The 115,343-nt window shown below is 65.9% G+C and carries 102 protein-coding genes, 4 pseudogenes and 1 riboswitch (1 of these 107 running past the window's edge); of the genes and pseudogenes, 76 read left to right on the top strand and 30 right to left on the bottom strand.

Translation table 11 applies throughout. The annotated features are described in order from the left end of the window. Positions 1–378, top strand: partial view of an NAD(P)H-dependent oxidoreductase gene (locus QME70_10020; GenBank protein MDI6894922.1) — the 3' portion only. 183 nt of this gene lie to the left of the window's left edge; 378 of the gene's 561 nt are visible here — the last part of the coding sequence; its start codon lies beyond the left edge, outside the window; it ends in the stop codon at positions 376–378. A gap of 200 nt (positions 379–578) precedes the next feature. Here QME70_10020 and QME70_10015 read toward each other — a convergent pair whose 3' ends face one another. Continuing rightward, positions 579–854, bottom strand: coding sequence for a hypothetical protein (locus tag QME70_10015; GenBank protein ID MDI6894921.1), 276 nt, complete (start codon positions 852–854; stop codon positions 579–581). 472 nt (positions 855–1,326) lie between these two features. Between QME70_10015 and QME70_10010 the strand changes: the two genes are divergently transcribed. The 4 genes and pseudogenes from QME70_10010 to QME70_09995 all read left to right on the top strand — a co-directional run bounded on the left by QME70_10010 (position 1,327) and on the right by QME70_09995 (position 4,888). Beyond that, entirely contained in the window at positions 1,327–1,530 is a 204-nt protein-coding gene (locus QME70_10010) for a hypothetical protein (protein MDI6894920.1), read from the top strand. A gap of 312 nt (positions 1,531–1,842) precedes the next feature. Then, positions 1,843–2,373 (top strand): annotated as a pseudogene (locus tag QME70_10005) (ABC transporter ATP-binding protein). Positions 2,374–3,585: 1,212 nt separating this feature from the next. Beyond that, the gene (locus tag QME70_10000; GenBank protein MDI6894919.1) at positions 3,586–4,107 is read left to right on the top strand and encodes a TetR/AcrR family transcriptional regulator; all 522 of its coding nucleotides are present in this window, start codon (positions 3,586–3,588) and stop codon (positions 4,105–4,107) included. Then, positions 4,061–4,888: an HAD hydrolase family protein gene (locus tag QME70_09995; GenBank protein MDI6894918.1), complete on the top strand. Its 828-nt coding sequence runs from the start codon at positions 4,061–4,063 to the stop codon at positions 4,886–4,888. Before QME70_10000 ends, QME70_09995 begins: the two co-directional genes overlap by 47 nt. 68 nt (positions 4,889–4,956) lie before the next feature. On the opposite strand, the gene QME70_09990 is transcribed toward QME70_09995, so the two are convergent. After that, positions 4,957–5,769 carry a CPBP family intramembrane metalloprotease gene (locus QME70_09990; GenBank protein MDI6894917.1) on the bottom strand — a complete coding sequence of 271 codons (813 nt, stop codon included), beginning with the start codon at positions 5,767–5,769 and terminating at the stop codon, positions 4,957–4,959. A 337-nt stretch (positions 5,770–6,106) separates the two neighbouring features. On the opposite strand from QME70_09990, the gene selB reads away from it, so the two are divergent. The 5 genes and pseudogenes from selB to QME70_09965 all read left to right on the top strand — a co-directional run bounded on the left by selB (position 6,107) and on the right by QME70_09965 (position 12,770). Continuing rightward, on the top strand, positions 6,107–8,179 hold the full coding sequence (selB, locus tag QME70_09985) for a selenocysteine-specific translation elongation factor (protein MDI6894916.1): 2,073 nt from the start codon (positions 6,107–6,109) through the stop codon (positions 8,177–8,179). A 64-nt stretch (positions 8,180–8,243) separates the two neighbouring features. Then, entirely contained in the window at positions 8,244–8,912 is a 669-nt protein-coding gene (locus tag QME70_09980) for an HD domain-containing protein (GenBank protein MDI6894915.1), read from the top strand. 120 nt (positions 8,913–9,032) lie between these two features. Further along, positions 9,033–10,364, top strand: coding sequence for a protein translocase subunit SecD (gene secD, locus QME70_09975; GenBank protein ID MDI6894914.1), 1,332 nt, complete (start codon positions 9,033–9,035; stop codon positions 10,362–10,364). Positions 10,365–10,369: 5 nt separating this feature from the next. Continuing rightward, positions 10,370–11,251: pseudogene (gene secF, locus QME70_09970) on the top strand (protein translocase subunit SecF). 340 nt (positions 11,252–11,591) lie between these two features. Continuing rightward, positions 11,592–12,770: an alanine--glyoxylate aminotransferase family protein gene (locus QME70_09965; GenBank protein ID MDI6894913.1), complete on the top strand. Its 1,179-nt coding sequence runs from the start codon at positions 11,592–11,594 to the stop codon at positions 12,768–12,770. Here QME70_09965 and QME70_09960 read toward each other — a convergent pair. From QME70_09960 to QME70_09950, 3 genes are all read right to left on the bottom strand, one after another. Then, positions 12,767–13,147: a DUF1634 domain-containing protein gene (locus tag QME70_09960; protein ID MDI6894912.1), complete on the bottom strand. Its 381-nt coding sequence runs from the start codon at positions 13,145–13,147 to the stop codon at positions 12,767–12,769. The two genes, QME70_09965 and QME70_09960, sit on opposite strands and share 4 nt — an antisense overlap. A gap of 32 nt (positions 13,148–13,179) precedes the next feature. Then, positions 13,180–14,028 (bottom strand): sulfite exporter TauE/SafE family protein, encoded by an 849-nt coding sequence (locus tag QME70_09955; GenBank protein ID MDI6894911.1) that lies wholly within the window; start codon positions 14,026–14,028, stop codon positions 13,180–13,182. A gap of 234 nt (positions 14,029–14,262) precedes the next feature. Beyond that, positions 14,263–14,592, bottom strand: coding sequence for a DUF1540 domain-containing protein (locus QME70_09950; protein MDI6894910.1), 330 nt, complete (start codon positions 14,590–14,592; stop codon positions 14,263–14,265). Between the two features lie 303 nt (positions 14,593–14,895). On the opposite strand from QME70_09950, the gene QME70_09945 reads away from it, so the two are divergent. From QME70_09945 to QME70_09820, 26 genes are all read left to right on the top strand, one after another. Continuing rightward, a complete protein-coding gene (locus tag QME70_09945; protein MDI6894909.1) occupies positions 14,896–16,464 on the top strand; it encodes an amidohydrolase in 1,569 nt (522 codons plus the stop codon). 135 nt (positions 16,465–16,599) lie between these two features. After that, positions 16,600–16,917 carry a DUF5665 domain-containing protein gene (locus QME70_09940; GenBank protein ID MDI6894908.1) on the top strand — a complete coding sequence of 106 codons (318 nt, stop codon included), beginning with the start codon at positions 16,600–16,602 and terminating at the stop codon, positions 16,915–16,917. Between the two features lie 29 nt (positions 16,918–16,946). Beyond that, on the top strand, positions 16,947–17,573 hold the full coding sequence (locus tag QME70_09935; protein ID MDI6894907.1) for a TraR/DksA C4-type zinc finger protein: 627 nt from the start codon (positions 16,947–16,949) through the stop codon (positions 17,571–17,573). Positions 17,574–17,718: 145 nt separating this feature from the next. Further along, complete coding sequence (lspA, locus tag QME70_09930) at positions 17,719–18,219, top strand: signal peptidase II (GenBank protein ID MDI6894906.1); 501 nt, start codon at positions 17,719–17,721, stop codon at positions 18,217–18,219. A 1-nt stretch (position 18,220) separates the two neighbouring features. Next, positions 18,221–19,159, top strand: a complete 939-nt coding sequence (locus QME70_09925; protein ID MDI6894905.1) for an RluA family pseudouridine synthase — start codon at positions 18,221–18,223, stop codon at positions 19,157–19,159. A gap of 111 nt (positions 19,160–19,270) precedes the next feature. Then, complete coding sequence (locus QME70_09920; GenBank protein MDI6894904.1) at positions 19,271–20,974, top strand: LytS/YhcK type 5TM receptor domain-containing protein; 1,704 nt, start codon at positions 19,271–19,273, stop codon at positions 20,972–20,974. Continuing rightward, positions 20,940–21,665 carry a LytTR family DNA-binding domain-containing protein gene (locus QME70_09915; protein ID MDI6894903.1) on the top strand — a complete coding sequence of 242 codons (726 nt, stop codon included), beginning with the start codon at positions 20,940–20,942 and terminating at the stop codon, positions 21,663–21,665. The genes QME70_09920 and QME70_09915 overlap by 35 nt, the downstream gene beginning before the upstream one ends. A gap of 178 nt (positions 21,666–21,843) precedes the next feature. Next, a complete protein-coding gene (locus QME70_09910; GenBank protein MDI6894902.1) occupies positions 21,844–23,550 on the top strand; it encodes a carbon starvation CstA family protein in 1,707 nt (568 codons plus the stop codon). Between the two features lie 256 nt (positions 23,551–23,806). Further along, entirely contained in the window at positions 23,807–24,016 is a 210-nt protein-coding gene (locus tag QME70_09905) for a hypothetical protein (GenBank protein MDI6894901.1), read from the top strand. A gap of 60 nt (positions 24,017–24,076) precedes the next feature. Next, the gene (locus QME70_09900; GenBank protein MDI6894900.1) at positions 24,077–25,069 is read left to right on the top strand and encodes a TRC40/GET3/ArsA family transport-energizing ATPase; all 993 of its coding nucleotides are present in this window, start codon (positions 24,077–24,079) and stop codon (positions 25,067–25,069) included. After that, the gene (locus QME70_09895) at positions 25,066–26,082 is read left to right on the top strand and encodes an ArsA family ATPase (GenBank protein MDI6894899.1); all 1,017 of its coding nucleotides are present in this window, start codon (positions 25,066–25,068) and stop codon (positions 26,080–26,082) included. Before QME70_09900 ends, QME70_09895 begins: the two co-directional genes overlap by 4 nt. A 146-nt stretch (positions 26,083–26,228) precedes the next feature. Then, positions 26,229–28,058: an amidase domain-containing protein gene (locus QME70_09890; GenBank protein ID MDI6894898.1), complete on the top strand. Its 1,830-nt coding sequence runs from the start codon at positions 26,229–26,231 to the stop codon at positions 28,056–28,058. Positions 28,059–28,225: 167 nt separating this feature from the next. After that, entirely contained in the window at positions 28,226–28,912 is a 687-nt protein-coding gene (locus QME70_09885) for a GntR family transcriptional regulator (protein MDI6894897.1), read from the top strand. Positions 28,913–28,958: 46 nt separating this feature from the next. Then, positions 28,959–30,215: a 3-isopropylmalate dehydratase large subunit gene (locus tag QME70_09880; protein ID MDI6894896.1), complete on the top strand. Its 1,257-nt coding sequence runs from the start codon at positions 28,959–28,961 to the stop codon at positions 30,213–30,215. After that, positions 30,212–30,715, top strand: a complete 504-nt coding sequence (locus tag QME70_09875) for a 3-isopropylmalate dehydratase small subunit (GenBank protein ID MDI6894895.1) — start codon at positions 30,212–30,214, stop codon at positions 30,713–30,715. The genes QME70_09880 and QME70_09875 overlap by 4 nt, the downstream gene beginning before the upstream one ends. A gap of 3 nt (positions 30,716–30,718) precedes the next feature. Beyond that, positions 30,719–31,960 (top strand): NADP-dependent isocitrate dehydrogenase, encoded by a 1,242-nt coding sequence (icd, locus tag QME70_09870; GenBank protein ID MDI6894894.1) that lies wholly within the window; start codon positions 30,719–30,721, stop codon positions 31,958–31,960. Between the two features lie 150 nt (positions 31,961–32,110). Beyond that, on the top strand, positions 32,111–32,653 hold the full coding sequence (pyrR, locus tag QME70_09865; protein MDI6894893.1) for a bifunctional pyr operon transcriptional regulator/uracil phosphoribosyltransferase PyrR: 543 nt from the start codon (positions 32,111–32,113) through the stop codon (positions 32,651–32,653). A 96-nt stretch (positions 32,654–32,749) separates the two neighbouring features. Further along, on the top strand, positions 32,750–33,679 hold the full coding sequence (locus QME70_09860; GenBank protein ID MDI6894892.1) for an aspartate carbamoyltransferase catalytic subunit: 930 nt from the start codon (positions 32,750–32,752) through the stop codon (positions 33,677–33,679). Continuing rightward, positions 33,676–34,992 (top strand): dihydroorotase, encoded by a 1,317-nt coding sequence (locus QME70_09855; GenBank protein MDI6894891.1) that lies wholly within the window; start codon positions 33,676–33,678, stop codon positions 34,990–34,992. Before QME70_09860 ends, QME70_09855 begins: the two co-directional genes overlap by 4 nt. Positions 34,993–35,190: 198 nt before the next feature. Then, positions 35,191–36,483, top strand: a complete 1,293-nt coding sequence (locus tag QME70_09850) for a carbamoyl phosphate synthase small subunit (protein MDI6894890.1) — start codon at positions 35,191–35,193, stop codon at positions 36,481–36,483. Between the two features lie 78 nt (positions 36,484–36,561). Next, complete coding sequence (gene carB, locus QME70_09845) at positions 36,562–39,789, top strand: carbamoyl-phosphate synthase large subunit (GenBank protein ID MDI6894889.1); 3,228 nt, start codon at positions 36,562–36,564, stop codon at positions 39,787–39,789. A 112-nt stretch (positions 39,790–39,901) separates the two neighbouring features. Then, entirely contained in the window at positions 39,902–40,741 is an 840-nt protein-coding gene (locus tag QME70_09840) for a dihydroorotate dehydrogenase electron transfer subunit (protein MDI6894888.1), read from the top strand. After that, a complete protein-coding gene (locus QME70_09835) occupies positions 40,734–41,729 on the top strand; it encodes a dihydroorotate dehydrogenase (protein MDI6894887.1) in 996 nt (331 codons plus the stop codon). The genes QME70_09840 and QME70_09835 overlap by 8 nt, the downstream gene beginning before the upstream one ends. After that, a complete protein-coding gene (locus tag QME70_09830; GenBank protein MDI6894886.1) occupies positions 41,726–42,583 on the top strand; it encodes an orotidine 5'-phosphate decarboxylase in 858 nt (285 codons plus the stop codon). Before QME70_09835 ends, QME70_09830 begins: the two co-directional genes overlap by 4 nt. Further along, positions 42,580–43,152, top strand: coding sequence for an orotate phosphoribosyltransferase (gene pyrE, locus QME70_09825; GenBank protein ID MDI6894885.1), 573 nt, complete (start codon positions 42,580–42,582; stop codon positions 43,150–43,152). The genes QME70_09830 and pyrE overlap by 4 nt, the downstream gene beginning before the upstream one ends. Positions 43,153–43,170: 18 nt before the next feature. Then, positions 43,171–44,019: a lysophospholipase gene (locus QME70_09820; protein ID MDI6894884.1), complete on the top strand. Its 849-nt coding sequence runs from the start codon at positions 43,171–43,173 to the stop codon at positions 44,017–44,019. Between the two features lie 50 nt (positions 44,020–44,069). Here QME70_09820 and QME70_09815 read toward each other — a convergent pair whose 3' ends face one another. Further along, positions 44,070–45,821 carry an NFACT family protein gene (locus QME70_09815; GenBank protein ID MDI6894883.1) on the bottom strand — a complete coding sequence of 584 codons (1,752 nt, stop codon included), beginning with the start codon at positions 45,819–45,821 and terminating at the stop codon, positions 44,070–44,072. A 270-nt stretch (positions 45,822–46,091) separates the two neighbouring features. Here QME70_09815 and QME70_09810 point away from each other — a divergent pair, with 270 nt between their 5' ends. From QME70_09810 to QME70_09780, 7 genes are all read left to right on the top strand, one after another. Beyond that, entirely contained in the window at positions 46,092–48,083 is a 1,992-nt protein-coding gene (locus QME70_09810) for a sigma 54-interacting transcriptional regulator (GenBank protein MDI6894882.1), read from the top strand. 66 nt (positions 48,084–48,149) lie between these two features. After that, complete coding sequence (gene dapF, locus QME70_09805) at positions 48,150–49,064, top strand: diaminopimelate epimerase (GenBank protein ID MDI6894881.1); 915 nt, start codon at positions 48,150–48,152, stop codon at positions 49,062–49,064. Beyond that, complete coding sequence (locus tag QME70_09800; protein MDI6894880.1) at positions 49,049–50,236, top strand: ABC transporter substrate-binding protein; 1,188 nt, start codon at positions 49,049–49,051, stop codon at positions 50,234–50,236. The genes dapF and QME70_09800 overlap by 16 nt, the downstream gene beginning before the upstream one ends. Positions 50,237–50,299: 63 nt before the next feature. Next, positions 50,300–51,172, top strand: coding sequence for a branched-chain amino acid ABC transporter permease (locus QME70_09795; protein MDI6894879.1), 873 nt, complete (start codon positions 50,300–50,302; stop codon positions 51,170–51,172). Between the two features lie 7 nt (positions 51,173–51,179). Then, positions 51,180–52,907, top strand: coding sequence for a branched-chain amino acid ABC transporter ATP-binding protein/permease (locus QME70_09790; GenBank protein ID MDI6894878.1), 1,728 nt, complete (start codon positions 51,180–51,182; stop codon positions 52,905–52,907). Further along, complete coding sequence (locus tag QME70_09785) at positions 52,894–53,607, top strand: ABC transporter ATP-binding protein (protein MDI6894877.1); 714 nt, start codon at positions 52,894–52,896, stop codon at positions 53,605–53,607. The genes QME70_09790 and QME70_09785 overlap by 14 nt, the downstream gene beginning before the upstream one ends. A 174-nt stretch (positions 53,608–53,781) precedes the next feature. Beyond that, positions 53,782–54,174, top strand: a complete 393-nt coding sequence (locus QME70_09780) for a cupin domain-containing protein (protein MDI6894876.1) — start codon at positions 53,782–53,784, stop codon at positions 54,172–54,174. Positions 54,175–54,306: 132 nt separating this feature from the next. Here the strand turns inward: QME70_09780 and QME70_09775 are convergent, their stop codons facing one another. Beyond that, positions 54,307–54,717, bottom strand: coding sequence for a nucleotidyltransferase domain-containing protein (locus QME70_09775; GenBank protein MDI6894875.1), 411 nt, complete (start codon positions 54,715–54,717; stop codon positions 54,307–54,309). Between the two features lie 139 nt (positions 54,718–54,856). Further along, positions 54,857–55,018, top strand: a riboswitch (FMN riboswitch). Between the two features lie 220 nt (positions 55,019–55,238). Between QME70_09775 and ribD the strand changes: the two genes are divergently transcribed. From ribD to ribE, 4 genes are all read left to right on the top strand, one after another. Further along, positions 55,239–56,354: a bifunctional diaminohydroxyphosphoribosylaminopyrimidine deaminase/5-amino-6-(5-phosphoribosylamino)uracil reductase RibD gene (gene ribD, locus QME70_09770; protein ID MDI6894874.1), complete on the top strand. Its 1,116-nt coding sequence runs from the start codon at positions 55,239–55,241 to the stop codon at positions 56,352–56,354. After that, on the top strand, positions 56,336–56,992 hold the full coding sequence (locus tag QME70_09765) for a riboflavin synthase (protein MDI6894873.1): 657 nt from the start codon (positions 56,336–56,338) through the stop codon (positions 56,990–56,992). The genes ribD and QME70_09765 overlap by 19 nt, the downstream gene beginning before the upstream one ends. Before the next feature lie 206 nt (positions 56,993–57,198). Then, on the top strand, positions 57,199–58,353 hold the full coding sequence (locus QME70_09760) for a bifunctional 3,4-dihydroxy-2-butanone-4-phosphate synthase/GTP cyclohydrolase II (protein MDI6894872.1): 1,155 nt from the start codon (positions 57,199–57,201) through the stop codon (positions 58,351–58,353). 59 nt (positions 58,354–58,412) lie between these two features. Continuing rightward, a complete protein-coding gene (gene ribE, locus QME70_09755) occupies positions 58,413–58,877 on the top strand; it encodes a 6,7-dimethyl-8-ribityllumazine synthase (protein ID MDI6894871.1) in 465 nt (154 codons plus the stop codon). A 23-nt stretch (positions 58,878–58,900) separates the two neighbouring features. Here the strand turns inward: ribE and QME70_09750 are convergent, their stop codons facing one another. Next, positions 58,901–59,482: a hypothetical protein gene (locus QME70_09750; GenBank protein ID MDI6894870.1), complete on the bottom strand. Its 582-nt coding sequence runs from the start codon at positions 59,480–59,482 to the stop codon at positions 58,901–58,903. Positions 59,483–59,996: 514 nt separating this feature from the next. On the opposite strand from QME70_09750, the gene QME70_09745 reads away from it, so the two are divergent. The 11 genes and pseudogenes from QME70_09745 to QME70_09695 all read left to right on the top strand — a co-directional run bounded on the left by QME70_09745 (position 59,997) and on the right by QME70_09695 (position 71,104). Beyond that, on the top strand, positions 59,997–60,389 hold the full coding sequence (locus tag QME70_09745; protein MDI6894869.1) for a 3-methyl-2-oxobutanoate hydroxymethyltransferase: 393 nt from the start codon (positions 59,997–59,999) through the stop codon (positions 60,387–60,389). A gap of 39 nt (positions 60,390–60,428) precedes the next feature. Beyond that, entirely contained in the window at positions 60,429–60,965 is a 537-nt protein-coding gene (locus QME70_09740; GenBank protein MDI6894868.1) for an ECF transporter S component, read from the top strand. A 176-nt stretch (positions 60,966–61,141) separates the two neighbouring features. Then, positions 61,142–61,960, top strand: coding sequence for an energy-coupling factor transporter ATPase (locus tag QME70_09735; GenBank protein ID MDI6894867.1), 819 nt, complete (start codon positions 61,142–61,144; stop codon positions 61,958–61,960). After that, positions 61,954–62,862: an energy-coupling factor transporter ATPase gene (locus QME70_09730; GenBank protein ID MDI6894866.1), complete on the top strand. Its 909-nt coding sequence runs from the start codon at positions 61,954–61,956 to the stop codon at positions 62,860–62,862. Before QME70_09735 ends, QME70_09730 begins: the two co-directional genes overlap by 7 nt. Next, entirely contained in the window at positions 62,849–63,685 is an 837-nt protein-coding gene (locus QME70_09725) for an energy-coupling factor transporter transmembrane component T (protein ID MDI6894865.1), read from the top strand. The genes QME70_09730 and QME70_09725 overlap by 14 nt, the downstream gene beginning before the upstream one ends. 544 nt (positions 63,686–64,229) lie before the next feature. Beyond that, the gene (locus QME70_09720) at positions 64,230–65,054 is read left to right on the top strand and encodes an IclR family transcriptional regulator (GenBank protein MDI6894864.1); all 825 of its coding nucleotides are present in this window, start codon (positions 64,230–64,232) and stop codon (positions 65,052–65,054) included. Between the two features lie 3 nt (positions 65,055–65,057). Beyond that, positions 65,058–66,401 carry an aspartate aminotransferase family protein gene (locus QME70_09715; protein ID MDI6894863.1) on the top strand — a complete coding sequence of 448 codons (1,344 nt, stop codon included), beginning with the start codon at positions 65,058–65,060 and terminating at the stop codon, positions 66,399–66,401. Positions 66,402–66,403: 2 nt separating this feature from the next. Then, on the top strand, positions 66,404–66,688 hold the full coding sequence (locus tag QME70_09710; protein MDI6894862.1) for an aldehyde dehydrogenase family protein: 285 nt from the start codon (positions 66,404–66,406) through the stop codon (positions 66,686–66,688). Continuing rightward, positions 66,676–66,957 (top strand): annotated as a pseudogene (locus QME70_09705) (aldehyde dehydrogenase family protein). The gene QME70_09710 and the pseudogene QME70_09705 overlap by 13 nt, the downstream one beginning before the upstream one ends. A gap of 32 nt (positions 66,958–66,989) precedes the next feature. Beyond that, complete coding sequence (locus tag QME70_09700) at positions 66,990–68,033, top strand: threonine/serine dehydratase (protein MDI6894861.1); 1,044 nt, start codon at positions 66,990–66,992, stop codon at positions 68,031–68,033. 218 nt (positions 68,034–68,251) lie between these two features. Next, positions 68,252–71,104 (top strand): cation-translocating P-type ATPase, encoded by a 2,853-nt coding sequence (locus tag QME70_09695; GenBank protein MDI6894860.1) that lies wholly within the window; start codon positions 68,252–68,254, stop codon positions 71,102–71,104. Between the two features lie 206 nt (positions 71,105–71,310). Here QME70_09695 and nrfD read toward each other — a convergent pair whose 3' ends face one another. The 13 genes from nrfD to QME70_09630 all read right to left on the bottom strand — a co-directional run bounded on the left by nrfD (position 71,311) and on the right by QME70_09630 (position 83,028). After that, positions 71,311–72,465 (bottom strand): polysulfide reductase NrfD, encoded by a 1,155-nt coding sequence (gene nrfD, locus QME70_09690; GenBank protein ID MDI6894859.1) that lies wholly within the window; start codon positions 72,463–72,465, stop codon positions 71,311–71,313. Between the two features lie 156 nt (positions 72,466–72,621). After that, the gene (locus QME70_09685; GenBank protein MDI6894858.1) at positions 72,622–73,398 is read right to left on the bottom strand and encodes a 4Fe-4S dicluster domain-containing protein; all 777 of its coding nucleotides are present in this window, start codon (positions 73,396–73,398) and stop codon (positions 72,622–72,624) included. Then, positions 73,398–73,796, bottom strand: coding sequence for a sulfate reduction electron transfer complex DsrMKJOP subunit DsrJ (gene dsrJ / locus QME70_09680; GenBank protein ID MDI6894857.1), 399 nt, complete (start codon positions 73,794–73,796; stop codon positions 73,398–73,400). Before dsrJ ends, QME70_09685 begins: the two co-directional genes overlap by 1 nt. Before the next feature lie 2 nt (positions 73,797–73,798). After that, positions 73,799–75,496 (bottom strand): (Fe-S)-binding protein, encoded by a 1,698-nt coding sequence (locus QME70_09675; protein ID MDI6894856.1) that lies wholly within the window; start codon positions 75,494–75,496, stop codon positions 73,799–73,801. Then, positions 75,496–76,524 carry a sulfate reduction electron transfer complex DsrMKJOP subunit DsrM gene (gene dsrM / locus QME70_09670; GenBank protein ID MDI6894855.1) on the bottom strand — a complete coding sequence of 343 codons (1,029 nt, stop codon included), beginning with the start codon at positions 76,522–76,524 and terminating at the stop codon, positions 75,496–75,498. The genes QME70_09675 and dsrM overlap by 1 nt, the downstream gene beginning before the upstream one ends. 9 nt (positions 76,525–76,533) lie before the next feature. Next, a complete protein-coding gene (locus QME70_09665; protein ID MDI6894854.1) occupies positions 76,534–77,079 on the bottom strand; it encodes an RsbRD N-terminal domain-containing protein in 546 nt (181 codons plus the stop codon). Positions 77,080–77,358: 279 nt separating this feature from the next. Continuing rightward, entirely contained in the window at positions 77,359–79,527 is a 2,169-nt protein-coding gene (locus tag QME70_09660; GenBank protein MDI6894853.1) for a recombinase family protein, read from the bottom strand. Between the two features lie 14 nt (positions 79,528–79,541). Next, positions 79,542–79,928 carry a hypothetical protein gene (locus QME70_09655; protein ID MDI6894852.1) on the bottom strand — a complete coding sequence of 129 codons (387 nt, stop codon included), beginning with the start codon at positions 79,926–79,928 and terminating at the stop codon, positions 79,542–79,544. 47 nt (positions 79,929–79,975) lie between these two features. Further along, positions 79,976–80,332, bottom strand: coding sequence for a hypothetical protein (locus QME70_09650; GenBank protein ID MDI6894851.1), 357 nt, complete (start codon positions 80,330–80,332; stop codon positions 79,976–79,978). Positions 80,333–80,435: 103 nt separating this feature from the next. Then, positions 80,436–80,981 carry a hypothetical protein gene (locus QME70_09645; GenBank protein ID MDI6894850.1) on the bottom strand — a complete coding sequence of 182 codons (546 nt, stop codon included), beginning with the start codon at positions 80,979–80,981 and terminating at the stop codon, positions 80,436–80,438. 263 nt (positions 80,982–81,244) lie between these two features. Continuing rightward, a complete protein-coding gene (locus QME70_09640; protein ID MDI6894849.1) occupies positions 81,245–81,637 on the bottom strand; it encodes a hypothetical protein in 393 nt (130 codons plus the stop codon). Between the two features lie 34 nt (positions 81,638–81,671). Beyond that, a complete protein-coding gene (locus tag QME70_09635; protein MDI6894848.1) occupies positions 81,672–82,169 on the bottom strand; it encodes a hypothetical protein in 498 nt (165 codons plus the stop codon). A gap of 1 nt (position 82,170) precedes the next feature. Next, entirely contained in the window at positions 82,171–83,028 is an 858-nt protein-coding gene (locus QME70_09630) for a phage integrase N-terminal SAM-like domain-containing protein (protein ID MDI6894847.1), read from the bottom strand. A 142-nt stretch (positions 83,029–83,170) separates the two neighbouring features. On the opposite strand from QME70_09630, the gene QME70_09625 reads away from it, so the two are divergent. Then, on the top strand, positions 83,171–84,514 hold the full coding sequence (locus QME70_09625) for a ParB N-terminal domain-containing protein (protein ID MDI6894846.1): 1,344 nt from the start codon (positions 83,171–83,173) through the stop codon (positions 84,512–84,514). A gap of 22 nt (positions 84,515–84,536) precedes the next feature. Here QME70_09625 and QME70_09620 read toward each other — a convergent pair whose 3' ends face one another. Beyond that, entirely contained in the window at positions 84,537–85,658 is a 1,122-nt protein-coding gene (locus QME70_09620) for a hypothetical protein (GenBank protein ID MDI6894845.1), read from the bottom strand. 174 nt (positions 85,659–85,832) lie between these two features. On the opposite strand from QME70_09620, the gene QME70_09615 reads away from it, so the two are divergent. The 4 genes from QME70_09615 to QME70_09600 all read left to right on the top strand — a co-directional run bounded on the left by QME70_09615 (position 85,833) and on the right by QME70_09600 (position 90,720). Beyond that, positions 85,833–86,045 (top strand): hypothetical protein, encoded by a 213-nt coding sequence (locus QME70_09615; protein MDI6894844.1) that lies wholly within the window; start codon positions 85,833–85,835, stop codon positions 86,043–86,045. 235 nt (positions 86,046–86,280) lie between these two features. Continuing rightward, complete coding sequence (locus QME70_09610; GenBank protein ID MDI6894843.1) at positions 86,281–89,625, top strand: primase C-terminal domain-containing protein; 3,345 nt, start codon at positions 86,281–86,283, stop codon at positions 89,623–89,625. Then, entirely contained in the window at positions 89,622–90,083 is a 462-nt protein-coding gene (locus QME70_09605; protein MDI6894842.1) for a hypothetical protein, read from the top strand. The genes QME70_09610 and QME70_09605 overlap by 4 nt, the downstream gene beginning before the upstream one ends. 334 nt (positions 90,084–90,417) lie before the next feature. After that, positions 90,418–90,720, top strand: coding sequence for a hypothetical protein (locus tag QME70_09600; GenBank protein MDI6894841.1), 303 nt, complete (start codon positions 90,418–90,420; stop codon positions 90,718–90,720). A 247-nt stretch (positions 90,721–90,967) separates the two neighbouring features. Here the strand turns inward: QME70_09600 and QME70_09595 are convergent, their stop codons facing one another. The 4 genes from QME70_09595 to QME70_09580 form a co-directional block, all read right to left on the bottom strand. Continuing rightward, the gene (locus QME70_09595) at positions 90,968–91,834 is read right to left on the bottom strand and encodes a hypothetical protein (GenBank protein ID MDI6894840.1); all 867 of its coding nucleotides are present in this window, start codon (positions 91,832–91,834) and stop codon (positions 90,968–90,970) included. A gap of 770 nt (positions 91,835–92,604) precedes the next feature. Next, positions 92,605–93,696 carry a putative Ig domain-containing protein gene (locus QME70_09590; protein ID MDI6894839.1) on the bottom strand — a complete coding sequence of 364 codons (1,092 nt, stop codon included), beginning with the start codon at positions 93,694–93,696 and terminating at the stop codon, positions 92,605–92,607. A 48-nt stretch (positions 93,697–93,744) separates the two neighbouring features. Further along, complete coding sequence (locus tag QME70_09585) at positions 93,745–94,086, bottom strand: hypothetical protein (protein ID MDI6894838.1); 342 nt, start codon at positions 94,084–94,086, stop codon at positions 93,745–93,747. Between the two features lie 136 nt (positions 94,087–94,222). Next, positions 94,223–94,405, bottom strand: a complete 183-nt coding sequence (locus QME70_09580; protein MDI6894837.1) for a helix-turn-helix domain-containing protein — start codon at positions 94,403–94,405, stop codon at positions 94,223–94,225. Positions 94,406–95,927: 1,522 nt separating this feature from the next. Here QME70_09580 and QME70_09575 point away from each other — a divergent pair. The 6 genes from QME70_09575 (at position 95,928) to QME70_09550 (ending at position 103,825) form a co-directional block, all read left to right on the top strand. Beyond that, a complete protein-coding gene (locus QME70_09575; GenBank protein ID MDI6894836.1) occupies positions 95,928–97,091 on the top strand; it encodes a DNA cytosine methyltransferase in 1,164 nt (387 codons plus the stop codon). Between the two features lie 503 nt (positions 97,092–97,594). Beyond that, positions 97,595–98,896, top strand: coding sequence for a MoxR family ATPase (locus QME70_09570; GenBank protein ID MDI6894835.1), 1,302 nt, complete (start codon positions 97,595–97,597; stop codon positions 98,894–98,896). After that, complete coding sequence (locus tag QME70_09565; protein ID MDI6894834.1) at positions 98,893–100,188, top strand: hypothetical protein; 1,296 nt, start codon at positions 98,893–98,895, stop codon at positions 100,186–100,188. Before QME70_09570 ends, QME70_09565 begins: the two co-directional genes overlap by 4 nt. Before the next feature lie 1,303 nt (positions 100,189–101,491). Then, positions 101,492–101,836 carry a helix-turn-helix domain-containing protein gene (locus tag QME70_09560; protein MDI6894833.1) on the top strand — a complete coding sequence of 115 codons (345 nt, stop codon included), beginning with the start codon at positions 101,492–101,494 and terminating at the stop codon, positions 101,834–101,836. Next, positions 101,830–102,189 carry an IS66 family insertion sequence element accessory protein TnpB gene (gene tnpB / locus QME70_09555; GenBank protein ID MDI6894832.1) on the top strand — a complete coding sequence of 120 codons (360 nt, stop codon included), beginning with the start codon at positions 101,830–101,832 and terminating at the stop codon, positions 102,187–102,189. The genes QME70_09560 and tnpB overlap by 7 nt, the downstream gene beginning before the upstream one ends. 76 nt (positions 102,190–102,265) lie before the next feature. Further along, complete coding sequence (locus tag QME70_09550; GenBank protein MDI6894831.1) at positions 102,266–103,825, top strand: IS66 family transposase; 1,560 nt, start codon at positions 102,266–102,268, stop codon at positions 103,823–103,825. 25 nt (positions 103,826–103,850) lie between these two features. Here the strand turns inward: QME70_09550 and QME70_09545 are convergent, their stop codons facing one another. After that, positions 103,851–104,051 (bottom strand): hypothetical protein, encoded by a 201-nt coding sequence (locus QME70_09545; GenBank protein ID MDI6894830.1) that lies wholly within the window; start codon positions 104,049–104,051, stop codon positions 103,851–103,853. A gap of 98 nt (positions 104,052–104,149) precedes the next feature. Here QME70_09545 and QME70_09540 point away from each other — a divergent pair. The 7 genes and pseudogenes from QME70_09540 (at position 104,150) to QME70_09510 (ending at position 111,974) form a co-directional block, all read left to right on the top strand. Then, positions 104,150–104,290 (top strand): annotated as a pseudogene (locus QME70_09540) (flagellin). An 886-nt stretch (positions 104,291–105,176) separates the two neighbouring features. Next, positions 105,177–105,629 (top strand): hypothetical protein, encoded by a 453-nt coding sequence (locus QME70_09535; GenBank protein MDI6894829.1) that lies wholly within the window; start codon positions 105,177–105,179, stop codon positions 105,627–105,629. A 168-nt stretch (positions 105,630–105,797) separates the two neighbouring features. Beyond that, positions 105,798–106,025: a hypothetical protein gene (locus QME70_09530; protein ID MDI6894828.1), complete on the top strand. Its 228-nt coding sequence runs from the start codon at positions 105,798–105,800 to the stop codon at positions 106,023–106,025. A 178-nt stretch (positions 106,026–106,203) separates the two neighbouring features. Beyond that, the gene (locus tag QME70_09525) at positions 106,204–106,971 is read left to right on the top strand and encodes an ATP-binding protein (protein MDI6894827.1); all 768 of its coding nucleotides are present in this window, start codon (positions 106,204–106,206) and stop codon (positions 106,969–106,971) included. A gap of 56 nt (positions 106,972–107,027) precedes the next feature. Next, entirely contained in the window at positions 107,028–107,729 is a 702-nt protein-coding gene (locus QME70_09520) for a hypothetical protein (protein ID MDI6894826.1), read from the top strand. A 360-nt stretch (positions 107,730–108,089) separates the two neighbouring features. Continuing rightward, the gene (locus tag QME70_09515) at positions 108,090–109,880 is read left to right on the top strand and encodes an ATP-dependent helicase (protein ID MDI6894825.1); all 1,791 of its coding nucleotides are present in this window, start codon (positions 108,090–108,092) and stop codon (positions 109,878–109,880) included. Positions 109,881–111,047: 1,167 nt separating this feature from the next. Continuing rightward, positions 111,048–111,974, top strand: coding sequence for a serine protease (locus QME70_09510; GenBank protein MDI6894824.1), 927 nt, complete (start codon positions 111,048–111,050; stop codon positions 111,972–111,974). An 82-nt stretch (positions 111,975–112,056) separates the two neighbouring features. Here the strand turns inward: QME70_09510 and QME70_09505 are convergent, their stop codons facing one another. The 3 genes from QME70_09505 to QME70_09495 form a co-directional block, all read right to left on the bottom strand. Beyond that, positions 112,057–112,548: a helix-turn-helix domain-containing protein gene (locus QME70_09505; protein MDI6894823.1), complete on the bottom strand. Its 492-nt coding sequence runs from the start codon at positions 112,546–112,548 to the stop codon at positions 112,057–112,059. An 851-nt stretch (positions 112,549–113,399) separates the two neighbouring features. Continuing rightward, positions 113,400–113,927, bottom strand: coding sequence for a hypothetical protein (locus tag QME70_09500; GenBank protein MDI6894822.1), 528 nt, complete (start codon positions 113,925–113,927; stop codon positions 113,400–113,402). Between the two features lie 436 nt (positions 113,928–114,363). After that, positions 114,364–114,789 carry a hypothetical protein gene (locus tag QME70_09495; GenBank protein MDI6894821.1) on the bottom strand — a complete coding sequence of 142 codons (426 nt, stop codon included), beginning with the start codon at positions 114,787–114,789 and terminating at the stop codon, positions 114,364–114,366. Between the last annotated feature and the right edge of the window lie 554 nt (positions 114,790–115,343).

Raw genomic sequence — 115,343 nt, 5'->3', positions numbered from 1 at the left:
TGTGTCCAGAAGGACGACATGCAGGAGCTTTATCCCAGGCTGCAGGCGGCCGCCGGCCTGGTCATTGCAACGCCGGTCTACTGGTGGGGTCCTTCTGCGCAGACAAAGGTGTTCCTTGACAGGTGGTATGCCCTCATTCCGGTGAGGGAGGCCATGGAGGGCAAGCGTGTGGCTGTGCTGTGCGCCCACGCAGACGACGACCCCGGGACGGCGCGCCATCTTCTGGGCATGTTCGAAGAGTCGTTCCGCTTCCTGAAGATGCGGCTGGTGGGGACCCTGGCGGTGGCTGCCGACAAGCGCGGCGGGGTGGCCGCGAACCGCGGCGCCCTGGCGCGCGCGGAAGAGCTCGGCCGGCTGGCGGCTTGCGCCTGTGCATAAGGCTTTTGATGTATGGGGGGGGCCCGTTTGCCTTGAGCCGAAAGCTTCAACGACCGGAAGAGCCCCTACCGCGTACACCATCCTGCTTCTGCGACACTTCCAGCAATAGCCAGGCACTCCCTGGGGCGGAGTCGTCTGTCTCGTTAACTATGCCTATGACTATTCGCGGCACGAATTTCAGCCCCAAACCAACATGACGCTCAAGCTGACGGTGCCTGCTGGTGCGGATGTTTCGGATTACGGCTAAGCTCGCGAAGCAAGCTCGTCGACCTTGACGCCGCGGCCGACCAGGTAGTTCTTAATGGCGTCCGGGTCGGGGAAGTGTTTCTTCGCCATTCCAGGTGCTCCTTCACGAGGGTGGGGCTGGTGCCGGTGATGCGGTGCATGGCCTTTTCGGGGACGCGGTAGTACACCAGCATCAGCACCCGGTCGAACAGGCGCAGGTAGGCGTCCACTGGGGAGGTGTCAGAGGTCAAGAAATTCACCCGGGGGTGCATCAAATAATTCACCCACCCCGGGACATGTGGCCTACCCTATTTGTACGACGGTGGCCACCCCCCCGGTGCAGTTGGTCCTCCATCTCCATCTGCTGATCGCAGGGAAGTGGGTTCGGGTGGCGAGGGGGTGTGGGTGGTGATGGCGAAGATAGCCAGTATGGCTCCGAACCCAGCTCCTCCACCTTGACCCGCGCTGGCCGAGGTAGGAGGCCATGGCCTCGCGCGTGGGCAGTGCTTCTCGATTAGTTCGAGGTGCTCCTTGAGCAGGCCCGGGCTGTGGTGATGCGTGGCATGGCGGACAAGCTCCTTCGCATAACCACTGCGTGGAATACGCAATAGGCGAAGAAAATCGGTCTTCCGCGGCCGGTTTTCGGGCAGGAAGCGGCCTGCTATCGGGCGAAAACCACTTCGCATAACATGAGCACCCCTTGCAAGGCGGGCGTACATACCCGTGACCGAGGAACTCTTTCGCCGCGCCCTGGCTTCCGTCCCGGCCATCCGCCGGGGCCTCGAGGCCCTGGAGAGTGCCACCCGGTTGGATGACCCGGGCGCCCTGGCGAAGGCGGCCAGCCTGCTCCAGGAGGCGGCCGGGGCTGCGGAGGACGGGCTGATGCCCTCGAGTTGCCGGTGGAGTACGCTAGGGCCAGAGAGGTAGAGTGGCAGGGATAACCACTCCAAGCCCGAGTCAAGCTCCCACCCTGACCCCGCGCTGGCCGAGGTTAGGAGGTGATTGCCTCTCGCGTGGGCAGGTGCTTGCTTGACGATGAGTTCCGGGTTCCTTGAGCAGGCCGAGGCTGTGGCCGGTGATCCCGGGCATGGGCTGAGGCGGCACCACGGAGTGGCGGAACACGGCTGTTGCCCTAGGTCAACACAGGGAAATAGCTACATTGCTCAGAACTTTCGGCTAGCTCACCTGGGGCGAATCGTCACTTGTTTCTCTAACACCAGGGCCAAGATTGCGGATTGTATCCCCGGCTGCAACGGCGCCGGCAAGACCACGACCATCCGCCTCCTCCTGAACTTCATTTTCCCCACCAGGGGAAGGGCCCGGATCTTCGGAATGGACTGCGTGGAGAAGAGCAGGGAAATCAAGCGACAGGTCGGGTACCTGCCCGGCGAGGTCGGCTATTACGGCGACATGCGTGTGAAGGATCTCCTCGCGTACTCGGAGAGGTTCTACGGGAAGGACTGTTCCGGGAGAGGCCGGGAACTGGCGGAAGCGCTGGATTTGGACCTGGAGGCCCGCATCGAGAACCTTTCCCTCGGTAACAAGAAGAAGGTGGGCATCGCGCAGGCACTCCTCCATTCGCCCCGGCTTCTCATCCTGGACGAACCCACGGGCGGCCTGGACCCGCTCATCCAGAAGCGCTTCTTCGACCTGCTCGGGGCGGAGAACAGGCGCGGCGTGACCATCTTCTTCTCATCTCACGTCCTCAGTGAGGTGCAGAAGTTCTGCCACCGGGTCGGGATCATCAAAGAAGGGCGCATCCTGCGGGTGGGCGACATCGAAAGGTTGCGAGGGCAGCAGTTGAGCTCCTCACCTTCGGCAACCTGGGATTCCTCGGTTCGGTGTTCGTGACCAGGAACCGGACGGTTTACTCGGGAGCGCACGGGTTCGTGCTGGTCATGTACGCGTTGCAGATAGGGGCGGACATCAGCGACAGGCTCAGGTTCCTCAAGTATGTGACCCCGATGAAGTGGGCGAGCGCCGCGTGGGATCGGCGGGGCGTACCTGGCCATCATGCTGGCAGTCAACGCTGCCGCGCTGGCCGCGACCTGCGCTGCGTACGGGCGGAAGGACATCCTGCTGTAGGTGCCGGACCCCGCCCGGCCCGGTCCCCGGGCGGCCACGCCCCCAGGCGATAAGGGGTGATCCTTTGGACGAACCGGGCAGGCTTCCAGCGGACAGGCGAGAGAAACTTGGAGGCATCTGTCAGGGAGTTCGCGGAAAAGGGGGTTGTCAGCAGCAGGCGAGATACCCAGCAAGCTATGCCGTTTCCCAGCAATACTTGCAGCCGACGGATGGAAGAGTGAGTCAAAGTACCGGTCACCGACCATTTCGAGCGGCAGGGAGCCATCCCTGGGGTGCTGGGCCTCAGCCCGTTGGGCAGGCAGGAGTTTGATGAACGGAGAGACCCGGCGGTGTGCGGTGAATCGCGGAGCGGGAATCCGTGTCATCGCAGAGAAATTGAAAGTTGCCAGGATAGGCATGCATGTTGTGATTAGCTGAGGGGCCTGCAAAATAATCTGTCAGGCCTCTCGTTTTGGAAGGAAGCCTGTGTGCGCCTATCTAATCATTACACACAGGATATGGTGGAGGTGGCCGCTAGTGGAGGAACTGAGCCGGGTGCGGCAGGTGATTGACCGGCGCTCCGGGTACGGGCTATCGGCCCATGCAGCGGCGGGGCGCGGTGGCGATAGCGCGGCGGGGCTTGCGGTTTGGGGAGCGGCTCCGGTCCAGGTCCGCCCTCGTGCTACCTGTAAGGAATCGCACGAGGCACGTCTGGTCAGACTGGAGGCGTTTATCCCAGGGGCTGCGTGCCCGAGGGGCACGTGGTCGGCGTCTCTCCGAGGGAGGCCGGGGCAGGGGGCTACCCCTATCCCGGGTGGCACGGGCGGCCATGCCGCACGGCCCGCCTGGTGATGGTCTATCCCCGGTCCCGGGGTGGGAATCCCCGGCGCAAATCGTCGGGAAAGCTGTTCGCCCGGCGTGCCTAACGATATTGCCAGGAAACTGCAGGTATCATTGAGTTTTCAGGAACGGTATGCCAGGGCTTCGACCAACACCATCGTGAGGGAGGCCGGCATCTCGAAGGGACTGCTTTTCCGCCATTTCGGGAGCAAGAAAGACCTGCACCTGGCCGCCCTGGACCATTGTCTCGAGGTCCAGGTGGGCTACTTCAAAGAACCAAGGCTGCCCTACCCGCCTTACATCATCGAGCGGGTCATCGAGGGGGGCCCCTCGGGCAGGGCGCCGCGCGCAACTTCATTCACGCGGGGCTGTTCGTGTGGGGCTTCTGCGCGCGCGGTCTGTCAGGGCGCGCGGTCTGTCATGTTGACAAGGAGCCACTGGTGGAGCATGATGGGTGCTGTGCACCGGCCTTTCCTGCTTTCCCGGGCGGGTACGGTGCGCTGCCACGGGGCGCGAGAGGGCCTTGGAGGCTGGTGCGGGGGGGGCAACGTGAGTGAGGGGGGCTACGTTGATACGGCTACTTGCTTTGGACCTGGATGACACCCTCCTGGGAGCGGATGGGTCGATCAGCGCTGAGAACCTGGCCGCCCTTGAGGAGGCGCGGAAGCGGGGGATCGGGATCACCATCGTCACGGGCCGGAGATGGCTCTCGGCGCGGGATTACGTGGCCCACGTCAAGCCCACCTACCCGGTGATCTGTTACTGCGGAGCGAAGGTGGTCGATCCCGCTGACGAACGGGTGCAGGAGATGCACGTGTTGCCCCCGGATCTGGTGAACGACCTGCTGGAGTTCCTGGCGGATGGCCCGGCTCTCTATGGACTGTATGTGGACGACGAGATATACACGCGGGTGTGGCTCAGACTCCCCGGTCGCACCCCCGACGGTCCCCCGCCGGGGGTGCGTGTGGTCCCCTCCGTTCCCGCTGCGTACCGGAAGCTGCGGCGGGACGGGCCGGTGCCGGTCCCCCAGTTTGACATCTTCGGCGAGGAGGCCGTGGCTGCCGTCCTGGAGGCATTCCCGGGGCGCGATGCTCGCTTCGTACCCCTGCGTTCGGGGGATCTCTGTTATCTCAAGGTGCTCCCGCGACCGGCGGAAAAGGGAGAGGCCCTGGCCCGCCTGTGCGCGCGGGCCGGCATCTCCCCGGAGGAAGTGGTGGCCATGGGGGATAGTCCCCTGGACGAAGGGATGCTCCGGTGGGCGGGTACGGGGGTGGCCATGCCCTGGGCGAGCGAGCAGGTCAAGGCGGCCGCCGACCTGGTCATGGACCCGGGCCAGCCTCACCCGGTGGCCGCCGCCATCAGAGCCCTGCTTTCCAGCTGACTCGGCCAGCTAGCCGTGGCAGCCCCCGACGGCACCCCGGGCGGTGCCCGCGGCCGGACGTCAGCCTTTCAACTCCACCAGAAGATGAAGGTGTCTATGATGGCGTGGACGGCGACGGCCAGGGCCAGGCCCCTGGTGCTGTGCGCGCTCCTGCCCAGGAACCATCCCAGCCCGGCCATGACCAGTGCTCCGGCCGGTCCGCTCGGCCGCGAGCTTGGTCCCAGGTGGATGAGGCCGTAAAGGAGGGCCTGGGACAGCAGGCCCCAGGTCGGCCCCAGGAAATCGACCAGTTGCACCAGGGCGAGACGCCGGAAGAGATACTCTTCCGCCAGGCCGTTGGATATCCCGAAGAAAACGCAGATGCCGGCAGCATACGGCCAGTACGTGGGAAGGTTGGTCACCAGGGGAGCGGGGGGGCGGTAGAGATAGCGGTAGAAGATGAGGACTGCCGCCGCCACGGCCATCCCCCGGACCCACCAGCCCGCAGTGACACGGCCCCAGGGTGCGCCCAGGTCGCGCATCCTCCAGCCGGCGATGAGGGCCACGAGCACGGCCGTCATGATCCAGACGACCTTGAATGCGGCGTTCGCCACTTCCGGGCGGGCGTTGGCGACGGAGGCGGGGAGCGCGGCGGGCGTGACCAGACCGGCCAGATAGAGGCCGAGGCACACCCCCAGCAGTGCGGTGGCGACCCCGCGGAATGCTCGGACCTGGGGAAGAAGGGTGGCGAGGCTGGCAAGGAGGAGGGCGCCGGAAAGGTACAGCAGGGTGGAGCCCCGGGCCAGGCCCATGGCGTAGCCCACCAGGCCCACGGTGGCCACGGTGAATGCGTAGTCTGCGGGACCGGCACTCCGGTCTCTCTTCCGTGTGCGTGCAGGCAAGGTGCCGTCGCTCCCTTCCGCCGGAGTAAGGAAACTCCCACCCGGGTTAGATTCGCCGGTTCCCGGCGCCGGTCCTGCGCGGACGCGGCGCCGCTCTGTTCCCGCCGGGCACCTGCCATGCGGTGATGCGGCACCTGCGGGCATGGTACGCCCCGCCCCGGGCAGGGGTGCGGTATGGGTGCAGCGAAGCTTTCGGGGCGGAGTTCCGCGCGAGATTACAGCGGCGACCGGGGAGGGATCGCAGCATGGTGTGGTGGTAGCTCTTCATGGCATTAGCGCGGGTGGGTATTCTGGGATAAGGAGGTCCCGCCTCCATATAGGCGGGGGGTGGGTGCGGGTGCCAGCAAGCGGACGGGCCATAATAGGGACAGCAGGACACGTGGACCACGGCAAGACGGCCCTCATCCGGGCCCTTACGGGAGTGGACACCGACCGTCTGCCGGAGGAAAGGGCGCGGGGGATATCCATCGAGCTGGGATTTGCCCCCCTGCGCCTGCCGTCGGGAAGACGGGCCGGGGTGGTGGACGTGCCCGGGCACGAGCGCTTCGTGCATCACATGGTAGCCGGCGCCGCGGGTATGGACCTGGTGATCCTGGTGGTGGCGGCGGACGAGGGCGTCATGCCCCAGACCCGGGAGCACGTGGAGATTCTCTCCCTGCTGGGAGTGCGGCACGGGCTGGTGGCCCTCACCAAGGTGGACCTGGTGGACCCCGAATGGCTCCAGATGGCGGAAGAGGACGTCCGCAATTACCTGGCGGGAACGTTCCTGGCGGATTCCCCCGTGGTCCCCGTCTCCAGTGTGACGGGGCAGGGGCTGGATACGCTGCTCGGAGAGCTCGATCGGTTGCTGGGCCGGGTGCCCGGTCGTGACTCCCGCGGCCCGGTGCGCCTGCCGGTTGATCGCGTTTTCACTGTCCCCGGATTCGGCACCGTGGTGACGGGGACCCTGGTGAGCGGTACGGTACGGATCGGGGATGCAGTGGAGGTGCTGCCGGGAGGCAGGGAGGCGCGGGTGCGCCAGGTCCAGGTCCATGGGGAACGGGTCGAGGAAGGGACGGCCGGGCAGCGGGTGGCGCTCAACCTGGCCGGCCTTGAGCACCGGCAGGTGGAGCGGGGGCACGTGGTGTGCGCCCCCGGCGTCTTTTCTTCCACGGCCCGACTGGCGGCGCGGCTGGAACTGCTGAATGGTGCGTCTTCACTGCGGTCGGGGACCCGGGTGCACTTCCACCTGGGCACGGCAGAAGCACCGGCCCGGGTGGTACTGCTCGACCGGGAGGAACTGGCGCCGGGGACCAGCTGCCTGGCCCGGTTCCGCCTGGAGGAAGAGATGGCGGCGGCGCGTGGAGACCGTTTCGTCATCCGTTTCTGGTCTCCGCCCCGCACCGTGGGCGGGGGGACCGTCCTGGCCCCCCATTCCCGGCACCGGCGCTATGTGGCATCCCACCTGGAATCCCTGCGCGAACTCGAGGGAGGGGGGATTTCGGGAGAGCTGGTGGCTCTCCTCGAAGAAGGTGATCCCCTGCACGCTGCGGAGGACCTGGTGAGCAGGCTGGGTCTGGCCCCGGCCGACGCTTCCGCCACGCTGAAGGAAATGCTGGTCGGGGGCCGGGTCGAGAGGATATCGGGGCCGGAGGAGGGGGGCGCCGGGGAGTGGTGGGCTTCCGCGGCGCGCATGTCAGCCCTGCGGCGGCGGGCGGCCGAGTTGCTGGCCGGCTACCATGCCCGGTATCCCGCCCGCGCAGGCATGCCGCGGGGGGAGTTGCGCCAGAGATTGGGAGTCGGAGACGCCCGCGCCTTTTCCGCGCTTCTCCTCCGGTGGGAGAGGGAAGGGATGGTACGCGCGGCGGGAGACCGGGTCTGCGCTTTCGATTTCCGCCCTGCCACCACGGGTGTCCTGGCGCACGCCCGGCGCCTGGTGCTGGAGAAGCTGGCCGGAGGGCGGTTCTCGCCGCCCACTGCCGGTGAACTGGTGGAGGAGGTCGCCAGGACGGGTGTGGAAAGGGAGCACGCCGCCGACCTGCTGGAGACGCTGGCCCAGGAAGGGGAGGTCGTGCGCATCGGCGGGGAGCTTTACCTGGCGTCTTCCGCCTACCGGGAGCTGCAGGACGCGGTCACCGGGTTCCTGCGCGAGCACGGCGCCATGACGGCAGCCCAGTTTCGCGATTTGCTGGGGACCACCCGCAAGTATGCCATCCCCCTGCTGGAGCACCTGGATTCGGTCCGGATCACCCGACGGTCCGGCGACCTCCGGGTGCTGCACGGCGGTGCGGGTTCCGCAGCCCGGACGCAGGGTCCGGCACGGCATCTACCCGCGGACCTGCCAGGGGAGCCGGCAGGCGATCTGCCGGGGGATGCGGCAGGAGAGGAAGCCGGCGAGACCGGCAGCGGACAGCAGAGGAAAGGGGGCTGAGGGCCCTTTGTCGGCTGAGGAGCCCCTGGCGGGTGACAGGCGCCTGCCCGGAGAACAGAAGCGGATGTCGCAGCCGGTCACCCTGGACGCGGTCAGGGCCGACCGCCGGGTGCAGGCATACCTGCGGGCGGTGGATGAGTATCTCGAGGCGGTGGGATACACCGAGCACGGGCTGCGCCATGCCGGTCTGGTGTCCAGCATCGCCCGCAATATCCTGACCCACCTGGGGCATGCCGAGCGACCGGCGGAGCTGGCAGCAATAGCGGGATACCTGCACGACGTGGGGAACCTGGCCGGCCGCCCCCGTCACTGGCAGACGGGGGCCGTGCTTTCCGCTCAGATACTGAGCGACATGGGGATGCCACCGGGGGAGGTGGCGGCCGTCGTGGCCGCCATCGGCAACCATGATGAGCTGGACGGAGAACCCACCAACGCGGTGGGGGCAGCCCTCATTCTGGCCGACAAGTCCGATGTGCATCGCACGCGGGTGCGCAATCGCGACCCGGCCACCTTCGACATCCACGACCGGGTCAACTACGCCGTGACCCGATCCTTCCTGCGCGTGGGCCCGGTGCATCGCTCCCTGCGCCTGGAGCTCACCATCGATACCCAGGTGTGCGGGGTGATGGACTACTTCGAGATATTCCTCGACCGCACGCTCCTCTGCCGGCGGGCGGCTCGCTTCCTGGGTTGCCGCTTCGAGCTGGAGTTCAACGGCATCTCCATCGCCTGATGTGCGCACCCACCCGCCGCGCTCGCCCGCTGCGGTCGCGTGTCCGCTGCGGTCGCGTTGACACCCCGGGGGACAGGCCATATAATCCCCCTGGTGAGACGAAAAGGGGGGTTCCTGTGCGTGTTTTCCTGGATTAAGGCCCTGGCCGCCGAGCCGCTCTACCTGGCGGCTGCGCTGCTGGGGGCGGCCCTGGTGGTGCTGGGGTGGATCCTGGGGTACCGGCGCACGCGGGGGGCGGCCCGGTCCCGCATGGCCCTGATCACTCTGGTCGTCCTGGTGCTCGCGGGCGCTTTTTATTTTACCCGGGTGCAGCCCTTGCTGGGCATGGTGAACCTGGGGCTCGACCTGCAGGGTGGCATCCACGTGGTCATGGAGGGCGTCGACACCCCGGAGCGGCCGGTAACCGAAGACGGCATGCGCAAGGTGGTGGACGTGATCAGCCGCCGGGTCAACGGAATGGGCGTGGTGGAGCCCGTCATCCAGAGGCAGGGGGCGCGGCGGATCATCGTGGAGCTTCCCGGCATCAAAGACCCCGACCAGGCCATCGCCCTCATCGGCCGCACAGCCGTGCTCACGTTCAAGGATCCCGAGGGCAAGACCGTGGTTACCGGTGACGACCTCCTGTCGGCGGATGCCCAGATCGGTCCGGGCGGGGAGTACGTGGTAGCGCTCAAGTTCAAGGGCGACGGTGCCCGGCGGTTCGCCGAGGCCACCACCAAGTACGTGGGGCAGCAGATCTCTATCTATCTCGACGAGGAGCTGGTACAGTCGCCCGTCGTCCAGGAACCCATCCCCACGGGAGAGGCCATCATCAGGGGTTACGAGACGTACGACGAGGCCAAGCGGGTGGCGGCGGTGCTCACCTCCGGCGCGCTGCCCGTGAAGCTCCAGATCGTGGAAAACCGCACCGTGTCCGCCACCCTGGGCTCCGATTCCATCGCCCGCTCGAAGGTGGCGGTGGCCATAGCGATCGGGCTCATCCTCATCTTCCTGATCGCGCACTACCGGGTCCCGGGGCTGGTGGCGGCCTTCGCCCTGGGGATATACGGCCTCCTCTTCATGGGGGCGATGGTCACCCTCAACGCCACCCTGACTCTGCCCGGCATCGCCGGTGTGCTGCTGGGCATGGGGATGGCGGTGGACGCCAACATCATCATCTTCGAACGGGTGCGGGAGGAGCTGCGCACCGGGCGCACGGCCCGGTCCGCCATAGACTCCGGTTTCTCCCACTCTTTGCGCACCATCATTGACTCCAACGCCACCACCATCATCGCCGCCATCGTGCTCTACTACTTCGGGACTGGGCCCATCCGGGGATTCGCGGTTACCCTGCTGATAGGTGTGGTGACCACAATCATCACCGGCGTGTTCATAACCAGGTACCTGCTGCGGCTGGTGATGGATTCCGCCCTGTTCGGCAAGGTCAGGGCCGTGTGGGGCGTCAGGGGGTGAGGGGCTTGTACCACGTCGACTTCATCGGCCGGGCGAAGCTCTGGGTAAGCATCTCCCTCGCCCTCATCGTGATCGGCATCGCCTCCATGGTTATGGGTATGGCCACCGGGCGTGGGGCCCTGAACTTCGGCATCGACTTCACCGGGGGCACCATCCTGGATGTGCGGTTCGACCAGCCCGTCGAGCTGGGCCGGGTGCGGAACGTGGTGTTGGGGCAGGGCCTGGGAGAGGCCATCATCCAGCAGGACCAGGCCGATCCCCGGCTGGTGCTCATCCGCACCCGCTCTTTGAGTGTGGAGGCGCGGAACGCGCTGCTGGGGGCCCTTGAGAAGGAGTTTGGCAAGGCCACCGTCCTGCGCGCCGAGGATGTCCACGGGGTGATCGCCCGCAACCTGATCATGCAGGCGGTGCTGGCGGTGCTCATCGCTCTGGTGGGTATCCTGATCTACCTCGCCTTCCGGTTCGAGTACCGCTTCGGGGTGGCGGCGGTACTGGCCCTGTTCCACGACGCCGTGATCGTGCTGGGAGCCTTTGCCCTCTTCCGGGTGGAGGTGGGGGCCCCCTTTGTGGCGGCCGTGCTCACCATCGTGGGTTATTCCGTCATGGACACGGTGGTGGTGTTCGACCGTATCCGGGAGAACCTGAAGCTGAGGCAGCGCGGACAGAGCTACGCCGAGGTGGCCAACCTGAGCATCAATCAGGTGGTGGGCCGCTCCATCAAGACCTCGCTTACGGTCTTCTTCGCCGTGATGGCGGTGCTGCTGTTTGGCGGCAAGACCACCAGGGATTTCGCCCTGGCCCTGGCCATCGGTGTCATCAGCGGCACCTACTCGTCCATCTTCATCGCCAGTCCTATCTGGGTCTGGTGGCGGGAGTGGGAAGAGCGGTCCCGGCGCCGCGCGGCGGAGGCGACCCGCCTGCGGCCCGGCGAGCGGGACCGCCTGCGTCCGGCTCCGGCCCCCCGCGCCGCCCCCGCCCGGACCCTGTCCCGGCCGGCACCGGCCGAGGGTGCCGCCGGGCCGCGCCAGAGAGGGCGGACCGCCGGAGCGCGCGTTGCAGGGGAAGGGCGCGAGGTGCCGGCCGCGGAGGACGCGCGCGAGGCGGTGATGCCGGAGGACGCGCGCACTGCCCGACCGGGGACTGGGGCGCGCGCCGCGCGTCCGGCGGGCGGCAAGAAGCGGTCGCGCAGAAAAAAGAAGAAGCGCTGATCGGGGGAGGGGTCGTGTGGTGAAAAGCGATACGCTGGTTTTGATCCCCGGACCCACGCCGGTGGTGGACGAGGTCCTGGAGGGCCTGGCCCGGCCGGTACTGGCTCACACCGATCCCCGCTTCGTGGAGGTCTTCCGGTGTGTCATCTCCCGCGTGCGCCAGATCATGGGGGCGCGGGAGGCGTACGTGGTGGCGGGGACGGGTACCCTTTCCATGGAGATGGCCCTGGTGAACACCCTGGCGCCGGGGGAACGGGTGCTGGTGGTTTCCCACGGATACTTCGGGGACCGCTTCGTCCCCCTGGCCCGGGCCTTCGGCATCGAGGTGGACGTTCTCCGGGCCGGGTGGGGCAAGCGGGTGCCGGTGGAGGAGATCGGCGCCCAGCTGGGGCAGCAGTCTTACCGGGCCGTCACCATCACGCATGTGGATACCTCCACCGGGGTGGTGGCGGACATAGCCGCTGTGGGCCCGGTCATCCGGGAGGCCGGCGCACTATTCATCCTGGATGGCGTGTGTGCCACCGGTGGTATCGATGAAGACATGGAGAAGTACGGCATCGACGTGGTGCTCACCGGTTCGCAGAAGGCCCTGGGGGTACCTCCCGGGCTGGCGCTGGTGGGCTTCGGGCCGCGGGCCCTTGAGGCGCGGGCCCGCATGAGCCGCGTTCCCGCCTACTACTCCGACATTGCCAACTGGCGCCCGGTGATGGAGGAGCCCAGCCGCTACTTCGCCACCCCGGCCGTAAACATGGTGTTTGCCATGGACGTGGCCCTGGACATCATTTTCCGGGAGGGTCTCACCCGGCGGTACGGGCGGCACCTGGCCTACGGGCGGGGGATGCGGGCGGCGCTGCGGGCCCTGGGCCTGACGCCCCTGCCGGTGGAGGAAGCAGCCGCGTCCACCACCACCACGGTGGTCTACCCTGAGGGGCTCGACGACGCCACCTTCCGGCGCCTCATGGCCGCCCGGGGCATAACCGTGGCCGGGGCCCTGGGACCCCTGGCCGGGAAGGCTTTCCGGGTGGGGCACATGGGTAACGTAACCGTCGCCGAACTGGAGCGGGCCGTGCAGGCCATGGCCGAGTGCCTGGCCGAGATGGACCGTCCCGCCGACGGGAAAGGCGCCCTCCGGGCCCTGGGGGAGGCGGCGGCGGCGTATGCAGGTTTCAGGCCCAGCACCGAGTTCCGCGGGGGCTAACCGCCCGCCCGGCCCAGGAGGAAGCTGACGATCAGTATCGTCAACACATACAGGGTTATAAACACGTAGAGGGTATCACCCTCGAACAGGAAGGCGACCACCGAGGCAGCCACCCGTATCACGGGCGTGGCGATGAGCACCAGCAGGCCCAGCGCGATGATGGCAAAGGGGCGCAGGGCCAGCACCCCCGTGACCACCTCTGCCATGCCGGTGGGGAAGAGGTGGCGGGATCCCCAATGGGTGAGGGTGGCCGTGTCCAGGGGCCCCGGCGTGTACCCGGTCCGGCCGGTGGCGAACAGCAGGACCAGCCCCACGGCGATGATGCCGGCGCTCAGCAGCACGCCCGTGCGCAGCACCCGGCTGATGAATACCTCCATGTTGACGACCCTCGGGGCACTATGGCCGTCGCTCACGGGATATACACCCCCAGTCCACGCCCCAGCATCTGCAGGGCGGTATAGAGGAGTACGGGAACGAATATGAACCGGAGGGTGCGTGAACGGATGCGCGTCATGACCCTCGCCCCCAGAGTGGCACCGGTCAGCACGCCCAGGGCCACGGGGGCGGCGATGAGAGGGTTGATCTGGCCGCGAGCGAAGTAGACGCCTGCACTGGCGGCGGCGGTTACCCCGATCATGAAGTTGGAAGTGGCGGTGGACACCTTAAGGGGCAGGCGCATGCCCGATTCCATGGCCACCACCTTGAGCACGCCGCCGCCGATGCCCAGCAGCCCCGACACCAGACCGGCAATGAAGCTGATGCCGAATCCGAAAGGGATGGCACCGGCCCGATACTGTATTTGCCGCTCGAGAGCAGCGTCGTAGTACGAGCCCGCGAGACTCAGGCGCCGGGAGAAGCGGTCGGGGGAGGCCGGTTCGGGAATCTCTACCCGCCGGCGCCCCACCATGTTCACTGCTGACCAGCCCAGCATGAGGGCGAACAGCAGGTAGAGGAAGCGGGGCGCCACGATTCCCACCAGGAAGGCGCCCACCAGGGCGCCGCTGGTGGTCGCCACCTCCAGGAACATCCCCACCCGCATGTTGGTAATGCGGTCGCGCACATAGGCCGCTGCCGCCCCGCTGGAGGTGGCGATGACGGAGACGATACTGGCGCCGGTGGCGAACTTGAGGTCTATGCCCAGGAGCAGGGTGAGGGTGGGCACCACGATGATGCCTCCTCCCAGGCCGAGCAGGGAACCCAACAGGCCGGCTGCCACCGAGGCAGCGAAGATGGTCAGGACGAAGGGAAGGGGAGCCAAGGGGCGTCATGCCTCCCTTCCCCGGCCAGGAACCCAAAAAGAGGAGAGGCCGTCAACGTCATTCCCCCAACGCGGTAAGGTTTGGTCCGTCGCCGGACTAACCCGCAATTTATCACACCCGGCCTGCGACGGCAACCCTGACCGTGGGAGACACGCAGCGGCCATTTCCTTCCCGGCCTGCAGCACCATCCGCACGGGCGGGTGGTGCTGCAGGTGCGGTCGAACCGTCCCTGGTCAGCTGTGGGGGCGGAAGGTCCGGCAGCAGGTATGCTCGGACTTGCGGGCTGTGGGCCTTCCCGCCGGTTCCACGCCCCGGGCTGCCCCGCCTATGTCCAGATCACCCATCTCGTAGGCGCCCTCGCGCTCCACTGCTCCCCGCCGGTATACACCTACCTCACCGATCTCCATGCCGGCTGCCCGGGCGCCGGCACCGCGGCCGGCTCCTGCCTCGCCGCCGAGGCCGGTGTGGTTGATGTCCACCTCGATCTTGGGGGCATCGCAGTGGTTGGGAGCTGTCCAGAACTGGCAGCTATCCACCGTGCACCTCACTCCGGAAAGGGCCAATTGCCTCACCTCCCGCCCTTATTTTTCCGGCCCGGCCTCCCTTTCATGTATCAACCTGGCTGTCCCTTCCGCCCGTCTGCCGCAATGCCACCGCAGGGCGAGACCGCGCCGGGCGGGTGCCGTCCGTACGGGCCGGGACTCCGGACGGTAGGAAAAGGGACACCGGGGACAGAAGTCCCAGGGTCGGAGGGGGGAGTGAGAGTGCAGGCGGATCTCGTGCTTTTGGGAGGCCGGGTCAGCACTTTCGACCCGACCCGGCCGGCTTGCTCAGCGGTTGCCTGCAGGGAGGGGCGCATCTTGGCCGTGGGGTCCGACCGCGAGGTGGCCGCGCTGGCGGGATCGCGGTCGCGGGTGTTAGACCTGGCGGGCAGCAGGGTGACCCCCGGGTTCGTCGACAGTCACATGCATCTTTCCTGGCTGGGTCTGGGCCTGGGGTACATAGATCTGGTGGGAGCTCGCTCGGTGGATGTCCTGAAGGATCTGGTCCGGTCCCGGGCCGCCCGCCAGCAGGCGGGGACGTGGGTGCTGGGACGAGGCTGGGACCAGGAGCTGCTGGGCGTATTGCCGTCCCGCCATCACCTGGATGCGGCGGCTCCGGAGCATCCGGTGCTCCTGACCAGGGTGTGCGGGCACGTGGCGGTGGCCAGCAGCAGGGCCCTGCAGGCCGCGGGGGTTTCCCGGGAGACGCCCGACCCGGCGGGGGGGGTCATAGACCGCGACGACGGGGGCGAGCCCACCGGGGTGCTGCGGGAAGACGCCGTGGACCTGGTGCGTGCGCGGGTTCCTGCCCCCGGGGTGGAGGAGCTGGCCCAGGCTCTGCTGGCCGGTGCCCGCCATGCCGTGGCCACGGGGATAACCTCGGTCCATTCCAACGATGGCGACTTCGGCCACGGGCTTGATTTCGTCCCGGCTGCATACCGGCGGGCTTTCGAGCTGGGGATGCGGCTGCGGGTGTGGTGGGATTTCCCGGCCGATCTGCTGGGCCAGGTGCGCGAGCGGGGGTGGAAGTCCGGGCAGGGCGACGAGTGGTTCCGGGTGGGCGCGGCCAAGTTCTTCGCCGACGGTTCCCTGGGAGGGGGAACGGCCGCCCTTTCCGAGCCGTATGCGGACAACCCCCGCTCCCGGGGCATCCTCACCGTAGATCCGGCCGATCTGGCGCGCGCCGTTGCCCAGGCGAGGGATGGCGCTATCCAGGTGGCCATTCACGCCATCGGCGACCGGGCCATCGAGGTGGCTCTGGACGCCCTCGAGGGGACCGGTCACCGCCAGGCCCATGGCGGTCACGGCCGTGATGGGATGGGCCAACATGATGCCGGGATGGGCCCGCGCAGGGCCGGTGCCGGTGCCTCGGCCCGCCCGCGGCTGGTGCACTGTCAGGTCATGCGTGCGGACCTGTTCCCGCGCATGAAGGCCTGCGGGGCGGTGGCGGACCTGCAGCCCCGCTTCGTCTCCAGCGACCAGCGCTTCGCCGGAAAGCGCCTGGGGCCGGCCAGGGCACCCCTGTCCTATGCCTGGCGTTCTTTCCTGGATCACGGCATCCCGGCGGCGTTCGGCAGCGACTGTCCGGTGGAGCCCATCGCGCCCATGCTCGGCGTGTACGCGGCGGTCACCCGGTGCGACACCGAGGGCGAGCCGCCCGGAGGCTGGTACCCGGTGCAGAGGCTGACGGTGGAGGAGGCCATCCGGGGATTCACGGTGGGGGCGGCCTGGGCCGTGGGCGAAGAGGGCGAGAAGGGGACGATCGCTCCCGGGAAGCTCGCTGACCTGGTAGTGTGGGACGCCGATCCCTTCACCATCGATCCCATGGAGCTCAAGGACGTGCGGCCCCTCCTGGTGGTCGTCGGCGGGGAGGTAGCATGCGAACGACAGTAACCGCTGCACTGGCACCGCCAGCGGCACTGACCGGCGCCCCGGCACCGCGAACGGCGGGAAACGGTCGCCCGATTGCCCTGCGCCGTCTGGTAGGCTCCCCGGAGACAGGGAGACAATAGGGAGGGCGGTGAAAGGATGCCCGGCGGAGGTGGCGGCCCCGATCGGTCGGACCTGGCGGCCCTCGAGCACCGCCTGCGAGAGTTGCTGCTGGCCCTCCAGAAGGCCCGCCTGGCCGAGTACCTGGAGCTCCTGCAGCGTCCGGGCCGGCTGGTTTACCTGAACCTGCTGGCGGGCCTGGCGCGGGGGTTCGGGATGGCCATCGGGTTCACCATCCTGGGGGCGGTGGTGATCTGGTTCCTGCGCTCCAGCTTCCTGGTGAACATGCCCGTGATCGGGTCCTGGATAGCCCAGCTGGTGCGCATCGTGGAGATGGAGTTGCGGGCACCCCACTGACCCTGTTTCCCTGCCCGGAGGTGAATCTCATGTCTCCCCTCAATGATCGGGACCTGGACCGATTCCGCGCCCGCCTGGACGAGGAGCGGAAGCGTGCCCGGGAAGGCCTTAACAACCTGCACCAGGGCCTGCGGGACCCCCTGGGCGCGTCCATCGGTGAGATGGCCGTCTACGACAACCACCCGGCCGACGTGGCTTCGGAGACCTTCGAACGGGAGAAGGACCTGGGCCTGACCGACAATGCCCGTTTCCTGCTGCACGAGATCGAAGAGGCTCAGCGCCGCATGGAGGTGGGCACCTACGGCGAATGTGCCGGGTGCGGCCGGGATATCTCCCGGGAAAGGCTGGAGGCCGTCCCCTGGGCCACCCTGTGCGTAGAATGCCAGCGGGATCAGGAGGAAAGGGGGCGTGCGGCCCGCGAGTTCCGCCAGCATCCCGGGCGGCCGCCCGAGGAGGAAGTGATATCGGCTCACTACGGGCACCTGCGCGGGCTCCGGCGCCAGGGGTCCATGTACGACGCCGAGGATGCGTGGGAGGACGTGGCCCAGTACGGGACTTCCCAGGGGCCGCAGGATGACCCCAGCATGGCGGATTACGACGCCACCCGCCGGCGCGCTCCGGGCCGGCCCCGCTACCGGGGCCAGCGTCCCCGCTGAGCCCTGCCGACGCAACGCTTCCGCGGCTACCACACGCGGCCGGGAGTGCGGCGCTGGCATGGCGGCTGCTGTCCACGTCGGGGCCGTTGTGCTATGCTTTGGCCTGATGAGGACTTCCGGTCGCGGACGGGGGGAGAGACAGGGGGTGCGGAGGAGAGCCCTGGCCGGCATGGCCGTCTGGGGGGCAGTGGCGCTCACGCTCGACCGGGTGAGCAAGCTGGTGGTGGCCCGCGCCATGGCGCCGGGGGAGTCGCTGCCGGTGTGGCCGGGCGTGTTCCACCTCACTTACGTGCGCAACCCGGGAGCAGCCTTCGGGCTGCTTCCCGGATGGGACGGGTTGCTGGTGGTGTTGCCGGCGGTCGTCACCCTGGTGGCCCTTTGGGCGGTGCCGGCCCTGGCCGGGCAGCACCGGCTGGCGCCGGTGGCAGGCGGGCTGGTGGTGGGAGGGGCGCTGGGGAATCTCCTTGACCGGATGAGCACCGGGCTGGTGACCGATTTCCTGGACTTTCGCGTGTGGCCCGTGTTCAACCTGGCCGACACCTTCATTGTAGCCGGGGCGGGCCTCCTCATCCTGTCTCTGGTGCGGGGCGCGCAGGCCGAGGCACGGGACCGGGGGCAGTTTGAGTGGCGCAGCAGGGGGCGTTGAGTTGCGCAGGTTCGCCATCGTGGTGCCGGCGGACGCCAGGGGGAGGCTGGACCGCTTCCTGGCCGGGTTGGATGAACTGGGCCTCAGCCGATCCCGCCTGCACCGCCTGATTGCCGAAGGACTGGTCACTGTGGACGGCACCCCCTGCAAGCCTGCCTTCGGGGTGGAGCCGGGTCAGATGGTGGAGGTGGTGGTGCCCGACCCCGAGCCTTCGCGCCTGGAGCCGGAGGAGATCCCCCTGGACATCGTGTATGAGGACACCGACCTGCTCGTGGTGAACAAGCCTCGGGGACTGGTGGTGCACCCGGGAGCGGGAAACCCCCGGGGCACGCTGGTAAACGCGGTGTTGAAACGCTGCCCCGATCTGGGAGCGGTGGGGGACGTCATTCGGCCCGGCATCGTGCACCGCCTCGACAAGGATACCACCGGTCTGCTGGTGGTGGCCAAAAACCAGGAGACGCTCACTGCCCTCCAGGCCCAACTCAAGGACCGGCGGCTGGCCCGCCGCTACCTGGCGGTGGTCGCGGGAGACATCCCCGGCGACGAGGGGGAAGTCGACGCGCCGGTGGGCCGCCATCCCGTGCACCGCCAGCGCATGGCGGTGGTGAGGACGGGACGTCCCGCCCTCACCAGGTGGCGCGTGCAAGAGCGTTTCGGCGGGGCCACCATGCTGGAGGCCCTTCTGGTGACCGGGCGGACCCATCAGGTGCGCGTGCACATGGCCCACCTCGGTCATCCCGTGCTGGGGGACCGCCTGTACGGGGGTCAGCGGGCCTGCCCGGCCCACCTTCCCCTCCCCGCCGGTCAGGCCCTGCACGCCTGGCGCCTCCAGTTCCGCCACCCCAGGACGGGCGACCCCGTCGACCTCACCGCCGATCCCCCCGCGGACTTTCGGCGCCTGCTGGAAGCCCTGCGCGAGAGAGGCAGCTGCCCCTCGTAAAGGCTGCGGGAAGACCGCCCCGCAAGAGTATGGCGGGAAGTGGGTGCGTAGTCCGGGGCCGGGTGGCAGGAGACCGGGCGGTGCCTGCCGTAATGTTGCAGGGGTGGGCGCTTGCCGGTTTCCGGGTTGATGGGGCAGATGGCGATCCGCATGTGCGTGATCGCCACGGTGGCGTTTGTTTTTAGCAGGTGGCGGCCCTTCCGGCGGCTGGTGGTGTCGTGCGCCGACCGGCGGGAGAAGGTGGCCCTCGCCTTCATTTTCGGCATGTTGGGGATCATGGGCACTTACTCGGGAGTCCCGGTGCTGGGTGCCATTGCCAACCACCGGGTGGTGGCGGCCGCGGTGGCCGGACTCCTGGGCGGGCCCTGGGTGGGGCTGGGGGCGGGCGCCATCGCCGGGCTGCACCGGTATGCCCTGGGGGGTTTCACCTGCCTGGCCTGCGGAGGCGCCACCACCGTGGAAGGTCTCCTGGCCGGGCTGGTGAGGGCGGCCATCGACCGCCGCCGGGATTCCTGGCGACTGCGGCCCTGGATGGGCTGGCTGGTCGGCCTGGCGGGCGAGAGCCTGCATATGGGTATGGTGGTGCTGTTCTCCCGCCCCCTGCCCGAAGCCGTGGCGCTGGTGCGGGTGATCGCCGCTCCCATGATCCTGGTGAACTCCCTGGGAGTGGCCATTTTCCTGGCCATGCTGGAGGGAGTGCGGGCAGAAGAGGAGAAGGCCCAGGCCAGCCAGACCCATCGGGTGCTTGAGGTCGCCGGCCTCACTCTGCCTTACTTGAGGAGAGGATTGGACCAGAGCAGTGCCGGGGCGGTGGCGGCCCTCATCGTCGCGCACACCGGCGCGAGCGCTGTGGAGATCGGTCGCGACGGCGTCGCCCTGGGGAGCGCGGGCGAGGTCAGGCCGGGGGTGCGACGGGTCGACGCCGATCTCCACTGCGGCCGGGAGCCAGCGGGGTGGATACGCCTGTACGGATCTTCCCCCGGGGAGCCCGCTCGGACGGAAGTGGCCCTGGCCCGCGGGCTGGCGGCCCTGTTTTCCGTCCAGCTCGAACTGGGATACATGGAGCGACGGGCGGCCCTGGCCACCCGGGACTGCCTGCGAGCCCTGCGCGCTCAGGTCAACCCCCACTTTCTTTTCAACGCCCTCAACACGGTGGTGCATTACTGCCGGTCCGAACCCGAGGCCGCCCGGCGGTTGTTGCTCGACATAGCGGCATTCTTGCGCCGCACCCTGAGCGAGGAAGCCGACCTGGTACCCCTGGCCCGGGAGTTGGAATACCTGGACGCTTTCCTGGCTATAGAGAGGGCGCGCTTCGGGAACAACCTGCGGGTGGTGAAGCAGGTGTCGCCGGAGGTGCTGGGCGTGCCCGTCCCTTCCTTCAGCCTGCAGCCCCTGGTGGACAACGCCTTGCAGCATGGTCTCTGGCCCCGGGGCGGGCGGGGTACCGTCTGGATCAAGGGTGAGCGGGCCGGTGGCCGGCTGCGCCTCAGCGTGCGGGACGACGGGGTCGGCTTCCTGGCGGCGTCACCGGTGGCTCCCCGCAGGGGGGGACCGGATGCCGGGGCGGCAGCGGATGCCGGGGTGGCACCGGATGGTGCGGGCGACCGGGGGCCAGGAGAGCACTGCGGCGTCGGGCTCAGGAACCTGCGGGAGCGGCTGGCTGCGTGCTACGGTTCGGAGTTCGGGTTTGAGGTGAAGAGTCGGCCGGGGAAGGGTACGGCGGTAACGCTGGTCATCCCCCTTTCGTCCGTAGACGCCCGTGGGGCGGGGAAGTGGGAGGATGGCTCACTCCAGGCTGCGGGTGGTGGTAGCTGACGACGAGCCCCCGGCCCGGGGGGAGTTGCGCCACCTGCTGGAGGAGACGGGGCTGGCGGAAGTGGTGGCGGAGGCGGCCTCCGCTCAGGAGGCCCTGGCCGCCATCGTGCGCTGCCGTCCCGACGTGGTGTACCTGGATGTGCGCATGCCCGGTCTGAGCGGCATGGACCTGGCCAGCACCCTGGGGCAGCTGGGCCGGCCTCCGGCGGTGGTGTTCGCCACCGCCTACGAGAGCTACGCCGTGCAGGCCTTCGGGGTGGGTGCCGCGGACTACATATTGAAGCCCTTTGAGCCCCAACAGGTGCTGCGCTCCCTGCTGCGCACGCGGGAACGGTTGCTGATACGCCTCCGGGCGCGTAACCCCGTTCCCATCCCCGTCCTCGGAGATGGGTGCATTCGCTTCCTGCGTCCCGAGTCCCTCGTGTACGTGCGCGCCCGGGGCAAGCACTGCCTGGTCCGCGCCTGTGGCCAGGAATACGTGTCCCGCCTCAGCCTGCAGGAGCTGGAGGGACGGCTGCCTCCCCAGTTCATGCGGGTGCACCGGAGTTACATTGTGAACCTTCACCGGGTGGTAGAAGTGTCTCCCTGGGTCAGCGGGTCGGTCATACTCACCCTCGAGGACGGCGCCAGGGTCCGGGTGCCGGTGGGACGGACGTACATCGTTCCCGTCCGCACCGCCCTGGGGATCTGAGCAGGCAGCGTTCAGGTTCGTTCCCGTGTCATTCGTGCCCGCCCTGTGTTGCTCATTCCCTTGCCCTTGAGAGGAGTATGACTGTACTGTAAACTCTGGACGGGGGGTGGTAATGAACAGCAGGAGTGAAGAAAGCAGGTTGGGCAGCCGGAAATCAGTAGAAAGGAGCGGGTAAACGGTGAACAGTGCGCTTGCGCTCATTCTGTCCCTGGCGGCAGGTCTGTTCACGTACTACGTCTACGCTCGCTACGTCGACCAGCGCATCATCCAGGCTGACCCCCGCAAGGCTACCCCGGCCCGGCTTTACATGGACGGGGTCGACTTCATGCCCACCAGCAGGCACGTCCTCTTCGGTTACCAGTTCAAATCCATCGCCGCCCTGGGCCCGGTCACCGGTCCCATCATAGCCATGCAATGGGGATGGTTACCTGCCTTCCTCTGGGTGATCTTCGGGACCATGCTCATCGGTTGGGTCCAGGACTACACCAGCGTCATGATCGGGGTGCGCAACGAGGGGCAGACTTTCGGCGCCCTGAGCTACCGCCTCATTTCTCCCCGGGGCCGCATCACCCTCCTGGCCTTCATTTTCTTCTACCTGATCCTCATCGTGGCAGCCTTCGGGAAGATCGTGGGCGACATGATGGCGGCCGTGCCCTCCGTGCCGGTGGCCATCGTGGCCCTGGTGATCGTCGGGTTGGGGGCCGGCTACCTGATCTACCGCAAGCATGCCGACATCCTGTACACCACGCTGGGCATGGTGGTGCTGGCCCTGCTGGCCATCTGGCTGGGCACCAGCCTTCCCGTCAAGGCATCGCCCGTGGCCTGGGTTCTGTTCGCGCTGGCATTCTCGTACGCCGGTGCGGTGCTGCCCATCTGGCTGTATGGCCAGCCCATCAACTACATCTCGTTCTACCTGGTGTTCCTGGGGATGATCGGGGCCGGCATCGGCGTCCTGGTGGGGCATCCCAGCTTCACGATCCCGGCGTTCACCCAGTGGACCATCCCTCTGGGGTCCATCTGGCCGCTTCTGTTCGTCACCGTGGCCTGTGGTGCCATCTCGGGATGGCACAGCCTGGTGTCCAGCTCGGGCAGCGCCCGCCAGCTGGAGAAGGAAATCGATGCCCGCTACGTGGGGGCCGGGTCCATGATCTCGGAGATGGTGCTGGCCGTCCTGTCCATCATTATCGCCGCCGCCACCTTCGCCAGCTTCGCCGGCTACAAGGAGGCCCTGGGCAAGGGTCCCGCCTTCATCTTCGCCACCGGCATGTCGGGCCTGCTCAGCTTCCTGGGCATCTCCCCGGAGTTCGGCAAGGCATTTGCCGGCGCCATGTACGTGATCCTGGCCATCACCGTCATGCAGCTGGTCCTGCGGGTGGCGCGCCTCTCCACCACGGAGCTGCTGGGCGACTATGTCCCCGTGATGCGCAACATGTACGTGACCGCGGCCCTGGTTGCCATCATCTGCTGGGCCCTGATCGCCACCGGGACGTGGCAGTATATCTGGACCCTGTTCGGCGGCTCCAACCAGCTCATGGCCGCCCTGGCCCTCATGCTGGTCTCCATCTGGCTGAAGCAGTCGGGGCGCAACTGGCACTTCACTTTCTGGCCTATGCTCTTCATGTTCATAACCACGGTCGTCGCCCTGCTCATGACGGGGATCAAGCTGTTCAAGGCCCCGGCTTTGCTCCTGGCGGGGAAGATCAAGCCTCCGGCGGGGCAGACCGTGGCTGTGGCGGTGGGCGGTAACTACATCTCGGGCGTGATCGCCTTCCTGCTGGTGCTGGCGGCCCTGGTGCTGGTGGTGGATGGCCTGCGCGTGTTCTTCACCAGCCGTCCTGCCGCAGCCGGGGCGCAGGCGGGGCAGACCGCCAGCACCGCCGACTAGTCTTCGTGGGCGGGAGCCGGGGGTGCCCCCGCGGTCGATCGGTGTGGGGCCGCCGGAGGGCAACCCCCGGTCCCGCCTCCGGGAAAGGGGATAATCCATGCGCTTCTGGAAACGAGGTGCGGGCCCGGGGGCGGCCGGCCCGGGCCAGGCTGGATCGGAGGGGAGCCAACCTGATGCTGCGGCCGGGAAGGCCGGCGGCGGGGAGCAGGCCCCCCGCGAGACGGTGGGGTCCGCGGTCAAGGAGTTCATCTACGGCATGGCCGCCCACGACATGGCCCGCTTCGCCCTCAAGACGCGCTCCAGCATGGAGCACCTTTTCATCCTCATCACCATGGGGGATCTCCTGGGGGTTCCCATCCTGCCCCCCTATTACTCCCTCCGCCTGCTGCCCTACGTGGTGCCCCAGGTTGCCACCTGGAAGCGGCGCATGTTGAGGGAGAAGGACCTCACCGACGCCATCTACTGATGCGGCCGGGACGGGATCCCACCGCTGCTGAATCGGGATCGAAAGGGAGGTTGCTAGGCGTTGTCGCTGGCCCAGTTTTTCCGGGACAACCCCGACATCCGCTACATCATGTTCGGGGGCAAGGGCGGCCTGGGCAAGACCACCTTTTCGGCTGCCGCCGCTCACTGGCTGGCGGAGCGCGGCTATCGGGTGCTGGTGTTCTCGGTGGACCCCCAGGCTTCCCTCTCGGACATTTTCGAACGGGACATCTTCGGCAGGGGCGAGGTGGAGATCGGACCCAACCTCTACGCCTGCGAGATCGACGCCGACCGGCGCATCGCCGAGTACCAGGAAGAGGTGCGCCAGAAGATCCGGGATATGTATGGCATGGACCAGATCCCGGACGAGATCGAAAACTACATCCGGGCCGCGTCGGCAGAGCCGGCCATGGAGGAGAGCGCCATCTTCGACCAGGTGGTGGACATCGTGGTCAAGGGGGGCTACGACTACTACATCTACGACCTGGTGCCCCTGGGCCACGCCCTCTACTACCTGAGCATGGCTTCGGTGTATGACGCCTGGATCACCAGGATCACCGGGCTGCGGGAGGAGATGCGCAAGTACGATGCCGTGGTGGCCACCATCCGCCGGGAGAAGGAGACCGAAGAGGACCGCATCCTGAACGAGCTCATCTACATCCGCGACCGCATCAACAAGTCGTCCTCCATCCTGACCGATCCCCAGCGTACGGCGTTTTTCTTCGTAGTGACGCCGGAGGAGATGGTCATCGAGGACACCATCAAGGCGGCCGGACTGTTCAGCAAGTATGAGGTGCCCATCCGAGGTTATGTGGTCAACCGGGTGGTGCCGCCCGCCCTGCTGGAGCAGGACATCCCCGAGTACCTGCGCAACCGCATCCTGATGCAGAGGGGCAACATGGATCGCATCCACCGGGAGTTCGCCGGGCGCATCCTGGCCCAGGTGCCGGAGATGGAGAGGGACATCCGGGGCATGATCATGATCGACAAGATGGCCGGCGTCCTGTTCGGCAACTCGGGGGGGTGTCTGGAGTGAACACAGCAGCAGCACAGGTTTCGTTCATTCCAGCAGAGGAACTCGTCAGGGAGAGCCTGGTGGCATTTACCCGGGGGCACCCCGACCTGAAGTATGTGTTCTTCGGTGGTAAGGGTGGGGTGGGCAAGACGGTCATGGCGGGAGCTGCCGCCCTCTGGTATGCCCGCCAGGGCCGTAAGACCCTGCTCGCCTCCACCAACCCCGTGCACAGCCTTTCCGCCCTGCTGGGCCAGAACGTGTTCGGGGCCGAGCGCCAGGTGGCGGGGGTGCCGGGGTTTTACGCGTACGAGATCGATACCGCCGACACCATCAAGCGTTCCAAGGACGAGATCCGGGAGAAGATCCGCTGGTTCCTCAAGTACGCGGACATTCCCACCGAGTCGGATGCCTTCGTGGAGACCGCCACCATGAACCCCTCCTTCGAGGAGTCGGCCATGTTCGAGAACATGATCAACATCATGTTCGAGGACAAGTACGAGGTCTACGTCTTCGACACCGCCCCCACCGCCAACGCCCGCCGGTTGCTGGGCATGTCCAAAGTTTACTCCCTCTGGGTGGAGAAGATGATGGAGAGCCGCAAGGAGGCCCAGGCCATGCGGCTGGCCCTCTCCTTCCGCAAGCGGCAGGAAAAGGACCCCCTCATGGACTACCTGGTCTCCTTCCGGGGTCGCATCGGCCAGGCCAACCGCCTGCTCACCGACGCTTCCCGTACGGCCTTCTACTTCGTCACCCTGCCGGAGGCCCTGCCCATCGCGGTGATCAGGCGCTTCATCGGCTGGTTCCACGACTTCGGCATCCCGGTGGGGGGCGTGGTGGTCAACGGCGTCATCGATCCCGGAGTCCTCTCCGCCAGCACGTCGGAGTTCGTGCTCAACCGGGTGATGATGCAGCAGGAGTACCTGGGGCAGATCAGGGAGCTGTTCCCCGACGTGCGGGCCGTCATACCTCTCTTCGAAACCGAAGTGCAGGGCCTCGGGATGCTGGAGCGGGTGGCCGAAGTCCTCTTCCGCTGACCGGGGAGCGGTGGCGTTGGTGCCCTCGCCCTTGGTGCGGTCGCGAGGCGGCGATCCTCGGCGCCGGTCGCTGGGCGTACGTGGAGATGGGTGCCTGCGCTGCTCATAATCTAGGGATGGGCCGGGCGGACGGGTGAAGGGCGGCGTTGGCCTGGTGGCAGGTGGTGGATGCGCGGGGCTTTGCCCTGGTGGGGAGCCTGGTCCCCGCGGGGGCGTTCCCGCTCATGCTCTTTCTGACGGCTTTGGGTTCCGCCCCGGCCGTAATCGCTCAGGTGTGTCTGACGACGGCCTGGCTCCTCGACCGGGGATACCGCACCTGCGCGGGAGGGCTGGCCGGCACGGTGGGGCTGGGGTGGCTGTTCGAGACGGTCCTGAAGGTGCTCGTGCACCGTCCCCGGCCCGAACTGCCCCACCTGGTCTCGGCGGGCGGGTACAGCTTTCCCAGCGGCCATTCCTTCGTGAGCTTCGTCCTGTACGGGTACCTGGTTTTGCTGGTGGGCCGGCTCGCGCCCCGATGGCGGTGGCTCCGGGTCCCCTTGCTGCTGGTTGCGGTGGGGATTGGGCTCAGCCGGGTGTACCTGGGAGTCCACTATCCCAGCGATGTGCTGGGGGGCTGGGCGCTGGGGGCGGCCTGGCTCGCCCTCACCTGGGGCTGGATCCTGCGCGCCCCCGGTCGCGGGCGCGCCGCAGTGCTGGAGCGCATGCGCGCGGACCGGGGCGATCACGGGGGTGCGGCGTCCGGCCCGGCGCCGGGGTCGATTTCGTCGTCCGCACGTCCAGCCCGTCGTTGGCCCGGCCCGGTCAGTCTGGGCTTGGGGTTGCTGGGGGTGGCCATGGCGGCCAGCCTGGGCATTCAGGCGGGGGGGCCGGCAGAGGCGGCCAGCTGCGAGGTGGTGGTGGTCCCCGGCCTGGCCGCACCGGCCGACCTGGTTCACACGGTTTGGGCCCTCTACCATGCCCGTGCCGCCGGGCTGTTGGTAGGAGATCCCACCCCCGTGGAAGCCTTCTACGATGAGGACCGCGAGGTGGGTCGCTGGTCGCGCGAGCACGACGGCACCCGCATCGCTCACCTCTCCGCCTGGGCAGCCGCCCGGCAGGTGGGCATCGAGAGAGTGCAGGTGCACGTGCGGGTGGCCCGGGCCGAGGTAGAGCAGGCCCGGGCCTGGCTGGAGATGGGTGTCACCGAGCGCATCACCTGCCGTCACAGTCGCAGCCCCGGCGCCAGCAGTTCCTTCGGAGTGGGAGCCTGGCACGTCATGCAGTTCGCCCGGCGTGACGGCAAGTGGCTGGTGGTCAGGGACTGGTTCTCCGATCCCCTGCACGAGTCCCCCGTGGTGGCCGAGGGAGGGGCACCCCGCGCCCCGCCCCCGGCCACCCCCCAGCCACAGGCTGGCGGGCAGCCGCAGCCTGGCGGGCAGATGCACGGTGGCGGCCGGCCTACGGACCAGGCGTCCGCGGGGGGAAAGTACCGCCGGGAGGCAGCCGTCCGTTATGCGGACCGGTACTGCGGCCCGGCCGCCGGGCCGGACTCGCATTACAACCGCAACTACCGGGACTACAGCTACCTGGGGGGCGATTGCGCCAGCTTCGTCTCCCAGATCCTGAGTGACCCCGATGCCGGTGGCCTTTCCACCGACCACACCTGGCGATACTCGGGCGGCAAGGGAACCCGCGCCTGGGTGCGGGCGGAAGACCTGGTGTATTACCTGCTCGACAGCGGCCGCGCCGCGCTGGTGGGCCGGGGCCGCTACCCGGAGGTGGGGATGGCGCCGGCGGGTGCCGTCTACCGCCTGCAGCCAGGGGATGTGATCGCCTACGAGCAGGGCGGGGAAATCCGCCATGTCTCGCTGGTGGTGGGCCACGACCCCGCTGGCTACCCCCTGGTAAACAGCCACACCGGGGACCGTTACCACGTCCCCTGGGACCTGGGCTGGGACGCCCGCACGGTGTTCTGGCTCCTCCACATCACCGAATGAGGCCCTCGGCGGTGGCCCCGGAGGGACCTTTGGTGAATATCGGGCCCGGAAGAAGGAATTCTCACCGGGGCAGCGAATGCTGCATACCGGATGCAGCACGTTTCATGCAGCATCTGCCGGACACCGTGACCATGACCAGGGTTATGACTCGTTGCGAGGTGGTCAGGATGGACGTGCCTGTTCTGCCCCGGGTGGAACTGAGCAGCCGGCGGGACGAGGTCTACCGCCTGCTGCGCAGGGCCATCGTGCGGGGCGAGATCTCGGTAGGGACCAGGCTGGTGGCCAGCCAGCTGGCCGACCAGCTGGGGGTGAGCCGTACCCCTCTGCGTGAGGCCCTGCAACTCCTGGAGCGGGAGGGGTTTGTGCGGCGGCTGGCCACCGGGGTGGTGGAGGTCGTGGGCCTGAGCCGGGACGAGATAGAGGAGGTGTTTGCCATCCGGGCGGCGCTGGAGGGGCTGGCGGCCAGGTACGCCGCCCTGCGGGCCGGCCCGGAGGAGGTGGACCGCATGGCGCGGACTCTGGCGGCCACCGAGCGGTCAGCACGCAAGAGCCGCTTTGAGGAGGTGGACGTGGAAGGCCTGGAATTCCACACCGCCATCCAGAGGGCCAGCGGGTTGAAGTTCGCCACCGGCCACCTGGAGACCATGCGCGACCACATCAACCGTTACCGCGCCCGCACCATTGCCACGCCCGGACGGGCGGTGGAGTTGGTGGGCGAGCACGCCGAGATCTTGAAGTGCATACGCCTCCGCGATCCCGATCAGGCGGAGGCAGCCATGCGCCGGCACATCTGGAACGCGTGGCTGGTGATGAAGCAGGCCGTCAGCAACCAGGGATCGGAAGCCCAGGAGTAGTCGTACTCACTCACCGTGTGCCCGTGGCTGGGGGGAGGTTGGCAGGTTGGGTCAGACGCTGGCGGAGAAGATCCTGTCGGAGAAGGTAGGGCGATCCCTGCGGGCGGGGGAATTCGGCGTGGTGCCCGTGGACGTGGTCCTCATGCACGATGGCACCGGCCCTCTGGCCGTGCGGCAGCTGGGGGCGATGGGTCTGGCCGGCCCGCGGCAACCCGACCGGACCCTGGTGTTCCTGGACCACGGGCTGCCCAGCCCGCGCAAGGAGCTGTCCAACGACCACGTCTTTTTGCGGGATTTTGCGCGGCGGGCGGGATGCGGGCTGTACGATTGCGGCTCCGGCATCTGCCACCAGGTGGTGGTGGAGGAGTGCGCAGGCCCCGGGCAGGTGGTGGTGGGGGCGGATTCCCATACCTGCACGGCCGGGGCCCTGGCCGTCTTTGCCACCGGCATGGGCTCCACCGACGTGGCCGTGGCCATGGGCCTGGGGGAAAGCTGGTTCCGTGTCCCCGAGAGCGTGCGGGTGGAGGTGAGAGGTGCATTTTCCCCCGGGGTTTATGCCAAAGACCTCATCCTCTGGCTCATCAGCCACCTGGGGGCCGATGGCGCCACCTATCAGGCCCTGGAGTTCGGGGGTCCCGCCATCGCGGCCCTGGATATGTCCGGACGGCTCACGCTGTGCAACATGGCGGTGGAGGCCGGTGCCAAGACGGGCCTGGTGGCCTCCGATGGCGTCACCCGGGAGTATCTGGCCGCCATGGGGCGGCAGGCGGCCTGGCGAGAACTGGAGCCGGATCCCGATGCGGTGTATGCCCGGCGCGTGGAGGTGGACGCCGCCCGGCTCGCGCCCGTGGTGGCGAAGCCCCACCGGGTAGACAATGTGGCCCCGGTGAGTGAGGTGGCCCGCACCCCCGTGCACCAGGTGTTCATCGGCTCGTGCACCAACGGGCGCCTGGAGGATCTGCGCGCGGCGGCTGCCATCCTGCGGGGGAGGAAGGTGGCCGCGGGGGTGCGCCTGCTGGTGATGCCCGCCTCCCGGCGGGTGTACACGGAGGCCATGCGCTTCGGGGTGCTGTCCGACCTGGTGGAGGCCGGGGCCGCCATATCTCCACCCGGCTGCGGGCCCTGCGCCGGCGTGCACCTGGGCATCCTGGGTGACGACGAGGTGTGCCTGTCCACCACCAATCGCAACTTCCAGGGCCGCATGGGCAACCCCAGGTCGTCCGTGTATCTCGGTTCTCCGGCTACCTGTGCCGCCACTGCCCTGCGCGGGGTTATCACCGACCCGAGGGAGGTGCTGGGATGATCGTGGAGGGCCGCGCCCATATGTTCGGTGACGACATCTCGACGGATCACATTGCACCGGGCAGGTACTATCACCTGCGTTCCCAGCTGGGCGAACTGGCCAAACACGTGCTGGAGGACGCCGATCCCGAGTTCGCCGCGCGGCTCCGGCCGGGCGACTTCGTGGTGGCGGGCCGCAACTTCGGGTTGGGATCCAGCCGCGAGCACGCCCCCACCATCATGAAGCTGGCCGGGGTGGGCGCGGTGCTGGCCCGCTCGATGGCCCGCATCTTCTTCCGGAACGCCATCAACGTGGGGCTCCCGGTGGTGATCTGCGACACCTCCCGCATCGCCCCGGGGGACCTGCTCCGTTTGGACCTCGAGCGCGGTGTGGTGACCGATGTGACGCAGGGGTTCGACCTGCGGGTGACCCCGCTTCCACCGGTGATGCTGGCCATTCTGCGCGACGGCGGGCTGGTGGAACACGTCAGGCGCCACGGCCGCCTCGTCCTGGAGGCATGAAGTATGCCACGCGGGGAGTTCTGCCGCTGGGAGAATGGCAGGCTGGTGGTGCCCGATCGCCCCGTGGTGGGCTTCATCGCCGGCGACGGCATCGGCCCGGAGATATGGGAGGCAACGCGTCCCGTGCTGGATGCAGCGGTCGCGCGTGCCTACGGGGGGACCAGGGGCATCCAGTGGTGGCCGCTTCAGGCCGGGGAATCCGCCTGGCGGGAGACGGGAGAGTACCTGCCGTCTGCCACGCTGGAGGCCTTCCGCCGGTGCCGGGTGGCCATCAAGGGCCCGCTCACCACGCCGGTGGGCGGTGGCTTCCGTAGCGTGAACGTGGCGTTACGGCAGGTCCTGGACCTCTACGCCTGCGTTCGCCCCGTGCGCTGGTTCCGGGGGCTGCCTTCGCCCCTGCGGCGGCCCGAACAGGTGGACCTGGTCATATTCCGGGAGAACACCGAGGACGTCTACGCGGGCATCGAGTGGCCGGCCGGCAGTCCCGAGGCGCGCCGCCTGCTGGAGTTCCTGGCCGACGGCCTGGGGGTGAAGATCGGGGAAGATTCTGGCGTGGGCATTAAACCCATCAGCCGCGAAGCCTCGCGGCGGCTGGTCAGGAAGGCGATCATGTACACCCTGGAGCGGGGACGCAGAAGCGTCACCCTGGTGCACAAGGGGAACATCATGAAGTACACCGAGGGGGCGTTCTGCCGGTGGGGGTACGAGCTGGCGGAAGAGGAGTTTTGCGGAGTGGTGGTGCGCGAGGACACGCCCGGTGAGACGGCGAGTGCGCGGCTGGTGATCAGGGATCGCATCGCCGACAACATGCTCCAGCAACTGATCACCCGGCCGGGGGAGTACGATGTGATTGCGGCCCCCAACCTGAACGGCGACTACCTTTCGGATGCGGCCGCAGCCCTGGTGGGCGGCCTGGGGGTGGCGCCGGGCGCCAACATGTCGGACGAGGTGGCTGTGTTCGAACCCACCCACGGCTCCGTACCCAGGTACGCAGGGCAGGGCAGGGCCAATCCCACTTCCCTCATCCTGTCCGGGGCCATGATGCTCGAGCACCTGGGCTGGGGTGAAGCGGCACGGCTGGTTTACGCGGGAGTGGAGGAGGTGATCGCTGGCGGTACCCTGACTCCTGACCTGGCGCGCACGGCGGAGAGCCCTCGAGCGGTGAGCACGGCGGAATTCGGAGCGGCGGTGGCAGAGTGGATCGGCATGCCGGAGGAGGCCCGAGGGCGCCATCGACGTGCTTGACAGGGGTGGGGGGCGGTGGTAGAGTACAGGGGACAACCTGCCTTTAAGCTGGTCCCGTGAGACTGGCAAGGAGCATCCTGGCATGAACAACTTCTTGCTGGTCGGCAAGAAGTTTTTTGTGCCCCGGGGTGCGGAAGGAGGGGGAGGGAGTTGGTCACCGAGAAGGCGCGCATCATGGACGAAGAGGCCATGCGCCGGGCCATCACCCGCATCGCCCACGAGATCCTGGAGAAGAACAAGGGGATCGAGGGGCTGGTGCTGGTGGGCATCCGGCGGCGCGGGGTGCCCCTGGCGGAGCGGCTGGCGGCGCAGATCGAGGCCATCGAGGGAGGGCGGGTTCCGGTGGGGAGCCTGGACATCACCCTGTATCGCGACGACCTGACCCTGCGTTCCGATCACCCCGTGGTGCACCGCACGGAGGTGCCCTTCGGGATCCAGGGGAGGAAAGTGGTGCTGGTGGACGACGTCCTCTATACCGGGCGGACGGTGCGGGCGGCCCTGGACGCCATCATGGACCTGGGGCGTCCCGCCCTCATCCAGCTGGCGGTCCTCATCGACCGGGGGCACAGGGAGCTGCCCATCCGGGCAGACTACGTGGGGAAGAACGTCCCCACCTCACGACGGGAGATCATCCACGTGAAACTGGGGGAGACGGACGACGAAGACGCGGTAATAATCGAAGAGGTGAGCTGAGGCCCTTTAAGACGGCACCGCGAGGCCGGCAAGGGCAGAGGGAAACCCCCTGGCCGGCCGGCCGGGGGGTTTTGAGCTGGAAAGGGGGATTTTGGGGTGAAGCTGAAGAGCCGGGACATCCTCGCCCTCGAAGAGATGCCCCGCGAGGACGTGGAGCTGATCCTGGACACGGCCGGCTCCATGAAGGAGATCATCTACCGCCCCATCAAGAAGGTTCCCACCCTGCGGGGCAAGACGGTGGTGACCCTGTTCTACGAGGCGAGCACGCGCACCCGCACTTCCTTCGAGCTGGCGGCCAAGTACATGTCGGCGGACACGGTGTCCATCGCCACCGCCACCTCCAGCGTGCAGAAGGGGGAGACGCTCAAGGACACCGCCCGCACCCTGCGGGTGATGGGGTCCGACTGCGTCATCATGCGTCACCCGGTGTCGGGGTCGTGCCACTTTCTGGCCCGGGTGCTGGATGTCCCCGTCATCAACGGGGGAGACGGCATGCACGAGCACCCCACCCAGGGGTTGCTGGATATGTTCACCATGAGGGAGAGAAAGGGTCGCCTGGAAGGCTTGCGCGTGGCCATCATCGGTGACGTCTATCACTCGCGGGTGGCCCGCTCCAACATCTGGGGCCTGAAGAAGATGGGCGCCTCCGTGGTGGTGTGCGGGCCGGCCACCCTGCTGCCGCCCGAGATAGAGAAGATGGGGGCGGAGGCCACCAGCCGGGTGGAAGAGGCGGTAAAGGACGCCGACGTGGTGATGGTGCTGCGGCTGCAGTTGGAGCGCCAGCAGCGGGGCCTCTTCCCCAGCGCCCGCGAGTATTCCCGCCTGTGGGGGATTACCCGGGAGCGGCTGGACCTGGCGAAGCCCGACGCCCTCCTCATGCACCCGGGACCCATGAACCGGGGCATCGAGATCTCGTCCGAGGTGGCCGATTCGCCCCAGTCCACCATCGAGGACCAGGTCACCAACGGCGTGGCCGTGCGTATGGCCATCCTGTACCTCTTGCTGGGAGGGGGAGAGGAGAAATGAAGCTGCGCGGTGAGCCCGAACCCCTGCTCATCCGGGGCGGGCGGGTGATCGACCCCGCCCAGGGGATCGACGCGGAGATGGACGTACTCCTGGGCGACGGGGTGGTCAGGCAACTGGGCCACGACCTGGAGGCCGACGGTGCGCGGGTGTTCGAGGCCCGCGGGCTCTGGGTGGTGCCCGGTCTCATCGACATGCATGTCCACCTCCGCGAGCCGGGCGAGGAGTGGAAGGAGGACATCGCCTCCGGCACGCGGGCGGCCGCGGCGGGGGGATTCACCACCGTGGTGGCCATGGCCAACACCCGCCCTCCGGTGGACGATGCCTCTATGGTGAATTCGATTCTGGCGCGGGCGGCGGAAAAAGCCGTGGTGCACGTGCTCCCGGTGGGGGCGGTCACCCGCGGCCTGGAGGGGAAGGAACTGGCGGAGATGGGCGACATGGCGGAGGCGGGCGCGGTGGCCTTCTCCGACGATGGTCACCCCATCGCGGACGCCGAGGTCATGCGCTGCGCCCTGGAGTACGGGCACACCTTCGCTAAGCCCATCATCGACCACTGCCAGGAGCCGTCGCTCACCCGGGACGCGGTCATGCACCTGGGCTACTGGTCCACCGTGCTGGGGCTGCGCGGGATGCCGGCGGTGGCGGAAGAGATCATGGTGGCCCGCGACATCATGCTCGCCCGCCTAACCGGGGGGAAGGTCCACATCGCCCACGCCAGTACCCGGGGCACGGTAGACCTCCTGCGCGTGGCCCGGACCGAGGGGCTGCCGGTAACCGCCGAGGCTACCCCCACCCACCTCTGCCTCACCGACCGGCTGGTGCACGACACCGCCTACGACACCAGCACCAAGGTCAACCCCCCCCTGCGCGCGGCCGAGGACGTAGAGGCCCTACGGCGGGCCCTGGCCGAGGGGGTCATAGAGGCCATCGCCACCGACCATGCCCCCCACCACCGGGACGACAAGGAGGTGGAGTACAACTACGCCGCCTTCGGCATCTCCGGCCTGGAGACGGCGCTGCCCCTCCTCCTCACCGAGCTGGTGCATACGGGGATCATCCCGGCGGCCACCCTGGTGGAGCGGCTGACGGCGGGTCCTGCCCGCATCCTGGGCCTGGAGGCGGGCAGCCTGCGGGTGGGCGGCTGCGCCGACGTCACCGTGATCGACCCCGGGCTGGAGAAGAGCGTGGACCCGGACCGGTTCTACTCGAAGGGTAAGAACACCCCCCTGGCGGGCAGGAAGCTGCGGGGCTGGCCCGTCCTCACCGTGGTGGCCGGCCAGGTGGTCATGCGCGAGGGTGGGGTGCTGGCCTGATCTCAAGCCCAGGGCGCACGCGCCGCCCGGCCTCGCCGCCGGGCGCGACCGGTACCGCCCGGGTGGCAACGAGGCCAGGGCGGTGCCGCCGCGACCGGCAGGTCCCAGCGGCCGGGGGCTGCGACGGGTTGCCAGGCCGCCCGTTGTGGAATATAATGAGCAGCAGTGTATAAGTATGCATACGTGGGGGGACGGGCAATGACAGGCACGACGATCCCGGAGGTGCACGGTGGTCCTGCCGCAGTTGAGGCCACAGGCGGCGGCCGGTTGACGGGAGCGCTCGTCCTGGAGGATGGCACCGTGTACGCGGGGGAGGTTATCGGTGGCCGTGGCACCTCGGGCGGCGAAGTGGTGTTCAACACCGGCATGACCGGATACGGGGAGATCCTCACCGATCCCTCGTACTGCGGCCAGATCGTCACCCTCACCTACCCCCTGGTGGGCAACTACGGTGTGTCCGGTGGCGACCTGCAGTCCGCCCGCCCCCTGGTGAGCGGGCTGGTGGTGCACCAGGCCTGCTTCTCCCCCAGTCACCGCGAGGCGTGCTGGAGCCTGGATGATTTCCTGCGCTCCCACGGGGTGGTGGGGCTGCAGGGCGTCGACACCCGGGCGCTGGTACGTCATCTGCGCCGCCACGGTACCATGCGGGGCGTGATCACCTCCCACGCCGTTCTCCCCAGTGCGGATGGTCCCGCCGGGGCCGGTCCTCTGACGGGCGGTGGGGCGGGTGGTGGCACCGGGGGCGGTCCTCTGACGGGCGGTGGGGCTGTTGATGACGCCGGCCCCGGCTTGCAGTTGAGAGAACTGCTGGAGAGGGCGCGGGCCGTCTCCCTGCGGGGAGTCGTCTACCGCGCCACCTGCTCCCGGCCCTACCACCTCTCCGGCCGGGGGCCCCGGGTGGTGGTGGTCGACCTGGGGGTCAAGGCGGGAATCCTGCAGGCCCTGGCCAGGCGGGGCTGCAGCATCACGGTGGTACCGGCTACCTCCACGGCGGCGGACATTATGGGCTACGGGCCGCGAGGGGTGCTCTTCTCCAACGGCCCCGGTGACCCGGAGGATGCCCGGGAGGCCATCGCCGCCGCCGGGGACCTCCTGGGAAGAGTGCCGCTCTTCGGCATATGCCTGGGACACCAGGTCATGGCGCTGGCCACCGGGGCCCGTACCTTCCGCCTCAAGTACGGCCACCGGGGAGCCAACCACCCCGTGGACGATCTCTCCCTGGGGCGGGTGTTCATCACCTCCCAGAACCACGGCTATGCCGTGGCCGAGGAGGGACTGCCCGCGGGGGTGACGGTGACGGCGCGCAACCTCAACGACGGTACCGTGGAGGGCCTGGAATTCGCCGGCCGGGATGCCTTCAGCGTGCAGTACCATCCCGAGGCCGGACCCGGTCCCCGCGATACCGGCTATCTCTTCGACCGCTTCCTGGCCCTGGCAACGGGCGGCAAGTGGCGGGGCGGGGAGCACGCGGAGGAGCGCAGGGCCGGATAACTGTGCGCCTTTAGGAGCGGAAGGATAGGCCGGGCTGCCGGCGGGAGCGGATGGGGGCGAGAGGATGGGGGCGGGAGGGTGAGGGGAAAGCCGGCCAGGGTGCTGGTGATCGGGTCGGGACCCATCGTCATCGGGCAGGCGGCCGAGTTCGACTACGCGGGCAGCCAGGCCTGCCAGGCTCTGCGCGAGGAAGGGGTGGAGGTCATCCTCTGCAACCCCAACCCCGCCACCATAATGACCGACAGCCACATGGCCGACCGCGTGTACCTGGAGCCGCTCACCGTGGACACCGCCGCAGCCATCCTGGCGCGGGAGCGGCCGGACGGCATCCTGGCCACCCTGGGCGGGCAGGTGGGTCTCAACCTGGCGGTGGAACTGCACCGGGCAGGGTTGCTCGCCCGCTTCGGAGTGGGGTTGCTGGGGACGCCGCTGGAGGCCATCGAGGGGGCGGAAGACCGGGAGAAGTTCCGCGCGGCCATGGGGGCGCTGGGGGAACCGGTCCCCCCGAGCGGCACCGCCTCTTCCGTGCCGGCGGCGCTGGAGTTGGCCGCGCGCATCGGCTACCCCGTGGTGGTACGCCCTGCCTTCACCCTGGGAGGCACGGGCGGGGGCGTGGTCCGCGGGCCGCGGGAACTGGGGCAGGTGGCGGCGCGGGGCCTGCGCTTTTCACCCATCAGCCAGGTGCTGGTGGAGAGGAGCCTCCTGGGGTGGAAGGAAATCGAGTACGAGGTGATGCGGGACGGCCGCGACAACTGCATCACCGTGTGTAGCATGGAGAACTTCGATCCCATGGGGGTGCACACGGGCGACTCCATCGTGGTGGCCCCCACCCAGACCCTCTCCGACCGGGAGTACCAGCTACTGCGCTCCGCCGCCCTGCGCATCATCCGGCACCTGGGGATCAGGGGGGGCTGCAACATCCAGTTCGCCCTCGACCCCTCGAGCGGCGACTACTTCGTCATCGAGGTCAACCCGCGGGTGAGCCGGTCCTCGGCCCTGGCCTCGAAGGCCACCGGCTACCCCATCGCCCGGGTGGCGGCCAAGCTGGCCCTGGGGCTGGGCCTGGACGAGATCGTCAATCCCGTGACCGGCTATACGCGCGCCTGCTTCGAGCCCGCCCTGGACTACGTGGTGGTGAAGATACCGCGCTGGCCCTTCGACAAATTCCCGTCCGCCGACCGTCAACTGGCCACCCAGATGAAATCCACGGGCGAGGTGATGGCCATCGGGCGCACCTTCCCCGAGGCGCTGGGCAAGGCGGTGCGCGCCCTGGAAGGCGCAGGCGGGTGCGGTGACCACGCCCGGCCCGACGCCGACGATGGGCTGCTGGAGTCCCTGGGGCGGGCCGACGACGCCCGGCTGTTCTTGCTCCTGGAGGCGTTGCGGCGCGGCCACCCGGTGAGCGATCTCGGGGAGCGCACGGGCATCGATCCCTGGTTCCTGCACGGCCTGGCCGCGGTGGTCTCGGCTGCCGAGGGGGTCAGGCGGATGGGGGCGGCGGGCCTGCGGGCCCTGGACGGACAGGGGTGGAGGCGGTTGAAGGCGGCCGGCCTGTCCGACGCCGACCTGGCGGGCCTGGCGGGTGTGGAGGGGGAAGAGGTGCGCCAGTGGCGTTGCGCGGCCGGCGCCCGTCCCGCCTTCAAGATGGTGGACACTTGCGCCGGGGAGTTCGAGGCGGCCACGCCCTACTATTACTCCACCTACACGGGACCGGGCGGTGCGGTCGAGGACGAAGCCGAACCCCTTCCCGGCCTGCGGGTACTGGTGCTGGGGTCGGGACCCATCCGCATCGGGCAGGGTATCGAGTTCGACTACTGCACCGTTCACGCCGTGCGGGCCCTGCAGGAGATGGGCTACCGGGCCGTGGTGGTAAACAGCAACCCCGAGACCGTTTCCACCGATTACTCCATGGCCGACCGCCTGTATTTCGAGCCCCTCGCCCTGGAGGATGTGCTGGCCGTTTGCGAGAGTGAGCGCCCGGAAGGCGTGCTGGTCCAGTTCGGCGGGCAGACGGCTATCAACCTGGCGGCTCCCCTGGCGCGCGCGGGGGTGCCCATCCCCGGCACGTCCCCGGACGCCATGGCCCTGGCCGAGGACCGGCGGCGCTTCGACTCCCTGGTGGGGGAACTGGGTATCCCCCGGCCTCCCGGCGGAACCGCCCTTTCCCGGGAGGAGGCCCTGGCCATCGCCCAGCGGGTGGGGTACCCGGTCCTGGTGCGGCCCTCCTGGGTGCTGGGCGGGCGGGCCATGGAGATCGTGTACGGGGAGGAGGACCTGGCGCGCTACATAGAGCACGCCACTGCCCTTTCCCCGGCATCCCCCGTGCTGGTGGACCACTATCTGCTGGGGCGGGAGGTGGAGGTGGACGCCGTTTCCGACGGCGCGGAGGTACTGGTGGCCGGGGTGATGGAGCACCTGGAGCGGGCGGGCATCCATTCCGGTGATTCCACCGCCATCTATCCCCCCCAGTCCCTGTCACCGGAGCAGGTGGCGGTGGTGGTGGGTTACACCACCCGTCTGGCGCTGGCCCTGGGGGTGGTGGGGCTCCTCAACGTCCAGTACGTGGTCCACGAGGGCCGGGTGTGGGTGCTGGAGGCCAATCCCCGGGCCAGCCGTACCGTCCCCTTCCTCACCAAGGCGACCGGAGTGCCCCTGGTAAGGGTGGCCACCGGGACCATGCTGGGCCGGAGCCTGCGCGAGCAGGGATACTGTGGCGGCCTCCACCCGGCCCCCCCAGGGGTGGCGGTGAAGGCCCCGGTGTTTTCCTGGTCCAAGCTCCTGGGGGTGGACACCACCCTGGGGCCGGAGATGAAATCCACCGGCGAGGTGATGGCCTTTGGCGCCGACCTGCCCTCGGCCCTGGTGAAAGCATACCGCGCCGCCGGGGTGGCCCTGCCCGAAGGTGCCGGGGTACTGGTAAGCCTGGCCGATGAAGACAAGGAGTCCGCCCTGGACGCCGTGCGCCGCCTTTACCAGCTGGGGTGCTGTCTCCACGCCACCCGCGGCACTGCCGACTTCCTGGCCGCCCGGGGCATCCCGGCATCGTCGTGGAACAAGCTCAGCGAGGGCAGGCCCCACGTCCTGGATCTGCTAACCGGGGGAGGCGTCCACCTGGTCATCAACACCCCTTCGTCCGGCCGGCGGGCCGAACGCGACGGGTTTGCCATCCGCCGGGCCGCCGCCGAGGCGGGCATCCCCTGCCTGACCTGCCCGGATACGGTGCAGGCCCTGGTGGAAGCCTGGGCCTCCCGCCCCGGGCCGGCGGAGCCCGTCTGCCTCCAGGATCGCGGGGGGAGGGGGCGGTAGCCTCGCCCAACTCTGGCTGAGCAAGGATATTCCCTGGAAGTGAAGAATACTGTTGCCTGGACCATGGGAGGACCGGTGCTCACGCCCGGGCGCCGGGCGGGGGAGTGAGGAATTGAAGGAGTGGGTTGAGGAAGACGGGCGGGTGCTCACCTGCGCAGAGGTGGCACCCGGCCACGGGTGCATCGAGGTACTGGCTCCCGGCCTGGCCGCCCGCGCTCTTCCCGGGCAGTTTGCCATGGCACGGAGCGGCACTCGCTTCCTGGCCCGGCCCCTCAGCTTCTTCGACATCGACCCCGGGCGCGGGGTGGTGGCGTTTCTGGTGCGGGCGGCGGGCGAAGGGACGCGGGCCCTGCTGTGCCTCCGGCCCGGTGACGGGTTGGGCCTGGCCGGGCCCTTCGGGAACGGATTCCCCCTCGTGAGCGGGGGCACCCTGCTCCTGGTGGCGGGAGGCGTGGGGGTGGCCCCCTTCCCCCCGGTGGTGCGGAGGGCCACGGCCGCCGGGACGGGGGTGCGGGTGGTGCTGGGTGCCCGTACCGCTGCCCTGCTCCTGGCAACGGCCCAACTGCGGGACGCGGGTGCCGAGGTGGTTACCTGTACGGAAGACGGTTCCGGGGGCGTGCGGGGTACGGTGAGCGACGCCCTGCCCGGCGTGCTCCGTGACCTCCTGGCGGGCGCCCCCGGTGGGTGCGCCTTTGCCTGCGGCCCGCCCGCGATGCTGGTGGCTGTGGCCCGCCTTTGTGAGGAGGCCGGGGTTCCCCTGTACGTATCCCTGGAGGCCCGTATGGGCTGCGGTTTCGGCGTGTGCCGGGGATGTGCGGTGCCGGCGGCAGCCGGGGGGTACCTGCACGTTTGCCAGGACGGCCCGGTCTTCCCCGCCCGGGCCGCGGACCTGGGGGGTGTGGCCCGCCTGTGGGAGCATGCCGGGGACGGTGACGGCGGTGGCTGTGCATGAAGGACAGGGGACGGGTGTCGGCGGTGGCGGGCCGGATCTCAGCGTCAATCTGGCCGGTATCCGTCTGGCCAACCCGGTACTGGTGGCCTCGGGCACTTTCGGGTACGGGCGGGAGATGGCGCGGTGGTTTGACCTGCGCCTGCTGGGTGGCATCATAACCAAGGGAACCACCCTGGCGGCCCGGCCGGGGAATCCGCCGCCCCGCATTGCCGAGACCCCCGCCGGCCTGCTCAACTCCATCGGGCTGGAGAATCCCGGGGTCGATGCCGTGATCGGGGAGGAGATCCCCTTCCTGCGCCAGTTCGGCGTGCCCGTCATCGTCAACATCGCCGGGGAAACGGTGGAGGAATATGCTACCGTGGCGGCCAAACTGGAGGGAGTGGAGGGCGTCAGCGGCCTGGAGGTCAACGTGTCCTGTCCCAACGTGCGGGCCGGGGGTATGGTCTTCGGCACCGATCCCGCCGCCACCGCGGCGGTGGTGAAAGCGGTGCGGGCGGCGACCTCCCTTCCCCTGCTCGTTAAGCTGACCCCCAACGTCACGGACATCGTTGAAGTGGCGCGCGCGGCCCAAGAGGCGGGGGCCGATGCCCTGACCCTCGTCAATACCCTGAAGGGGATGGCCATCGACGTACAGTTGCGCCGTCCCCTCTTGGGTGCGGTCACCGGCGGGCTCTCCGGGCCCGCCATCAAGCCGGTGGCCCTGCGTATGGTCTGGGAGGTGGCCGGCGCGGTGAATCTCCCCATCGTGGGTTGCGGCGGTATCATGAGCGGGCGGGATGCCGTGGAATTCCTGCTCGCCGGTGCCAGCGCGGTGGCGGTGGGCAGTGCCACCCTGGTGAATCCCCTGGCGGCCCCCCGCGTGGTGAGGGAAATGGCTGCCTGGCTGGCGGAGGAGGGGTTCGCCGGCGTGTCGGAAGTGGTGGGGATGGCTCGCGGGCCGGGGGCACTGCGCCCCGGCGACGCACCCGGGGGAGGTGGGCCGGCGTGACCGTTTCGCCTGCTCGCCCGTGGCGCCCGGGGTCTCCGGAGGAGCGGCTGGTGGTGGCCCTGGACGTGGCTGACCTGAGGGCGGCGCGCTCCCTGGTCACCGCCCTGCGACCCCTGGTGACCTGGTTCAAGGTGGGACTGCAACTGTATTCGGTGGCGGGGCCCGCCACGGTGGAACTGGTGAAGGAGCAAGGGGGGCGGGTATTCGTCGACCTGAAGCTCCACGACATCCCACACACGGTAGCACGCGCCGCCGCTGCCCTAACCCGGCTGGGAGCTGACATGATCAGCCTGCACGCTGCGGGCGGGCAGCGCATGATGGCGGAGGCGGTGGCAGCGGTCCGGGACACGGGAGCGGCTGCGGCCCGTGACACGGCGGCGGGGGCATTCCGCGAGGCGGCGGGGGCATTTCGCGAGGCGGCAGCGGCGGGCCGGGGCGGACCCTTCCTGGTGGGTGTCACCGTGCTCACCAGCCTGGGGGAGGAGGATCTCTGCGCCCTGGGGGTCGCCCGCAGCCTGACCGGCCAGGTGTTGGCACTGGCGCGCCTGGCGCTAAAGGCAGGGCTGGATGGTTGGGTTGCTTCCCCGCGTGAGGCGGCGCTCCTGAGGAGGGAGCTGGGCTCCGACCCCCTCATCGTCACCCCTGGCATCCGCCCGGTAGCGGCAGTGGCGGGCCGCCGGGGGACTGACGACCAGGTGCGGGTGGCCACGGCCGCACAGGCACTGGGCGAGGGGGCGGACTGGCTGGTGGTGGGTCGTCCCATCACCTGCGCGCCCGATCCCGTGCAGGCGGCCCGGGTCCTGGTGGAGGAGTTACGGCAGGCTGTCCGTGGTGAGGAGGAGGCGTCGCTGTGACGGAAGAGGAGATCGTGCGGTTGCTGCGAGAGACGGGCGTCATCATGGAGGGGCACTTCCGCCTAACCTCGGGCAGACACAGCCCCACCTTCCTGCAGTGTGCGCAGGTGCTCCAGTATCCCCATCATGCCGAGTTCCTGTGCCGAGGACTGGCGGCACCTTTCGCGGGGAGCGGCGTGCAGGCGGTGATCGGTCCGGCGGTGGGCGGCATTATCCTGGCTTACGAGACCGCGCGCGCCCTGGGGGTGCGGGCCATCTTTGCGGAAAGGGAACAAGGACAGATGCGCCTCCGGCGCGGGTTTACCATTTCCCCGGGGGAGCGTTTGCTGGTGGTGGAGGACGCTGTGACCACGGGTGGGTCGGTGAATGAGGTGCTGGAGCTTCTGGCCCAGGCCAGAGCCCGAGCCGTGGGCGTGGGTGTGCTGGTGGATCGCAGTGGAGGCAAGGTGGGGTTCGGAATACCCCAGGTAGCCCTGGTCACCCTGGACGTGCCCTCGTATTCGCCCGCCGAGTGCCCCCTGTGCCGGGCCGGTGTCCCCCTGACCTACCCCAAGGGAGCAGCGCTGTAGCGAGAGGGGTGATCGGGGGTGGAACACCGAACCGGAGCCCTGCCGGGCGCCCGCGGCGCGGAGCTGTTCTGGCAGTGCTGGCGCCCCCCCGGGCCGCGGGGGGTCTTCCTGGTGGTACACGGCCTGGGGGAACACAGCGGTCGCTACCAGAACGTGGTTGATGCTCTCGAGGGCCTGCCCCTTTCCATCTGGGCCCACGACCTGCGGGGCTTTGGCCGCTCCACGGGACAGCGCGGGCATGTGGACTCGTTCTGGGACTACATGGAGGATCTGGACAGCTTCCTGGAACTGGTTCGGACTGAGGAGGGGGAGCTCCCCGCTTTCCTCCTCGGGCACAGCTTCGGAGGGCTGGTGGCCCTCCACTATGCCCTCTGCCGGCCGGGGCGGCTGGCGGGGCTCGTGCTCTCCAGCCCCTGCGTTGGTCTGGCCCTGGAGATCCCCCGCTGGAAGCGCAACGCCGGTATGCTGCTGGCGCGATTCCTGCCCAGGTTCTCCATGCCCAACGGCATAGACCCGACCCTCCTTTCCCGCGACGCCGAGGTGGTGCAGAGGTACCGGCGCGATCCCCTGGTGACCGACCGGGTGAGCGCGCGCCTTTTCGCGGAGATGCTATCCGGTATGGCCCGGGTGGCCCGCCGGGCGGTGCAGCTTGACGCCCCCTGCCTGCTCCTTCTCGCCGGGGAGGACGGCCTGGTGTCTGTTCCCGTGGCCGAAAACGTTTTCGTGCGCCTGGGGACCCACGACAAGGAGATGCACGTCTACCCCGGCTACTTCCACGAGCTTTTCAACGAAGAGGCCAAGGAGGAGCCCCTGGGCCGGCTGCGGCAGTGGCTGGAGCAGCGCCTCGACCGGGCCCGGTCCCGGTAGCAGACCGGCACGCCTCAACGCGAGTTGGCAGGCCGCTGAGCGTTATCGGGTCAGCCCCCGGGCTGGTCCGGCTCCGGCCGGGGTGGCGGCGCCGGTTCGACCAGCAGCGTGTGCTCCTCCCGGTAGAGCACCTGCCCTGGCCCTCCTCCGGGTCGGCGGCGGACGTGTTTGCGCAGCGTCCAGTCGACATCGGCCTTTGCGGACCGGCGGGCGTCGCTGAAGTGGGCGGCCACCGCCGCGGCCCGGGCGATGGCCTCCGGGCTGGCCGCCCGGCCGGGGGCAGAGCGCAGGATGACGTGGCTTCCCGGAATGCCCCGGGCGTGCAACCAGATGTCATCCGGGCGGGCCAGTACGAAGGTGACGAAGTCGTTGGCTTCGGCTCCCCTTCCGACCGTCACCTCTTCTCCCCCGGGGAGCCAGAAACGCAGCACCCGTCGTCCTGCGGTGCGGCCCTGCTCCCGCCGGCGGGCGGTGGGCACCGCCCCGTACCGGCGGCCGATAGAGATTTCCCGCGGCCTCTTCGCGCCGGCGCGGCCGGTCCCGGGGCCGGCGGGAATCCCGGCGGCCTCCATCTCGCGCTCCAGGACCTCCAGGGTGTCGCGGTCGGCGGCCCGGCCCAGTCCTTCCTCTAGCTGCTCCAGGTAGACCAGGCGGGTGGTTTCCTCGTCCAGCCGATGCTTGAGGGGTTCCAGGGACCGGCGGGCCTTGGTGTACCTGCGGAAGTACTCCTGAGCGTTCTCCCGGGCGGAACGGGCCGGATCGAGGGGGATTTCCACCGGGTGCGGCTCTTCCCGGTAGTAGTCGATCACCTCAACCCGGTCGCGGCCGGCGGGCAGGCGAGACGCCTGGGCGAGAAGGAGTTCTCCCCAGGTGCGGTAGCGCAGCCCCTGGTGAGCCCGGTCAAGGTCCGCACGCAGGGATTGCACCAGTCGCTCCTGACGATCCCGCTGGCGGCCCAGGGCCCGGCGCAGGCGGGCATGCCACGCCCTGAACTCCTCCCTGGCCACCACCTCTTCGTGGTACTCGTCCAGCAACTGGCTCATGCCCGGGTACTGGCGGCCAACGGGCCCGTGGGCCAGCGGCATCAGGCACCAGTATTCCCGGGGTTGCCCCCTCTCGTCGGTGATCACCATCGGCCGGGGATTGCTCCTGGCCTCCTCCCACAGTTCATCGGCCACCCGCATCATGCTGCCCATCTCGCCGCCCTCGGGCAGCATCCCGGCGGGTCCGCCCGGCGCGGGCGCGCCCGCCCGGGCAGCCATTTCGCGGGCGAAAAAGGGACCCCACGCTCCCGCCGGGGGAGGAGGGGGCGACTCGTAGGGTACGCCGGGTAGCAGGAGCCGTCTGCCCTGCCCTCCCGGACGGGGACCCTCCTCGCGCCACGCACCCAGGATGCGGCCGTCGCCGTCCAGGAGGATGAGGTTGGACCCCGGCCCCATGATCTCCACCACGAGGCGAGGGCTGGTGCCCAGGGGGGTGCGGAAGGTCAGGATGAGGACCCGATCGCGGTCTTCCTGCCGGGCTGCCACCAGGTGAGCACCCTCCAGGTGCTTGCGCAGGAGGGGCGCGAGGGGAGGGGGAGCAAGCGGGGGGTGCTCACGGAAGCTCAGGTGGATACGCGCGAAGCGAGGGTGCATGGATATCAGCAGCTGGGTACGGATTCCCGGCCGAAAGAGCACCAGCAGCACTTCCGACGGCTGTCCCTGCCCGCCTCCGGAGGCATAAACCCGGTCCACCCGGGCGGGAATTATCTCTTCGATTTCACGTGTTACCGCGGCCATCACCAGAGCATCGAAGGGCACGTCCATCCCCCCTGGAACTTAGCTTCGGCAACTTCGGGGCTTTCCCTCGGTGTGCACGTCTGATTCCGCGCGGGCCACCTGTGTTAGGAACGATTCCTGACGGGTACCATCGGGGGGCGGTGCATCCTCCCGCCCTGCGGTGTACGCTGCCGCCCTGCGGTGCATCGCGGATGCCGGGATCCTCCCCTGCGCCTTTATAAGAGGAATTCGGTCCTTTGCGTCGAAAGCAGGTGAAACCCGGAGAAGGCATGGACAGGGGGGTTGGCCCGGTTGCGCTCGTGGGAGTGGATGCAGCAGGCACTGGACCTGGTGGGGCGGGGCGTCATCGCCATCGATGCCCTGGGCACCATTCAGGTGTACAACCGCAGGGCCATGGCCCTGTTCGGTATCGACCCGCGAGCGGGACCGGGGCATCCCCCGGGCAGGCTACAGGCCGGAGACGTGGTGTTGCTGGCGGACAATCTGCTGGGAGGCGACGATGGCGGCCTTACCGCGGCACACCTGGCGGCGATAGGCGTTGACCCCGCGCAGGTGGTTCCAGGGGGGACCACCGTTGTCATCGGCAGGTATCCTTCCCCGCCCGGGTCGGCCTGCTTCCGCAGCGGTCCGGCGCATGTGGATCTCACCGTGGCCAGCTTTGCAGGCACCGTGTGGGTGCGGGTATCCGCCCATGCCCGGGACCGGGTTCTCCAGGTCCGCGTAGGTGACGCCACGTATTCTTTCTCTTACGACCGCTGTGCCGGGCATCTCGTGCTCCTTGACGGGCAGGACTACCGGGTGAAGTTCTACCAGGCCCGGGGCTACACGGCTCGCGGGGAAAGCGCCCGCGAGATCCTGGAGGGGAAGGAGTACGCGGCCAAAGGGCAGGGGGCCCCGCTCCCGCGCTTGCACGGGATTCCCATCACCCAGATTCACCCCGACTCCGCCGAGATTGCCGATCTGCTGCGAGTCGCCCGGGGGGAACAGACAGGCCAGGGCGATGTGGTCAGGACTCTGAACGGTATCCCCGTCAGGATGCGGGTGGTGCCGGTTACGCGCCGGGGGGCCGTAACGGGCGCGGTGCTGACGGTCGAAGACCTGGAGGAGCTGGAAACCGCACGCCGGGACGACGAGCGGGCGCTGAAGTCCCTGCGGTCCCTGGTGACGGGCGAGGCCGCACCTTCCGGTGCCCAGCTCGGGCTGGTCCGGCTGGCCGGCATCAGCAGGGAGATCGAGGAGGTTCGCACCCTGGCGGAGAGAGCGGCCGAAACCGACCTCAGCGTACTCCTCCTGGGAGAAACGGGGACCGGGAAAGGCCTGCTGGCGCGGGTCATCCACGAAGCGAGCCGCAGGCGGGATAAGCCCTTCGTGCACGTGAACTGCGCCGCCATCCCGGCCACTCTGCTGGAATCGGAGCTGTTCGGGTACGAGGAGGGCAGCTTCACGGGGGCCCGCCGGGGTGGCATGAAGGGGAAGTTCGAGCAGGCCCAGGGAGGGACCATTTTCCTGGACGAGATCGCCGATCTGGACGCGTCGCTGCAGGCCAAAGTCCTCCATGCCACAGACGAAGGGGAGGTATGCCGGCTGGGGGGATCTGCTCCGGTGCGGCTGGACGTGCGCCTCATAGCAGCCACCAACCGTGACCTGGAATCCCTGGTTGCGGCCGGTGGCTTCCGGCAGGATCTCTACTGGCGGCTCAACGTGGTGTGCATCAGGCTGCCCCCGCTGCGCGAGCGCCGGTGCGACATCCCGGTGCTGGTCGATCAGTTGCTACCGGAGATCGCCCGCAGGGCCGGCTGCCCCTCGCTCAGCATCAGTGAGGCGGCGGGCGAAGTTCTGATGCACTATTCCTGGCCGGGCAACGTGCGGGAGCTGCGCAATGTGCTGGAAGCGGCCGCCCTGCTGGCGGATGACGGTGTGATCGGTCCCGGTCACCTGCCCGCACGCCTGCGCAGGGGCCGGGATGCCGAGGCCGAACCGGTGAGGGTGATGCAGGTGGCGCCGCTGCGGGAAGTGGTGGCGCGGGCAGAGCGGCAGCTGATCGCCATGGCCCTGCACTCTGCCCGGGGCGATCGCAGGCGGGCGATGGCCATGCTGGGCATCAGCCGCAGCTCTTTCTACCAGAAAGCCAGGGCCTGCGGCCTGTCCACCATGGTGGACGCCTCGCCGCCGCCCGGTCCGGAAACCTGGACGGAGGTGCAGGACGCTGCCCGCCCGCAAGGGGGTTCGGCCCGTGGTTTCGGGGTGAGCGCGGCGGAGAGCAGTGGCACATTCCTTGCTTAACACCCCGGGCAGCACCGGCACCGCCCCGCAGGCGAGGGCGGGCCGGGCCGGGGGGCCGGAGGCCGGGTGGTAGAGGAAGAATTGAGGGGAATAGCTGCACCCGTCGCTTTCTGGAAGATGGCCGGGTGCGGCAATGACTTCGTGGTCATCGACAACCGCGAGGAACGGATACCGGAGAGGGCCAAGGGAGCTTTTGCGCGCAAGGTGTGTACGCCCCACCTCTCCCTGGGGGCGGACGGAGTGATGCTTATCGAGAGCTCGTGCACCTGTCACCTGCGTATGCGCCTCTTCAACCCGGACGGGTCGGAAGGGGAGATGTGCGGAAACGGGGCCCGCTGCACGGCCCTGGTTGCCTGGCGGCGGGGCCTGGCGCCGCCCCGCATGACCATGGAGACGCAGGCCGGTGCGGTGGAAGCGGTGGTGCAACCCGGCTCAGTGGCCATCCACATGCAGGCGGGGCCTGCGGAAGCCATCCCCCTGAGCGAGGCACTCCGCATGGAGGAGGTCTTTTCTCTTCGGGAGGCGGTGCGCGCGTTCTTCGTGCCGGCAGGAGTGCCCCACCTGGTGATACCACTGGCGGACCCGGGTCTGGTTGATCGCCTGGATGTCGATGACGTCGGAAGGAAGATCAGGTTTGGGGGGCGGTTCCCGCGAGGCGCGAACGTGGACATCGTCGCCCGGGAAGAAGGCGGGGTTAAGGTGCGGACCTACGAAAGGGGGGTCGAACGGGAGACCTATGCCTGCGGTACCGGGGCGATATCGGCGGCACTGGTGGCCGAAATGCTGGGCTGGGTCACTTCCCCGGTGACCGTGCGGACAAGAGGGGGCAGGCTGGTCGTAAGCAGGGAAGCCGGAAGCGAGACGGGCGTGTGGCTCAAGGGTCCTGTCGTCACCATCGCGTGCGGGTATCTTTTCGGTCCGGCCTGGCAGCCGGACCCTTCCCAATCAGACGGAGGTGAATGGTCGTGGTGCGCAAGCTGATGGCGCTCGCGGTGGCCGGGGCACTCGTGCTGGGTGCCCTGGCGGGATGTGCGGGGAGCAAGCCCGAGGCCAAACCGGAGGCCAAGCCGGCAGAAGAGCAGGTCATCAAGATCGGTCACGAGGTGGCCCTGACCGGCGACTCCTCCATGTGGGGCCAGTCGGAGAAGAACGCCCTGGAGATGGTGATCGAGAAGATCAACAAAGAGGGGGGAGTGCTGGGGAAGCAGATCAGGCTGGTGTCGTACGACAACCGGGCCGACGCCACCGAGGGTGTCAACGTGGCCCGGCGCCTCATCCACCAGGACAAGGTGGTGGCCATCATCGGACCGGCCCAGAGCGGCGTGGCCATCGCCACATCGTCGGTGACGGAGCCCGACAAGGTCCCCTTCGTCGCGACCACCGCCACCAACCCCAAGGTCACCGTGGATAACAATGTGCTCAAGAAGTACGCTTTCCGGGCGTGCTTCATCGACCCCTTCCAGGGCACCGTGGCTGCCCAGTTCGCCTACACCGACCTGGGGGCTCGCAAGGCGGCCATTCTCTACGACGTGGGTTCGGATTACTCGTCCTGGCTGGGCAAGTACTTCTCCGAGGCGTTCACCAAGCTGGGCGGGGAGATCGTGGGCAACGAAGCCTTCCGCTCGGGCGAGCTGGACTTCCGGGCCATGCTGGGCAAGATCAAGCCCAAAAACCCCGATGTGCTCTTCATCCCCACCATGCAGAAGGAAGCGGCTCTGGCCATGAAGCAGGCCCGCGACCTGAAGATGAAGGCGACTTTCATGGGAGGTGACGGCTGGGCCAGCCCCGACCTCATCACCCTGGGCGGCAGCGCGGTGGAGGGCTCGTACTTCGTGAACATCGCCAGCCTGGAGGACCCCGAGATCCAGGACTTCATCGCCGAGTACCGCCAGCGCTACCAGGCGGATCCCGTCATGCCCAACCCCATCATGGCGGTGGATGCCCTCTATGCCATCGTGGACGCCATCAAGCGGACGCAGAGCACCGATCCCACCAAGATCGCGGAAGCCCTGGCCCAGACCAAGGACCTCAAGGTACTGAGCGGCCTGCTCACCATCGACCCCGACACTCACGATCCCGTGAATAAGCCCGCCGTGATCCAGGGGGTCAAGGAGGGCAAGTTCGTATTCGTGAAGAAATACGTGACCAGGTAGCGTAACATCGCATGCCCCGGGGGACCCTTGTGGGTCCCTCGGGGTTCTGGGAGAGAAACGAACTTGCTCTTGCAAACTCTGGTAACGGGCCTGGCCATCGGCGGGATATACGCCCTCATGGCGGTCGGATATTCTCTGGTGTTCAGCGTGCTCAACTTCAGCAACTTTGCCCACGGGACGGTGATCATGCTCGCGTCCTACATGGGGTATTACATCCTCGCCTCCTTCCATCAGCCCCTGGCGGTTGCCATCTTGGGGGCTGTGGTGGGAGCGGCCGGGCTGGCGGTGTTGAACGAGAGCATCGCCTATTCCTCCCTGCGGGCACGGCGGGCTCCCAGCCTGTATTTCATGATCAGCGCCATGGGCACGTCCATCTTCCTGGAGAACATGGTGTACGTGACCATCGGGTCCCACTTCTACGCTTACCCCGAGATATTCCACCGCCAGACCATCACTTTGCTGGCCAGCTCTGTGGGCATTCTCGATCTCTTCGCGCTGGGCTTCTCTGCTGCGGCTATCACCGTCCTCCACTACTTTCTCACGCGCAGCAAGCTGGGCACCGCCATCCGGGCAGCGAGCTACGACATGACGGTGGCCAGCATCAACGGCGTGAACATCAACCGGCTCGTGAAGCTGGTCTTCGTGCTGGCGGGGTCCCTGGCGGGGCTTTCCGGTATCTTCATGGGTCTCAAGTACATCGTGTACCCCACCATGGGCTGGATCACCAACAAGGCGTACATCGCCGCCGTAATCGGTGGCCTGGGCAGCCTGCCCGGTGCGGTGATCGGCGGGCTCATCCTGGGCCTCACCGAGACGCTGGTATCCGTGTACGTTTCCTCGATCATCCGCGACGTATTCAGCTTTTCGCTGCTGGTGGTGCTGCTGCTGGTACTGCCCACGGGGTTGCTGGGCAAGTCGCTGGAGGAGAAGGTGTAGGGGGCCCATGGGCGAGTATCTGACCGGGGTGCTGACCATTATCTGCATCAACATGGTGGCCACCACCGGCCTGGCCGTGCTCACCGGGTTCACCGGTCTGTTCAGCCTGGGCCATGCCGCCTTCGTGGCCATCGGTGCGTATACGGCCGGCATCCTCACCTACTTCTACCACTGTCCCTACCCCCTCGCCCTGCTGGCCGGTGCCGTCAGCGCGGGTGCGGCGGGGTTGGTGATCGGCTATCCCACTCTCCGCGCCAAGCTGCGGAGCGACTACTTCGCCATCGCCACCCTGGGGTTCGGCGAGGCCGTGCGGGTGCTGCTCGAGAACCTGGACATCACCCAGGGGGCGCGCGGGTTGCCCGGTATCGCCCACCACACCAGCCTGCCCGTGGCCGCCGCCACCGCGGCCTTCATGCTGCTCATGGCGCGCAACCTGATCTCGTCCCACTTCGGACGGGAGGCGGTGGCGGTGCGGGAGGACCACGTGGCCGCCGAGATCATGGGCGTGGATGTCATGCGGGCCAGGATGAGGTCGCTCCTGTTCAGCGCTGCGGCCGCCGGTCTCTCGGGCGGGCTGTTCGCCCACTACTTCAACTTCATCCAGCCCGCCATGTTCACTTCGGTGCTGTCCACGCAGCTTACGGCGGCAGTGGTGTGCGGAGGTATGGGCAGCCTGACCGGCCCCGCCCTCGCCACTGCCCTCTTCGTAGGCATCCCGGAGCTGCTGCGGGTGGCCAGCATGTGGAGGCTGGTGGCCTACGGGGCCCTCCTGGTGGCCATCATGGTGTTCCGTCCCCAGGGCCTGCTGGGCTACCGCGAGTTGGGCTGGAAGACCATGGGATGGCGTGGCCGCCCCGCCCGACATCCGTCCGAGGCCACGCCTGGCGCAGGCGGTCTCGGGGGCGTGGGGAGCGTTGCGGATGGTGCCGCGCCCGGGCAAGAGGCGACGGCCGGCAGGCCCGTCCTCCAGCTGGCCCGGGTGAGCAAACGGTTCGGCGGCGTGGTGGCCTGCGACCGTCTCAATGCGGAGCTGTGCCCGGGGGAAATCCTGGGACTGATCGGTCCCAACGGGGCGGGCAAGACCACGGTGTTCAACCTGATCACGGGCGTCTACCCCGTGTCGGAGGGGGAGATCACGTTCGACGGGCTGAGCGTGCGGGGGCTGCGGCCGGATCGCATCGCCCGCGCCGGCATCGCGCGCACCTTCCAGAACGTCCGCCTCTTCCGCAACCTCAACGTGCTGGACAACGTGCTCATGCCGGTCGGCCACCCGCCCGGGTACACCCTCCTGGACGCGCTGCTGCGGACACGCCGCTGCCTGAAGCGGGAGGCCGAGCTGCGGCAGCAGGCCCTGGCCCTGCTGGAGCGGGTGGGGCTGGAGGGTCACGCCGGTCAGCGTTCCCACAGCCTGCCCTACGGCCTGCAGCGGCGCCTGGAGATAGCGCGGGCGCTGGCCTTGCGGCCGCGCGTGCTGCTGCTCGACGAGCCGGCGGCGGGCATGAATCCGGAGGAGAGCCGGAGCCTGGTTGACATGGTGCGGGCCATCCACCGCTCCTTCGGCCTCAGCACCGTGCTGATCGAGCACCACATGGATGTGGTCACCGACCTCTGCGACCGCATAGTGGTGCTGAACTTCGGGGCCCTCCTGGCGGAGGGTCCCCCGAACGCGATCCAGCAGAATCCGCTCGTACTCAAGGCGTATCTGGGGGAGGCCGGGGCCCGTGCTGGCGGTTGAGGACCTCCACGTTTCCTACGGAGAGATCCGGGCCCTGCGGGGAGCATCCCTGCGGGTGGAGCGGGGAGAGATCGTGTGCCTGCTGGGGGCCAACGGGGCCGGCAAGTCAACACTGATGTGGACCCTGGCGGGAGTGCTGCGGCCCAGGGCTGGCCGTATCCTCTTCCTGGGCCGGCCCCTGACCGGGCGCCCCCACGAGGTCCTCAGCCGCGGCGTATGCCTGGTGCCGGAGCGGCGTCGCCTGTACGCCAATCTGACGGTGAGCGAGAACCTGCTCATGGGTGCCTTCCTGCGCCGCGACCGGGCGGGCATATCCCGGGACACGGAGGCCATGTTCGACCTGTTTCCTGTGCTCAGGGAGCGGCGGCGCCAGTACGCCGGCACCCTCTCCGGCGGCGAGCAGCAGATGCTCGCCATCGCCCGGGGATTGATGTCGCGGCCCCAGCTGTTGCTGCTGGACGAGCCCTCCCTGGGACTGGCGCCCATCATGATGGACACCCTGTTTGCGGCCATCGCCCGCGTGCGGGAGCAGGGCACGACCGTCCTGCTGGCGGAGCAGAACGCGCTGCGAGCCCTGGAGGTTGCGGACCGGGGCTACGTGCTCGATGCGGGAGTCACGAGCATTTCGGGACCCGCCCGCGCCCTGCTGGAGGACCCCCGCGTGCGGGAAGCTTATCTCGGCGTCCGCCGCCCCTCCTGATGCGCGCCCCGGAGCAGCCATCCACGCCAGGGTTGATCTGGCCGCGCAGGAGCAGGGAGCCCTGCGGTCAGGGGAGAAACTCACTGGGGGCCGGGGGGCATGCTGACTGGGGAAGCAGCATCCAGACCCGGCGGGTTTCGTTCCTGATCACATGAGCCGGCGAGGAGATGGTCGATGGTGTATGTGACTCACGTGTCGCAGGTGCCCGAAAGCAGCATCGCGCAGGGCGGAACCCCCGGTGGCAAGCGGGCCACAGTACGGTGGGTGATATCAGAAGAGCAGGGAGCTCCCAACTTCGAGATGCGTCTTTTCCACCTGGACGAGGGGATGAATACCGAGTGGCACCAGCATCCCTGGGAGCACGAGGTGTTCGTCGTGGCCGGGCGCGGCTCCGCCAGGAGCGATGCGGGCGATACGCCGCTCGAGCCCGGTAGCGTGGCGTTCGTTCCCCCCGGGGAGATGCACCAGTTCCGTGCTGCCCCTGGCCACCCCATCGAGTTCATCTGCGTGGTTCCGCGGGGCACCAGGGCCTGCAGCGTCCCGGCCCCCGACCAGCCCGGCCACTAGCCGGCCTGGCTGAAGCCCGATAGCCGGAGCGGCCTGGAACTCCTCGCGTGAGAGGGTTGCCAGTGTGCGCAATCGCGCTATGGAGGCTCGGACACTCTGCGCCCGTTCCGCAATCAACTGGGGATTGAGCAACTACGCCACGCCCCTCGCCGCCTCTTCCATTATCTCCTGCCGGGAACGCTCCAGCATCGGCCCCAGGTCGAGGTAGTCTCTCACGACGATGTCCTCGAAATCCGTCCGGGCGTCAGAACTGGACTCATACAACAGGATACCCGTATGGATAATCTCGAACTGGAGCGGGAGGGGGGCGCGGTTCAAAAGGACGAGGTCCACCCGCTGTCCGGCAAGTGCTTCCAGCCTGGCAATGAGATCTATCCGTTCGGTGGCAGGGATGGAGCAGTCGTCCGGAAGTACAATGGCGAGGTCGATGTCGCTGTCGGCCCTCGCCCTTCCCTGAGCCCGAGAACCGAAGAGGTACACCGCCACCGGTTTGTACTTTGCCAGAATGCCTAGCATGTGCGCGTACTTCTCCGTCCCGGCCAAGGCCCCATCACCTCCGCTCACCGCTCTCTGCCCGCGAGGCGGGCTCATGCCCAATCCTAGCACGGGTCGAGGTTCGGACACGGGCGTGGGGGGATTGCGCGATGAAGGGCGAGTGGCTACAATGGGGCTGAAATGAATGAGGGGCCTTCGGGGCAAGGTGAGAAGGCTGCCGGGTGGAGCCACGGCCGGCCTCCTTCGATTCCTGACCGGCGGTGAGAGCCCGCGAACCACGGCACCCGCCCGTGGCAGATCCGGTGGAATTCCGGGGCCGACAGTACAGTCTGGATGGGAGAAGGCATAGTTCCCCGAGCGGGAAGCCTTGCGCATGCCATGCCCCGGGCCCGGTTGCCCGGGGCATTTTGCTGCGCCGGGAAGGTCCGCCCGGCATGGGCCGGCTGGCCTGCGCGGGGCGCCCGCCGGGGGTCGTCCGGAACCCATGGCCCGGGATGGCGGCGGTGGTCCCCGGGGTGGAGAGGAGATCGCATACGGAGCCAGGACGGACAGCCATAGGCGAGCACTTCATGGACAGGGCACTGGCCCTGGCAGAGCGGGCGGCCGGACGCACCAGTCCCAACCCCATGGTGGGTGCGGTGGTGGTGAAGGACGGTCGTGTGGTGGGCGAGGGCTATCATGCCGCGGCGGGACAGCCCCATGCAGAAGTGGTGGCCTTGCGCCGGGCAGGGGAGGCCGCCCGGGGCGCCACCCTGTACGTCACCCTGGAGCCGTGCTGCCACTTCGGGCGCACCCCCCCCTGCACCCGCGAGGTGATGCGCGCGGGGGTGGCGCGGGTGGTGGCGGCCATGCTCGACCCCAACCCGCGGGTGGCTGGTCGCGGGGTGGAGGACCTGCGGCGGGCGGGGATCGAGGTCCAGGTGGGGTGCCGCGAGGAGGAAGCCCGCCGCCTGAACGAAGCCTTCTGCAAGTACATCGCCACGGGGATCCCCTTTGTGACCTACAAGGCTGCCCTCAGCCTGGACGGCAAGGTGGCCACGGCGGAGGGGGATTCCCGCTGGATCAGCGGGGAGGAATCGCGGCGGCTGGTGCACCGGCTGCGGGACCGGTACGACGCCGTCATGGTGGGGATCGGCACCGTGCTGGCGGACGATCCCCTGCTCACCTGCCGCATCGAAGGGGGTCGGGATCCCGTGCGGGTGGTGGTGGACAGCCGGGGACGTCTCCCCGTTACCGCCCGCCTGCTCCGTTCGGGGTCACCGGCTCGCACCCTGGTGGCCACTACGGCGACCATGTCGGGGGACACCAGGGCCGCCCTGGAGGCCATCCCGGGGGTGGAGGTAATCGAGCTTCCGTCCCGCGGGGGACGGGTCGACCCCGGTGCCCTGGTGCGAGCGCTGGGAGAGCGGGAGATCACCTCCGTCTTGCTGGAGGGCGGGCCCACCCTGGCTGCCTCCTTCCTGGCGGGAGGGTGGGTGGACAAGATCATGTTCTTCCTGGCCCCCCTGCTGGTAGGCGGCGCCTGGGCACCTTCACCGCTGGGGGGAGAGGGAGTTGCCCGCCTGCGGGAGGCCCGCAGGCTGCGGGATGTGGTGGTCGAGCGGGTGGGTGGAGACGTCCTGGTCACCGCTTACGTGGTGGACGGGCCCGGAGAGGGGGCGGGGACATGTTCACCGGCATCGTAGAGGAAGTGGGTCGGCTGCGGTCACTCCGGCAATCGTCCGCGGGTGCGGACCTGGAGATATCGTGCCGGCGGGTGGGGGAAGACCTGCGCCCCGGCGACAGCGTGGCGGTCAACGGGGTGTGCCTGACGGTGGCGCGGGCGGGCGGGGAGGGGTTCGTGGCTCAGGCCATGCCCGAGACTCTGCGGCGCACCAATCTGAGCCGGCTGGTGCCCGGGGAGGCCGTTAACCTGGAGCGGGCCCTGCCCCTGGGGGGACGGCTGGGCGGCCACCTGGTGACCGGTCACGTGGATGCCACCGGCACGGTGGCGTTCATGCGGCCGGAGGGTGAGGCGGTCATCATGGATATCGCCGCGCCCGCCGACCTGGTTCCCTACCTGGCACCGCGGGGCTCGGTGGCGGTGGACGGGGTCAGCCTCACCATAGTGGCCACCGAAGGGGGGCACTTCCGGGTGTCGCTGATCCCGCACACCCGGGCCGTGACCAACCTGGGCGGGCGGCGGCCCGGGGCCGTGGTCAACCTGGAAGCGGACGTTCTGGCCCGCTACGTCAAGCACCTGCTCGACGCCAGGGCAGCTGCAGCGCCGGAGGAGGAACCCGGCATCACCCTCCAGCGGCTGCGCGAAGCCGGTTTCCTGTAAGGGCGCGTAGCCGGTGCGTGCGTTCGGCAGGGCATGGATGCTGGCGACGGGCCCGCCCCAGGGCGTGTCGCTGGCGGCGGGACGGCCAAAAATGTGGGGCTCGTGCGAGTGAGGCAGGCGAGGAGGCAGGAGCAGAAGTGACCGGGGACAGGGTCGTGGAATTCGCTACGGTGGCCGAGGTGCTGGGGGAGATCCGGCAGGGCCGCATGGTGGTCGTGGTCGACGACGAGAGCCGCGAGAATGAGGGCGACCTGGTCATGGCAGCAGAGAAGGTCACGCCCGAGGCCATCAACTTCATGGCCCGGTACGGGCGGGGACTGATCTGCCTGCCCATCGTGGGGGAGCGCCTGGACGAGCTCCAGATCCCCATCATGGTACCCGCGCAGGGCGACCACATGGGGACGGCCTTCACGGTGTCGGTCGATTCCCGCCACTGCACCACCGGCATCTCGGCCCCCGAGCGGGCCATGACCGTGAAGGCGGTCATCGACCCCGCCACCCGGCCCGAGGATCTGGTGCGGCCGGGACACATCTTTCCCCTGCGCGCCAAGGAAGGGGGCGTACTGCGCCGGCCCGGCCACACCGAGGCGGCGGTGGATCTGGCCCGCATGGCGGGATTGTACCCCGCCGGCGTGATCTGCGAGATCATGAACGAGGACGGCACCATGGCCCGCCTGCCGCAACTCGCCGAGTTCGCCCGGGAGCACGGCCTTAAAATCATCACCATCGAAGAGGTCATCAAGTACCGCATGCGCACCGACCGGCTGGTCAGGCGCATCGCCAGCGCGGTGCTCCCCACCCGGTACGGTGACTTCCAGCTCCATGCCTACGAGGACCTCCTCACCGGCAAGTGCCACGTGGCCCTGGTCAAGGGCGAGATCGCCGGGGATGAGCCCGTCCTGGTGAGGGTGCACTCGGAGTGCCTCACCGGGGACACCTTCGGCTCGCTGCGCTGCGACTGTGGCGAGCAGCTGGAGCGGGCCATGCACATGGTACAGGAGGCCGGCCGGGGGGTGGTGCTCTACATGCGCCAGGAGGGCCGGGGCATCGGCCTGGCCAACAAGATCCGGGCCTATGCCCTGCAGGATGCCGGGCTGGATACGGTGGAGGCTAACGTGAAGCTGGGCTTTCCCCCCGACGCCCGCGACTACGGGACGGGCGCGCAGGTCCTGGCGGACCTGGGGGTGCGCCGCATGTTGCTCCTCACCAACAACCCGCGCAAGTACGCGGCCCTGGCGGGCTACGGGCTGGAGATCGTCGAGCGCGTCCCCATCCAGGTGAAGCCGAACCGCATCAACGCCCGCTACCTGAAGGCCAAGCGGGAGAAGCTGGGCCACCTGCTGGACGGCCTCGACGACTAAAAGGGCGGCTGGCACGGCCCGCGAGCGCGCTATACCAGCAATAGAAAGGGGCAGGAGGAATGAAGGTTTATCAGGGCGAGTTGCTGGGTCAGGGGCTGAAGATCGGTATCGTGGTCAGCCGCTTCAACGAGTTCATTTCCTCCCGGCTGCTGGACGGGGCCCTGGATGCTCTCTCCCGTCACGGGGTGGCCGACGGGGACATCACCGTGGCGTGGGTGCCGGGCGGGTTCGAGATCCCCGGCGTGGCCCTGCATATGGCCCGGTCGGGCCGCTACGACGCCGTGATATGCCTGGGGGCCATCATCCGCGGGTCCACGCCCCACTTCGAGTACGTGGCCGCCGAGGTCACCAAGGGGATCGCCAGGGTGGGCCTGGACACAGGTGTGCCCACCATATTCGGCATCGTTACCGCCGACAACCTGGAGCAGGCCATCGAACGGGCGGGCACCAAGATGGGCAACAAGGGCTTCGACGCCGCCCAGGCCGCCATTGAGATGGCCAACCTGCGCCGCCACCTCGGTTGAGCAGGTCTTGAGAAGACGAGCCTTCACTCGGCGTGCTTGAGCCAGGGATGGAGCAGGCGCAGCAAGTATTCGCGCTGGCGCGGGGGTAGGCCCTCTATGAAAGAGGCCACCACGCCCCAGAACCGGCGCCAATCCAGGTACAGCACGGCTGAGATCCACGCCACGTAAGCGAGGCCGAGCCCGGGGTCGGTCCGCCAGCTCATCCACAGGGGTAGGGCGGTCACCGGGGCCGAGAACGCCATCACGGTGGTCCGGTTGGGCCGGAACAGTGTGGCGACCGCCGCCAGGAGCGCGTATCCCAGGTAGGCGTCCTGCGGGATATAGCCCCACACGGAAAACACCCACCCGATGGCCCAGGTCATCGCCGTGTCGAGGGGGAGATCGAGGCGGGCCCAGATCCCGCCCGGGAGGCGCGAGTAGCGCCCCAGCTTGCCGTCCAGCACGTCGGTGGTCCAGCCGGCCAGGCTGAGCAGGATCACGCGCCGGACCGCTTCTGCCGGGAGGCGTTTGGCCTCCAGCAGTATCATTAGTGTGATCGCCCCTCTCGCCGCCGTCATAGCGTTGGCAAAGCGCCTGGCCCACCGCCTGCGTCCGTCTGCGCTCACCGCAGATCCCCCCTGTTGACGCGGTAAGTGGCGCTGGTTTCCTGCTACATTATACGGCTCGCAACCGTCGTCGAGGCACTACCTGGTTGCCTGCTCCATGGTGCGGCTGAAATCTGGTCGAGGCTGCCCGACCGTGGCGTGATACGGGAGGGGGCGGCCGCCGACCTGGTGGTGTTCGAGCCATCGTCCGTTGCGGACCGGGCAGCCATCACCGAGCCCTACTGCTTTCCCGCCGGGATCCACTGGGTGGTGGTCAACGGGAAGCTGGCCGTAGCCAATGGCAAGCACACCGGCGCTGATCGCCCTGGGATGATCAGGGGCGTGACACTGCGGGCGGCCCCCTGCTGTCAAATCACTGACACGGTGGCGGAACCGCCTCCTCTGGGAACGACGGTTCGCGGGAGGATTTTGAGCTTTGCCGGCGAATTTAATCGTAAAGCGACCGCCTGGTTCGCCTTGCGAACTAGAGGGGTTGTCAGGATCGCAGGTGTCAACCAAGAAGAAGCCGACTGTAATGGACCTGCAGCAGGCCAAGCATTCGCGGCGGAAGATTACCATGGTGGCATGCTACGATTATGCGTTTGCCTCCATCGTGGATTCGGTGGACATCGACATCATCCTGGTGGGCGATTCCGGGGCCATGACCACCATTGCATCGGCCAGCCCTGCCAGCCCAGGATCAGGCCAGAAGTTTGTGGTCCAGAAGGCCGGGATAGCAGGAGTGCATCATCTACGGGCCCGGCTTGCTGGAGCAGGCGCACCAGACGGACGAGTACGTGCCGGTGCAGGACGTGGTGGACGCGGTCAAGGTGATGGGCCTGGCGGCCATGCAGTTGCTCGGGTACCAGCCCCGGGGGTGACCCGGCGCGGCCATGCGCACGGGAGCCCGGGGTGGCAGCCCGCGTGACCCCGAAGGGGTGCTATCCCCGGAAAGGAGTTGTTAGCCATGAGCCTTTCGGTCCGGAAGATAGTGATCTCTGGTGTGCTCGGGGCAGTGGCCATCCTGCTCGGAGTTACCCGACTGGGATTCATCCCCGTGCCCAACCTTTCCGGCAATGCCACCATCATGCACGTGCCCGCCATCCTGGGTGGGATAATGGAGGGGCCGGTGGTGGGTGCCATGGTCGGTCTCATTTTCGGCGTATTCAGCTTCCTTAACTCCACCATTCCCCTCTTTGCCGACCCCCTTGTGGCCATATTCCCCCGCATCTGGATCGGCGTCACCGCCTACCTGGCCTATGCGGCCCTGGCGCGGGTGAACAAGGTCCTCGCACTGGCCGTGGGTGCGGCGGTGGGGACGGCCACCAATACCGTGCTGGTCCTGGGCATGGGCATCATCCGGGGCTACCTGCCCGCGGCTGCGTTCTGGCCCATTGCCCTGACCAACGGGGTGGCGGAAGTGATCGTTGCCGTGATCATCACGGTGGTGCTGGTGCTCGGGGTTGAGCGCATGCGCAGGGGTGAGGTGTCGGCGAGCAGGTAACGCGGCATGCCCGGTGGGGAAGGTGCCCGAATACCCGTCTCGGGCAGCAGCAGGAGGCAGCGAGGCGGGGGGTATTCATGTCGGGCAGTAGCGGGGCGGAAGGGGGCCGGGGTGGATGGCTGTCGGCAGGCCCCGGCCCTTGTTCCCCCGTGGCTGCCGCTACAGAGGTGGCAACAGTGATCAGGGTGGACAACGTGTCATTTGCTTATCAGGCCAAGGGTCCTCACCCGGTGCCGGCCCTGGTGGACGTGAGCCTGGAAGTCCAGGAGGGTGAGTTCGTGGTCATCGTAGGCCATAACGGTTCCGGCAAGTCGACCCTGGCCAAGCACCTGAATGCCCTCCTCATCCCCACCCGGGGTGACGTCTGGGTGGACGGGATCAACACCAGGGACAGGAGCCGGATCTGGGAGATCAGGGAGAGAGTGGGCATGACCTTCCAAAACCCCGACAACCAGTTGGTGGCCACCCTGGTGGAGGACGACGTGGCCTTCGGGACCGAGAACCTGGGGGTGCCTCCCGCCGAAATCCAGGCCCGGGTGGACGAGGCCATGGCCCTGATGGGTATCACCTCGCTGCGGGAGAAGGCTCCCCACATGCTCTCGGGCGGCCAGAAGCAGAGGGTGGCCATCGCCGGGGTGCTGGCCATGCGCAGTCGGTACATCGTGATGGATGAACCGACGTCCCTCCTCGCACCCCTGGCGCGGGAAGAGGTCATGGAAGCCATCCGTGTCCTCCGCCGGGAGGGGATAGCGGTGGTGCTGGTTACCCACTTCATGCACGAGGCGGTGGAGGCCGACCGGGTGGTGGTGATGGAAGGAGGGCGCATCATCATGACCGGGCCTCCCAGGGAAGTGTTCGCCCGGGTAGACGAACTCAGGGCCCTCAGCCTCGACGTGCCGCTGGTCACCCAGCTGGCGGTGGAGCTTCACCGGCTGGGCCTGCCGGTTCCTGGGGAGGTCCTCACCGTGGAGGAGTTGATGGCTCACCTATGCTGATCACGGTGGAAGACCTGGAGCACACCTACATGGAGGGCACGCCCTTTGAGACCAGGGTGCTGAACGGGGTCAACCTGGAGGTCGAAGAAGGGGAGATGCTCGGGCTGATCGGGCCGAGCCAGTCCGGCAAGTCCACCCTGGTACAGTATTTCAACGGGCTTTTCGTTCCCAGGGGGGAGGGGCGGGTGGTGGTCGATGGTATCGACACTTCCCGCAGAGGTGCAGACCTGAAGGCCCTGAGACAGAAGGTGGGTCTGGTGTTCCAGTACCCTGAGCATCAGTTGTTCAAGGGAACGGTGGGCGAGGACGTAGGCTTTGGGCCCAGATGCCTGGGGGTTTCCGTAGCGGAAACGGGCGAGAGGGTGAACAGGGCTCTCGCCGCCGTAGGCCTGGATCCGGAGATCTTCCGGGACCGGTACATCTTCGCCCTGAGCGGAGGGCAGAAGCGACGGGCCGCCATAGCCGGCGTCCTGGCCATGAACCCGCGGGTGATGGTTTTTGACGATCCCACCGCGGGGCTGGATCCGCGGGGCCGGCTGGAGATCCTGGACACCATTGCCCGGTTGCACCGGGAGCAGGGCCTCACGGTGGTGTTCGTGTCCAACAGTCTGGAGGACGTGGCGCGTCTGGCCGACCGGGTGGCGGTCCTTGCGGAGGGACGGGTGGTGAAGCTGGGATCCCCGGTGGAGGTCTTCTCCGACGTGGAAACCCTGGGACGTATAGGGGTGGGTACCCTGCAGACGGTGGACGTACTGGGGCGGCTGCGGAGAAAGGGCTGGGAGGTGCGGCTGACCGCTCTGGGCGTGGAGGAAGCAGCCCGCGAGATACTGCGAGCATACCGGGCCAGGATGGCCGGGCAGGCCTCGCCTGCGGTGGGGGGGTGCACGGGTGGAGCTCTCTAGGGACATCACGCTGGGGCAGTACGTGCCCCGCAATTCGCCGATTCACCGGCTGGACCCGCGCACCAAGATCATCCTGTGGGCGGTCCTGGTGACTCTGCTGTTCCTGGTCCGCTCGTTCACGGGCTACCTCACATTCGCCCTGTTCATGGGATTGCTGGTGCACGTGTCGCAAATCCCGGTAGGGTACACCCTGCGGGGACTGCGACCGGCTCTCCCCTTCATCGCCGCGCTCTTCGTGATACAGATCCTTTTCTCTGGCAGCCTCTACCCCGAGAGTGCCCATGTCCTCTTCCACTGGCGCTTTATCAGGGTGACGGCGGAGGCCCTTTACACGTACAGTCTCACCATGGTAAGGGTGGTCCTCCTGTTCTGGTCGGTGACCATCCTCACCCTCACCACCTCGCTGGTGGGTCTCACCGACGGCATGGAAAGCCTTCTCGGCATCGGGCGCCGCATCGGGGTGCCCGCCAACGAACTGGCCATGGTCATGGTGATTGCCCTGCGCTTTGTGCCCACTCTGGTGGACGAGCTGGAAAGGATCATGAAGGCGCAGATGGCGCGGGGAGCTGAGATCGAAACGGGTAACTTCGTTCAGAGGACCAGGCAGCGGATACCCATTCTGATTCCCCTCTTGCTGAACACCTTTGCCCGGGCGGAAGACCTCATCCTGGCCATGGAGGCCCGCTGCTACCGGGGGGGAAAGGGAAGGACCAAGCGCCGGCAGTTGCGGGTCACCGGTCTGGACTACCGGGCCATAGCCGTGGTGGTGGCGTTCTGCGGGCTGATGCTGACTTACACCTGGGTTCTGCGGCCCCCATGGTGACCGGGAGGTGATGGACCTGGCTGGCAACATATGCTCTCGGTGACGTGCTGGACCCGGAAACCGGGCAGATCCTGGCGGGCACCAGGAGTCCCGAGGGAGGATGGGCCGACACCACCCGTCTCCTCCTGGAGGAGGCGGATGGGGGTTCACCGGGATTCTCGTCTAACACCACCATCGGGGTGGTGGCCACCAACGCCGCCCTGGACAAGGCACAGGCCACCAAGGTGGCCCAGATGTCCCCACGACGGACTCGCCCGCTGCATATCTCCCGTGCACACGATGCTCGACGGCGACACGATCTTTGTCCTTTCTTGCGGCGACGGGTCCATCCGGGGCGAACTCAGTGCCATCGGTACCGCAGCCGCCCGCACGGTGGCGCAAGCGGTGCGGCGGGCTGTGCTCATGGCCGAACCCGCAGGGGGCCTGCCCGCGAGTCCCCTTGCTGGCCGCCCGGGGAGCCGTGGCTGAAGGGCGAGAGCCTTGCGCAGAAAGACGGGGATGCGGTTGGGCTCCCGGTGATTTAAGCGGGAGAGACGACGAGGAGGTGGCGTCGGCCATCGGCGCAGAAGTTGAGACGGGACGGCCCAAAGAAGCCCTGAAGACCGTGGAGAGATCGCTGGGGCTTATCGAAGCCCTGGCGGAAGAGGGATCGGGATACGGTCTTAGCGAAATCAGCAGGAAGCTGCGGCTGAACAGGGCCGTCGCCTATCGCATACTGCTGACCCTGATGCACCACGGGTACGTGGTGCAGGACCCGGTGACCAGGAGGTATACGCTGGGCATCAAGCTGTTCGAGTTGGGCAGCACGGTGGTTAACCGGACCGGGCTACGCAAGGTGGCCCTGGGACCCATGGGGGAACTGGGCAGGTTGTGTCGGGAGACCATCAATTTGGCCGTCCTCGACGGCAACGAAGCGGTGTATCTCGACCGCATAGAGTGCGCTGCACCCCTGCGGGCCGATCTGCAGGTGGGCCGCCGCGTCCCGTCGTACTGCAGCGCACTAGGCAAGGTGTTGCTTGCTTACCTCCCGTCGGAGGAGCGAGAGACTGTCCTGAGCACCATTACCTTTCAGAGGTACACCCCCCGCACCATCGCGGACCCCGACGAGTTGCGGAAGCACCTGGAGGACGTGAGGGAAGCGGGCTTTTCGCTCGACGACGAGGAATACATTCCCGGGGTGCGCTGCCTGGGGGCGCCCGTCTTCAACCACCACGGCCGGGCGGTGGCGGCGGTTAGCATCGCTGGGCCCTCGGTGAGGCTTGTCCGGGAGCGTATCCTGGCGCTGGTCGAGCCCCTCAAGGCCACGGCAGAGGCCATATCGCGCAACCTGGGTTACTTGCCAGGGACGTCCGAGATAAGGGAGGTGTGAGGGGTGGATGACGGCGATGCGGTGGAGCTGAAGGGGAAGTACCTTTTCCCCAATGTGAGGACGTACTACGCGCGGCCCCTCGTGCTGGCGGAGGGACGGGGCGTGCGGGTGCGCGATGCTGCCGGTAGGGACTACCTGGATCTCTTCGGTGGCATCCTCACGGTCAGTGTGGGGCACGCGCACCCCCGGGTGAACGCTGCCGTGTCTGAGCAGGTGGGCCGCATGATGCATACGTCCACCTGCTACCTGAACCAGCCCATGCTGGACCTGGCCCGGCGACTGGCCGAGATCACGCCGGGGAGGCTGCAGAAATCGTTCTTCACCAACAGCGGCACTGAGGCCATTGAGACGGCGGTGGCGGCCGCCCGGGCCTACACCCGGCGCCACGAGGTGATCGCCCTGCGCCACAGCTACCACGGCCGCTCGCAACTGGCCACCACCCTCACCGCCAACGCGGCCTGGCGCACGCCCAGCCCGCTCCCCGGGATCGTGCACGCCCACAACGCTTACTGCTACCGGTGTACCTATGGCCTGTCGTATCCCGGCTGCGACGTGGCCTGCGCCCGGGATCTGGAGGAGTTGATCAGGACCACCACCACCGGAGAGGTTGCAGCCTTTATCGCCGAGCCCATCCAGGGCGTGGGGGGATTCATCACTCCGCCGCCGGAGTACTTCCGGGTGGCCGTGGACATCGTACGCAGGCACGGGGGCGTGTTCATCTGTGACGAGGTGCAGACAGGCTTCGGCCGCACGGGCTCTCGCATGTTCGGCATCGAGCACTGGGGGGTCGAGCCCGAGATCATGGTGTTCGCCAAGGGTCTGGCCAACGGGGCGCCCATCGGTGCCACCATCGCGGTGCCGGAAGTGGCCGACGCCTGCACGGGCTACAGCATCTCCACCTTCGGCGGCAACCCCGTGAGCATGACCGCCGCCCTGGCCACCCTGGAGGTCATCATCGAAGAGAACCTTCCCGCCCGCGTCGCCCGCACGGGAGACATGCTGATGCGGGGCCTGCGCGCCCTGCAGGAACACCACCCCTTCCTGGGCGAGGTGCGGGGGAAGGGGCTCATGATCTGCGTGGAGCTGGTGGGGGAGGGGAAGGCGCCCGCCTCCGACCTGGCGCTGGCGTTCATGGAGCTTGCGCGCGAGGAGGGCGTGCTGGTCGGGAGGGGCGGCCTGTACGGGAACGTGCTGCGCATCGCCCCGCCCATGACCATCACTGAAGACGAAGTGGCGGAGGCCCTGGATAAGCTGGGCCGCGTGTGCCAGCGCCTGAACGGGGCGCGCGTAGCGCCGGCCCCAACACGCTTCGCGCGGGCGAATTTGTGCAAGGGGGATCAATGGTAGAAATGGCAGAGAGGCTGCGCAACTACGTGGGGGGCAGGTGGGTGGAGTCCGGGTCTGCGCACTGGGAGGAGGTGAGGAACCCCGCCACCGATGAGGTGCTGTCCCTGGTGCCCATGTCCACGCTGGATGAGGTTGACGCCTGTGTGGCGGCAGCCAGGGAGGCCTTCCCCGCGTGGCGGAATGTGCCCGCCGTCGAGCGGTGCCGCTACCTGTTCCGCCTCAAGCACCTGCTCGAGGAGAAGCAGGCGGATCTGGTGCGGATGATCACCCTGGCATCGCCCTCATAAACTCCAGCCGCTACGGCAATGCCGCCACCATTTACACCCAGAACGGCGCCTGGGCCAGGGAGTTCCGCTACCGGGTGGAATGTGGCAACGTGGGCGTGAACGTGGGGATAGTGGCGCCCATGGCCTTCTACCCCTTCGGCGGCATGAAAGACTCCTTCTTCGGTGACCTGCACGGCCAGGGCAAGGACGTGGTCAACTTCTTCTCCGACCGCAAGGTAGTCGTCGAGAGGTGGTTCCCCGAGAAGGAAGTCCGCGAGCGCTGGTTCTGATAGAGGAGTAGTCGCGGTAGAGGAGTGGTCGCATGGTAACGTTGGACGAGGTCAGGGAGGCCCGGGACCGAATCCGGGGAGAGGTCGTACGCACGCCCCTGGTGAGCCCGGAGGCCCTGGAGAAGAGGCTGGGCATGCCGGTGGCCCTCAAACTGGAGAACTTCCAGCGCACGGGGGCGTTCAAGTTCCGGGGTGCGCTCAACTGCGTGCTGAGGCTGGTGGCCACGCGCGGGGCCCCGGGATTACATCTGGTCACCGCGTCCAGCGGCAACCACGCCCTGGGCATGTCCCTGGCGGGACGCCTGGCGGGGGTGCCGGTCACGGTGGTGATGCCGGAGGGGGCGCCGCTGGTCAAGCAGGAGAAGGCGCGTGCCTACGGTGCGCGGGTGATCCTGCACGGGGAGGCCTACGACGACGCCCAGGTCTGCGCCCGCCGGCTGGCGGATCAGGCGGGGGCGGTCTACATCCCCAGCTTCAACCACCCCGACATCATGGCCGGCCAGGGGACGGTGGCCCTGGAAATCCTGGAGGACCTGCCCGCACCGGGCACGATGGTTTTCCCCATCGGGGGAGGTGGACTCGCCGCGGGGATGGCGGTGGTGCTCCGGGTGCTTTCGCCCCGTACCGTGCTGGTGGGCGTCCAGGCAGAGGGCGCCGCCTCCACGAAGGTTTCCCTGGAGCGGGGCGAACCGGTGGAGTTGGAGTCGGTGCACACGGTGGCGGACGGCATCGCAGTGAGGCGGCCGGGCGATCTCACCTTTGCCGTGGTGCGGGAACTGGTGGATCGGGTGGTCACCGTCTCCGACGAGGAGATCCTGGCCGCCATGCGTCTCCTCGTCACGGAGGCGTCCCTGGTGCCGGAACCGGCCGGCGTGGCAGCGGTGGCCGCCCTCCTGGCCGGGCGAATTGGCCCGGCCAGCCGGGCGGACAGGGCGGGGCGGGCGGGGAGGCGCGCGGCGGACGCACCGGAGCGCGCCGCGGCAGCGCCGGAGGCGCCGGGTGGGCCGGTGGTGGCGGTGGTGACGGGCGGCAACGTGGACGTCGGTCTCCTCCGCCGCGTCCTGCAACCCGTGTGACCGCGCCGGCCTGATAGCGGTGGCTTGTGCCAGCGTTGCGAGCGGGTGGCGGGCGGCCGCGAGTGACTGACGCTGGCCGTGCGGCATAGGATGGGACGGCGTGGTAATTTACGTGGAGTCCGGTGTTCTCGACGTGATGGACTGGGCCAGGGTGGCCGGGCATCACGGTTACCCCCCGGGCATAGGCATAGGGAGGACTTGCACCGGGGGGCGAAAGCGTGGAGGGCACACCTACCTGGCACGCCATCGAGGGCGATCAGGTCCTCGACATGCTGGCCAGCGATGGCGAAAGGGGCCTCACCCGGCAGGAAGCCACGCGCCGGCTGGAGAGGGTGGGGCCCAACTCCATCGCCAGGGAGAAACGGGTACCCGCCTGGCGGCTCTTCCTTTCCCAGTTCGATGACTTCATGAGTCTGGTGTTGCTCGGGGCTACGGCCATCTCCGGCCTCCTGGGGGAGGTGGCCGACGCCATCACCATCATAGCCATCGTGATCCTGAACGCCTGGCTGGGGTTTACTCAGGAGTACCGGGCGGAGCGGTCCCTGGAGGCGTTGCGGGTGCTGAGCGCGCCCACCGCCCGGGTACTCCGGGACGGGCAGGAGGAGGCCGTACCCGCCCACCAGGTGGTACCGGGGGACGTCCTGCTGCTGGAAGCCGGGGACCGCGTAGCCGCTGACGCCCGCATCCTGGCGGCGCACCGGGCGGAGGCGGAGGAAGCCGCCCTCACCGGGGAGTCGGTGCCCGTGCGTAAGTGGGCGGGTGTGCTGCCCGCGGAGCGCCCCCTCGGGGACCGGCGCAACCTGGTCTACGCCGGGACCACCATCACCCGGGGCCGGGTGAAGGCGGTGGTAGTGGCGACCGGTATGAACACCGAGATGGGGCGCATCGCGGGCCTCATCCACGAGGCTGATGAGGGCCCCACGCCTTTGCAGCGCCGCCTGGATGAGCTGGGACGGCGGCTGGTGTGGGGCTGTCTGGCGGTGTGCGCCCTGGTCGCTGCCCTGGGCGTAATGCGGGGCGAGGCTCCCTATTTCATGCTGCTCTCGGGGGTGAGCCTGGCGGTGGCGGCCATCCCCGAGGGGCTGCCCGCCGTGGTCACTATCTGCCTGGCCCTGGGAGTGCAGCGTATGAGCCGGCGGAACGCCATCGTCCGGCGCCTGCCCGCCGTGGAGACGCTGGGATGTGCCACGGTGATCTGCGCCGACAAGACGGGCACCATCACCCGCAACGAGATGACGGTGCAGTACCTGTGGGTGCCAGGCGGGGAGTGGCACGTGACCGGAGAGGGCTACCAGCCCCGTGGCTCCTTCCGTCCCCCCGCGCCTGCGGCCGACCCCGGTGCCGGGGCAGGTACGACCGGGGGAGGTGCCGGCGCGGGCCGGACGGGGCTGCCGACGCCAGTGGGGCTGCCGGGTCTGCCGAGGCTGCCGGGTCTGCCGAGGCTGCCGGGTCTGTCGGGGCAGGTCGAGATGGCCCTGGTGGCGGGTGCGCTATGCAACGACGCCCACCTGTTGCACCGTAACCGCGAGTATGAGGTGCAGGGGGACCCCACTGAGGCCGCCCTACTGGTGGCGGCCGCCAAAGCAGGCCTTTGGCGCGAGGAACTGGAGCGGCACTGGCCCCGGGTGGGAGAGATCCCCTTCGAGCCGGAGCGGCGCTGCATGAGCGTAGTATGCCGGGGGCGCGGTGGCAAGCACGTGGCCTTTGTGAAGGGGGCCCCCGACGTGATCGTGCGCATGGCGCGTGCGGCACTGGGCCCCCGGGGGACGGTGCCTCTCGACCGCGCCCTGGCCGCCGAGATCGGGGCGCACAACGAGGGCTACGGCCAGCGAGCCCTGCGCGTGCTGGCTCTCGCCTACCGGGAACTGGACGCTCTGCCGTCGGACATCAGCCCGGAGGCCATCGAGCGGGATCTCGTGTTCCTGGGCCTGGCGGCCATGGCCGATCCTCCCCGGCAGGAGGCGCGGCGGGCGGTGGGCACCTGCCGTCGAGCCGGCATCGCCACCGTGATGATCACCGGTGACCACCCCGCCACCGCCCGTGCCGTGGCCGAGCAGGTGGGGATGCTCTCCCCGGGCGACCACATCCTGGCCGGCACCGAAGTGGAAATGATGACCGACGACCGTCTGCGCGACCTCGCCCCTTCGGTGAGGGTCTACGCCCGCGCCTCCGCCGCCCACAAGCTGCGCATCGTGCGCGCCCTCAAGTCCCGGGGGCACGTGGTGGCCATGACCGGAGACGGCGTCAACGACGCCCCTGCTCTCAAGGAGGCCAACATCGGGGTGGCCATGGGCCTCAGCGGCACCGAGGTGAGCCGGGAGGCCTCGGCGATGGTGCTCCAGGATGACAACTTCGCCACTCTGGTGGCGGCGGTCGCGGAGGGCCGTGCCATCTACGACAACGTGCGTAAGTTCGTGCGCTACCTGCTCTCCTGCAACGTGGGCGAAGTGCTGGTCATGCTGGGCGCCACCCTGGCCCGCCTGCCCATCCCCCTCCTGCCCATCCAGATGCTGTGGGTGAACCTGGTCACCGACGGCCTTCCCGCCCTCGCCCTGGGTGTGGAGCCCGCCGAGCCCGACGTAATGGACCGGCCGCCGCGCTCGCCGCAGGAGAGCATATTCGCCCGCGGCCTGCTCTGGCGCATCGTGGGGCGTGGTCTCTTCATCGGGCTGGCAAGCCTGGCCGTCTTCTGCTGGGGCCTTTACGCCCCCGCCAGCGGCGGCGCCTCCGGCCCGGTCATCGCGGGCGCCGACGTCGCTGCCCCCAATCTGGATGGGGCACGCACCATGGCCTTCGCCTGCCTGGTAATGGCCCAGTTGGTGCACGCCTTCCACTGCCGCTCGGAGACCCGCTCCCTCCTGGGGACGGCACCGGGAGGCAACCCTGCCGTGGTGGGCGCCGTGGCGGTTTCGCTGGCCATGTTGCTGGCGGTAATTTACCTCCCCTGGATTGCCCCCTTCTTCCACACCGTCCCCCTGAACTGGCAGCAATGGATGGTGGTACTGGCCGGTGCCCTGGGCGGCGACGTGCTGGACCTGTTAGGCCGCCTCATCTTCCCCCGCCCGCGCTGATCCGGCTCGGAGAATCCCCGGCGCTCGCACTCCAGTGGGAATCGGGCATCGTCTCTCCGGCGAGGGGGGGCTCGCAGGAGGAGTTCTACAAAAATCAACGGAGGAGCTCCTTCGAAAAATGGAGGACTCCCTCTCCTGAGCAGCCGCCAGGCCCCCCAGGCACCGCGGTGGGAATCCGCCAGGCTCCCCCACGTGGCCGCATCTCTTCATCCTGCCGCGGCGGATTCTTTGACGGAGATGGCGATCTTACAGAGGAGGGTGAGGATGAGCAGGCCGGCTGCCCACACCCCTATGGCGATGAGGGCTTCGGGCAGCGTGGGTGCGTATTCCCGGATCTCTTCGAAGGGGTTGGGGATGAAGCCGCCCACCACCAGGCCGATGCCCTTCTCCAGCCAGATGGATACGAAGGTGGCTGCGCAGGCAAACAGGAGGCTGGCGTCACGCCGGCGGGTGGCGGGACTGATGAGCAGGTAGGCGGCCACCAGCCCCAGGATCACCGAGGCCCACATCAGCGGGACCAGATTGCCGGAACCGGTGAAGAGGTAGACGATGGTAGGCAGGCCGTGGCCGGGCACCCGGCTGTAGAGGGCGGTGAAAAGCTCCAGGCCCAGGAAAAACAGGCTGGTGGTGAGGGCGTAGGTGACGATCAGGGAAAGCTTGGCGATGGCCTCGCGTCCGGGATCAAATGAGGTCACCCTACGCAGGATGAAGGCCAGCATGATGAGCAGGGCGGGCCCCGAAGCGAAGGCCGAGGCCAGGAAGCGGGCGGCCAGCAGGGGATTGAGCCAGTAATGCCGCCCGGGGAGCCCGGCGTACAGGAAGGCGGTCACGGTGTGGATGCTGACGGCCCAGGGGATGGACACGTAGACCAGGGTCCTCACCCACCGGGGCGGGGAGACCTGGTTCCGCTCTGACTCCAGGACGTTCCAGCCGATGATGAGGTTGAGCAGCAGGTAGCCGGTGAGCACTACCATGTCCCAGAAGAGGATGGAGTTGGGGGTGGGGTAGAGGATCATGTTGAAGATGCGAGTCGGTTTGCCCAGGTCCACGATGACGAAGAGCAGGCACATGATGACGGCGGACACGGCCAGGAACTCGCCGAAGATGGTGATGCGGCCGAACTCCTTGACATTGTGGAGGTAGTAGGGCAGGACCACCATCACCGCCGAGGCGGCAACCCCCACCAGGAAGGTGAACTGGCCGATGTAGAGGCCCCAGGAGACGTCCCGGCTCATGCCGGTGATGGTGAGGCCCCGCGCCAACTGGAGCAGGTAGCAACCCGCGCCGACCGCGACCAACGCCAGCAGGAGGGCCACCCACCCCCAGTATTTCTTGCTTCCCGTCAGTGCCTTCTCGATCATCAGTCACCCTCCTGGTCCTATGTGGCATGCTCGTGCGCCTCTGCGCGTGCCGCTGGCGGTGCGGAGCCATCGCGTACCTCTGCGCGTGCCGCTGGCTCGGAGCCATCGTGCGCCTCTGTGCGTGCCGGCGGCCGCGCGCCGAGCCCCGCGCGCGGTCTAGCCGACCACGTAGTAGACGTTGGGCCGGGTGCCCAGCTCCGGCTTGCGGCAGACAGTGTAGCGGGTGCGGAGGATATCCCGCACCTGGGAACGGGGATCTTCCAGGTCTCCGAAAACCAGCGCTCCGTACCGGCAGGCGGCCACGCAGGCGGGGGGCCGCCCCTCGGCCAGCCTCTCCTCGCAGAAGTTGCACTTCTCCACCACGCCCCGTTCCCGGGTGGGGTAGGCGGGGTTGGTGGTGCTCAGGTAGGGCCGGGGATCGCGGAAGTTGAAGCTACGTGCTCCGTACGGGCATGCGGCCATGCAGTACCGGCAGCCGATGCAGCGGTGGTAATCCATCATCACAATGCCGTCTTTCCGCTTGAAGGTGGCCCGGGTGGGACATACCCGCACGCAGGGGGGATCGGTGCAGTGGTTGCACAGCACGAGGAAGGGTTTGCCCGCCAGGCTCTCCGCCCGCCCCTCCTGCTCGGGGAAGGCATGTTCGTAGGGTTCCCTCCAGATCCACCGGATCTGCTCCTCGGGGTCGGAGATGTCGGGGACGTTGTGGGCTCGATCGCAGGCCAGGATGCAGTCCCGGCAAGCGCTCCCGCCGCTCTCCCAGCACTTCTTCATGTCCACCACCAGGGCCCATCTCCCGGCGGTGATGACGCCGGAACTGCGGGCTCCCTGGGCTGCCCCGGTCTTGAGCAGGACGTCGATGACGGGGGCTGCCATCAGGCCCAGCAGCCCCAGCCCGCCCATCTTGAGGAAGGTCCTGCGGTCCATCTCCATCAGCGGCTCCCCTCCTCCGGCGGCACGTGGCAGTTCCAGCAGTTGGGATGAACGCCCAGGTAGTTGTGACACTGGTCACAGAAGCGGCTCTTGTTGGAGTGGCACTTGAGGCAGGTGTCCTCCAGGCTCATGGGATACTCCTTGCCGTCCTGCCCCACGTAACTCTTATCGCCCGATCGTACCACCCGATCCCGCCAGCTCTTCAGGAGCTCCATGTGGCTGGCCCTCATGTATTCCACGGGCTCGATGCACTCCTTTTTCGCCAATCCCGCGATTACCGGCGTGTTCAGGTCCGGCTGGGGCGCCGGAGTAGCTCTCCCCAGGTGGTACCACACCGGAAATGTCACCAGGAGGGCGAATATGAGCAGGCCGGTCAGGATTTTTCCCGAGTCGTACATGCTTACGCCTCCCTCCCCGGGGCCGTGTTCGGCCCGCTGCGTGGTCCCGGCCCGCCGGGCTCATCCAGGTCGCTGACACCGGGCCCGCTCGGGTCGCCGGTGCCGGCCGGTTGCGGGAGGGGGTTGCCGCGCAGGTCGGTGGTGCGCTCGTCCTCGTCGGGCAGGATGAGGGCGTTGCCCACCAGTTCGTGCACCCCGGTCACCCCCACCCCGGGCACCCAGTAGTCCATGAGGGGCGGCAGGGCAGCCCGGTCGATGGCGCAGATGCAGGCCAGGGTGTTCACCCCGTACTTCTCGTGCACGTACTTCACGGCGTTGGCGCGGGGCAGGCCGCCCCGCAGGCGCATTTCCAGGTTCTCGTCCGGGCCCAGGCCGGCCCCGCTACCGCAGCAGAAGGTGTACTCGCGGATGGTGTTCTCGGGCATGTCGAAGAAGTGCCGGCATACGTTCCGGATGATGTAGCGGGGCTCGTCCAGCAGTCCCATGGCCCGGGAGGGATTGCAGGAGTCGTGGAAGGTCACCACCAGGTGGTCGTTGCGGGACGGGTCCAGGTTGAGCCTGCCGTGCTTCATGAGGTCGGCGGTGAACTCGCAGATGTGGACCATCCTGGTGGACCGGGCGTTCTCGAACCTGGTGCCGGTGATGGGGGAGACCGGCTCCTCCAGGAAGTCGGCGGGGCCGTTCATGGTGTCCATATACTGGTGCAGTACGCGCCACATGTGACCGCACTCGCCTCCGATGATCCACTTCACGCCCAGCCGCTTCGCCTCCGCGTAGATCTTGGCGTTGAGCCTCTTCATCACCTCGTGGGAGGTGAAGAGGCCGAAGTTGCCGCCTTCGGAGGCGTAGGTGCTGAGGGTGTAATCCAGGCCGATGGCGTGGAACAGCATCAGGTAGCCCATGAAGGTGTAGATGCCGGGATCGGCAAAGACGTCGCCCGAGGGCGCCACGAAGAGGATCTCTGCTCCCTTGCGGTTGAAGGTGGGCTCGATCCCCACCCCGGTGACGTTCTGGATCTCCTCCACACAGAAGTCCACCATGTCCTTGAAGGCGTGGGGCAAGAGGCCCAGGTGATTGCCGGTGCGGTAGCAGTTGGCGATGGGGGTGGCGATCCAGTCCACGTTCAGCCCCAGCAGGTTGAGCAGCTCGCGGGCGATGATGGTGATCTCGGCGGTGTCGATGCCGAAGGGGCAGAACACCGAGCAGCGCCGGCACTCGGTGCACTGGAAGAAGTAGTAGAACCATTCCTTGAGCACCCGCTCGTCCAGGTCGCGCGCGCCCACCATCCTGCCCAGGAGCTTCCCCGCCGCGGTGAACTCCCGGCGGTACACCGATCGCAGCAGTTCCGCCCGCAGCACGGGCATGTTCTTGGGGTCGCCCGAGCCGATGAAGAAGTGGCACTTGTCGGCGCAGGCCCCGCAGCGCACGCAGGCGTCCATGAAGATCTGCAGCGAGCGGAACCTGTGCAGCCGCTCACGAAGTCCCTCCAGAACGATCTCCTTCCAGTTGGGAGGAAGCTTCCAGTCGTCGTCCTCCGGGGACCACTGGCGGGGGAAGGGCAGATCGAGGACCTCCAGGCTCCTGGCCTTACCCGGGTAGCACCAGGTGCCCCTGCGAAACTGGACCGGGGTATCCATCCATCCCGTGCGGGGCGGCCGGTGACTTATCTTGAGCAGCTCCTGCGGCTTGGGTGCGGACATCACTGGCCCTCCTTTTCCACGGGGATGCCCACCTGCGCGGGGGGACCGGCTTTTTCCACGGGGATGCCGGCCGCGATCATGTGCTTGCGGAACTCCTCCTCGTACTCCTCGTACGTGTGCACCTTCACCGGGTAGTTCCAGGGGTTGATGTGCCTGCGTTCACGATTGGTGTTGGCCAAATTCCGCGTGGGGCTGAGGAAGATGCCGGCTATGTGCACCAGCTTGCTGAAGGGGAAGTACATGAGCAGCACGCTCACCAGGAAGAGGTGCACGTAGAAGAGGGCGCTCAGCCCGGGCGGTACCACCGGATGGAAGGTCACCAGGCCCAGGGCCAGCTCCTTGACGGCGGTAACGTCCACCCGGAAGAAGTAGCGCATGAGCACGCCCGACCCCGCCACCCCCATGATGAGGAAGAGGGGGAGGTAGTCCGCGGGCAGCGATACGTAGCGCACCTGGGGGATGAGCACCCGCCTCAGGAAGAGGTAGGTTAGGGCCACCAGCACCGCCACGTCCGTGAGGTACAGGGCGCTGAGGCCGGCCTGAAAGAAGCCGTCGGCTCCCTCCAGCCAGCCCACGAAGGCGGGCACGGGCTGGGTGAAGAAGCGGAGGTGCCTGGTCAGGATGGCGAAGAGGGACCAGTGGAAGGCCAGGCCCGCCACCCACAGCCACTTCTCCCAGAAGTAGACCAGCTTCGGGCCTTCCCGCAACTCGAAGCGGCTGTTGCGCAAAAGCGACCGGAAGAAGAGCACCTCCAGCGCCACCCTGGCCACGGCGCCCAGGGTGGTGGCGGGGTTATCCACGGTGGCGTACCGCATCCAGGGTAGGGACCTCTCCTGCCCGCAGGTGGTGGGAATGCGGAAGGGCACGGGCGCCCGCGCCCACCTCACCACCCGCCAGATCACCCCTCCGAGGAAGGTGAGGCCGGCCAGGTAGGGTGTCACCGTCCCCAACACCGCCTGCAGGCCGGCGGCCGCCCCCGCCCAGGCCACCAGTATCAGTGCTACCGTCAAAGCCAGGGATATCCCCATCCCCACCGCCTAACCCTCCCCCTCTCCTGCTTGCCGCCACGTCAGGCCCGCCCTCTCCAGGAGCAGGTGCGTGCGGTTCCTGAGCTGGGTGAAACTGATTTCGTGGATCTTTTCCCGGCAACCCAGGTAGACGTCGAAGGCGAGCAGGGCCAGCCGGTCGATGCGGTCGTCCAGCTCCCGCCACTCCTCGGGCGCCGCGGCACCCGATGCGGACCCCGGCGTGCGTGCCTCGCGGGGCTCCAGCACCTCGCGGACGACCCTTTTCAGGCCGGGGACGAAGGCGAGGGCCCGGGAGGGAGGGAGATCCTGCACCGCCCTGATACGCACGATGCGATCCAGCAGGGTGGCCGACCGTGCGGGATCACCTTCTCCAATGAGCTCTTCGTAAACCCCTGCTATCGCTTCCTGAAAGACGTTTCCTACCGGGTTGGCGAACCGGTCCCGCTGCCCTTTCAGGAAGCGCACCGTTTCCGGGGGGTAATCTTCCAGCACGAGGTCCAGCCACCTGGCCACGACGGCTGCTTTCTTCTCGTGGAGCAAAACCTGCAAGGACACCGGGCCGTCCTCCCCTTTCTGTTTACGGCCTGGGTAGGGTCCGGGGAAACAATTTCGCCAAAAGCCCCCCGTGTTCCTTTCGGTGGGACTGAGAATCGCATCACAGGAGGAGCCCGGGGCGATGCCGCCATTTAGAGACGAGTCTACAAACGCGTTGACCAAACGGGTGTGTGGTGTGCAGACAGGTTGACGGGTCGCCCCGGTGTAGATATAATTAGCCGCAGTCTAAGTATGTTTCCACAGAGGAGTCACGTGGAGAGCGGGCGGGAGACGGAGAAGTTAACCCCCGAGCACCTCCTGGACCTGTGCCAGCAGGTGATGCAGTCGCTGAGGGGGCTCCACTGGCGGGAACTGCTGCCCCTGAGACTGACGATGCCCCAGGTCAAGGTGCTGCACGTGCTGTCCCGGCGGGAGAAGGTCACCGCCGGCGAACTGGCTGAGATCCTGGGAGTTTCTGCGCCCACGGTAACCAACCTGGTGGGGCGCATGGCGTCCCTGGGCCTGGTGCACCGGGAGCGGGGCCGCACGGACCGGCGGGTGGTGTACGTTTCCATGACGCCTGCGGGAGAAGAGACCCTGCGGCAGGTGCGGCAGGAGCACTGGTCGGTCCTGCGGGAGCTGTTTGGGGAAATGAGCGCCGGGGACCGGGCTGCCCTGGGCCGGGGCCTGCAGGCCCTCCGGGAGGCCGTGGGGCACTATGTCCGGCGTAGGGGAGAAGGTTCGCCGGGGGAAGTCCGTAAGGGGATGGAAGGAGGCCGACGGGGAGAGCATGACGGGTGAAGCGATAGTGGAGACGGAGGAGCTAACCAAGCGATACGCGGGAGGAACCCTGGCCGTGGACCGGGTGAGTTTCCAGGTCGGGGCGGGGGAGATATTCGGTTTTCTGGGGCCCAACACCCCCGATTTGCAATCCGAATTATTGGGATCAATTGGCGGGTTGAATCTGTAGCGGATGGTCACGTGGGGAATCCGTTTGCCGTTTTCTTCTGTTATGGTCGTCACCTCAATCTTCTCCACCAGGGCCTGCACCAGTTCCCGCTTGGCCGCCGGGTCGGCCGCCTCCAGCTTGTCTCTCAGCTGCTCAAGGACAGTCCTGGCGTTGAGCGCTTGGGTGCGGATCTCTTCCGCCCTGTACTCCGCGGCGAGCAGGGCGGCCTTTCTCTCCTCCAGGGCGGAGGCCTCCCGCGCCAGGGCGCCGAGTTCGCGTTCCAGTTCGGCCTCGTCGATTAGCCCCTTGCGGTAGATGTTTATGAGTCGCGCCCGTTCCTCACCGCAGCGGGCGAGGGAGCGGGCGAGGTTCTCCAACTCGCGCGCCCTTTCCTCCCTGGCCGCCGGCTCCTGGCTCAACCGCGCCTCCACTTCTCCGAGCAGTGCGCCGGGATTGCGGACGAACTCGCATATGTCTTCCCACACGATGCCTTCGAGTACGTCCGCCCGCACCGCCTTGGAGGGGCAGGGCTGGCCGAGCCGCCTGTCCACGTTCTTGTTGCCCAGGCAGCGGTAGTAGCGGTAGGTGCTCCGTACTTGGCCGTCACCCGCATAGGGGGAACCGCAGTGGGTGCAGGTCACGAGGCCGCGCAGCAAGTAAGGCTGCTTGGTGTTGCGCAGGGCCTCCTTCCTGTTCTGCTTCCTGGTTTGCTCGGCCTGACGCCACACCTGCTCCGTCACGACGGGGGGCACCTCAACGATCACCACCTCGCCAGAGCCTTTGCGATAGTGGTACTGGCCCATGTACACGGGGTCCGCCACGATCTGGAGTACCCTGCTCGCGCGCCAGCGCCACACTCCCTGTCTTGCGCGGTGAGTGTTCTTGAACTCGGCCGTCAGGGGTACTCCCTCAGCGTTGAGCAGGTCGGCTATGGCCAGCGACCCCATACGTTCCTGAGTGTAGAGGTGGAATATGCGCCTGACGATTTCTGCCTCCCTGGGCTCGATCTCCAGGCGCCCGTCCTCGCCTACCCGGTATCCGAGAGGCGGTGGCCCACCAGGCCACTTCCCCTCCCGCAGTATGCGGTCCTTGCCCAAAGAGGTGCGCTCCAGGATGGTTTCCCGCTCCAGCGTGGCCATGGACCCCAGCATCGTGAGGATGAACTGGCCGACCGGAGTGGAGGTGTCGAAGGGCTCGGTCATGCTCTGCAAACGAACCCCCGCAGCCTTCATCTTCTCGCAGGCATCGAGGAGGCAGATCGTCTTGCGGGCGAGGCGGTCGATCTTGTAGATGAGAACGGTGTCGAACTTGCCCGCCTTTGCGTCCGCAAGCAGCCTCCTGCCCTCTGGCCGCTCCTCAAGCGGGATGGTCCCCGTGACGCCATCGTCCAGATAGTGCGCGGTAACCTTTACCCCGTTCAACTCGCAGTAACGGCGCGCGTATTCGACCTGATTCTCTATGGACCTTGCCTCCTGCTGCTCTTCGGTGGACACCCGGCAGTAGACAGCTACTCTAGTCACGACACCGCCTCCCTTCAGGGCTTGCCCCCGGCCTCCAGCCACTTGCGGCGTTCTTCCTCCAGCCACTCCTGCTCCCGACGCTGCTGCTCCCACTGCTGCCGCATCCACTCCGCCTCCTTGCGACGTTGTTCCTCCTTCCACTCTTCCACGAGGCGGCGGAATTCTTCGGGCGGGGTGTAGACGCCCTCTTGGATCTCCTTCCTTATGCACTCGTCCTCAACGGGGTATTCCTTCCGCTTCTGCCCGTGCCACATCTTGCCGAAGCCCTTCGCTCCTCCCTCCTCGTATATCTCCTCGAAGATCTTCAACACCTCGATGTAGCCCCTGCGCGCCCAGGAGGTCTCCTTCAGCCGGTCCCGCACGAACTGGGTCTTGATCCCCTCGACGTAGCTCTGCGTCATCCCGACCCCTCCCCCTGCCAATCTTAGCGCACCCTGGCACTCGGGGCCTAGTCCCCCTCCGCCTCCACCTCCTCCACCACGAAGGCAGCGTATTCGCCCGCCTGCACTAGGAACCTGACCTCCCTAACCCACTGGGCGCCGCGGGAGGCCAGGTAGGAGTTCAGTTGGCACGTAAGGTCGGCCACGGTCGGAGCGGAAAACCCCCGCGCGCGGACGAAGTACCCGTAGCCCAATCCCTCGGCCTCGCCCTCAAGGTCCGCCACGGCCTGCTTAAGGCACGCCGACAGCCCCGCCGCTTCGGCCGGGGACATGACCACCTCGACGAGTTCTCCGGAGTACACGCCGGCCAGCGAGAGTTTGACCTCGCCGTTCGCCTTGCGCGCCGAATACAGTGAGAGCCTCATGCCGGAACCTCCTCTCAGGATTGTGAGCAACCTCTCGCAAACACGGCAAGGCCCCCGCACCCCGGAGGGCGCAGGGGCCTGCCGTCTTTTTGGACGTTAGTCGTTAGCCCTCAGTTACCGGGGAAACCCTGGTGACCTTCACCTTCTGGCCGTTAGGGAGGGTGACTTCCACCGACTCCCCTGCCTCCAGGTTGAACTTGCCAGTCTGCGCCTTCACGATGCCCCAGAATTCCGCCGCCGAAAGGACTCCCTCGCCTTTGGCTCCCGCCGTGCCACCGGAACCCTTGGAAAGGCGCCACATGGCCCGGGAAACCTCGCACTGGAACCCTGGCTTCCCGTTGGCTTCCCACAGGTAGGCGCCAGCAGGCCTGCCGTTGCCCGAGTTGCCGCTTGCCCCCGGCCTGCGCACCGAGGCCAAGTACTCGGCAGGCACCGGGATGCCCAGCACTTCCGCCGCCTTGATGGCCTCCCTCACCGGCCGCTGGAGTGCGCTCTCCAGTTCGGCCAAGCGCCGCTTCAGACTCACCAACTCTTCCTCCAACTCCCGTACCCTGGCCTCCGCCTGCCGCTTCTCGGCCTCCACGCCTGCCCACTCAACTCCGCCCTTGGCCGCGGCCTGGTCCAGAAGATCCCGGAAATCGACCGCCACCCGAACCACCCCCATCCGCCATTTTTGGCCGTCCGTGGCCGTCGGTTTTGAGCCTAGCCAAGGTACAGCGGATGGGTGGATTCTGTCAAGACATTTTTCCGATGCATCGGATGCCGCGGTTCGCGGCAAGCTGCATCGGGCACGGGGGTGCCGCGTAGATGGCCCAGGACGGGGGGAAACGGGCGGGACGATACCATGGGTCACCCACCACGGTTTCCGGCGGTCCTGGGGCCATCCTGGACGGTCCCGGAATGGGCGGGCGGCTATGCGGACGGGCGGGAAGCTGCCCACGCCAGCAGGCTGGCCAGGCCCACTCCCACGAGGATGGCGGCGGCAGGCAGCCCGGGCTTTCCCGGCCCCTCTTCCTCCTGCGCATTGCTGGGGGCAGCGGCGTATTCCGCTCCAGGATTCTTCTCGGACGGCTGCCGGGTACCGGTGGGGCCTTCCAGGGCACCGGGATTGGAAGACTTCTGCCATCCCAGTTCCACCCCGGCCAGCTTGGCGGCGGTGCGGAACAAGTCCTCTTTGCCCTCGGTCACCCGGAAGGTCTTGGCCGCCTCGTCGAACTCCCCGGCGGTGACCTCCTTCGCCCAGGCCGCCAGCCGGGAGGCGGCCTCGGGGTCAGCCTCGGAGATGACACGGGCCTTCGGGGACATGATCGTCAGCTCCTTTCCGTCTCGGCCAGGTCGCTCAGCCTGCCCGTTTCAAGCGGAAAACGGTGTCCTCCGTGAGCAACCTTTCCAGCAAAACGTCTCTGGGCGGCAGCGATACCATAATCTGGCCCAAGTCGCCTGCCTCGACCTCGGGGGGAACGGCCAACCCAGCGTCACGGTAGGCGTCCGGCAGCAGTTCCAGCACGGCCCGCCGCGCTTCTTCAGACAAGATCAGGAATAGGTGCAAGGCGTCCAGCAACTGCTCCGGACTACCGAAGTCGTATTGCATGAAGCCGACCATGGGCCTCTCGTTGGTGGCGGGGAGGGAGCCGCCGAACTTCTGGACGCGCACTTCGGCCGCGTAGGGTGAAGCGAATAGCCGTTCTATCTCGGGCATCATGCCGCACACCGGGCAGGTCATCCTCACGCGCACGGCGTGGCGGGGAGGGGCGGCCCCGGTCGTCACCTCCGCCGTTGTGGTAGCAACGGGAACAGGGGTCTGGTTCGTTACGTCGTTACGCTTCCGCCTCGGCATCCTAATCACCCCACAACGGCAGGAACGGGTGGCGCTCGAAAACCGCCTGGTCCACCTGCCGGTCCTGCCTGCCGGGGTCCAGGTAGCCGCCATCTTCGCCGACGACCGTGGCGGCGTGATAGCGCAACAACATGTCCGACTCGGACCGCTTCCACCTCAGGAAGTTGCGGATCACCGCCTCGGGCAGGTTGGCCTCCACCAGGCCGCGGGTGAGGGCCCGGCGGATGGCGTGCCATCCAACCTCGGGCATCCGGGGAAGGCCGGCCGCCTCCTCGACGCGGTAGTACGCCTCGGAGACCTCACGGGGGGTCGGGGGGTGGCTCAGGCCCCTTTCCAGGTAGGGGAGCACGGCGTCGGGAACCAGGTGCGCCCTCTCACGCCCCCGCTTGGCGGTGCGGACGTAAAGGACCCCTCGATCGGTGTCCAGGTCAGTTGGGGTTACCGAGGCCATCTCCACCCTCCGCAGGCCGTAGGTGGTGGACATGGCTACCAGGGCGGCATCCGTGGGCGTTACCTTGCCAGAAGTGGCGGCGGAAACCATGCGGGATATGAGGTCGGGGTGCAGCGCAGGGGCGTAGATGTCCCGCTCCGACACGGCGGGAAGTTCCCACCTCTTCAAGGGCCAGGGGATGCCGCAGGCCCGGTAAAGACCTCGGATGGCCACGAGTTCAAACCGGCGAATCGTATTGGGGGAGTAACGCTGCTTTTCCAGGTGGCGGATGTAGGCTAGGAGCCTGTCCCGTCCGAGGTCGCCACCGGCGAACTGGAGGAACCGGCGGGCGGTGTGGACGTAGGAACGGCGGCAGGACGGGGGCAATGTGTCAGCGTAGCATTCCAACATCTGGCTGGCACCGGGCACGGAAAACACCTCAGTTAAACCTAGAGCCCCGCCGGGATTTTGTCAACACAAATACGCGCCCAAATACGCACCCGGTGCCCCCCAACCGCTGCCTCCCTTCAAGCCCAGGCTGTGCTAAACTTGGAACCGAGAGGTGCGAACCATGCAAGCCTGCGAAATCCCCATCCTCGACATCGAGGTCGACCCCGAGGTGTACCCCCGCAAGCGCCGGGACGACACCGCCATCGCTCAACAGCGCCTGGCCCTGGACCGCCTGCCACCGATCCACGTTGTACGTACCCGTTCAGGCAAGTACCTGCTGGTCGACGGTAACCACCGCTTGGCGGCCCACCAGCTGGAGGGCAAGGCCTCCGTCAGGGCCGTCATCCGCACGGACCTTCCCACCCGCCGGGACGTCCTGCTGGAGGCCATCCGCCTCAACGCCACCCACGGGACGCAACTCTCGGGCAAGGACAAGGAACGGCTGGCCAGGCGGCTGTTCGGCGAGTACTCCGTCGAGGAGCTGGCAGACCTCCTTTCCGTAAGCCCTCGGACGGTGAGGGAATGGACCCGGCAGGAGAGGCAACTCGCCGAGTTCCGCCGGGACCTCCAGGTGCTGGACCTTTACCTCCGGGGGCAGACCCCTGCGGCCATTGGGGAGGCCCTGTCCTTGCCCAGGTCGACGGTGGAGGAGATCGTGGACCGCTATGCTCACGACATTGGCAGGCTTTCCGAAATCGTGAGGACCGCGACCAGCCGGCCGGGCATGGAACTCGAGGAGGCCAAACAGAGGCTGGTACACGAGATCTTGGGTGAGCATCTCCTCGATCCCGCCACGCCGCCACCTAGCTGGCAGGACTACTCAGTGTGGTACTTCGACGGCTGCGACCCCAAGTACGGTTCTGACTACCCAGGCCGGATGGCGGGGCAGATCGTGGAAAACCTGCTCTGGAGCTACGTGCCGGTGTTCGGCAACGTCTACGACCCCTTCGCCGGGTCGGGCACCACCTGGGACGTGTGCCGGGCAATGTTCCGCCGGTGCTGGTGCTCGGACATCGCTCCCTACGCGAAGGACAAGATATTGCAGCACGACATTGCCCAGGGCTACCCTCGCTTCCCCAAGGGCTACAGGATGGACCTGGTAATTTTGGACCCGCCTTACTGGAGCCAGAGGAAGGGCGACTACGGCCCCGAGCCGACCAACCTGGTCAACCTCCCCCTCGACGGGTTCTACGAAGAGATGGAGAAGGTCATCGCCGGGGCGGTGGATGTGCTGGCCAACGGGGCGAGGGTAGCTCTCCTGATCTCGCCCAGCCTCGTGGATGGGAAAGAATACGACCACGCCTTCGAGCTGTACCGGCGGGCGGTGCGCCACCTGGAGTTCGAGAGGCGGTACATCATACCGTACTCGAAGTGGCAGTATGAGGCCCACGATGTGGCGCGGGCGAGGGAGACGGGCGTGAGGCTGGTCCTGCACCGGGACCTCGCGGTGTTCCAGAAGGGTTGACCGCTTGCCCGAGCGTCAACAGTCACCCAGCGCCACCCTTTTTGCCGCCTGATCGGCCTTTCCACGGCTTGTCGTCCTCCACAGCCTTGAACCAGTCGGTGGGGAGGGGGGTGCGGTCCTCCGGCGGAAAAAGCCGCTCCGCCCGCTTGAGCACCCGCTTCCTGATCTTGACCAGTTTATCCTTCGGGGGTTGATTGCGGAACTTGGCCAGCTCCCGCCGGTATTCGTTCCGAACGTACTCCTCATATGCAGCTCCCGGAGGACGAAGGACGCTGCGCGGTCTTCCACCCACCAGGAAGCCCGACAGGGCCGGGTTGCCCGCCAGGAACCGGATAACTTTCTCGCACCTCTCGGCGAGTTCATTGTCCTGTTTGTCGATGGTCGGGTCCTTCTCCACCCTCGGCTGCCTCCACTGATCCATCGGGGCACCACCCTGGATGTCCAGCACCGAGATGTCGTCGCCAAGAACCACCTCGGGGATGGGTGCCACTCCCTCCACCACGGGGACGTCGGGCGGCAGGCCCAGAACTTCCCGAACCGTTCGGCCCGCCACAGCGGGCCCGTACAGCAGCGGGGCATCCCACCACTGGTCGTGGAGCCTGTACGCGTAACCGGGGCGCAGACGCCACGTTAGTTTCTCGCCGAGCCGCTGCTCAACCTCGGCACTGGCCATGTCTAGAGCGGTATTGTCCACTTCAACATAGAGCGTGTTGGGCCACGCCACGCCGAACCCCCGCGGTGCCGCGACCGGCTCCCAGGCGAATTCTTCTGGGGCCGGGCCCCGCCGGGGAATGTACTCCACCCGGTAGTACCCGTCAGCCGAATAAAAACTTCCCTGCACGGCGGCCATGCTCGGCGGTGAGGTGTTAAACCGGAAGCGCTCGGGAGGCAGGCTGTGCGGGAACGTCCCGCCGTGATGGTGCGACAAGACACAGGACAAGAAGTAGTTCAAGTACCTCAGGGGGAGACGTTCGGCCAAGGCAAGTTCCTCGTACTCTTTCAGGGCAGCTTCTCTGAACGCGGGCCAGTTCTCTCCTAGCCACACCTCGATCGCGTGCTCCGGGCCGATGGGCATGTTGAACCTCTTCCGAAGCCCTTCAACCGCCTGGGTCCACAGGGGGGTGTGTATGCGCCCTTCGTCCATGGTGTCACCCCGCTGCGGCGACAAAAATGGGGATCTATTATGTCGCCGTTTCTTATTTTACAACACTGCTAGCGCTAGCAGCACGGGGGCACTCTCGTGGACACCAGAGAACTCAGTTCAAGACTTGAACTCCGAGAAATCCCGGTGCCCGGTGCGGTGAAGGGGTGAAACGGAATGGGGCGACTTATCAGTATTTACGAAGCTAGCCGACTGCTGGGGGTCACTCCGCCCACCGTGTACGGCTGGGTCGGCCGGGGCATCCTCACCGGACACCGAGACAGCATCACGGGGCGACTGTTCGTCGAGCTGGACGAAGTAGAACGCCTGGCCCCCGACCGTCGTATCCGCCCCGTCCAGAGCGGTGGCCGCGGGGGGAGAGTGCAGTGACCGGGCGTGCATTGGGTAGGCACCCACCCACGCAGCCGTTGCGGGTCGTCCGCATTTACCGATCGCCGGACCCGTGGGAGAGCGAAGCAATCGTCCTGAGCTTCTTGCGCATTCTGGATTGCCCAACACGTAGACCCGCAATCGGTCGCAACTGTGCCCCGGGCCTGACGCGAGGCCCGCTGGCCAAGTGATTTGGGGCCGCCCCGCCTGCGGCCCCTGGGAGTGAATGGTACGTATGGACCCTGCACCTCCCGACATTGATTTTACTCGAAAAGGCGCGAGACCACAACGCGAAATCGCCGCGAGCTTCTTCCGCGCGCTCTACGGCAACGACGCCACCGGCTGGCTCACGCTCTGGACTCCACACGACCGCAAAACCCGGTACTTTCCCGGCGGCAAGCTTGACTTGGCAGCGAGCCAGGCCATGTGGCTCTCCAACGCGGGACTAGACGTGTACTTCGGGGTCGGACTGCGGGCCCAGAACCTTGGAGAAAAGCGGCGCGGGGAGGCCGCTGACGTGTGCGCCATCCCTGCCTTGTGGATTGACGTAGACGTGGCTGGCCCAGCGCACGCCAGCGCGGCGCTACCTCCCAGCCTGAAGGAAGCCTTGGCTCTAGTGAGCGAGTTCCCCCTGCTGCCATCGCTCTTGGTGGGTTCCGGCTGGGGCCTCCATCTTTATTGGCTCCTGCGCGAACTCTCGCTGTTGGAAAGCGACCAGGAGCGACGGGCCGCGCAGGAACTCCTGCGGTGCTTCCAGGCGACGATCCAGGCGAAAGCCAGGGAGCGCGGATGGAACTTGGACACGACATCGGACTTGGCACGGGTGCTGCGCGTGCCTGGAACGATGAATTACAAACTACCCCAGCAGCCGGTGCCCGTGCGCGTACTGGAAGTGCACCTAGACAGGCGGTACAATCCCAGTGACTTTGACCCGTTCCTAGCAGATGCCGTTCTTGCTGGCTTGGTAACTCGAAGCCCTGCTGGCTCGCGCCATGCGGCGCAGGACCGAGATGGCGAACCCATCCCGGAGGGGCAGCGGAACGCTACCCTGACTAGTCTTGCTGGTTCTATGCGCCGGCGTGGGATGACCGCCGAGGAGATCGAAGCGGCCCTGCTGGCCGTCAACGCCCGGCGGTGCCGGCCTCCTCTCCCGGAGGACGAAGTGCGGGCTATCGCCCGGAGCATTTCCCGGTATCCGCCGGCCGAAGATTACTCAGACACGCAGGCAGCCGCCCTGGCTACCGCTCGTGAGAAGGTGGCTCACGTGCTGGAGGCCGTCCGCACCGATCCTGGAGCACCGTTCGCCCCCGAGGCGTTGGAGGCCCTGGCTGAACTGCGCGAGAAGGACCCCGCAGACTGGGCGCGCGTGCGGGCGGCGCTGAAGAAGGCCGGGGTGCACCTGCGCGATCTGCACCGGGTGGTGGCCGAGGCCGCCAGGGATGCCAGGGAGCAGGCAGGGCCGCCAGTACGCGATGGGCTGCCGTACTCCGTCCTCGGTGGGCAGATTTGCTATACCAAGCAGACCCCGTACGGCCCCGAGGTGATCCCGCTGGCGAACTTCAATGCCCGCATCGTGGCAGAAATCCTACGCGATGACGGCGCAGAGCAAACCCGGGTCTTCGCCATCCAGGGTGCACTCAGCACCAATGCCCCCCTCCCCTGCGTCGAGGTGCCCGCGGAGCGGTACTCTGGCATGGGCTGGGTGACGGAAAAATGGGGAACCAGGGCGCTGGTCTATGCTGGTCAAGCCACGAAGGATCATCTCCGCGTGGCGATCCAGCACCTGTCGAGCGAGGTACCCGAGAGGACCGTCTTCACCCACCTCGGGTGGCGTAAGATCGAGGGGGCATGGATCTACTTGCACGGGGCTGGAGCAATTGGAGCACAGGGGGCAGTGGCAGGAATACAAACCGAACCAGAGGACCGACTGCGCGACTATGTTCTGCCCGAGCCTCCACAAGAGGAGGAACTTCGCCAATCGGTCAGGGCGTCTCTCTCTCTTATAGAGGGCCTAGCCCCCGACAGGGTCATGGTGCCCTTGCTGGCTACCGTTTATCTCGCTCCGCTGGGTGAATGCGTAAACCTAGACATATCAGCTTTCCTTGCTGGGCAGACGGGCGTCTTCAAGACCGAACTGACCGCTCTGGCCCAAGCACACTGGGGCCCGGTCTGGACCGGGCGATACCTGCCCGCAGACTGGCGCAGCACTGCGAATGCCCTTGAGCGGACGGCCTTCCTGGCAAAAGATGCAGTGCTCGTCATTGACGACTTCGCCCCGAGGGGCACACAAGCCGATCTCGCAATCCTGCACCGGGACGCCGACCGCCTGCTGCGGGGCGCGGCGAACCGGGCCGGGAGGGCCAGATTACGACCAGACGCTACGGCGCGCCCGGTCTACTACCCCCGGGGCATCATCATTTCATCCGGCGAGGATCTTCCCCGGGGGCATTCGCTGCGCCCCCGAACCTGGATCGTGGAGGTTTCGCCCACCGATGTGGACGCTGGTCGGCTCACCGAAGCGCAGACGCTGGCCGCCCCGGGGGTCTTCGCTAGGGCGATGGCCGCTTATATCAGGTGGCTTGCGCCTCAGATCCACGCGCTCAAGGAAACGCTGCCGCGGCGCCGCGTGGAGCTCCGGCAGAAAGCGCTGGGCGAACACGCCAGGGTCCCCGACAACCAGGCCGCGCTGGGTGTGGGCATGGAAACCTTCCTGCGTTTCGCCCAGGAAGTGGGTGCCATTGGCGAGGAGGAACGGGCAGGACTCTGGGAGCGCACGTGGGTGGCCCTGAGCGAGGGAGCGGCGGCCCAGGCCCGCCACCAGGAGGCGGAGGAGCCGGTTGGTATGTTCCTACGCCTTCTTGCTGCGACCATCGCTTCGGGCGAAGCCCACGTAGCGGATGCGAAGGATGGGGCCGAGCCTGAGAATGCCGAGCGGTGGGGCTGGCGGAAGAAGTGCATCGGGGCAGGGGAGAATGGCCATACCGGATGGCAGCCGCAGGGCAGGTGTGTCGGGTGGCTGGAGGGCGTGAACCTGTATCTCGAACCAGACGCGGCCTATGCTGTGGCGCAACAACTGGCGAGGGCGCAAGGAACAAGCATTCCCGTTACCCAGCGGGTGTTGTGGAAGCGCATGGCCGAAAGGCAATTGCTGGTTGCCACGGACAGGGACCGAAACACGTACAAGGCCACGGTGGTGGGCAAGAGGCGGCACGTAATTTCTCTCCACGCCGACACTCTCTTATCCGACACAATCGGGACAGTCGGGACAACCGGGACAGGCATGCCGGAAAACCAACAGCGACAAGGCTTTTCGGAACCTGAAAGGCGTCCCGATTCTTGCGGACAACGCGAAAATCGGGACACCGAAATCGGGACAGCGTGGCCCGGGGCCGGAGCTGAGTGTCCCGATTTTCCGTCCCGATTTTCGGCGGCTCCGGCAAAATCGGGACAGAAAACGGAGCCTGAAAGTGTTGAGGCTCAAGGATCCGTCCCGAATGTCCCGATTGTCCCGGTTTCAGGGGCGTATAACACTGATGCCGTGAACCAAAAAACGCGGGAGCGGGAGGAGGGGGTCCTGTGACCCTCGAGGAGCTCCTGGCCGAGTGCGCCCGACGTGGCATCGAACTGGGCCCCGTGGGGAGCGACATCCGCTACTCCTGCCCCAAGGGAGCCATGAGCGACGAGCTCCGGGAGGCCATCCGCCGACAGAAGGCCGAACTGCTGCGGCTCCTCTCCGGGGCGCGTGCCACGGGGCAGGAGGTGGCCCAACCCTCCGCTGCCCCCACGGTGCCGCCGGAGCACATTCTGTCGGCCCCGCCCGCCGACCACGGGGGCGGAGCTTCGCTGAACCGGGCGGATGGAGTTACCCTGGCGTTGAGCCTCCAGGGCGATGGCAGTTGCTATGTGTGTGGTGGGTCGAGGTGGTGGTTGAGCAGGTACGCCGTGCTAGTCTGCGGCGTCTGCCACCCCCCGGCGGTACCTGAACTGGTGGACCGGTGGATGGGCGAAGAGGAGGCATCTAGGCTTGCCCGAGCGTGAGGGGGGATGGCGGATGTATGCCTATCAAAGGGAGGCAATCGACGTGAGGGATCACGCGCCGTCGAGTAGGTTGCCCACACGTGAACTGTGCCGCCGGTGCGGGCAAGGGACATACCTCGTCTCCTGGGTGATGGAGCGGGGCAGCATCCTCGCAGTGTACCGCTGCGGCCATTGTGGGGATGCGCGGCGGAAGCTTTGGAGTCCGGACACGCTGGCTGCGCGTGAGGAAATACGCAGGCTACTAGCGAGGGGGCAACGCTGACGTGGCGGACGGTTGTGGGCCTTTGCTTCCGCCGGGGGCAGGGGGGAGATATGCGGGGAGGTGTTTAAGGAATTGGCCAAGCAAGATTGCCTCGCGGCACCGGTGGCGGAGCGCCTTTCGGCACGGGAACTGGAAAGGCTGATGCGGGAACCTCCCCGCCCCGGCCGGGGGGGCCTCCTGCCTGGGGAAAACACGTGGACAGCCACCGGGCCAGACCTCAAGGAGGTCCTGTCCCTGCTGACCTTGGTCCTGTCCGAAGTCCGCCTGGTCAAGGCGGGTCAGGAGACGATTCTTGCAGCGCTGGCCCAGATCAGGGCGGGACCCCGGCGGTGCCAGCCCAGTACAGCTGGCGATCAGTTGAGGCTGCCGCTGTGAGTGAAAGGAGGCGCCACGGTGGCCCCGTTTTCCCGCTGTTATCGAGAGGGAGGCGAGTGGGCATGACCGTGCTCGGTGCTTTGTTTCTGACCGCCGCTGGGGTGGTGCTGGTGGTAGCAACTATCGGAGCCTGGCGGGCTGTGTCCCAAGCTGCCGCCGCGGCGAAGAAGGCGAGAGAATAAGCCTCTGCCCCGCGCCCCTCAGCAGGCGTTGCCCGTTCCATCGGTGCTCTTTGCCCCTGCGGCTGTCATGGCGAGGCGCTTGTGCCCTCCTGACATAGCGGCACCAACGTCACCGCCGCCCACAGGACAAGCTCCCGCAAGGTCAGTTGCCACGCCGCGTGCGACCAGTTGCCGCCCGTGATCGCCTCCGGCGGCCTGGCCCTGGGGTTGGCTCCTGTCGCTTCCGACCACCTCTTCACCCTGTCCAGGACGAGCAGCACGGTTGGGGGCAGCACCTCCGCGGCCAATTCGGGTGTTCCCATCGCGTATAGGGCCCCCGCCAAGAAAAGGTCGCGCCGCAATAGCTCCGACAGGCGGCAAGCCTCCCCGTACGCCTTGATCTTCTCCCCCATCTCGGCCCCCGCCGCTTCCACCTCGGCCACGGCCTGCTCCTTCAGCCCGGCGATGGCCGAAACCGCCGCATCCCTGAGGGCGGCTGCCGCCCCTTCGAGTTCACCCCGCTTCCCCTCCAACGCCCCGACGGAGGCCTCCAGCTTCTTCTCCCTGGCCTCCAGTTCCCGGCAGCCGGCAAGAAGGGAGCCGTACCGCTCGATGTCGGACTCGAGTTCGCTAGGTTCAGTGCCGGCCCGGGACAGTATCGCCGACCACTTGGACACCTGCTCAGGACTTACCCCGGCCCTCCGCAGGGCCTGGAGTTCTTCCAGCGCGGCCTGACGCTGGCGGACTTTCTCTTCGAGCGCTTTCAGCCCCGCCTCCCGCTCGGCAATCGCCCTTTCCAGCTCCCGCGCCCGGGCCTCGAGGTTGCCCACCCGCTCCAGCCCGTCCACCACGTTTTGCAGCCAGGCTCCAAGGGAGCGACCGTTCAACATGGCATCCAGTCGTCGCTTGCAGTCGGCCGGGAGGCGGGCGCTGACGGTGACGGATTCAGCCATTGGGTTCACCTCGCGCGCAGTTTACAGCGGTAAACACCGGGGTGCAAGGCATGGCGAGGGCGTAAACACTCCCGCCCGACCGGTAAACATGCCCCAGCCTGGAGCAAACTGGGAGTCCACAGCTAGCTTATGGGAGGAGCCGCGACGTAAACTGGCCGTTTACAGCCCTGTCAGCGGCGTGTAAACGCGCCCACTCCAAGGAACAGTCTATGGAGTTTCTCTATGGACGTGTCTCTGGGTTATGCGAGAAAGTCTGTAATAGAGGACTTCACAGGCTAGGTCCGGCCAGCGCGGCAGGCAACGGAGGGGAAGCGACATCGCGAAGTGCTGCTGGCGATGGGGAAGGTCCGTATGCGGTGGGCATAACCGCGTCGGGGCATCTGGCGGACGGTCAACTCTGGCTGGGCGCGCTGTGGTGGGATGCCGCCGAGATCTCCGCCAGTCCGAAGTCGTGTTCGGGGGTTACAGCGGATGGCCGGACATGGGGGGTCTAAGGCCTCTTGGACCGCGTGCTGACGGGTTATTTGTGTTCCAGAAAGGGTAATGCACCGGAGCACCGCGACCAGCGCCGCCCTAGTGTGAAGGAAGACATGGAAGTAGCCAAGAAATACTACCCCGACCCGGATGCCATCAAGAACTACCCGGTCAGCCGGGGCCCCAAGGTCGAGGAACTGGCTTCGGGAGTTTAGCTGTAATCCCTGGGCTAGGGTCTCTAAGGGATTCGGCTGGCCCTGCCCACAGGACTGTTGCTGAGCGAAGTACCTGCCTGCTTACTTAATCTTCCACTTGACCTCCCTCAACATACTTTCCATGGAGAGAACTAGGCCCTCGGCACCCTTCTTGACCTGAAACACCAAGTACCCTGTTCTCGTTGCTTCGGGAGGAACCCCTGTCGCGTCCAGCCGTGCTTTTTCGGGGAGATACATATCGGCCAATGTCTCAATTTTATAGACTCTCCCAGCACTGTCTGATAGCTCCCAGATGACCAGCGTGAGACTTTCCGTCTGATTCGATGCGTTTGTTACCGCTACCGGGACCAGCGCGAAGGTATATCCTTCGTCCGCTTTGATGCTGAGGAATTCATTACCAAGTCTGTCTTTGAGCTGTACCCCGGGGTCGATGCCGGCCGCTACAACCCACTTGCCTACCAAAACCGGCGTCTTCGCCGGGCACACTTCGTCGATGGCGATGGACAGCGGCTGCTGTGCCGTCTGCGCCGGGTGGTGGCTATCCTGCACCTGCACCGTGAAGTTGTAGGTTCCGGCCGCCGTGGGCGCGCCGCTGATCGTGCCGTCCCCGCTCAGGATCAGCCCCGGTGGTAGCCTACCGCGGGCCAGCGACCAGTTGTAGGGGGGAGTACCGCCCGTCACCGACAGCGAGGCTTTGTAGAGGCCGCCCACCCCGCCAGCAGGTAGCGAGGTGGCGGTGATCGACGGGGGCACCGTAGACACAGCAGCTTGGGCTGTCGAAGCTGAAGAACCGGCTTCACCTGGTGTAGCGGTGAGTGTTTGTGATGGCGGCGTGGACGGAGCAGGCTTTCCGCCAAGAATCCCTCCGCCTACCATGACAATTACGATGTCTGCGAGCAAGACGAGGGCTGCCATGCGGCGCGTCCGAATGCCGACAAATTCCAGTGGCTTGATTAGACTCACCATGCCAACTAGGAAGCACAGACTACCAACGCCGACCAGGAACCCGCCCACAGAAGTCGAGACGCCTACTATGTTAAGCACCATGCCTGTGAGCAAGACGAGGGCTCCCATGCGGCGCGTGCGAATGCGGAGCAATTGCAGTGGCTTAATCACGCTCGCGATGCCAATGAGGGAGCAGAGACAGCCGACGCCGAGCAGGAAATCTCTCATGGTGGCCCTCTCCTATTGATTCGGAGGCGAACGTTCGCCTTAAGCGTCTTAGCTCTGCTTTGCTGCCTCTCGCCGGCCGACAAAAGCAAATACTGCTCCCACGAGGAGCAGGATGAATGCCACTGCGTACCCCATGGAAATCGCAATCAGGCCGCCAAAGGCGCTAATCAGCATCAGGACGCCCGCTACTTTCGGTTTTGCCAGGGCAAGCGCTCCGCCTATAAGCCCAAGTATCGACAACGGCACCGCTGCCACGCCAAGCTTCACAACGGTAAAAGCCCCCTCTGCCGCCAAGACAGCACCTGCCCCTCCAAAAAAGAGGACAAAGACGGCCCCTCCTATTCCAGCTAGGCCCCCGAGGATACCGAGAATAAGAGCTGCGATTCTCACGATGCCTTCCCCCCTTCAAGCACCTTTAACTAACCCCCGTGGCGTGCCACGTGGCGCAGGGGGCGAGGGCTGCCCGCCTCCTCAACGTAGACGACCACGCCCTCGGGCCACCGCCGGCCCACGTAGGCATTGCTCCTCATCCCCGCTCTCCCTCCATGCTGGCCCGCAGCATGGCCTCCAGGTCCTCCTTCCGGAACCTGGGGCTGCGCGGACCCAGGCGGGCCACGGGGAGGAGCCCCGACCGGATCAGCCGGTACATGGTGGACCGGCTCACCTTGAGCAGCTTCTGGGCCTCCCGGAAAGTCAGCAGCTCCTCCAACTCCCAGCCTCCTTTCGGTCTTCTTGTACCATGGCGCAACGGAATGTGTCAAGAAGGTACTTGACGAGCCACGTGGTACCTGTCTCTGACGGGGGAGGATGCATTCTCGGCGGAACCATCGGGCAGGCAGGCGTTGATTTCCAGCGTAGGCGGGCATCAGTCGTAGAACGCAGGCCAGAGCTCTTGCAGCGCGGGAGCGATGAGGGTCCACCCTTCGACTGGCCACCGTCGCTTGGCCGCCTCGCACAGCAAACACCGGCCCGGCCCAGTGCACACCAGAGAGTCTTCGCCGCGCCCGTGCCGCCTCCCAGGGTGAGTCGTTTCCAGGACAAGAATTGATGTGCAAAGAGCGAGCCTCGTACGCCTTGCTGGATTCCTGAGCCGGAATGATGGGCAGAGCAGGTGCCAGGATACATGGAGGCCACGTTTTGACTCTAACGAGCGGTTGGGGGCTTGGGCTGGGTGGGCTGCCAAGCTACGAGTTTGGCAACGGGGCACGCCCGGAGTGGCGGGAATCCTTGCGGCCCAGGGGCTCGGGTGGTGCACTGCCGGGAAGTGGGAGTCTAGAACAGTCTATGTAGATTCGTTGAGTCTAAGGAATTGTACTCCAGTTCACGTGTGTACGGTTTGCAGGTGGTTTGCAATCCGCTGGGGTTCCTAGTCCGCTGGTCCGCAATCCTTGCAAACCAGCAGCACCAGCCAACCTGGGTTCTCTTCCGGGAGCGGGAGACACGGATGCAGATAGCCTCATAGGCTCCAGGTTTGCGGGCTGAGAGGCGTTGAAGGACGAGAGCCAGGCGGGATCCCAAAGAATTGGGGGAAGCACAACAGACCATCCGAGACCCGTTGAGCGCCGATGGATCTAGAAAAACGTTGAAGGTTGCAGGGGGTTAGCAGGGCGCGGACGGGGCCTGCTCGAACAGCTAGGAGGATTCTCGGGCTGTATGTTGAACATCGGTGTAGAGGTGAGGACAAGGTGGGCGAAGCAAGATCCCGAGCGGTTTGTGGATTCCCAACTGGACAAGCGGCAAGGCTCACCGGTCTTACTCGAAGGCAACTGGCTTACTGGGACAAGACAGGTTTGTTCACGCCCAGCCTCGTCCGCCCCCGGGGGCGGGGGACACCTCGCGTTTACTCTTTCTTAGACCTCGTACAACTGCGCGTTGCGAAGCAGTTGCTGGACGCAGGACTCTCGGCGCGTAAGCTCAAGATGTGTTTGAAATACTTGCGCGAGAACGTCACGGACAGCGTTATCGCCTCCGGGGCCTTTGTGGTTGCTGGCACAGAGGTACTTATGCTAACCGACAATCCTCTTGCGGCAGTCAACATCGCAGGATACGGGCAGATGGTCTGGTTGATTGGTTTAGCGCCGGTTGCCCGCGAAATAGAAGACGCGGTAGGACTATCGGGCACAGTTCGTACGGGCAGGTCGGTGGCTTAGCCCGGTGAGCGAAAATGGTAGTCTAGTTCGTTTTCGATGTAGAATAGCGCAATTTGCCGGAAGCTCGTGGAGGGAAGCGCGATGGCGGACAGTGTCGGTCGTCCAACTGTGCTGAGCATGTTTAGCGGCTGTGGCGGGATGGATCTCGGTTTTGTCCAAGCTGGTTTCCGGATCGTGTGGGCGAACGATATTGACCCCGATGCCTGTGCAACGTACAGACACAATCTCGGGGAGATTATCGAAGGGGACGTTCGAGATCTTGAGATTCCCACAGTGCCGGAGTTAGATGTGTTAACCGCGGGGTTTCCTTGCCAGCCGTTTTCGAACGCCGGAAACCGCCGAGGTTTACAGGACAGCCGCGGGACATTGTACGAGATCTGTTTAGAGTATGTCTGCCACCTGCGCCCGAAGATAGTTCTTTTCGAGAACGTCAGAGGCTTTCTTACAGTTCAAGGAAGGAGAGGGAGATTAATCGAGGAAATTTGCGAAGCTTTGGCAGAAATGAGCTACGAGGTTCACTTCAAACTAGTAGACGCCGCCGACTACGCTGTACCGCAACATCGGCTCAGGGTCATCATCATGGCGGTCTCTAAATCAGTTGCCCCACGTGGTTTTAGATTTCCCCGCCCCATCGAGGGCGTAGATTTGCGGTTGAAAACGATACTGGATGTCCCGCCGTCCACCGCAAATCAAGGAGACATCCTTAAGCTTAATCCTCAAGCGTTGTACTTGGGCAGCCTGGTTCCTGAAGGCGGGTCCTGGAAGGACATACCGTATGAACTCTTACCCGATAGGTTGAAGCGTATCAGAAACAACATGCGCAAATACAGGTGGCCCAAGTTTTACCGCCGTTTTCACCGAGACGAGATCGCGGGGACCATAACGGCTGCATTCAAACCTGAGAACGCAGGCGTTTGGCATCCCACGGCGAACCGAGTGCTCTCCGCGCGGGAAATCGCTCGCATCCAGTCGTTTCCGGACGACTTCGTGTTCGTTGCGAGATCTACGAAGGCAATCTACCAAATGATCGGGAACGCGGTACCTCCGAAGCTGGCTCGCGCCTTCGCCGAGCGCTGTAAAGAAGTGCTCGCTGGGGCGGAGCCGGATCAGTTCATCCCTTGTATCGAATACTCGAGGTTGAGGGGTCGGCCCATTAAACCTACGGACCCGGAAATAGGCTTCGATGGACGACCAGTCGCGACCACAGAATGCTTTGTCCAACAAACGTTTGAATTGGTTGGGTGATGAACGTGTACTTCTCGTCGGAAACCTTTCACAGAGAGTACCCGAAACTGAGGCTGCGCAGGCCGGCCCCCAAAATGGGTATAGAACACACCACCGGTTTGGGTTGCTTCTTGGCTCTCGACATGGTCCAAAAACAACTAAACATTGAATTAGTAAACCTCGCGCCTGGGCAAGAAGCTCGCCGATTGCTTGCCAATAATTACGCATCTCTCATGACCCTCGGCACAGGCCCTCAAGAATTCACCGTTCACGAGTTGGGCTTCGCCTCGCGACTGAGCGTGGATGAAGTCAAACGAAAATTTAGTTCAAATGTGCTGACAAGGCCCCTGAAAGAAGCACGAGAGGCTGGGCGCCGACGCGACTACCCCAAGCGACCTCGTCCCTTACTTGAATTCGGCTTAGAAGCGGGAGGCGATTTCTGGGGAGCGCGAAAGCACGTGCGATGGAGAGACAATCTGGCGAGGTTTTTCCACGACAGGGGGTGCGGCGGGGATCTCTTTCCGTTGATCGTATTTACTCTCAAGACAACGGATCTGTCGCGCTTCCGCGAATCCCCCTTTCACGAAGGGATCCGCCGCGCCCTAGAAACTTTGTTCACCGAAAGTGTTGCGGGTTACCTCGTGGAGCATTCATCTGCGCACGAACACGGTTGGGACGAACTTGGCTTACTCTCCGATTCGCCGCCATTGGCCTTCGATAACATGGTCAAAGACGAACCAATGGAAGTACCACTCGAGCAAGTGCCATCGTCCGAGTTTACATGGCCTGACCCGGGAGAAGTCAATGCTGAACTCGAAATCCCACTTGACGTTGTAGCAAACGCCTTGTCCGCGCTCGAGAGTGGACAGCATCTGATCCTGACTGGAGCGCCCGGAACAGGGAAGACAACACTAGCCATCGCGATAGCAAGACACTGCAAAGGCTCCGACTTCGTAGTCTGCACTGCCACCTCCGACTGGACGACATTCGAAGTGTTGGGCGGGTACATGCCCGACCTGGGCGATCCCCGCCGCCTTAATTTCTCAGAGGGCATTGTCACCGGTGCCATAGCCAAGAACGCGTGGGTTGTCATAGACGAGATCAACAGGGCTGACGTGGACAAGGCATTCGGAGAACTCTTCACATTGCTGGCCGGGAAAGACGTGGTACTTTCTCACAAGGTTTGCGAACCGAACGACAACGCGGGGGATTGTGGGGGGAAACTACGGCAGGTCGTTCTCCGCATCGAGCGTGACAACTCTTACGATGACAACGATTTCCGAGTGTACGATGTCCCAGACGATTGGAGAATCATCGCGACAATGAACACGGCGGACAAAGCCACTCTCTACCAATTGTCGTACGCGTTCATGAGGCGTTTTGCTTTCGTGGAGGTCCCGGTTCCCCCAGCCGGAACCATGGCAGCGATCCTCGACAGATTCTTCGACAGCAACCGCGGAGATGTCCCCGCAGAGGCACAGGAGTTGTGGAATGAACTAGGGGAAAGACTAAAGCGTGTTTTCGCCGATGACAGCACCGGCCTGTTCGCGGCGGGAATTCCCGTGGGAGCCGCAATCCCACTGTCGATCTCCAAACACCTCAAAACCAGACTAAGCCGCGGCAACATCGCAGGAACAACACCCAAGACGCTGCTCCTCCAGTCGTTGGAAATGTTTTTGTTCCCACAGTTCGAAGGGTACCGAAGAAAACACAACTTGCTTCGGGACAAGTTGTGCGAGGCCATTGGTATACCCAGGGCGGATGAATGGTTTGAACGGCTCGACGCCAGCCTCAAGAAGTGGACGGGCGCCGAAGGCGAACTATGAGCGGACAATTCTGCCCCAATCCAGAGTACTGGAACCAACAGGTCAAGCGATACTTGTATGCAAGGATAGACGCCGAGTGGAGGAACGATCCTCTGGAAGCACGGAAGGCGGTTGGCCGCTTTTTAGAGGCTCTCACATTGTCCGAAGGGGATTTGGATTGGCTAGCTCGCGTATACCACATCGTCCAAGCGCACGGGGCGCACGAGTTCGTTGTGGACATCTTGAAGGACTCCCTGTCCAGCCTCACAAGGGAACGCAAGTCGCAAATCACTGTTAGGAAAGCTGTGGCTCGCGGCAGAGTTCTCTGGGAAAGAACCCTTAAGATCCAGAGGGCGAGGGCGGATCCTACTGTCTACATTGCCGAAGAGTCTTCAAAAACGCCAGACACACCGGAGAACAGGTTGCTCAAAAAGTACCTGCAAGCGCTAGTGGACTGTAAGCCCCCCGTAGAAGCCGGGTCCAAGACATCTACCGCTCGGAAGGTCGTGGAAGTTTTCCGGGTCGCGAACGAGCTTCTCGGGTCGGTTTTTCTCCGGGACATCTCGTTGGTGCCACGAGTCACCGCCCGGATGTTAGCGCGGGCGCGCAGAAGCAAGCACCGCGTTTACGCCAAGGTTTCCCAGTTGTGGGCCGAATTCGAATCTGCGGTACTCCTCCGAGATGTGGACGTCCTGAAAGATGTCTTGGCGCGGGGGTGGTTGGCGCCAAAGATGGAGGAAGACACGGACAGCCTCTTTCAATTGTTTGTGCTGGTCTCGATCTTGGAAGCGCTGGAGGAAATGGTCCTCCAAGAGCGCGGAAATGTTAAGTTCGGACTGGTCAGGAGCGATGGCCCTGCCGCGGTGGCTGTGTACGAAGGTCCCGTGTGGAGAGCCGAGGTCTACTACGACAAAGCTCCGTCCGTGGCCTTGGGTTTCGAAGGGGGCGGGTCGTTCTACATTCGCATAACGGAATTGTTCCGTGGGCTTTCCGGAGCCCCGAGGCGCCCCGATGTGTCGGTGAGATTGACCGATGGGCGGAGTAACGAAGTCAAAGTCATAGTTGAAGCGAAGAACACGGATCCAACTTCGAGGTATGGGAGCGACAGCATATACAAAGCTCTGGGCTATCTGCGCGATTACGAAGGCTTATGGCCGGAGCATCAGCATCCGAAGTTCACATTGGTGTATCCGGGGGGCACGGCCCCCGTATCTGAAGATTCGCTGACGGCTGAAGATCTGGCGATCGTCTCTGGTGACCTGACGCCTCAATTCAAGCTGATTTTTGGCCGTTTAATTGGCCATACAGGCTAGACACTACGGAGGATCGGCAAGGTTGGTAGTGCCCTTGGGTAACGCACGTTATGATGGACTACGCAACGCTTTGATCGGTTGGTACCGAGCAAACGGTAGGACCTTCCCTTGGCGTCAGACGGATGACCCCTACGCGATCCTAGTCGCCGAGATCCTTCTTCACCGGACGTATGCTGGGAAAGTTGTCCCAGTATTCACAAAACTCTTGGATTGTTACCCGAACCCCGCGCGCTTGGCAAAAGCCTGCGAAGAAAACATAGTTGAAATTCTCCGGCCATTGGGGTTTCTGTACCGCGCCCGAGTTTTGAAGGGGCTCGGTTCTGCCTTAGTGGAGCAATTCCACAGTACAGTTCCCGATGACGTAACAAAGCTGAAAAGCTTACCTGGAGTGGGGAATTACACGGCCAACGCTGTGTTATGCTTTGCGTACCAACGCCCCGTACCAGTCGTGGACCGAAATGTAATGCGAGTCTATAAGAGGGTGTTCGCTTTACCCGTGCGTGCTGACAAGGGTCCAGCTAGGGCCATGTGGGGGTTCGCGGAGAAGGTGCTCGACAAAGAACGGGCTAGAGAGTTCAATTGGGGGCTCTTGGACTTTGCTGCCTTGGTTTGCAAAGATCGCAATCCGGTGTGTGGGAACTGTGTCTTGTCCAGACTGTGCGCCCTGGTTGCAGATAGCCGCCTACACCCCGAACTAAGCTCTCCCACTTTGACCCTGCATCGGCCGAGGTAGGAGGGAATGGCCTCGCGAGTGAGCAGGTACATGACGGGGAGCTCCAAGTGTTCCTTGGGCGCACCGGGACTGTGGTTGGTAATCCTAGGCATAGCTCCAATTCCAAGCGGCACCCCGAAGTGGCCGAGCGTCACCGCCCGGTCGCAGAAAATCTCCCGCGCTGCATCTTGATGTCGCTGCAGTGAGCCAAGCCTTGCTCGCGCCAAACCCACCCGCTTCTTGGCCGCTTCGCAACTCGAGACTGCGCCGGCCCCGCCTGGGCAGTCATGCCCGAACACTGGGCACCTGGCCCCCGAACCGGGGTAGGGCATGTTCTCGATGCAGTGCTCCCAGCCGCAGATCCCGCCCTGCTCTTCCCACCCCTCGTTGAACTCGAAGCAGAGCGAGTAGCCGCACCGGGCGACCTTACACCTCCGGCAGTCGGGGTGCGCGTGCGGCGGCACACCTTCCGGCCTTGTGCAGGCATATACGTATTCACCCATCGTAAGCGTCAAACTGTACCCACCTGGTGTGCTGCTCGGCGGTGAAGGATAATCTCCCCGAAGTTCATCAATTCGGGGAGGGTCCGTGATGGCGAGTGGTGCGCGGCAGAAACTGCGGCGAGAATGGGAAACCCGCATCGCAGAGTACCGGGCGAGCGGACAGAGCGTGAGGGAGTGGTGCGCCGCCAACGGCATCAAGCCAGGCCGGTTGTGGTACCACCTGCGCCGGTGCCGGGAGAGATGCCAGGAGAAAGCCGGCAAGGAGACCATGGCTCCAATGTGGCTGCAGGCCACGCTGACCGGCCCGGCTCCCGAGGAACAAGACAGCGCAAGACTGCTCATCCGCATAGGTGAGGCCACCATTGAGGTCAGAGCCGGGTTCGATCCCGAACTGCTCTCCGGGGTGGTCCGGGTACTTCGCGCCATATGCTGAGCGAGGCTTCCGTCGACCGGGTTTACCTTGCCTGCGGCCCCACCGACCTGCGCAAATCCATTGATGGGTTAGCAGCCCTGGTGCGGCAAGGCTTCGACCTTGATCCTTTCTCAAGCAGCCTCTTTGTCTTCTGCAACCGGCAGAGGGATAAGGTAAAGATCCTGAGGTGGGACCGCAACGGGTTCTGGCTGTACTACCGCCGGCTGGAGCGGGGCAAGTTCCAGTGGCCCCAGAGGACAGGGGACAAGATCCCCGTGGCGGTCGATTACCGGCAGCTGCGCTGGCTGCTCGACGGGCTGTCCTTGAGGCAGCCCAAGGCGCACCCCGAGGTCAAAGCGAGGACGATCGTGTGAGGAGAAACCCGGTCAGCCCCTGCATATTGTGGCCAAATCAGGAGGAATTCGGCGCTAGATGTAGAACCAAACAAATATGGACAGCTTATCCGCCGCCATGACCGTAGAAGAGCTAAGGCAACGCTGCGCTCTGCTCGAACAAGAGAACGCCGAGCTGACCGCCAAGGTTCAATGGCTCATGGAGCAACTCAAACTGATCAAGCGCCGCCAGTTCGGGGCCTCCAGCGAACGGAGTGTTCCCGAACAGCCTTCTTTTTTCAATGAGGCGGAGAAAGAGGTCCGGCCCGACGAGCCGGAGTCGACCCTGGAGACCATCACCTACCGGCGTCGCAAGCAGAAAGGGCACCGTGAGGCGGTGCTCGGAGACCTGCCCGTGGAGACGATTGAGTACCGCCTGCCCCCCGAGGAGCAGGTCTGCCCCCAGTGCGGGGGTCCCATGCACGAGATGAGCACCGAGGTGCACGAGGAACTGAAGATCATCCCGGCCCAGGCTAAAGTGCTCAGGCACGTGCGTTACGTCTACTCCTGCCGCCGCTGCGAGCGTGAAGAGACAAATACCCCGATGGTCACGGCCCCGGCGCCATCTCCGGTGATCCCGGGCGGTCTGGCCTCGCCCTCGGCCGTTGCCTACGTGATGAACAGTAAGTACGTCGACGGCCTTCCCCTTTACCGCCAGGAAGAGCAGCTTGCGCGCCTGGGGGTGGAGCTTTCCCGCCAGACCATGGCCAACTGGGTGATCTACGCGGCGGACAGGTGGCTCTCACCCCTGTACGACCGCCTGCACGAGCACCTCTTGCAGCGGGACATCCTGCAGGCCGACGAGACGACAGTGCAGGTGCTCCACGAAGATGGCCGCGCGGCCCAGACCCAGTCCTACATGTGGCTGTACCGCACCGGGAGGGAACCCCCGCCCATCGTCCTTTTCGACTACAGGACCACCCGGGCGAGCAAGCACCCCGAGCGGTTTCTCGCCGGGTTCAAGGGCTACCTGCAGGTCGACGGTTACGCCGGTTACGACGGACTGCCGGGCGTCACCCTGGTGGGCTGCTGGGCTCATGTGCGCCGCAAGTTCGACGAGGCCCTCAAGGTGTTGCCTCCTGACAAGCGCTCCCCACCGGTGGCCGCCCAGGAGGGGCTGGACTTCTGCAACCAGCTCTTTGCCATCGAGCGCGACCTCAGGGAGGCAGACCCGGAGGAGCGGTACAGAGCCCGGCTGGAGAGGAGCCGTCCCGTGCTGGATGCCTTCTCGGCCTGGCTCAGGACCCAGTCGCCCAGGGTCCTCCCCAAAAGCCTGCTTGGCCAGGCCATCAGGTACTGCCAGAGCCAGTGGGGCAAGCTCCAGGGGTTCCTGCTTGACGGGCGCCTGGAGCTCGACAACAACCGCAGCGAGCGCTCTCTGAAGCCCTTTGTGATCGGCCGGAAGGGCTGGCTGTTCTGCAACACCCCGCGCGGGGCGAGAGCCAGCGCCATTGTGTACAGCATCGTGGAGACGGCCAAGGAGAACGGATTGATTCCCTTCGAATATTTCCGCCACCTCTTCGAGAGGCTTCCCAACCTGGGCGGCGGTGACCTGGACGAGTTGCTGCCCTGGTCGGACTCGCTGCCTGATGCTTGCCGGATCGGCAGACGAAACTGACTGTCTTGCGCCAGCGCGGCAACCATCAGGTCAAGGGCGGCCTGCCCTGCTTCTGGTGATGTTCACCTCGGGCGTTCTCGGAGGTGGGCGCTATTTGACGCTTACCACCCATCTGCTCCTCTCCACCTCCCCGGAAGCTCAGCAGCCAGCCCTGCAGGTCTGCCCCAGCAGGCCAACGGGTGCCCACCCAACCCGCAGCCGAACCGAACAGATGCTTCTCCGGCACTCTCAAGACCTCCTTCCGCAGCAGCAGGACAGGACCGGGCCGGACTAACCGCCTGCGGGTAATGTATGCGTAGAATACGCATTGGGCGAAGGAACCCAGCCAACTCCCGCATCCGGGACGTTGACATGGCCGCCCAGATGATGAACTACACAAAGTTTCAGATCCTGCAGCAGGCGGGCACGGCAATGCTGGCCCAGGCCAACCTAGCCCCCCAGGCCGTGCTGAAGCTGTTGAGTTAGCAGTCCCATCATCCTTCCTCCCTGAGCCATGCGGTCGGGCAGCAGGGTGCGTAAGCCTGGCCGCATGGTCCCTTTGCCATGGTTTGAGGGACGCGCGGCTGATGGCGGGGCTGCCACGCGGTGGCGGAGGAGGATAATCGCGCCAGGTAGCGAACCCGTCACATAGCAATGGGGTTGGTAGCCTACTGGATAAGCGCTCCTGGGCGACCAGGGTTCCCCAGGTAACACGCTAAGACTTGTGGTGGCTCGAGCGAGGGATTACGAGGGTGGCCGCAAAACCACGGCGTCTTTCGGCAAACGGCAGGAGTTCGTTGCGATAGGCGAACTTCTGCGGCGCGGATTTGACGTGTACCAGACGCTGGTGGACGATCAGGGCATCGACTGCATCGTCAGGCAGCACAAAAGAAGCCAAATCAGGTCCTTGGAGATCCGCAGTCGGGAAAGGTTGGTCAGCGATCTTGGCGAGGGAAGGAGAACGGAAGCCCATGGCTGGAGTCCAGGTTGGTCCAGGAGGCACTAAGTATATCCGCTTCACTGTTGACGTTTGGTATCAGGAATCCGACAATTCGATCCATATTACTGCCCCTGGGATACAGGGATTTCACACTACGGTTAACAACAATCCTGGGTCGAAGCGACGCCATGAGAATCTCTACAATGTTTTGAAGTGGCTGCTGGAGGAACACGACCGGTGGCCCGTGCGCGATTCGGAGTGCGAGCAGGGCGATGCATGATTTGAGATGAGGAGGTATCACCGGGATCATTGCTTGCTCAGTGCAGGCTTCGGCATCAGTGCGACGATCGAGCCTTCTGGTCTAGGCATCTGCCGAGGCTGGAGAGTGAGGCAGTGGTCGCCAGTGCTGTGGCACAGGGGGTAGCCGGCGGTGTGTTCGGCGTGCGGGTTGGGGAGCGCGTTTACTTCAACGAACCGGTGGCCGACTCGACGCTTGGCTCCGGTGCGGTGCTACTACGCAAGGAAGTGGCCGAGGCCGCCAAGCGGACCGAAGCTAGAGAGGTTGCTTCAGTCGAGGTCAGCAACGGGAGCCCCTCGGTGAGGAAGGAAGGGTCGGCGGGTGCAATTACGGTGCCGTCCACCACGCCTCCGGGCGTTGCTGTGTCAGGTGTCCACTTGCGGGCGAAGGTCCCATGGGACAAACTCGCCGATTTCGTCCGGGAAGTCGTCCTGCCGCTACGCAGCGATGGGGCCAACCTGCAAGTGGAGGTGCTGGTCGAGGCTCGCTGCGAGTCCGGCGGCATCAAGGTGTCGACGTTGCAGCAGAAGGTGAGAGAGACGTTGCAACAGATCGGGGCGCAGGTGTTGGAGGAGCAAGTCGAGTGAGCGATCCGCCCCAACATGCCCAGCGGCTCCCCCCAAGGAGGGCTGACCGGGACTTCTAGCGGTGGCGGTGCGCGTATCGGGGCATCCGGAGAACGTTAGCGGTTGTTGAGCACGCACATGAGGCAGTAAAGGCTGGGACTGTTGCTTGGTGCACGGGAGACGTGTCGGGTGAGCGACGAACTTATTGACCGTGCTCTCGCGGTAATACCAGAACTGCAGCGCACCACCGAGATGCTCAAAGGGGTACGCGAATCCATGACCTCTCGTGAGGCGCGCGAGTTGGCGGCCGAACTGAGGCGGGCGGCGGAGCGGGTTGAGGACGCGGCCGATGCGCTGGAGTTGTGGGCGGAGTATGCGAGGTTGAGGGAGGAAAGAGTGCGCTGTAAAGCCGAGTGACAGGCGCTTCGCAGGGTTGACGGGAACTGCAGGGGCTAGGGCCGGGTGCAGCCGTTCTGGTAAGGAAAAGGGATAGTCTGATTATTGCTGGGCTCAGGAAGCGAGGGAAGAGACTATGTTTGTTCCCCAGAGTCTGGGTGATCTCCAGGGCATAGTGGAACAGCGCCTGGAGGAGGGGATGCAGCTCGAGTTCAAGCGCCAACTACCCGAATCCCAGAAGAACGATGACCTCGCAGTCGTCCTGTGTGCCATGGCCAACTCGGAAGGTGGCGTCATCATTTACGGAGTAGAAGAAGACAAGGCCACCCGTGCAAGCCGCTTGACGCCATTTCCACTCTCAGGTGCAGGTAATCGAGTGAACCTCGTTGCCAGAAGCGCATTGGATGGCCCGGTCGAACTCACCGAGGTGAGGACGATCTGTGCCAGCGGGCAGGAGGGCTTCCTCGTGGTCGTGGTTCCCAAGAGTGACCGTGCTCCGCACTTCGTGCACGGGACTGCCTGGGGTCGCACGCCCAAAGGCAATTCGAGACTTACCCGACGTCAGATTGGAGAACTCTTCGCTGCTTCGCCGGGGTTTGCTGAGGAGTTCGGGCTAGTGATGGGACGCCCAGGTCGCGTGGTTGCCCAGGTTGAGGTGGAGCCGTACCAGGAGACTGACAGCCGAGGACGGTTGAGAACCCTCCGGAGGGAATACCTGGTGTTCCGGAACGATGGAGACCTGGATGTCTATCACGTGAGGTGGGAGTGGTGTCTTGAAAGCCCTGAGACCAACGTGCCGCATGTTCTTCAAGATCCGTTCCCGCTGGAGGTTCTGCCGGCGAGTGTTCGGGTGCGCGTCCTAACGCTCTCTACATCGGAAACAGAACGCAACTTGCGGGTACGAACATGTTGGGAGGACAAGACGGGGACCGAGCATCAGCAAAGTTGGCCCATCGTTTTCTACTAGCACCGGATGCCACTGGGCAAGAACAGGCGCTGTGACTAGGCGCGGGGGTGCTGGTGGTGGGCGCGGACAGGAGCGATGAGGTGTCGATCCGCAGGTTTGAATGGTTGTTGCAACAACGCGGGTATACATGGTGCAAAGAGGACCGCATATATGAGGTGCTCTGCGTCACCGGGAAGAAGCCCGATTTCTATGTCCGCACGCCCCACTGTAGCTTCCTGGCTGAGCTGAAGTCGTTTCGCGAGCCATCGGTACTGGACCGAGCCATCGACTTGGGGCAGCGGGTTGGGGTGGTAGACCCGGGTGCGCTTCAGAAGCGGGTTAACGAGCGGGTGCATGAGGCAGCCAGACAGCTCAAGCCGTACTCAATCTATGGTATCGCGATGGTGGTAGTCCTCGACAACTGGCGGCAAGTTCGACTGCCCTTGGACGCGAGGGCGCTGATCGGGTTATTCGGCCAACTTGAGTTCAGGGGATGGTACAGGCCCGAAGAAGGGAAAATCGAAGACCTTCAGCTTGCCCACGGTGGTTCGCGGGTGCTTACCGACCAAGTCCACAGGCATGTGAGTGCCGTCCTGGTGAACACTGGAGAACTGCGCTACCCGGACGATGATATGTCGGAGGAACGACCAATGTGGGCGACCATTCTCTTCAATCCGTTCGCGGCAGTCCCCCTTCCCAAGGAAGTGTTTCGTTCGCCAGCGGATACGCACGTTTGGTACGAACATGGACTCGGCTGGGTGGTCAAGCCAGCCGTCTAGGGGGGCTACCCGCCGAACTACGATGGGGTGGCATTTGGAATTGAGGACGCAGCGGATGCACTGGAGTTGTGGGCGGAGTATGCAACGTTGAGCGGGGAGCGACTGACCATAGACCGACCGTCACTAACATCCCAGGCTTTGCGCACAGCCCTGCGGTTGGCTTACGATCATGCACTTCTCGGTGCGAGTGGGGGACATGGGTGCGGCGGGAGCGACTGAACGAACCCCACACGGACTCCGCGGGTGCTACGATATCCACACAACAGCTTGCTCCCACCCGGAAGGGGGAGGCAAATGCGGTTCAGGTGCGGTGGTTGCCTGGGGGGGAGAAATCCGCCCCAACTGGAAGATTGTGTCGCCTTGCCCCCGGAGCAGCACGCTGTTGTTGTTGCTGGGCCTGGTACAGGCAAGACGACTAAACTCGCTAAGCGTGCCCGGTGGTTGGTAGGTCAGTGCGGCGTTTTACCGGAGCAAATAGCCCTACTCACGTTTACCAACTCCACTACCCGTCATCTGCAAACCAAGATCCCGGAACTCAAGGCCTCGACGGTGCATAGCTTCGCCTTGTACCATCTCAACGCCATTGGCGAGTCGGCAAACCGTAGAATTGCTGACGAATGGGAACAGGACGAGTTGATAAGGCGGGATCTTTGCCTGGTGGCCGCGCAGGAAGACGTCAAGGTAGGCTTAAAGGCTGCGGCCGATTTCCTCCGACGGTTGGGTGCTGGATTTCGGGAAGGACAGGAACAGCCGCCGCAACTTAGCGTTGAGGAGCAGATTCTTCGCCGCGCCTGGTTGTTTCTCCGAGGCTTCCTTGGCTTCCGACTTTTCGACGAGCTTGCGTATGATCTTTTGCGGTCGTTGGAACAAGGCGGGAGGCTCAAACACCCACCCCGAGTTATCTTGGTAGACGAGTACCAGGATTTGACACCTTGCGAGCTTGCCTTGCTGAAACGTATTAGCGAAGTTCATTGCACTGCGGTTTTCGTGTGTGGGGATGACCGGCAATCCATCAATGGCTTCAGGGACGCTGATCCAAGAGGACTGAACAATTTCTGCCGACTATACGGGGTAGCACGACCATGGTACCTCTCAACTTCGTATCGCTGCCCCAGACTGATTTGCGAGTTTGCAGAGTCCATTGCACAGCGCATACCTCCAGTCCAAGGTCTGGAGGATAGGCCCAAGCTCAGTCCTCACCCAGACTCCCCCCACACGGGCACCATCCGAATTACCATACACAAGAGCGTTCAAGCGGAAGCGAAGTGGCTTCACCGTGAGGTGTCAAATCTCCTTCAGCAAGGCGTTGCGCCAAGCCAGATCATGGTCGTAGTGGCGCGGGATGTGGACGTCTACGTTAACCTGCTGAACAGGCATGCCGGACAAGACAACTACTATGACCCGCGGTCCGGTGCGAAAATCGCTGATTCGATGCCCTTCCGTACCATCTATGCGTTAGCGCGGGTCGCTTTGGACAAGAATGACCTTCTCGCCTGGAGAACGCTTATGCAACTTGGTGGCTTCCGGCCTCCCCGTATGCGCCAGGTTTTCACGGCCGGAAAACATTCGCTTCTCTCCGCACTCAGGGCACGCATCGACTCGGACGAGGAGGTGCGGCGGTGGTTTGAAGCGACGGAAGAGGCGATTGCACGCCTCCAACAGCTCGAGGAACCGGGCGACTCCGTGGCAATAGCGGAAGAGTGGTTCACAGTTAGCGGAAAGGCCAAGTCGGATTTCACTGCAGTGAACGCTATGTTGCACGCTTCTTTATCACCAACAGGCCGTACGATGTTGGAGAACCTGGAGGAACTGCTGCGCACCATGGCAACCGATCCTCAAGATGCTTCTCCCGATTCACAAAGGATACCCGTAAGGACGATACATCAAGCCAAGGGCCTGGAAGCCGAGCATGTTTTCCTTGCGGGTGCCCACGATGAAGCATTCGCCGATGTTAAGCCTGCTGACGGCGTAAGGCGTTTGTATGTAGCAGTCACCCGCGCGTCGAGGTCCCTGACGATTTCTGTTGGGAGGTCTGTCCGTAGAACTCCGATTGAGCATCGACTCGGAGCAAGCTATGTGAAGCTAGCTACCGATCTGGAGGAAGTGAGCCGCAGTATCGGTATCACTATTGAATGCGACCCCGATCAGTGAGACCGGTAAGAAAATGTTTGATGATGTCCCCTAACTGTGGCGATGGCATGGCATGTGAAGATGACCGCTTTCCAGCCCAAACCTCCTCCCGGGCGGGGCAGGCGCTTGCTGATCGACGCCAGACGTTTCATGACTAGACCCTGCCCAGGGGTCCGCATCCTGCGCCTCGCCTGAGGCGATATTCCGAAGTGCTCCGGAGCATAAAGACCCGGTCGAACGCCCGGAGATACCCAGAGGACTCCCGGACCATCTGCCGGCGATTACCTGCGACACACTGTGGCTCGCCTCTCCAGCACCAGAGGGGCATTTCGGATTGCGACTGAGGCGGACTGACGGATGGTGACGGCACGGGGCCGGTTCCAGGGGGGGGATAGGCTACGCGTCCTTCATCCCCCCGTTTTTGCCCAGGATAATTGATTGTGGCGGCCCGTTCCACAGCCAATCTCGGACGTTCGGATTGGCCTGCGCGCGTTTACAGTAAGGTGGGTTTGGCCTGCGCCGCTACTAGCTCCTGCTCCAGGCTCGAGCCGGGGGTGTCCCCATGGAGAACAAGAAAAGCCATGCGCGGGCGCTACGAGTTGGACAGGCCCGTCATCTCCATCCAGACGCCGAAGGAACTGGAATCAGCACGCGCGGGCAACAGGGATACCCCCACTGACATCCGAGCCCGGGACCGCAACCGTCCACCCCCTGTAGACCGCCTACGAAGAATCCGCTACTCGCCGCCGCTTCGACGTCCGCTGGTGCTCCGACCCCTTGCTGGCTCCGGCTCCGCAAACCACTAACCGGCCAGTGACACGAGGTTTCGTCACGGGATTGCCCGAAGTGTATCGGGCATCCCCCCAAGGGGAGCGCCTCCGTTGATCACCACCAAGGTCACACGGCAAGCATTCCCAATGTTCTTCGCCGACATGCGCACGGTCGGCCGCTAACCCTGCCCCCCACCCCGTGAGGGTCTGGACATGTCCCCTTCCACCGACCAGGTGCAGACACAGTACCCCCAGGTGTGCTGCAGCAAAGTGGTCCAGGATTCGTGCGGGCGGCAGCGGCAGGAAAGAAGTGCCGCAAGAGCGAAGCAGTCCCAAGAGATCATGGAGAAGCTGCAGTGACTGAGTCGGACCGTCCCGTGCGTCTGGACTACAGCGGAATTGTCTTGGAGTTGCACGTGTGCGTTCAGTGTACTGCAACTGGGCTCCTCAATTCCTGCGGAAGGGAGTGCGCCGGGAAGTGCCTGCGGACGTTATCTCTCTGCTAACAACGCCTGTGGTTCTCTTGAACGGTGATGAACCGGTTTCCCTGGGAACTGGCTTCTATTGGGCAGTTGAAAGTAAGCTGTTGTTCTTGGTAACCAACTACCATGTCCTCACTGGATGCGCCCCTACGGACAATAAGCCACACAAGGGAGATTCGATCACCATCCAGCTTCACAACTCGGGGACTGAGCCCAAGAATGCCGTAACCATTCGGGTTCCTCTGTACACCGGTTCAGGAAAGCCTGTGTTCCTAACAAGTCCTTCCTATCCAGAAGCCGATCTTGCCGTGATCCCTCTCCCACCAAAGTTGTGCGCGAACGCAAGGGTATCAAGGGTATGGTGCTTGGACAAAGAGTGGACCCAGAACAGCCTGAAAGTCCGCCCCGCATCAGAGATTACTCTCGTTGGTTACCCCTATGGCTTCTACGACTCTGTAAACATGTTGCCGATTTACAAGACTGGTAACGTTGCGACCGAGCCGGACTTCGACTTTCTCGGTAAGCCTGTGTTCCTGGTAGACGTTTCGGCTTTCCCGGGCATGTCAGGGTCTCCAGTGTTTGCCATTGCGTACGGTGTGTACGAAGCGGAAGATGGTTCAACTACCGTCGGGGGAGCACGTCGATTCTTGGGAGTATACGCCAGCCAACAAGTGCGTGAAGAGAACAGGTTTCTGGAGGAAATAGACGTGGGTGAGGCGCCGCAAAGGCTAGGCATTCGATATAGAGAATCACTGGAGCTTGGGTACGTCTGGAAGGCAAAGCTCATAGTTGAGTTGACCGAAGCCTTAGACGTGAGGGCCTATGAACAGGAAGTGCTCGGTGACCTTCCCCGAGACATCTGAATGAGGCAGAGAAGCGCCGTTAACGCCGGTTTTTACTGGAGGGGACCGGCCACGGTTCAAGCACGAGCCCTAACTTGGACGGTTATAGCTTGACGGTGCCGGGTCTCGCGCGCGTACTGTACCGCTTTCTTCCTTGTTGGCTCTCGTACTCCCGGTCAGCCTCTTGAACCCTTCTTTGATACCCTTCAATTCCACCGGCATTAATCCACTCGATGAGTTGATCTCGAGGGATGATTATCTTCCGTCCTATCCTAATACAGGGGAAGAACTTACCTTCCCACCTGCGGCACATCTCGTAGACTGCAGAAGTGCTAACTCGGAGCAGATTTGCCGTTTCTTTGACGGTGAGAGCAGGAGGCAGTTCATCGCGCAACCTATCTCCCGACGATGTCTGCGTTCTTGCCGGTTCATCCCTCATGGAGCGGGGCACAAATACTTGCGCCAAGGTGGGGGCGGCCAAGTGCATGGCGAACTCGATGAAAGCGACTCGTTCATCTGGCCCAAGACTTTCGGCAGCAACAGTTAGGCCGTTGGGCAGCGTCAGCCTTACCTCAAGTTGACACTTGGTAGTCAAGACGGAATCCTCCCCTCATTGTGGTTGTCGCTAAGGGCCGGTTGACAGGCCGGCACACTAATTGGAGGAAGGGATGCGGGTCTCCTGTTGAGCCCACGATTGGGATGTGTTTGTGAAGCACCGTCACGGCGGAAACGTACCGGATATGACACTGCAGTCGGAGGGATGGTCGAAAGCCGCGGGTGCCGCATCATGGCAGAGGAGGACAATCAGTGGAAAATGTCGAACCGGCTCCCGCTTCCGCACACTTCAGAGCTTCCTGATGGTAAGACTCGACCAGCTTCAGCAGCTTATCGATGCTCTTCCCCGCCGCCATTGTCCGCCACCCCCCGCCTACGCCGTTCCAACCACCGCGCCACCCAGCCCCCATCGCAACAATGCATCGCCTCCAGCCCGCCTTTCACCTCAATGCCTACCTCCTTCTAACCCTCCGTTCAACTCCCCGCTTCTCGCCAGAATCGCTTGGCCCCGCAGGCTATGCTCACGCGGCACAGGTTTTCCACCTTTACACGCCATGACCCCTAGATTGCCGACCACAACCATCCCCCGACCCGCTGCCGGTCGCTCCCTCCCGAGACTTCTAACGAACCAGGGGACATGCTGAGATCTGGGCAACACACAGGCCGACGAACTGACCAGGCAGGCCAGCTTGAAAGCTGCCTACTTGGGGGGCGCCGTGACCGACCAGTAACCTCTGAGGACAACCGTTGCGGAACATCCCTTCTCTCCCGCGAGCTAACCTGAGGCCAAAACCACCGTGACCGGGAGCGGGAAGGTCGCTTGCTTGGGAAAAGCGTGTGGGTCCAGCGCGGTTTCCCTGCTTACCCCAGGCCCTTGCAGAGGCGCGGACGTTACCGCGAGCCTGAAAACGGGAGGTTGCGCTCTCGCTTCACTATCGAGTACTTGCCTTGGCTGTTCGGTGCTCCGCTTTCCGTACACCGCACTATCTTCTGCATGTCGGATGGCACCGGCAGTTGTAGCCAAGCAAGCCGGCCATCCTCGCCAAAGATCCACGCTGGGCAGCCCTCGTACCGAAGACACCGGGGCATCACGGGTGACACAAGCACGAGGTGCGGGACCACCCGCTCAGCCTGCGGAGCCGCGAACACTGCCGAGAGTCTCGCCACCTTGGACTGGAACTGACGGTTGGAATAGGCGGTAACGCCCTTGGCCTCCAGCATGATGACGTGGGACTCTCGGTCAGTGTCGAAGGCCACAAGGAGATCAATGTCTTCTTGTGTGCCGGTGATGAGTCGGGAATCGCGGGGATGGGGGCCAGGCGCACCGGACGTAGCTGCCAGATGGATGGCGGCGAAGAGCCAATCGAGGTGGTAGTCCATCGCCACGAATGCGTCCTCGGGGATGAACAAGCCCAGCATTGGGACAGCTTCTGGCGGAAGTCATTCCCAAGCCGGAACTCCTTGTTGTCCAAGGCGAGGCCGACCAGGAAGAACCGCTCCTTGCGGTTGAGACGACGGAGGTGTGGAACCAGGTAATGCATCGCGATTCCCCTCCCACTTACGTTCTGTCCATGAGTTCTGTTCTCCTCTGCTCCCTTACGACTTTGTGAGGACATCAAGCCCCCCGTTTCCCCGGTGTACCGGTACGGCCGTAGCTGGATCCCATTCTGCCGGCCCGATTCAGATCAGGGCCGAAGGGCGGTGACGCTGGCGCCGGACAGGTGCGGCTCAACTGAGGGTGCAGACTACGAAAGGACGTGTTCCCCTTGCGGTAAGAGACAATCGCCTTGATGAGGCTACTCGTATGATTTGCGCCGAGTACCATCCGATGACCCTGCGCCGGTCTTTTGCGCCGTCAAGACGAAGTGCCTTTGCCCTCTTGACATAGCGGCAGCAGCGCCGCCGCCACCCACAGGACAAGCTCCCGCAGGCCCAACTCCCACCCGGCGTGGAGCCAGTTGCCGCCCGTGATCGGCTCCGGAGGCCTGGCCCTGGGGTTGGCCCCCGTCGCATCCGACCACCTCCTCACCCTGTCCAGGACGAGCAGCACTGTTGCAGGCGGCACCTCCGCGGCCAATTCGGGGGCTCCCATCCCGTGCAGCGCCGCCGCCAGGGGGAGGTCGCGGCGCAGGACCTCCGACAGTCGGCAGGCTTCCCCATAGGCGTCAATCTTCTCCCGCATTCCATTACCCGCCGCTTGCAACTCAGCCAGGCTTTGATCTTTCAACTTCGCGATGGTCGACAGGGCAGAATCCCTCAGGGCGGCCACCGTCCCTTCCACTTCACCCCGCTTCCCCTCAAGCGCGCGGACGGAAGCTTCCAGCTTCCTTTCCCGCTCTTCCAGTTCCCGGCAGGCGGCAAGGAGGGAGCCGTACCGCTCGATGTCGGACTGCAGTTCGCCGGGTTCAGTGCTGTGGGGAACGTACGGATATTCACGTAGACGCGGTGATCAGGAAGCCCAACAGAGACAGCTATGACGTCATCAGCGCCATCATTGAGGTCAAGGGGTCCTGGCACCGGGAGCTGAGAAATGCGATGCGCACGCAACTTGTTGACCGTTATCTGGCGGACAACCCCGGGTGTCATGGGCTCTACGTTGTGGGCTGGTTCCACTGTGAGCAGTGGGACCGAGACGACCCAAGGCGGCGTCCCCCGTACCCCTCGCTGGAGCACGCTCAGGAGCAGTTGGCGTCGCAAGCTGACCATTTCTCCAACGAGTTGCACATCGTTCGGGCGTTGGTGCTTAACACGGCTCTGCGGTAGTGCGGGGGGTGATTTTTGGTAAGCGTCAAACTGTACCCACCTGGTGTGCTGCTCGGCGGTGAAGGATAATCT

It is taken from the genome of Bacillota bacterium (assembly GCA_030019365.1).
In the GTDB taxonomy this organism is placed as follows: domain Bacteria; phylum Bacillota; class Sulfobacillia; order JACIYH01; family JACIYH01; genus JACIYH01.
Note: the sequence above shows the minus strand (reverse complement) of the source record. Positions and strands in the feature narration are given on the sequence as shown.

What these genes read in the sequence shown, in the direction of transcription:
- QME70_09980 (MDI6894915.1), top strand. Translation starts at nt 8,244, where the DNA reads ATGTCGCAGCCGGTCACCCTGGACGCGGTCAGGGCCGACCGCCGGGTG.
- QME70_09960 (MDI6894912.1), bottom strand. Translation starts at nt 13,147, where the DNA reads ATGGAGGTATTCATCAGCCGGGTGCTGCGCACGGGCGTGCTGCTGAGC.
- QME70_09940 (MDI6894908.1), top strand. Translation starts at nt 16,600, where the DNA reads ATGCCCGGCGGAGGTGGCGGCCCCGATCGGTCGGACCTGGCGGCCCTC.
- QME70_09935 (MDI6894907.1), top strand. Translation starts at nt 16,947, where the DNA reads ATGTCTCCCCTCAATGATCGGGACCTGGACCGATTCCGCGCCCGCCTG.
- QME70_09915 (MDI6894903.1), top strand. Translation starts at nt 20,940, where the DNA reads ATGGCTCACTCCAGGCTGCGGGTGGTGGTAGCTGACGACGAGCCCCCG.
- QME70_09905 (MDI6894901.1), top strand. Translation starts at nt 23,807, where the DNA reads ATGGCCGCCCACGACATGGCCCGCTTCGCCCTCAAGACGCGCTCCAGC.
- QME70_09885 (MDI6894897.1), top strand. Translation starts at nt 28,226, where the DNA reads ATGGACGTGCCTGTTCTGCCCCGGGTGGAACTGAGCAGCCGGCGGGAC.
- QME70_09875 (MDI6894895.1), top strand. Translation starts at nt 30,212, where the DNA reads ATGATCGTGGAGGGCCGCGCCCATATGTTCGGTGACGACATCTCGACG.
- icd (MDI6894894.1), top strand. Translation starts at nt 30,719, where the DNA reads ATGCCACGCGGGGAGTTCTGCCGCTGGGAGAATGGCAGGCTGGTGGTG.
- QME70_09855 (MDI6894891.1), top strand. Translation starts at nt 33,676, where the DNA reads ATGAAGCTGCGCGGTGAGCCCGAACCCCTGCTCATCCGGGGCGGGCGG.
- QME70_09850 (MDI6894890.1), top strand. Translation starts at nt 35,191, where the DNA reads ATGACAGGCACGACGATCCCGGAGGTGCACGGTGGTCCTGCCGCAGTT.
- QME70_09790 (MDI6894878.1), top strand. Translation starts at nt 51,180, where the DNA reads ATGGGCGAGTATCTGACCGGGGTGCTGACCATTATCTGCATCAACATG.
- QME70_09780 (MDI6894876.1), top strand. Translation starts at nt 53,782, where the DNA reads ATGGTGTATGTGACTCACGTGTCGCAGGTGCCCGAAAGCAGCATCGCG.
- ribD (MDI6894874.1), top strand. Translation starts at nt 55,239, where the DNA reads ATGGACAGGGCACTGGCCCTGGCAGAGCGGGCGGCCGGACGCACCAGT.
- QME70_09765 (MDI6894873.1), top strand. Translation starts at nt 56,336, where the DNA reads ATGTTCACCGGCATCGTAGAGGAAGTGGGTCGGCTGCGGTCACTCCGG.
- QME70_09760 (MDI6894872.1), top strand. Translation starts at nt 57,199, where the DNA reads ATGGTGGTCGTGGTCGACGACGAGAGCCGCGAGAATGAGGGCGACCTG.
- ribE (MDI6894871.1), top strand. Translation starts at nt 58,413, where the DNA reads ATGAAGGTTTATCAGGGCGAGTTGCTGGGTCAGGGGCTGAAGATCGGT.
- QME70_09745 (MDI6894869.1), top strand. Translation starts at nt 59,997, where the DNA reads ATGGACCTGCAGCAGGCCAAGCATTCGCGGCGGAAGATTACCATGGTG.
- QME70_09740 (MDI6894868.1), top strand. Translation starts at nt 60,429, where the DNA reads ATGAGCCTTTCGGTCCGGAAGATAGTGATCTCTGGTGTGCTCGGGGCA.
- QME70_09730 (MDI6894866.1), top strand. Translation starts at nt 61,954, where the DNA reads ATGCTGATCACGGTGGAAGACCTGGAGCACACCTACATGGAGGGCACG.
- QME70_09710 (MDI6894862.1), top strand. Translation starts at nt 66,404, where the DNA reads ATGGCAGAGAGGCTGCGCAACTACGTGGGGGGCAGGTGGGTGGAGTCC.
- QME70_09700 (MDI6894861.1), top strand. Translation starts at nt 66,990, where the DNA reads ATGGTAACGTTGGACGAGGTCAGGGAGGCCCGGGACCGAATCCGGGGA.
- nrfD (MDI6894859.1), bottom strand. Translation starts at nt 72,465, where the DNA reads ATGATCGAGAAGGCACTGACGGGAAGCAAGAAATACTGGGGGTGGGTG.
- QME70_09685 (MDI6894858.1), bottom strand. Translation starts at nt 73,398, where the DNA reads ATGGAGATGGACCGCAGGACCTTCCTCAAGATGGGCGGGCTGGGGCTG.
- dsrJ (MDI6894857.1), bottom strand. Translation starts at nt 73,796, where the DNA reads ATGTACGACTCGGGAAAAATCCTGACCGGCCTGCTCATATTCGCCCTC.
- QME70_09675 (MDI6894856.1), bottom strand. Translation starts at nt 75,496, where the DNA reads ATGTCCGCACCCAAGCCGCAGGAGCTGCTCAAGATAAGTCACCGGCCG.
- dsrM (MDI6894855.1), bottom strand. Translation starts at nt 76,524, where the DNA reads ATGGGGATATCCCTGGCTTTGACGGTAGCACTGATACTGGTGGCCTGG.
- QME70_09655 (MDI6894852.1), bottom strand. Translation starts at nt 79,928, where the DNA reads ATGACGCAGAGCTACGTCGAGGGGATCAAGACCCAGTTCGTGCGGGAC.
- QME70_09650 (MDI6894851.1), bottom strand. Translation starts at nt 80,332, where the DNA reads ATGAGGCTCTCACTGTATTCGGCGCGCAAGGCGAACGGCGAGGTCAAA.
- QME70_09640 (MDI6894849.1), bottom strand. Translation starts at nt 81,637, where the DNA reads ATGTCCCCGAAGGCCCGTGTCATCTCCGAGGCTGACCCCGAGGCCGCC.
- QME70_09635 (MDI6894848.1), bottom strand. Translation starts at nt 82,169, where the DNA reads ATGCCGAGGCGGAAGCGTAACGACGTAACGAACCAGACCCCTGTTCCC.
- QME70_09625 (MDI6894846.1), top strand. Translation starts at nt 83,171, where the DNA reads ATGCAAGCCTGCGAAATCCCCATCCTCGACATCGAGGTCGACCCCGAG.
- QME70_09620 (MDI6894845.1), bottom strand. Translation starts at nt 85,658, where the DNA reads ATGGACGAAGGGCGCATACACACCCCCCTGTGGACCCAGGCGGTTGAA.
- QME70_09615 (MDI6894844.1), top strand. Translation starts at nt 85,833, where the DNA reads ATGGGGCGACTTATCAGTATTTACGAAGCTAGCCGACTGCTGGGGGTC.
- QME70_09610 (MDI6894843.1), top strand. Translation starts at nt 86,281, where the DNA reads ATGGACCCTGCACCTCCCGACATTGATTTTACTCGAAAAGGCGCGAGA.
- QME70_09595 (MDI6894840.1), bottom strand. Translation starts at nt 91,834, where the DNA reads ATGGCTGAATCCGTCACCGTCAGCGCCCGCCTCCCGGCCGACTGCAAG.
- QME70_09590 (MDI6894839.1), bottom strand. Translation starts at nt 93,696, where the DNA reads ATGAGAGATTTCCTGCTCGGCGTCGGCTGTCTCTGCTCCCTCATTGGC.
- QME70_09575 (MDI6894836.1), top strand. Translation starts at nt 95,928, where the DNA reads ATGGCGGACAGTGTCGGTCGTCCAACTGTGCTGAGCATGTTTAGCGGC.
- QME70_09565 (MDI6894834.1), top strand. Translation starts at nt 98,893, where the DNA reads ATGAGCGGACAATTCTGCCCCAATCCAGAGTACTGGAACCAACAGGTC.
- QME70_09560 (MDI6894833.1), top strand. Translation starts at nt 101,492, where the DNA reads ATGGCGAGTGGTGCGCGGCAGAAACTGCGGCGAGAATGGGAAACCCGC.
- tnpB (MDI6894832.1), top strand. Translation starts at nt 101,830, where the DNA reads ATGCTGAGCGAGGCTTCCGTCGACCGGGTTTACCTTGCCTGCGGCCCC.
- QME70_09550 (MDI6894831.1), top strand. Translation starts at nt 102,266, where the DNA reads ATGGACAGCTTATCCGCCGCCATGACCGTAGAAGAGCTAAGGCAACGC.
- QME70_09525 (MDI6894827.1), top strand. Translation starts at nt 106,204, where the DNA reads ATGCAGCTCGAGTTCAAGCGCCAACTACCCGAATCCCAGAAGAACGAT.
- QME70_09500 (MDI6894822.1), bottom strand. Translation starts at nt 113,927, where the DNA reads ATGCTGGGCTTGTTCATCCCCGAGGACGCATTCGTGGCGATGGACTAC.